A 95,282-nucleotide genomic window follows, 5' to 3' on the forward strand; every position below is an offset into this window, starting at 1 on the left:
CACCCCCCCCCCCCCTCCCCCCCGCGTCTTCTCCGGCCGCGCGCGGGGGGGGGCCCCCCCCCCGGGGCGGGGGGGGGGGGGGGCGGCGGGGCCCCCCCCCCCCCCCCCCCCCCCCCCCCCCAGGGCCCCGCAGTCGTCGCCGGTCAGAGCTGCTGGAGCCGGGCGACCGCCTCGGCCAGCACCTCGTCCTTCTTGCAGAAGGTGAAGCGGACGAGGCTCTGACCGGCATCGGTGTTGTCGTAGAAGACGACGTTCGGGATGGCGACCACGCCGCAGCGCTCGGGCAGGGAACGGCAGAACTCCAGGCCGTCCTTTTCCCCGAGCGGGGTGATGTCGGTGGTGATGAAGTACGTGCCCTCGGGGTTGAACACGCGGAAGCCGGCCGCCGAGAGACCGTCAACCAGCAGGTCCCGCTTGCGGAGCAGGTCGGCCCGGAAAGTGTCGAAGTAGCTGTCGGGGAGACGGAGCGCCTCGGCGACCGCGTACTGGAAGGGGCCCGCGCTGACGTAGGTGAGGTACTGCTTTGCGGTCCGGACTGCCGAGACGAGGGCCGGACTCGCGGTTACCCAACCAACCTTCCATCCCGTGAAGGAGAAGGTCTTGCCGGCCGAGGAGATGGTGACGGTGCGCTCGCGCATGCCGGGGAGGGCGGCGAGCGGGTGGTGGGTGACGCCGAAGACCAGGTGTTCGTAGACCTCGTCGGTGATCACCAGCAGGTCGTGTTCGAGGGCGAGGGCGGCGATGCCGGCCAGTTCGTCGGCGGTGAGGACGGTGCCGGTGGGGTTGTGCGGGGTGTTGATCAGCAGCAGCCGGGTGCGCGGGGTGATCAGGGCGCGCAGCTCGTCGAGGTCGGGGCGGAAGTGCGGGGCCCGGAGGGTGAGCGGGCGGCGGGTGGCGCCGGCCATGGCGATGCAGGCGGCGTAGGAGTCGTAGAAGGGTTCGAGGGCGATGACCTCGTCGCCGGGCTCCAGCAGGGCGAGCAGGGCGGCGGCGATGGCCTCGGTGGCGCCGGCGGTGACCAGGACCTCGGTGTCGGGATCGTAGGCGAGGCCGTGGAAGCGCTGCTGGTGCTCGGCGATGGCGGTGCGCAGCTCGGGGATGCCGGGGCCGGGCGGGTACTGGTTGCCGCGGCCCTCCCGCAGGGCCCGTACGGCGGCCTCGCGGACCTCCTCGGGTCCGTCGGTGTCCGGGAATCCCTGGCCGAGGTTGATCGAGCCGGTGGCGGTGGCCAGGGCGGACATCTCGGCGAAGATCGTCGTGCCCATCCCGGCCAGTCGGCCGTTCAGCAGCGGCCTGGTACCCATCGGTGGCTCCTCACGGCTCGTCGTCAGGGCCATCCTGGGGCAGCCGGGGGCCGGGGACAAGGACGGCCCGGCCGCCCGGACGTACCGGGGGCCGGGCCGCGGGGTGCGTGCCGGGGCCGGGATCAGGCCTCCTCGCCGTCCTCGCCCTCGCCGTCCTCGCCCTCGATCTCGTTCTGCAGGCCCAGGCGCTCGACGATCCACTGCTCGAAGCCGACCGCGGCCTGGGTCCAGTTCGCGGTGGTGGTGACGAAGTAGTCCAGGTTGACGCCGGTGCCGACGATCATCTGGGCCTCGCCGATCAGGCGGACCACGCCGTCCTCGTGGGTGTGGGTGTAGACCTTGGGCCAGAGGGTCTCGCGGTTCCACTCGTCGATCAGGTCGAGGATCTCGCCCTTCTTCTCCAGCGGGTAAGCGCGGTCGTAGAAGGCGCGCACCGCGAAGAGCTCCTTCTGCTCGCCGCGGAACATGTAGTAGACGCGGAAGCCCTCCCAGGGGGCGGTGAGGTCGCCCTCCTCGTCCACGACGTGCTTGAGCTGCATCTGGTCGAGCAACTGGGTGACCAGGGCCTGGTCCGGGACGATGATCGGCGGAGGGCCGGCCGGCCGACCGCCCTGGCCACCGGGCTGGCCGCCCTGGGGCGCGCCGAACGACGGGATGGACGACGGGTCGATGCTCATGGGGGGTCCTCTTCCTCAGTGCACGTGGTGGCCGGCAATGAGAGGCCGCCCTTTCCACCTCCCATCCTGCCTCATTCGGGGCTTCGCTCACAGGGGCGCCGAGGGGCGCGTCGATCTTCGTTCCGGGGGCGCGCGGAGGCCGTCGTCACGCACGGTGCCCGGGGTGCTGGCGCCCTGCCGTCGCCCTGCCGTCGCCTTGCCGACTCGTGCCGAGCGCCCGGCGCGCGCGTGAGCCAAGTCACGCGCCCGGCGCGCGGGTTCGCCTGCCGTACGGGCCGGATGCGGTTAGCGTGCGACGGAACTCGCCGGGGGCAAAGCCCTTTTCCCCTGGGCGAGTTGAGGTGGTTTGAGCCGAAGGGGGGAGCGGTGATGGAGCGTACGGTGACCAGGGAGGGCGCCTCGCTCGGGACGCTGCTGCGGAACATCCGACTGGACCGGGGGATGACGCAGGAGCAGCTGGGAGATGCATCGGGGCTGAGTGTCCGGTCGATCCGCGACCTGGAACGCGGGGTGTCCTGCCCGCGGGTGTCCACGCTGCGGCTGCTCACCCAGACCTGGAACCTGCCGGAGTCCCAGGGGGCCGAGCTGCACCGGCTGGCGCGCGCGTGGCGGGACTGCTCGCGGCGGCAGCAGCGGGTGGCGGCGGACTAGGACACGCCCACGGAAGCGGCGTCCGACGGAAGCGGCCCGTCCCACGAAAGTGGTACGGGCCGTTCCCCTCGCACAGGCGAGGAGAACGGCCCGTACCCGGCGCGGCTGCTATTTCTCCAACAGGCCCCGACCGCGGACGGTGAGGTGGTCGCCCTCCTCGTCCCGCTCGACCAGGACGGTGTCCCCGTCGTGGACCTGGCCGGACAGGATCGCCCGGGCCAGCTGGTCGCCGATCGCGGACTGCACCAGCCGGCGCAGCGGGCGGGCGCCGTACGCCGGGTCGTACCCGGTGAGCGCCAGCCAGTCGCGGGCGGCCGCGGAGACGTCCAGGGTGAGCCGCCGCTCGCGCAGCCGCTCGCCGAGGCGGGCCACCTGCAGGTCGACGATCCGGCTGAGCTCGTCGGTGCCCAGCGGGTCGAAGACCACGATGTCGTCCAGCCGGTTGAGGAACTCCGGCTTGAACGTGGCCCGGACGGAGTCCAGCACCAGGGCCTTCTTCCGGTCCTCCGGGGTGGCCGGGTCCACCAGGTACTGACTGCCGAGGTTGGAGGTGAGGATCAGGATCGCGTTGCGGAAGTCCACGGTGCGGCCCTGGCCGTCGGTGAGCCGGCCGTCGTCGAGGACCTGGAGCAGTACGTCGAAGACCTCGGGGTGGGCCTTCTCGACCTCGTCCAGCAGCACCACGCTGTACGGGCGGCGGCGGACCGCCTCGGTGAGCTGGCCGCCCTCCTCGTAGCCGACGTACCCGGGCGGGGCGCCGACCAGGCGGGAGACCGAGTGCTTCTCGCCGTACTCGCTCATGTCGATCCGGACCATCGCACGCTCGTCGTCGAACAGGAAGTCGGCCAGTGCTTTGGCGAGTTCGGTCTTGCCGACGCCGGTCGGGCCGAGGAACAGGAAGGAGCCGGTCGGCCGGTCCGGGTCGGCGATGCCCGAGCGGGTGCGGCGCACCGCGTCCGAGACGGCCTCCACGGCCTCCGCCTGGCCGATCAGGCGCTTGCCCAACTCCTCCTCCATGCGCAGGAGTTTGGCGCTCTCGCCCTCCAGCAGCCGGCCGGCCGGGATGCCCGTCCAGGAGGCGACCACGTCGGCGACGTCGTCCGGGCCGACCTCCTCCTTGACCATCGAGGCGGAGGCGTCCTCGTCCGCGGCGCGCTCCTGGGCGTCGCCGAGCTCCTTCTCGGCGGCCGGGATCTCGGCGTACATCAGCTTGGACGCCCGCTCGAAGTCACCGTCGCGCTGGGCCCGTTCGAGCGCGCCGTGCAGGTCGTCCAGCCGCTCCTTGAGCTCGCCGACCCGGTTGAGGCTCTTCTTCTCCTGCTCCCAGCGCGCCGTCAGCACGCTCAACTGCTCGTTCTTGTCCGCGAGATCGCGCCGCAGCCGGGCCAGCCGGTCGACCGAGGCCGGGTCCGACTCCTTCTCCAGGGCCAGCTCCTCCATCCGCAACCGGTCGACGGCACGCTGGAGTTCGTCGATCTCGACCGGGGAGGAGTCGATCTCCATCCGCAGCCGGGAGGCCGCCTCGTCGACCAGGTCGATCGCCTTGTCAGGCAGGAAGCGGGAGGTGATGTAGCGGTCGGAGAGGGTGGCCGCGGCGACCAGGGCGGCGTCCGAGATCTGCACCTTGTGGTGCGCCTCGTACCGGCCCTTGAGGCCGCGCAGGATGGCGATCGAGTCCTCCACGCTGGGCTCGCCGACCAGCACCTGCTGGAAGCGGCGCTCCAGGGCGGGGTCCTTCTCGATCCGCTCGCGGTACTCGTCCAGCGTGGTGGCGCCGACCATCCGCAGCTCGCCACGGGCCAGCATCGGCTTGAGCATGTTGCCGGCGTCCATCGCAGAGTCGCCGCCGGCGCCCGCGCCGACCATGGTGTGCAGCTCGTCGATGAAGGTGACCACCTGGCCGTCGGAGGCCTTGATGTCGTTCAGGACGGCCTTCAGCCGCTCCTCGAACTCGCCGCGGAACTTGGCGCCCGCGACCATCGCGCTGAGGTCCAGCGCGACCAGCCGCTTGCCGCGCAGCGACTCCGGCACGTCACCGGCCACGATGCGCTGGGCCAGGCCCTCGACCACGGCCGTCTTGCCGACGCCGGGCTCGCCGATCAGCACCGGGTTGTTCTTCGTCCGGCGCGAGAGCACCTGGACCACCCGGCGGATCTCGTGGTCACGGCCGATCACCGGGTCGAGCTTGCCGTCCCGGGCGGCCTGGGTGAGGTCGGTGCCGAACTTCTCCAGGGCCTTGTAGGTGCCCTCCGGATCCGGCGAGGTGACCCGGGCGCTGCCCCGGACGTCCTTGAAGGCGGCCAGCAGCGCCTTGGGCGTCGCGTCCTGCTGCGCCAGCAGCTCGGCGACCGGCCCGCCCTCGGCGGCCAGGCCGACCATCAGGTGCTCGGTGGAGACGTACTGGTCGTCCAAGTCGTCGGCGCGCTTGCCGGCCTCGGTGAGCACGGCGATGGTGTCCCGGGCCAGCTGCGGGGCGGCGACCGTCGAGCCCATCGCGCTGGGCAGCGCCGCCAGCTGGCGGCGCGCCTCGGCGTCGATCCGGGGGACGTTCGCCCCGACCGCCTCCAGCAGGGGCCGGGCGATGCCCTCGGGCTGCTCCAGCAGGGCGATCAGGATGTGCACCGGCTTGACGTCCGGGTTGCCGGCCGCGCCCGCCTGCCGGATCGCGGCGGACAGGGCGTCCTGCGTCTTGGTGGTGAACTTGCTCGCGTCCACTGCTGGGGGATCCTCCCTCGTCGTCCTTCACTACTGCTACGTACAGCATGCACTAAGTTGAGTGTATTCCGCTCAACTTTTTTCGTGACCCGGGTCCTGTCGGGCGAGTCCTCCTGCCGGCCGGGTCCTCCTGCCGGCCGGGTCCTCCTCCCGGCCGGGGCCTCCCGGGCATCAGCCCTTCCGCCTCGGCGGCTGGACCGAGCCACTGCGGGTCAGCCCCAGCAGCTCCCGGGCCGGCCCGCCCGGCCGTTGCCCGGCCGGCCACACCGCGCGCAGCGGCCGCCGCAGGTCCAGCTCCTCCGCCAGCGGCACCTCGACCAGCCGCCGGGTGGCCAGTTCCTCCACCACCGCCAGCTCACTCAGGCAGACCGGCCCCGCCCCGGTCATCGCCGCCGCCTTCAGCGCGGTGGACGAGGCCAGCTCCAGCCGGGGCGGCACCGCGCCCCCGTACGGCGTCAGCGCCATCTCCAGCACCTCCCGGGTGCCCGAGCCGGGCTCGCGCAGCACCAGCGGGGTGGCCGCCAGTTCCGTCCCGGTCAGCGGGGTGCGGCGACGCGCCCACCGGTGGCCGGGCGCCACCACGACCACCAGCCGGTCCGCGGCCACCACCGCACCGGCCAGCCCGGGTGGGGTGGACGGGCCCTCGACGAAGCCGAGGTCGGCGTCCCCGGCCAGCACGTGCCCGGCGACCTCGGCCGAGTTCGCCGTCCGCAGCGTCACCGCCGTCCCCGGACTGGCCTCGGAGAGCGCCAGCAGCCAGCCCGGCATCAGGTACTCGGCGACCGTCAGACTGGCCACCACTCGCAGCTTGGCGTCCCGCCGCTCGCGCAGCGCGTCGATCCCGGCGTCCAGGGCCTGTGCCGCCTCGACCACCTGCCGGGCCCACTCGACCACCAGCCGGCCCGCCTCGGTCGGCCGGCTGCCCCGGGGCGAGCGCTCCAGCAACGGAACGCCGATCTGCCGCTCCATGCCCTTGATCCGGGCGCTCGCGGTCGGCTGGCTGACGCCCAGTTCGGCCGCCGCCCGGCCGACGCTGCCCAGCCGGGCCACCGCGAGCAGCAGTTCCAGGGCGCCCAGTTCGGGGACGTGCGGGGAGAGAGCCATAGGTTCAGGCTATGTCCTCATAGAACCCGAGGCGCTACCGGCCGCCGGGCTGCTCGGCGACGGTGGAACCATGTCCACCCTGGCCGATGTCCGCCCCCGCCCCGCCGACCGCTCCCGGCTCTCCCGCCTCTCCCGGCGCACCAGCGTCTCCCCGCTCTCCCGCCTCGACCTCGCCCAGCTGGGCCCCAACTGGTACGCCGCCGTGATGGGCACCGCGATCGTGGCCAACGGCGCCGCCGCCCTGCCGGTCCGGCTGCCCGGGCTGATCGGCTTCGGCGAGGTGATGTGGGCGCTCGGCGCGGCCGCCCTGCTGGTGCTGGCCGGCGCCCGGCTGGTGCACCTCACCCGGCACCGCGAGGCGGCCCGCGCCCAGCTGCTGGACAACCCGGCCACCGCCGTCTTCTACGGCTGCCCGCCGATGGCGCTGCTGGCGGTCGGGCTCGGCACCCTGCTGCTCGGCTCGCGGGTCATCGGCATCGGTCCGGCCGTCGCCCTGGACGCCGTGCTGTGGGGCGTCGGCACCCTGTACGCGCTGACCGTCGCGGCCGGCATCCCGTACCTGATGATCACCCGGCACACGGTGTCCGCCCTGGAGGCCAACCCGACCTGGCTGCTGCCCGTGGTCGCCCCGCTGGTCGCCTCCGCCTGTGGCCCGGCACTCGTTCCGCACCTGCCCGCCGGCCCGCCGCAGCAGGCCCTGCTGTACGCCTGCTGGGCGCTGTTCGGGGTCGGCCTGCTGGCCACCCTGGTGCTGCTGCCGGTGGTGTTCACCGGGCTGTTCCACAGCAAGGTGCCCGCCCTGGCGCTCACCCCCGCGCTGTTCCTGGTGCTCGGCCCGCTCGGCCAGTCCGTCACCGCGATCCACCAGCTCGCCGACGCGGCCCGCCCGGTGCTGCCCGCGCTGGCGCCCGTCATGCGGCCGCTGGCCGAGCTGTACGGCATCGCGGTGATCGGCGTCGCGATGCTCTGGCTGTCCGTCGCGCTCACCGCCAACCTGCGCGCCCGGCGGGCCGGGATGCCGTTCGCGATGACCTGGTGGGCGTACACCTTCCCGGTCGGCACCTGCGTCACCGGCGCCTCCGCGCTCGCCGGGCACACCGGCTTCGGCGGCTTCACCGGGCTGGCCGTCGGCCTCTACCTGCTGCTGGGCGCCGCCTGGCTGCTGGCGGCGGGCGGCACGGCCGCCGGGCTGCTGCGCGGCCGGCTGCTGGCGCGCTGAGCTGCGGCGACCCGACGCCCGGCGGACACCTGTCGTCAGGAGCACGCCGCCGTTGCAGGATCGCGCAGCTGCAGGGTGACGGTGCACAGCAAATCGGCACCCGCCGCTTCCACCCCCCGCTGGCCTCGGCCTTTACCGGAATCCGATCCGCCGCCCGCGGCCCCGCACCCCCGCCGGGATGCAGATAACTGCAATTGCGCGAACCTGCACTCGGGCGGCACTTGTCCACCGGCCGTCACGCTGTGAGGGTGGAGGCACGCCAGGTCGTCCGGGAACCGCAGCCCGATGGTGGCGACTTGCTCTTCAGACTGACCACGGGTGCAAGGTCCCGCACCCGTGGAACGGGGGGGAAGAGCCCCGGCCGGGGTCCACGTGTGGTGATGGAGCCCGGAACCGGAGCCGGCGAGGCGTTGCTGCTCCGCCTCGACGGAAGCGCCTAGGCATTGGCGTGCTGATGGGGACCCCCGGGATCCCGGTGTGCGACGGCACCCGGCCCCGGGGGTTCACCGTCCGACCGGTACCGTGAAACGCCCCCGGCCACCGGTACCCGCGGACCGCACGTACGGGTGGGGGGAACAGGGGAGAGGCGTCCGGCAGGGAGAGTGCGACGTGACGGCGGAACCGGCGGTCACGCCGCACCAGATGCCCGAGGGCGGGGAACCCGACGAGGCCGCCCGGCAGTTGTACCTGGCGATCATCGCCGAAGGCGGGCGCATCCCGTTCGCCGACATCACCGACGACGAACGCACCGCACTGCGGCAGCTCCTCGACATCGGCCTGGTCATGGTCAACCGGATGGACCGCTGCTACACCGCCGTCAGCCCACGCTCCGTCAGCGACCGCCTCGGCGCCGAACTCCGCAGCGAGGCCACCCGGTTGCTGGTCCGCGCCGAGAACCTCCCCTGCGCCCTGGACGGCCTCACCCGCGCCTACGACGCGATGCCCCGCCCGTCCGGCCGCTCCGGCGGCGCCGTCTACGTCGAGGGCCACGTCCACATCCGCCAGCGGATCTCCCAGCTGGTCTCCGACTGCCGCTCCGAGGTCCTCACCGCCCAACCCGGCCAACGCCCCGCCGACGCCCTGCAGGTCGCCCTCGCCCAGGACGTCCAACTCCTCCAGCGCGGCTGCTCGCTGCGCACCATCTACCAACCCGTCGCGCTGGCCGAGCCGCCCGCGATCGCCTACGCCGAGGAAGTCACCCGGTACGGCTCGCAGATCCGGATCCTCGACGAGCCCTTCCAGCGGCTGATCGTCTTCGACCGCAGCGTCGCCGTCATCTCCGCCAACGACGACAACAGCGCCGCCGCGTTCATCAGCGACCCGGCCGCCCTCACCTTCCTGATCGGCGGCTTCGAACGCGACTGGACCCGCGCCGACACCACCGAAGCCGCCACCGCCCTCGGCCAGGGCCCCACCCGCACCACCCCCGACCGGGTCGGCCGCCTGCTCGCGCGCGGCCTCACCCAACGAGCCGTCGCCACCCGCCTCGGCCTCAGCGAACGCACCGTCGCAGGCCACATCGCCCGCCTCCGCGACCGCTACGGCGCCCAGACCCTCTTCCAGCTCGGCTGGCTGATGAGAGGCGCCCGTGATGACCGATGAGCCCGGCCCCGCCGAACGCGCCCTCTACCTCGCAGCCGTCCGCGGCGGCGGACGACTGCGCCCCGAGGACCTCGCTCACCATCTACGAGTCGGCCGCCCGACTGAATGGACCGACCGCCCGGCTGGCCGCCCGGCTGACCGACATCGGCTGCCACATCCGGGTCGCGTCGTTCGCGCTCACCAAGATGATGATCTTCGACCGTACCGTCGCCATCGTCCCCGCATCGGCCGACCTCAACGCCGCCGTGTTCCTGGAGGACCCGGCCACGATCACCTTCATGGTCGAGGTCTTCGAGCGCTTCTGGCAGCTCTCCGAGGGCGTCAACTGGTCTGCACTCGCCGCTGGTTCCTCAGGCTCGCCGGTCCACGAGCAGGTCGGTCGGCTGCTCGCCCAGGGCCTCACCCAGCGGTCCACCGCGGGCCGCCTGGCCTCAGCGAGCGCACGGTGGCCGGCCACATCGCCCGGCTGCGCGAACTGCACGACGCCGAGACCCTGTTCCAGCTCGGCCGGCAGATGAGGGGAGCCCGCGATGCCTGACCCCGGGCTGGTCGATGCCGTCGGCCGCGAGCAGGTGGGTCGCCTGCTCGCCCGGGGTCTCACGCAGCGGGCGATCGCCGGCCGGATGGGGCTGAGCGAACGGACCGTGGCCGGTCACATCGCCCGCCTGCGTGAGGTGTACGACGCCGAGACGCTGTGCCGACTCGGCCGGCAGATGCGGGGAGCCCGGACGGGGGAGTCCGGTGGGTGAGCTCTGCTCAGCCGGTGGCGGCGCCGGTCGGCCAGTAGCCGGGGACGGCGGTCTGCTGCCGGGGGACGTTGAAGCGGTCACCGGGGGCGGTCCAGAAGCCCTCGCGGAGGGAGAGCGCCATGCCGGCCCAGTCCAGGGCGGTCTCCACGGTGTGGTGGAGGGCTTCCTGTGACCAGGTGTCGTCGAAGACCAGCGGCAGGACGGGGGCGACCTGCTCGATGGTGGCGATCAGCGGGTTGTGGGTGATGGCCTCGTCGACGAGCAGGACGATCGGCTTCCGCAGGGCCGACGCCCAACCGAGTTCGAGGCTCACCCCGGCCGAGAGCGGGGCTCCGACGTAGGCGAACACCAGGTCCGCGGACTGCAGCGCCCGGAAGTCGGACGGCACCCGGGGCTCGGGGGCCCGGCCGGCGACGGTCCAGGCGTCGCTGTGGTGCGCGCTGTACACGGCGGCACCGCTGCGGAGGAGAGTGGTGCGGAGCGTCGTCAGCCGCGTCCGGCTGGCGAGCGTCACCACACTGTCTGCGGGGCCGGTCAGTCGCATCAGCGGCGCGGCCAGGAACACACGTGCACGCCGACCCTCAGGGGCCTGGCTGTCGTGGTGACGCAGGTAGGGCTCGGTCATGTCGACTCCGGGGGAAGGCCGACCGGGGGGAGGAGGCGGTGCCGGTAGGCGTGTTTGGTTGCTGCTTCAAGGAATCTGATGGTTAAGCGGAACGGAAATTTGACGGTACAGCGGCAAGTCTTCCGGCTGCTTGGGACCATCGGGAGCGAACTGATCGTCTATCAGTGGCGATGGCTGCGTCCAGCGCTGCGCCCTGGCATCTGGATGCCTGGCAGAGAGATGACGCCCGCTCTGTTGGTTGGTGGGTGACAATGAAGCGGGGCATGCGGCATCATGTGGACGCTAGTGCTATTAGTCCAACTTGCGGACTCGAGAGGAAGAGGGTGGGTCCATGTCCCCTATGCGTCGACTTGTCCGTAAGGTCGTGCTGTCCACGGTAGCGGGCGTTTCCCTTTTGGCCGCTTGCGTCTCTATCGCGGGTTATGGGGCTTCGGTGACGGCACATGACCGTGCGACCGTGGCTGTTGTCGGGGCTGAGACGGTGGCTGACGACTTTCACTGGTAGGGCCCACCCATAGCCGGATTGCCCTGCCGGCGTCCGGGGTGCGCGTCTGCGTCACCGACGGTTACCAGCTGCCCGCATTCGGCTACAGCAACCCGTCGGTCACCGAGGGGTCCAACGCTGCTGTGACCGTGGTCCCGCGGTCCGCCCTCGACGCGTGCCCCAGGACGTAGCCGAGCTGGAAGAGCGAGTCGACGTTGTACTCCTCGCGCATTTCCGCGATATGCCTGGCCAGGGTTCGCTCGCTGATGCCGAGTCTCCGTGCGATGACCCGGTGATTCGTTCCGGACAGCAGCAGGTCGATGATGGTGTGCCGGAGCTGTGACACGACCTGCTGGGGCACGGTGCGGTCGCCCTCGAAATCCAGGGCTCTGCTCCAGTTCCGTTCGAAAACCTCTTGGGCGAGATAGTTGACCACCGCCGCATCGTGGATGAAAGCGGCCAGGTTGTCTTCGGCGACCGGAATTACGGCGAGTCGTCGATCGAAGATCAACAGCCGTGCGTACGGCTCGTCCAGGGTCCGGAACTGCCACCCCTCTTTGGCGAGTGTGGCCACGTAGTCCCTGGTGGGCTGGTGGTAGCGAGTGCTCGCGTTGTAGATCGACCGCATCGATGCGCCGGTGCGAATGATGTCGAGATCCCGCTTCAGGAATGAAGTCAGCATTTCGGAGGGCCGTGGCCCCCCCGGCTGCATGGCGAGACCCTCGGTCATGCCGCTGGCCATGGCCTGTTGCAACCGCTGATTAATCAGTGCCCGGCCCTGGACGTACTCGATGGGGCCGCCGCTCTGATCCGGCGTGTGAAATGCTTCCGCCAGATCGGTCAATTCGCCTGGAATCGAAACCGCGCGGGCCAGGAGGTCTAGGGCCTGACGTTGCCAGGTCGAGCTCAGACTGGCGGCGAGTTTCTCAGGGTCGACGGCGAACAATGAGCCGGGCTCGTCGTTGTCCGATATCAGAAGCCCGATTGCGAGCAGCTCCTGGAGCGCCTCGTTCTCGTCCTGAGTGCAGGAGGCCCTGACGAGCCGACCGTCCCCCGCCAGCGCTTTGAGGTACAGCGTCCGCGCACCGGGAGACAGGATTGGCGATCGACCATGGTGGTTCACCAGGTGTTCTCGATCACTCACTTTCGGCTCCTTGTCGTCGACCGGACAAAGTAGTCAACGCGACTGAAGTCCGCGGCCTCAGGGATCTTAATCGGAGACCGCGATCCGACGCCTAGCTCGAATGAAGGAGGTCACGACGCCCGGTAGCCGATCCGAAGCCGCCACTCTCTCACCACACGCCAACCGCCGGCACCCCCCGAACAGGAGGGAGCCGGCGGCTGGCGAGGTGAGCGGTGCCTCGGGTCAGCGCTTGGGGCGCCAGACGACGAGGGCGCTGGACTGCGGGGTGGGGGGCTGGTACGGGACGAGGTCGCGGCGGTAGGAGGCGTGGACGGCGGCCTCGCGCTGCTGGAGGGCGGTGGCGGCGCCCTCCAGGGAGTCGACCAGTTCGGTGATGCGGGCCTGGAGGGCGGTGACCTGGTTCTCCAGCTCGATGATCCGCTTGATGCCGGCCAGGTTGATGCCCTCGTCCTGGGAGAGCCGCTGGACCTCGCGCAGCTGCTGGATGTCGCGGGCCGAGTAGCGGCGGCCGCGGCCGGCGGTGCGGTCGGGGCTGACCAGGCCGAGGCGGTCGTACTGGCGCAGCGTCTGCGGGTGGAGGCCGGAGAGTTCGGCGGCGACCGAGATGACGTACACCGGGGTTTCCTCGGTGAGTACGTACTGCGGCGGGGCCGCGGCGCGCCGGGTGCGGCGGGGGCCGCTGCCGGGCAGGCCCTCGCCGAGGCCGGGGCCGATCGGGCCGTCGGCGTCCATCGGGTTCATCGGATTCGGGGACATCTGGTCGTCACGCTCCCTTCGCCGCCCGGAACAGGGCAGCTCGCGGGTCGTCGGAGGCGGTGGCCTCGCGGTACTGCTCCAGAGCGTTCAGCGCGTCGCCGGTGACGTGCTGGGGCACCACGACCTCGACGGTGACGAGGAGGTCGCCGCGGGTGCCGTCCTTGCGGGTGGCGCCCTTGCCGCGGGCGCGCATGGTGAGGCCGTTGGCGCTGCCCGGGGGCAGCTTGAGCTTGACGGCGGGACCGTTGAGCGTGGGCACCTCGATGGTGGCGCCGAGGGTCGCCTCGGGGAAGGTGACCGGGACGGTGACGGTGAGGTTGTCGCCCTTGCGCCCGAAGACCGGGTGCGGGTCGACGTGCACGGTGACGTAGAGGTCGCCGGGCTGGCCGCCGCGTTCGCCCTGGGCACCCTTGCCCTTGAGCCGGATCCGCTGGTCGGCCTGGACTCCGGCCGGGATGCGGACCTGCATGGTGCGGGCGGAGCTGGCCCGGCCGCTGCCGTGGCAGTCGGGGCACGGGTCGTCGACGATCATGCCCCGGCCGCGGCAGTCCTTGCAGGGCTCGGAGAGCGCGAAGGCGCCCTGGCCGCGGCTGACGGTGCCGGCGCCGACGCAGGTGGGGCAGACCCGCGGGGTGGTGCCGGCCTTGGCGCCGGTGCCGTTGCAGAGCCGGCAGGGGGCCTGGCTGGTCATCCGCAGGGGGACGGTGGCGCCGTCCACCGCCTCCTCGAAGGAGAGCGTCACCTCGGTCTCGACGTCGGCGCCGCGCCGGGGCTGGGCCTGCCGGGTGCTGCCGCGGTTGAAGAGGCCGCCGAAGACGTCGCCGAGTCCGCCACCGCTGCCGCTGCTGCCGCCCTGGCTGCCGCTGAAGAGGTCGCCGAAGTCGAAGCTGTAGCTGCCGGTGCTGGGGCCGCCGGTGCGGAAGCCGCCGTTGGCGAAGAGGCTGCGGGCCTCGTCGTACTCCTTGCGGCGCTTCTCGTCGGAGAGGACGTCGTACGCCTCGGAGATGTCCTTGAAGCGCTCCTCGGCCTTGGCGTCGCCCTTGTTCGCGTCGGGGTGGAACTCGCGCGCCAGTTTCCGGTAGGTCTTCTTGATCTCGGTGGCGGTGGCGTCCTTGGGCACGCCGAGGACCTTGTAGTAGTCCTTCTCCACGTAGTCCTTGCCACTCATGCGCCCACCTCGCTGCGCTCGGCAGCCGCTGAGCGGGACACGCACCTCTTCATGGTTCGCTCGCTGCGCTCGCTCACGGCTTCCGCCACCTCCCGATGTCCATCGTCACTGCGCTGTCAACAGTCGCCGAAAGAGGAGCTGTTGACAGCGCGCTGCGGAGTCGGCCGCCGTACTGGCAGGCACGCGACTCCGCAGCGCACTGGTTGTCAGCTGTCACAGGTTGTCAGCTGTCCGAGCCACCGTCGGACTTGTCCGCGTCGGCGGACTCGGCCTCGGCGTCCGGGCCGGGCGTCGTCTGGGTGCCCGGCTGGGGCTCGGCCACGGCGACCATCGCCGGGCGGATGATCCGCTCGCCGATGCGGTAGCCGGGCTGGAGGATCTGCACGCAGGTGTCCTCGGTGACGTCCGAGGAGTAGCTGTGCATCAGCGCCTCGTGCTGCGTCGGGTCGAAGGGCTCGCCCTCCTTGCCGAACTGCTGCAGGCCCAGCTTGGCGACGACCGTCTCCAGGGACTCGGCGACGGACTTGAAGCCGCCCGTCACCTCGCCGTGCTCGCGGGCGCGGCCGATGTCGTCCAGGACGGGGATCAGGGACTCCAGGATGTTGGAGACCGCGATCTCGCGGACGGTCAGCCGGTCGCGCTCGACCCGCTTGCGGTAGTTCTGGTACTCGGCCTGCAGGCGCTGCAGGTCCGCAGTGCGCTCGGCCAGCTCACGCTTGGCCGTGGCGAGGTCCTCGGAGCCCTCGCCGGCACCGCCGGCGGCGGCCTCCTCGGCAGCCTTGATCACGGCCTCCTCGGCGGCGGAGTCGTCGCCGGGCTTGCCGCCCTGCGGCTTGTCCGTCATGCCGACGCACCGCCCTTGGGCTTCTCGTCGTCCACGATCTCGGCGTCGACGACGTCGTCTTCCTTGGCCTGGGTGGACTCGCCGGCCGCGGCGGCACCGGCACCGGCGGCGTCGGCGTTGGCGTAGAGCGCCTGGCCGAGCTTCTGGGCGGTGGTGGAGACCTTCTCCGAGGCCTCGCGGATCTTCGCGACGTCCTCGCCCTTCAGGGCCTCCTTGAGCTCGCCGATGGCGGTCTCGACCTCGGTCTTGACGTCGGCCGGGAGCTTGTCGGCGTTGTCGGCGATGAACTTCTCGGTCGAGTAGACGAGCTGCTCGGCGGAGTTGCGGGTCTCCACGGCCTCGCGGCGGTTGTGGTCGTCCTCGGCGTACTGCTCGGCCTCGCGGCGCATGCGGTCGACCTCGTCCTTCGGCAGCGAGGAGCCGCCGGTGACGGTCATCTTCTGCTCCTTGCCGGTGCCGAGGTCCTTGGCGGCGACGTGCATGATGCCGTTGGCGTCGATGTCGAAGGTGACCTCGATCTGCGGCAGGCCGCGCGGCGCCGGCGGGAGGCCGGTGAGCTCGAACATCCCGAGCTTCTTGTTGTACGCGGCGATCTCGCGCTCGCCCTGGTAGACCTGGATCTGTACGGACGGCTGGTTGTCCTCGGCCGTCGTGAAGATCTCGGAGCGCTTGGTCGGGATCGTGGTGTTGCGCTCGATGAGCTTGGTCATGATGCCGCCCTTGGTCTCGATGCCGAGGGACAGCGGGGTGACGTCGAGCAGCAGGACGTCCTTGACCTCGCCCTTGAGGACACCGGCCTGGAGCGAGGCGCCGATGGCGACGACCTCGTCCGGGTTGACGCCCTTGTTGGCGTCCTTGCCACCGGTGAGCTCGCGGACCAGCTCGGCGACGGCCGGCATGCGGGTCGAGCCGCCGACCAGGACGACGTGGTCGATCTCGGCGAGCGAGATGCCGGCGTCCTTGATGACGTTGTTGAACGGGACCTTGCAGCGCTCGAGCAGGTCCGCGGTCAGCTGCTGGAACTGGGCGCGGGTGAGCTTCTCGTCCAGGTGCAGCGGGCCCTCGGCGGAGGCCGTGATGTACGGCAGGTTGATCGAGGTCTCGGAGGACGAGGACAGCTCGATCTTGGCCTTCTCGGCGGCCTCGCGCAGACGCTGCAGGGCCATCTTGTCCTTGGACAGGTCGACGCCGTGGCCGGACTGGAAGACCTTGACCAGGTGGTCGACGACGCGCTGGTCCCAGTCGTCACCACCGAGGTGGTTGTCACCGTTGGTGGCCTTCACCTCGACGACCCCGTCGCCGATCTCCAGCAGGGAGACGTCGAAGGTGCCGCCGCCGAGGTCGAAGACCAGGATGGTCTGGTCGTCCTTGTCCAGGCCGTACGCGAGGGCGGCCGCGGTCGGCTCGTTGACGATGCGCAGGACGTTCAGGCCCGCGATCTCGCCGGCCTCCTTGGTGGCCTGGCGCTCCGAGTCGTTGAAGTACGCCGGGACGGTGATGACGGCGTCGGTGACGGTCTCGCCCAGGTACGCCTCGGCGTCGCGCTTCAGCTTCTGCAGCACGAAGGCCGAGATCTGCTGTGGCGTGAAGTCCTTGCCGTCGATGTTGATCTTCCACCCGGTGCCCATGTGGCGCTTGACCGAGCGGATGGTGCGGTCGACGTTGGTGACCGCCTGGCGCTTGGCCACCTCGCCGACGAGGACCTCGCCGTTCTTGGCGAAGGCGACGACGGACGGCGTGGTCCGCGCGCCCTCGGCGTTCGTGATGACGGTGGGCTCGCCACCCTCCAGAACGCTGACGACCGAGTTCGTCGTACCGAGGTCGATGCCGACCGCGCGTGCCATCGTAGATACCTCCACGGAAGAGTTGAGCTTTACGGGCTCAAGGATGCACGACTCGACCGGGAGCGTCAACAGGTATGAGTGCGAGCCGCTCAACTTTTCTGAGGCCTGCCCCGGCGGCGGCCCGTGCGAGCTAGGCGCCTGCGGGCCGGGGCGGCGCGCGTGCGGTCACGTGACTGCCGCCATAGCTTGGGAACCTTCTGGAGAACTGTTGCCCACCGGTAATGTCCGGGCCGTCGGCTCGGCAAGTTACCGACCAGTACAATCACTTCGGAAAACCGCAGGACCGCGAAACCGCAGGACAAACCGCAGCCCCGCGAAACCGCGGGACCCGCAGAGACTGCTCAACCGCAAGCCGCAGGAGACGGAGAGCGATGCAACTAGCAGCGATCGTCATCTCGCTGGTCACCTTCGTGATCGGCACCGCGCTCGCCCTCCGTGCGGCGTGGCACATCTTCAGGGTGGTGTTGACCGGCGCGCCGGACTCCACCCGCTTCGGGAAGCCCGCCCAGCGCGTGGGGACCGTCGCGACCGAGTTCTTCGGGCACACCCGGATGAACCGCTGGGGGATCGTGGGCATCGCCCACTGGTTCGTCGCGGTCGGCTTCTTCAGCCTGGTGCTGACCATCGTCAACGCGATGGGCCAGCTCTTCGACCCCGAGTGGGAACTGCCGATCATCGGCAACTGGATGATCTGGCAGCTCTTCGTCGAGCTGGTCGGCACCCTGACCACCCTGGGCATCGCCACCCTGATGGTGATCCGGCTGATGAGCCTGCCGTCCAGGTCGGGCCGCAAGTCCCGGTTCGCCGGCTCGATCGCCTGGCAGGCCTTCTACGTCGAGTACACGATCCTCGGCATCGGCATCTGCATCCTGATGCTGCGCGCCCTGGAGGGCGCCCTGGCCGGCGTCGACTCGTACGGTGCGGAGCACCTGGTCTCGTACCCGATCACCTCCGCGCTGAGCGGCCTGTCGCACGGCACGCTGGAGAACCTGGTCTACCTGTTCGCGATGCTGAAGATCTGCATCTCGTTCGCGTGGGCGGCCACCATCGGCCTCAACCCCTCGATGGGCGTGGCCTGGCACCGCTTCCTCGGCTTCTTCAACATCTACTTCAAGCGCGAGGAGGACGGCGGCACCGCGCTCGGCGCGCTCCGTCCGATGACCAGCAACGGTCAGCCGATCGACTTCGAGGACCCGGCCGACGACGCCGTCTTCGGCGTCTCCCAGGTCGAGCACTTCTCCTGGAAGGGCATCCTCGACTTCTCCACCTGCACCGAGTGCGGCCGCTGCCAGTCGCAGTGCCCCGCCTGGAACACCGGCAAGCCGCTGTCGCCCAAGCTGCTGATCATGAGCCTGCGCGAGCACGCCTACGGCAAGGCGCCGTACCTGCTGGCCGGCGGCGGCAAGGACATGGAGGGCACCGAGAAGGCCACCGCCGAGCAGCTCAAGGACGTCCCGGCGGCCGCGCTGGCCGAGGCCGAGCGCCCGCTGATCGGCACCGCCGAGGAGAACGGGGTCATCGACCCCGACGTGCTGTGGTCCTGCACCACCTGCGGCGCCTGCGTCGAGCAGTGCCCGGTGGACATCGAGCACGTCGACCACATCGTCGACATGCGCCGCTACCAGGTGATGATCGAGAGCAACTTCCCGACCGAGGCCGGGACGATGCTCAAGAACCTGGAGAACAAGGGCAACCCGTGGGGCATGGCCACCAAGGCCCGCCTGGACTGGGTCAAGGAGCTCAAGAAGGAGACCGGCATCGAGGTGCCGGTGATCGGCGAGGACATCGACCCCGCCGAGGTCGAGTACCTCTACTGGGTCGGCTGCGCCGGCGCCCTGGAGGACCGCGCCAAGAAGACCACCAAGGCCTTCGCCGAGCTGCTGCACACCGCGGGCGTGAAGTTCGCCATCCTCGGCAAGGAGGAGACCTGCACCGGTGACTCCCCGCGCCGCCTGGGCAACGAGTTCCTCTTCCAGATGCTCGGCGCGCAGAACGTCGAGACGCTGAACGCCGCGCTGGAGGACGCCCCGACCAAGCGGATCGTGGCCACCTGCCCGCACTGCTTCAACACCATCGCCAACGAGTACCCGCAGCTCGGCGGGCACTTCGAGGTGATCCACCACACCCAGCTGCTGCAGCACCTGATCGACGAGGGCAAGCTCGTCCCGGTCAACCCGGTCGAGGGCCTGATCACCTACCACGACCCCTGCTACCTGGGCCGCCACAACAAGGTCTACAGCCCGCCGCGCGAGATCATGGACAAGGTCCCCGGTCTGCGCCAGCAGGAGATGCACCGCCACAAGGAGCGCGGCTTCTGCTGCGGCGCCGGCGGAGCCCGGATGTGGATGGAGGAGCGCATCGGCAAGCGGATCAACACCGAGCGCGTGGACGAGGCGCTGTCGCTCAATCCGGACATCGTCTCCACCGCCTGCCCGTTCTGCCTGGTGATGCTCTCCGACTCGGTCAACGGCAAGAAGAACGAGGGCGCGGCCAAGGAGCACCTGAAGGTGGTCGACGTGGCCCAGCTGCTGCTCGACTCGGTGAAGGCGACCCCGCCGGCCGAGGCCGAGGAGCCGGCGACGGTGGACGCGTAACGGCGACCGCTGTTCGACAGTTCTGCTACAACCGCCCGGCCCGGTGGACGCCGCCAACGCGCCCGCCGGGCCGGGCTTTTCGGTGCCCCGGGCGACCGTCGGCGGTACGGCGGGCGGACGGCGAGTGACGTCAATCGCACGGCCGCCGGACGGGCATTCGGTCGGAAGGAAATACAGTAGGCGCCGGACCGGCGACGAGCCGGTCTACCCGTCCCCGACGGGAACAGACCACCGACGGAGGCACGGCCCGCCGGGCCGGGCCGCAGAGACCACAAGGGGAACAGCGCAGACCATGACCGAGGCGATCATGCTCGTCGGTGGTAAGGGCACGCGACTGCGTCCGCTGACCACCCACACCCCCAAGCCGATGCTGCCGGTGGCAGGCGTTCCGTTCATCGCGCACCAGCTGGCCCGCGCCGCCGCCGCCGGGGTCACCCGGGTGGTGCTGGCCACGTCCTACCTGGCCGAGGTGTTCGAGGACCACTTCCAGGACGGCACCCCGTACGGCATCGAGCTGGTGTACCTGACCGAGCGCGAGCCGCTGGGCACCGGCGGGGCCATCCGCAACGCCGCCTCCGGGCTCACCTGCGGCCCGGACGAGCCGGTCCTGGTCTTCAACGGGGACATCCTCTCCGGCCTCGACATCGCCGCCCTGCGCGACGGCCACGTGGCCGCCGGGGCCGACGTCACCCTGCACCTCACCCGGGTCGAGGACCCGCGGGCCTTCGGCCTCGTCCCGACCGACGAGGACGGGCGGGTGCTGGAGTTCCTGGAGAAGCCGGAGACGCCGGAGCAGATCGTCACCGACCAGATCAACGCCGGCTGCTACGTCTTCACCCGGTCCGTCATCGACCGCATCCCGGCCGGCCGGGAGGTGTCCGTCGAGCGCGAGACCTTCCCCGAGCTGCTCGCCACCGGCGCCCTGCTGCGCGGCGTCGTCGACACCTCGTACTGGCTGGACCTCGGCACCCCGGCCGCGTTCGTCCGCGGCTCGGCCGACCTGGTGCTCGGCAAGGTCGACTCCCCGGCCGTCCCCGGCCCGACCGGCGACGCCCTGCTGCTGCCCGGCGCCACCGTCCACCCGGGCGCGGTGCTCAGCGGCGGCACCGTGGTCTCCGCGGACGCGGTGATCGAGGCCGGCGCGATCGTCGAGGGCAGCGTGATCCTGCCCGGCGCAGTGATCGGCCCGGACACCCTGGTCAAGGACTCGATCGTGGGCGCCTTCGCCACCGTCGGCGACCGCTCGGCGCTGGACGGCGCGGTGATCGGCGACGGCGCGATCGTGGAGTCCGACAACGAGCTGCCGAACGGCATCCGGATCGCCTGCGGCACCCTGCTGCCGGTCGGCGCCGTGCGCACCACGGCCGGCCCGGGCGGCTGCCCGGCCGGCACCACGGCGGCCGCGGCGGTGCACGGGCCGTCGGTCACCGCCCAGCGCTAGCGGCCCTCCGGGCGGCCGCTCCGCGGGGCTCCTCCGCGGGGCTGCGGGGGCGGCTTTCGGACCCGTTCGTCTCAGGCTCGCTGCAAACCGGCCCCGGCTCCGTCCGGGGCCGACGCGCATTGGGCCGGACGGGTACCTTCGGAGCGTGGCTGGTAATCGATACGACAGCGGTCAGGGCGCCGACCGTCCGCACGGCGGATGGCCGGCTCCTCCGCCGCCGCCGGCGGGGGCGCCCGGGGGGTACGGGCGGACGGACGGGCCCGTGGACGGGCCGGAGTACTTCACGGCCGCGCACCCGACGGCGGCCGGCGGCCCGGGCGGGCCCGGCGGTAACGGCGGCGGCCCGGGGGGCACGGTCGGCGACGGGTACGACCCGTACGGGGCCGACCGGCCCGGCAACACCCGGGCCTTCCCGCTCGGTGACCCGTACCAGCAGCAGCCGTACTACGGCCAGCCGCCCGGGCCGGGCCACTACGACGACGGCGGCTACGGGCAGCAGCCGCCGTACGGTCAGCAGCCCCCGCCGCCGTACGGCGGCCAGGAGCAGCAGCCCCCATACGGCCAGGACAACGTCACCGTCTACCGCGCCGGCGGCCAGTCCGCCCCGCACGTGAGCGGGCCCCGGCCGCAGTGGCGCGAACTCTTCGTCGGCATCTTCCGCACCCCGACCGCGATCTTCGACCGCACCCGCGACCACCAGGTCTGGCTGCCCGCCCTCACCGTCTCGCTGCTGTACGGCGTGCTCGCGGTGCTCGGCATCGGGCTGACCCACGACGACATCGTCAACTCGACCTTCTCGGTCGCGCTGACCGGCCTGTTCGCCGCCGCCGTCGGCTTCACCGTGGCCGGGGCGGTCTTCGGCGCGGTCACCTACGCGCTGGCCCGCCAGCTCGGCGGCGACGGCCCGTGGAAGTCGACGATCGGGCTGGCCGCGCTGATCGGCTGGCTGACCGACGCCCCGCGGCTGCTGCTCGACCTGGTGCTGCCCTCCGGCAGCGCGGTGGTCCAGGCCGTCGGCTGGGCCACCTGGATGCTCTGCGCGTACCTGCTGACCAGCATGGTCCGCCGGGTGCACGACCTGCCCTGGGGCAAGGCGGCGGGCGCCGCGGCGGTGCAGCTGGTCGCGCTGCTGGTGCTGATCAAGCTGCCGACACTGGGCTGAGGGGCGAAGGGCACAATGGTGGGCGGGTCCGGCGGGTAGGCGCGGGGCCCGCCCACCCCCGTCCAGCCCCAGCCACGGAGTGCGTCATGACCCTCCCCACCACCCACGTCAGCTTCCCGGCCGGGGCGGTGACCGGTGAGTCCCCGGTGCTGGCGGTGCACCCGCTGGCGGACGGCCGGTACGCGGTGGTGACCGAGGCCACCCCGTTCCACCCGCTCGACCACACCTGGCCCGACCAGCCGGCCGACCACGGCACCCTCACCGTCGACGGCACCGAGCTGGCCGTGGTGGACTGCCTCACCGGCGCGGTCGGCCCGGACGGCGGCGCCCCGCTGGTCGGCGCCGAGATCCCGGTCAAGCGCGGCGACGAGGAGTGGTCCTGGCTGGTGCTGCACGTCCTGGACGCCGACCCCGGCGACCTCACCGGCCGCACCGCCGTCCTCGCCGTCGACGCCGGGCGCCGGGCCGCCCTGAGCGCCTCGCACAGCGGCTGCCACCTGCTCGCCCTCGCCCTCAACGCCGCGCTCGCCCCGCGCTGGCGCAAGGACCCGGGCCGCTCGGACGCCTTCGGCAACCCCGACTTCGACAGCCTCGCCATGGCCGGTTCGGTGATGGACACCCAGGCCAGCACGGACACCTACCGGCTCGGCAAGTCGCTGAAGAAGAAGGGCTTCACCGTCGACGCCACCGAGGAGTTCCCCGCCCTCGCCGACGCCCTGCCCGCCCTCACCGAGGCCGTCAACGCGCAGCTCGCCGCCTGGGTCGCGGCCGACGCCCCGGTCCGGATCGACGTCCCCGGCCCCGAGCTGACCGCCCGCCGCCAATGGCACTGCGAGCTGCCCGAGGGCGGCGCCCGGATCTTCTGCGGCGGCACCCACCTGCACCACCTCGGCGAGCTCGCCGAGCTGCGCACCGAGCTGCGGCTGTCCGAGGACGGCGCCGAGCTGGTCGCGGTCACCAGCCCGAAGCGGGCCTGAGGAACGCCGCGGGCGGCCACCCCTCGCTGAGGGGATGGCCGCCCGCCGTGCGTGCACTCCGTCGTGGTGCGGTCAGAGTCGTGGTGCGGTCAGACCTTGCTGCGGTGGAAGTTCAGGTACGAGCGGGACGGCGTCGGGCCGCGCTGGCCCTGGTAGCGCGAGCCGTAGCGCTCGGAGCCGTACGGGTGCTCCGACGGCGAGGAGAGCCGGAACAGGCACAGCTGTCCGATCTTCATCCCCGGGTAGAGCTTGATCGGCAGGGTCGCGACGTTCGACAGCTCCAGCGTCACGTGGCCGCTGAAGCCGGGGTCGATGAAGCCCGCCGTGGAGTGGGTGAGCAGGCCCAGCCGGCCCAGGCTCGACTTGCCCTCCAGTCGGGAGGCCACGTCCTCGGGCAGCGTGATGACCTCGTACGTCGAGGCCAGCACGAACTCGCCGGGGTGCAGGATGAACGCCTCGTCGCCGTCCGGCTCGACCAGCCGGGTCAGGTCCGGCTGCTCCTCGGAGGGGTCGATGTGCGGGTACTTGTGGTTCTCGAACACGCGGAAGAAGCGGTCGAGGCGCACGTCGATGCTCGACGGCTGGATCATCGCCGGGTCGAACGGGTCGACGACGACCCGGCCCAGGTCGATTTCGGTCCGGATGTCCTTGTCAGAGAGCAGCACGCTTCGAGGTTACGTGCACGACGGGGCCCCGGACGAATCCGTCCGGGGCCCCGGGTGTCCTCCCGCCGGCCGTCAGGCCAGGAACTCAGCGGCCTCCAACCGCATCGCCTGCGCCAGTTGGGCCGTGGACAGCTCCCGCACGTCGGCCAGCACCGAGCTCCGGAGCCGTCCGCACTGCGGACAGCGGATCAACCGTCCGGGCCCGAGCCGGCCCGGACCGAGGTTCTGCATCGGGAACGTGGTGGTGCTGAACAGGTGCCCCTCGGCACAACGAACGACGGCGCGCTGCTCCATCGATCCCCTTCCCATCCCTAACCCAGTACTCACCCGTACTCATCGCGCCCCGGCGGCCGGGCCCCAGGACAGCGTCACATTAGGGGATGTTCCGGACATTCCACATCGTGGCTCGCCGCCCCGACCCCACACCACCGGAGCACTCGCACGCGGCCCAAACAGTACGCCCCCCGGCTTCCCCCATCCGGCTCCGCCACGGCCCCGGACCAGCCGTGCAACCACAGCGGCGGATGGGGTACAGTGACACTGGATCGAGCGGTCTCTGACGGCTCATCAGGCGGGCGTAGTTTAATGGTAGAACATGAGCTTCCCAAGCTTAGAGCGCGAGTTCGATTCTCGTCGCCCGCTCCACTACCGAAAGCCGCAGGTCATATGACCTGCGGCTTTCTTGTTTGTGTGCCGTCGGTTCCGAGCGCCGCCGGGGACGGCGGCAGGGGCGGTTCAGGCGGTGGCGAAGAAGTCGCGGACGGTCTTGAGGAAGGCGGCGGGCTCTTCGGCGGGGGCGATGTGGCCGGTGTCGAACTCGGTGTAGGTGCTGGTGGGGAGCGCGGCGTGGAGGCGGCGGGTGTTCTCGACCGGGACGGTGGCGTCCTGGGTGCAGCCGATCACCAGGGTGGGGGCCTGGACGCGGGGGAGGAGCGGGGTGAGGTCCAGGGTGAGGTCGAGGGCGATGTGGCGCAGGGTGCCGGGGGTGGGCTGCATGTAGGAGGTGTTGGCCTCGACGGCTTCGCGGCCGATGCGGTTGAGGAAGCCGCGGCTGAAGGCGGTGAGGGTGGCGTAGCGGCCGAAGGCGACGGGGTCGTCGGCGAGGGTGTCGGGGCCGTCGCCGACGATGCGGTAGGGGATGCGGGCGGTGCCGACGGTGATGGTGGGCATGGCGGGGCTCCTTCTGGTCGGTTCTGGGTCCGGGCCTTGGTGGTCCTCGGCGGCCTTGGCAACGAGATAAGTAAACTACACGGTGCAGATCAATGATTCAACTGCACCGTGCAGTGCAATTCAAGGAAGGCGAAAGGCGGAACTGTCCGTGCTCGGCCACCGTCCAAGCAGTGACGGAATGCCTGCCCGGGTTGAACGCCGGGAGGAGTACGGAGGGCCCTGTGCAGTCAGGTGGTGCCGAACTGAACCTCGGATGCCCGGACGGTTTCCGCAGCGGCGCATCGGCCGCGCCGGACTGGTGGCCGGTGCTGGCTCCGGACGTGACGATCGATCAACTCGACGCCGCAGAGCACTGCGAGACGCTGCTCCAGGACACGATGGACGCCGTCAGGCCGGCGCCGGCGTGGCGGGAGGCGGTGCCGCGGGCCGGGGTGCGGTTGTCCGCGCCGGGTCGGTGGGGGCCCGAGGTGCTCTGGTACGTCACCCGGGGGCGGGACCTGCTCACCGTCGTATCGCCGGGCCGGCGGCCGGAGTTGGCGGCGATGGTGGAGCGGCAGTGGCGGCGGCGCGGGTGGACGATCACCTCACTGAACGCCGGGCGGGACCGGCCCGGGGTTGCGGCCACCACTCGGAGCGGGTCCCAACTGGTCCTGTGCTTCGGCGAGTTCGGCGAGATCCGGCTGACCGCGAGCCTGCTCGGGGCGGCCTGCTCGGAGCGGGTGCCCGCACTGCCGGGGGCCGGTGAGCCCGACCCGGCGCCGCTGCCCCATGTGCACTGCCCGTACTGGAGCGCGCTGGTGTGACCGGGCGGGCGGGGGCTGTGCGGGGGAGGTGACGACCGGGGGAGGCGTGGAGCGAGTCCCCCCGGACCCGCTCCACGCCGCCTCGTCGCGCGGCTTCGGCGCTGCCGCTCCCCCCGACACCCCGGCAGCCCCGCCGTCCCCCCTGGCAACACCCTCCGGCGAGAGCGTCCACACAGACCCCGGCGAGCCCCCACCTCCGGGGACGTCGTTGATCTCACGCTAACAAACCGCGTGGTTGGTTTGTCAATAGCGAGATCCACGAAAAATCCACAATCGTGGCGGTCTGGTCGGATCGGTGTGATGGGCGTCCCACCAGCCAGTTGTGGGTTCATCAGGGTCGTGCGCGGCTGTGCCGCACGCCGGGACGCGGGAACCGCGCAACCTGGAATCCGACATTCCGAGCATCATGTCAGCACGGAGTGACACTGCGCGAGTGCCCAGCGCAGTGATGCGCCCCGGACGACGAGTCGAGCGGGGCCCTCGACGACGCCCGATCAGCCCGACGGCGCCCGCTCAGCGCAGCAGTCGGCGCTCCTTGGCCACCGCGACCGCCCCCGCCCGGGTGTCCACGCCCAACTTGTCGTAGATCCGCCCCAGATGGGTCTTCACCGTCGCCTCGCTGATGAACAGTGCCCGGGCGATCTCCCGGTTGCCCAGCCCCTGCGCCAACTGTTCGAGGATGTCCTGCTCGCGCTCGGTGAGCTGCGGCGCGGGCGCCCGCATCTGCGCCATCACCCGGGAGGCGACCGGCGGCGAGAGCACCGTCCGGCCCTGCGCGGCGGCGTGGACGGCGGCGAACAGCTCCTCCGGCCGCTCGGCCTTCAGCAGGTATCCGGTGGCGCCCGCGGCGATGGCCCGGGTGATGTCGGCGTCGGTGTCGTACGTGGTGAGCACCAGGACGTGCGGCCCGCCGGGGGCGGCGGTGATCCGCCGGGTGGCCTCCACGCCGTCGATGCCGTCCCCGAGTTGGAGGTCCATCAGCACGACCTGCGGCGCCAGCTTGGCGGCCAGCGCGACGGCCTCCTCGCCGGTGCTCGCCTCGCCGACCACCTCGATGTCGCCCGCACTGGCGAGCAGCGCCAGCAGGCCGGCCCGTACCACCGCGTGGTCGTCACAGACCAGCAGCCGGACAGCGGACGGGCCGGACGCTCCGCCGGGCGCCGTACCGGACGCACCGCCCGGGGCGCCGTCCGAGGTGTTACGCGCTGCGTTCATCGCTGCTCCAGGGGGATCGCGGCGGACACGACGGTGCCCTCGCCGGGGGTGCTCTCCACCGTCAGCGTGCCACCCAGCTGCCGCAGCCGGGCACGCATGGCCGGCAGCCCGTACCCACGGGCGCTGCCGGAGCTGCGCCGCTCCCCGGCCGAGGGGTCGAAGCCCTGCCCGTCGTCGGCGATGTCCAGCACGGCCTGGTCGCCCAGGAAGGACAGCGTGATCGCGGCCGCCGAGGCCCCGGCGTGCTCCCGGACGTTGGCCAGCGCGCCCTGGGCGATCCGCAGCAGCGCGGACTGGACGGCCGTCGGCAGCGGGACGGGCGTGCCGTCCAGGTGGAACCGGACCGGCAGCCCGCTCTCGGCGGACTCCCGCTCGGCCAGCGCCCGCAGCGCCCGGTCGAGGGTGCCGCCGTCGGCGAGTTCGGCCGGAGCGAGGTCGTGGACGAAGCGGCGGGCCTCGGCCAGGTTGCGGGCGGCCACCTCGGCGGCGGTGCGCACGTGGGTACGGGCGGTCGCCGGGTCGGCGTCCCAGGTGCGGTCGGCGGCCTGCAGCAGCATCCGCTGGCTGGACAGGCCCTGCGCCAGGGTGTCGTGGATCTCCATCGCCAGCCGCTCGCGCTCGGCGAGGGTGCCCTCCCGCCGTTCGGTGGCGGCGAGTTCGCGCCGGGTGCGGACCAGGTCGGCGATCAGCGCGCGCTGCCGGGCGGCCTGCCGGGCCATGAACAGGAACACCCCGGTGGCCAGCGCGGCCACCGCGGGCGGCAGCAGCACGAGCGTGGCGTCCGCGGTGCCGGGCAGCCGGATCTCGGCGATCACCACCAGCAGCGTCAGAGCCGCCACCAGCGGGATCGCCGCCTTCGCGGGCAGCGCCCGGAGCCCGGTGTAGATCAGCGGGACGGCGCACCAGGCGAAGCTCGGCGCGAGCAGCACCAGCACCACCCAGAGCGCGACCACCAGCGCCACCGGCCACCGGCGTGGTCGGCCCGGCGCGGCCGGGCGGCGGTGTTCGAGCCAGGAGGCGGCCGGCTGGGCGACGGCCAGGGCGGTGCTCAGCCCGATCACCCAGGGGATCCAGGGGCTGTCGGCGTGGTGGGTGAGGTAGCGGCTGAGCGCGGCGGCGAGCAGCAGCAGGAAGGCGGAGTCCAGCAGCAGCGCCAGCCGGCCGGCGTCCGGGTCCCCGGCGTCGCGACCGCCCGAGGACGGGCCGGCGGACGGGCGGGTCTGCTGCACGGGGGCTCCTGGCGCTACGGGCTCTGGACCGCGCTCGGTCGATCGCGGCGGCGGATCGGTGCTCGCCGTACGGACCCGTGCTCGGCGGCACTGACCTGCACCGATCCCTCGATGGTGACCCGTCCGGCCCGGTCCCGCATCAGCCGATCGGTTGACGGTGCCGTCCCCCATCATGCCCGGGCGGTCGCGCCGGACCGCCGATGCCGCGCGCCCGTATCCGGCCGGAGGATCGAAGCGGAGCCGGGCGGTCCCCCCTCTCGCCGCCCGGCCCCGAACCCCCTGCGGCCCCCGCAGATCCCGCAGACCCGCAGACCCCGTGATCCCGTTGAGGAGCTGGACCATGAAGAAGACCTCCGTGCGCACCCGGGTGCTGACCGGCACCGCCGCCGTCGCCGCGCTCGCCGCCGCCGGCGTGGGCGCCGTCTCGGCCAGCGCCGAGACCACCGACACCCCGGCCTCGCCGGCCGCCGTCAAGGTCGACACCCAGAACAGGAACCTCGCCCAGAGCGCCGGCCTGAACATCGACGCCGCCACCCGCGCCGCCCAGGCCGCCTTGGACGCCGCGAACAAGGCCGGCCAGCACGTCTCGGTCGCCGTGGTCGACCGGGACGGCGTCACCCGGGTCCTGCTCAAGGGTGACGGCGCCGGCCCGCAGGCCCCGGAGTCGGCCGAGCGCAAGGCCTTCACCGCGGTCTCCTGGAACGCCCCGACCTCGGAGCTGGCCAGGCGACTGGCCCAGGCCCCGAACCTGAAGGACATCCCGGGCACGCTGTTCCTGGCCGGCGGCGCCCCGGTGCAGTCCAAGGGCGCTCCGATCGCGGGCATCGGTGTCGCGGGCGCGCCCAGCGGCGACCTGGACGAGCAGTTCGCACAGGCCGGGGTCGCCGCGCTGGGGAAGTGATCCTGGCGCGGTGATTCCGGCGCGGTGATTCCGGCGCGGTGATCCCGGCGAGTCCCGGCGCAGTGACCGTGGCGCAGTGACCCACCCCGGCCGGTCGGCCCGCCTCCAGGGCGCCGACCGGCCGGACGTGTTCCGACCCGGGCCACTCCCCCCACCGTGTCCTCGTTCGGGTGAACAAGGGAGGGGTCGCCGCAGAACAGGCGGTGACCCTTTGAAAAGCCGGTGTCGTTGTCAGTGCCGCGTGGCAGGCTTCCCGGTATGACGGCGTGGACCCTCAACGACATCGAACGTGCGATCCGCTCATCCTGGGGTGTCGACACCTGTGCGCCCGAGGACCTGGCCCACTGGCGTCCCGACAATCCCGCCCGCGGCCAGTGCGGGGTGACGGCCATGGTGGTGCACGACCTGCTCGGCGGCGAGCTGATGATGGGCGAGGTGCACGTCGACGGGGTCCGGACGGACCTCCACTGGTGGAACCGCTTCGCCACCGGCTTCGAGATCGACCTCACCCGCGAGCAGTTCGGCCCGGAGGAGCTGGTCGGCCCCGGCCGTCCGGTCGCCCGCCCGGCCCGCCCCGGTCGGCTCCAGGCCCAGTACGAGCTACTGCGCCACCGCGTGGTCACCGAGCTGGAGCGCGGGGCGGCCGCGAGCCGGATCCGCCGCCCGGTCCGGGTCGCCTAGCGCGTGGCCCAGGACCGGTGCTGACCACCCCGGCCCCGAGCCTCCCCTGACGTACAGTCGGCCCCGGACGGACCACCGTACGGGTGGCGGCGACGACGGGAGTGCGCGGATGAGCGGGGCGACGGTCGGTTTCGTGGGGCTGGGCGCGATGGGGCGGGGCATGGCCGGCAGCCTGCTGCGGGCCGGTCACGCCGTACGGGTCTGGAACCGCTCGCCCGAGCCGGTGGCCGCCCTGGTGGCCGAGGGGGCGGAGGCGGCCGGTTCGCTCGCCGAGGTGTTCGCCGCCGACACGGTGGTCTCCATGCTGGCCAACGACCAGGCGGTCGAAGGGCTGCTGCTCGACCCCGAGCTGCTGGCGGGCGCGAAGGCGACCCTGCACGTCAACATGGCCACCGTCTCGCTGGCGTTGGCCGAACGCGCCGAGGAGCTGCACGCCGAGCACGGCATCGGCTACGTCGCCGCGCCCGTCCTCGGCCGGCCCCCGGTCGCGGCGGCGGGGAAGCTCAACATCCTGGCCGCGGGCGCGCCCGAGCTGCTGGACCGGGCCGAGCCGCTGTTCGCCGCGATGGGCGAGCGCACCTGGCACTTCGGCGACGGCCCCCGGCAGGCCAACACCGCCAAGATCAGCACCAACTTCCTGCTGGCCTGCGCGATCGAGTCGATGGCCGAGGCGTGCAGCCTGGCCGAGGCCCACGGCGTGCGGCCCACCGACCTGGTGGAGATGCTCACCGGCACGCTCTTCCCCGGGCCGGTCTACTCCGGCTACGGCTCGATGGTGGCCGAACGCCGGTACGAGCCGGCCGGTTTCCGGCTCCCGCTCGGCCTCAAGGACGTCGGCCTGGCGCTGGAGGCCGGGGCCGCGCGCCACGTCCCGCTGCCGTTCGGCGGCATCCTGCGGGACGCCTTCCTGGACGCGCTGGCGCACGGCGACGGGGAGAAGGACTGGGCCGCCGTCGCCGAGGTCGCCCGCCGCCGGGCCGGCCTGCCGGACTGAGCACCCGCCCTGCAAGACCCGGCCCGCCCTGCAAGACCCGGCCCGCCCGGCAAGCCCGGCCGGCCCTGACTGCTCTGCCTGCCCTGCGTACTCGAAGCGCCGGGCAGGCACCGGGCAGGCACCGGACAAGCGGCGCGCAGGCAGCTCGCAGGCAGCGCGCAGGCTCCCGGTCAGGGCGCGGGCGCGGAATACCCGGCGCGCGGCGGGTGCTTGCACCTCTGTCCGCAACACCCGCCCGGGGGAGTACTGATGACCGTCCAGCCGTCCGGCGCCGAGGCGCCGCGCCGTTTCCTGTTCCTCGACGCCAGCTCGCGCGCCGGCGGCAACAGCGAACAACTCGCCCGACTGGCCGCCGAGTCGAGCCTGCCCGAGGGTGCGGAGCAGCGCTGGCTGCGGCTCGCCGACCACCCGCTGCCGCCCTTCCAGGACCTGCGGCACACCGGTGACGGCAGCTACCCGGAGCCGGTCGGCCACGAGCGGACTCTGCTGGAGGCCACCCTGGAGGCCACCGACCTGGTCTTCGTCGCGCCGGTGTACTGGTACGCCCTGCCGACCACCGCCAAGCTCTACCTCGACTACTGGTCGGCCTGGTTCCGGGTGCCCGGGGTGGACTTCCGCGCCGGGATGAGCGGCGGCACGCTGTGGGACGTCACCGTCCTGGCCGGCACGGAGGACCATGCCGAGCCGATGATCGGCACGCTCAAGCTGACCGCCGAGTACATGGGGATGCGCTGGGGCGGTGCGCTGATCGGCAACGGCACCCGCCCGGGAGACGTCCTGCGCGACGAGCGGGCGCTGATCGCGGCCAAGTCCTTCTTCTCCGGCTGAGCCGGCGCTGCGGCCCCGGGTCGGCGTCACGCCGGCCCGGGGCCGACCGACGTATTCACGCAGTCGAGGACCGTGCGCTACCGCCCTTTCGGGCGTGTACCCGTCACTCTGCGGTCATCTTTTGGCAAAGCGCAAAAGCCTTATCGGAGGACGGAGTTGGGCGATTCGGGCGCCCCGGGCCTGGAAGTTGGTCACAGCGGGGCACCTGCCTTCCGGAGTGGCTGGATCGTTCGGTACTCTCCGTCGGACTTTCAGCTTCGCGGGGGGTTCGTGGCGTCTGCGGCCGCCCCCTCGCGCCCGGGCCTCGCCCGGACACTTCCGTGAGGTCTCCTTGTCCATACGTCGCAGTCTTGCCCTGGCCGGCGTCGCCGCGCTCGCGTCCTCGCTGGTGCTGGCCGGCGCCCAGGGCGCCATGGCCGTCGGTTCCACCGGCACCCCGTCCGCCGCCGCCACGCAGGCGGACCAGAAGTCGAAGTCCGCCCTCGACCTCTCGGTGCACGGCGTTCCCGGCACCTTCATCGCCGGCGGTGCTCCCCGTGAGTTCACCTACCGGATCGACAACTCCTCCAAGCACGACGACGTCTTCTACCCGTTCGTGAAGCTCAAGAACAAGCAGGGCTCGCTGGAGGCCAAGCACCTCAAGGTCGAGTACCAGCTGCCCGGCGAGGGATGGCAGACCGGTGTCGCCGCCCCGGGCGGCGGGGAGCACGACGACGACTCCGTCCTGATGCTGCTCGGCGGCGTCGGGTCGGACGGCGACGTCACCGACGACTCCCTGCTGGTCCTGAACCGCGGCGAGAGCCTGACCATCAAGGTGCGGCTGTCCTTCACCGACAACGCCCCGCTCGGCCGGGCCGGTCTGGTCCCGGTGGTGTTCGCCGGCACGCTCGACGACGACAGCCACCTGCCGGTCGACAACGGCGCCTTCAGCTGCGACGGCATCCGCGGCGCGGGCTTCACCATCAGGAAGGCGACCCCGACCCCCACCGGCAAGCCCACCCCGACCCACACCGGCAAGCCGACCCCGACCGGGACCGGCACCCCCTCGGCGAGCCACACCCCGAGCTCCAGCGCCTCGCCGACCACCACCCCCACCACCGAGCCGACCACCCCGGCGCCGACCACCCCGGTGCCGACCACCCCGGCCCCGGGCACCGCCTCGCCGTCCGCCTCCGCCTCGCCGTCCGCCTCGACCGGCGCCCCGGCCCCGTCCGGCGGTGCCACCGACGGCGGCAGCGACGCCCAGCAGCCGATCGACATCCCGGTGTCCGTCCCCAACGTGACCCCGCCGAAGATCACCCAGGCCGGCGTCACCAAGGCCAAGGCGGCCGCCGACAAGGCGAGCAAGAGCCTCGCCACCACCGGTGGCGGCGATGACACCACCGCGATCGCGGCCGCCGGCGGCGCCGTGCTGGTGGCCGGTGTCGGCACCCTCGTGGTGCTGCGTCGCCGCAAGGCGGGTCAGCAGAGCTGACCCGGGACTGACCAGCGGGGGGCTTTTCCCGAGCACCCCCGTGAGCACCCCGTGCCGCCCGGCCGTCCTCGCGGACGGACCTCCGGGCGGCACGGGCCGTACTCCTCCGTCACATAGGATGTCCGGCCGGAGGGGGGCGGAACGGCGGGGAGAGGGACAGGTGCGGGGAGAACGCACGGCACGGGCCACCACCGACTACGAGTCCGCGACCGGTCGGATCGCGGGCCTGCCACTCCGCAGGCACCACGTGCTGCTGACGGCGTGGACGGTGCTCTGGTTCTTCCTGGTCGAGCCCAGTGGCGGGTTCTCCTGGCACTACCTGCGCCAGGGTGAGCAGCTGCTCTTCAGCAAACAGCCCGACGGCGGGCTCTCGCTCTACGCCCACCACCCCGAGCTGCAGATCGGCCCGGTCAGCCTGGCCGCCGCCCGGCTCACCGCCCCCTTCTCCCCGCACGTCGGCCAGCTGGTCGCCGAGGCGGTGAGCGCCGGGCTCGGCCTGGTGATGCTGGTCCTGGTCGGCCGTACCGCCGCCCTGTACTACCTCGGCACCGGCATCAACCACCGCCGGCTCCAGCAGCGCCTGCTGATCGCCGGGCTGGCGTTCATCCCGATGTGGGTCGAGGTCTCGGTCCGCTTCGCGCACCTGGACGACGTCCTCGCGCTGTTCTTCACCACCCTCGCCGCGCACGCCCTGGCCCGCGGCAAGCCCGTCCACGTCGCGGTCTTCCTGGCCCTCGCGGTCGACTCCAAGCCCTGGGCGATCGCCTTCGCCCCGCTGGTCCTGGCCCTGCCCCGGCCCGCCTGGCTGCGCACCGCGCTCTGGTTCTGCCTCCTGGTCGCGATCGCCTGGCTGCCGTTCTACCTGGGCAACCTGGACACCATGGCGGCCGCCAAGTTCACCATCCCCAACCAGCCGGCCTCCGCGCTGCGCTGGTTCGGGGTCACCGACCCGGCCACGCCCTGGTGGGACCGCCCGACCCAGTTCGCGCTCGGCATCGGCCTCGGCTGCGTCGCCGTCTGGCGCGGCCGCTGGCCGGCCGTGGTGCTGCTCGGCGCGGACGCCCGGATCCTGCTCGACCCGAGCGTCTACACGTACTACACGGCGTCGATCCTGCTCGGCACCCTACTCTGGGACGCGGTCGGGCAGAAGCGGCTGGTCCCGTGGTGGAGCTGGATCGCGCTGGCCGCGCTGTACGGCGGCACGCTGTACCTCCCCTCCGACTCGGCCCGCGGCTTCGTCCGGCTCGCCTTCGTGGTGGTCTCCGCCGCGTACGTGCTGCTCTGGCCCACCCAGCAGACCCGCCGGCCGCGGCCATCGGTCCGGGGCGGCGGGGACGGGCGCCGTCGGGCGGCCCGGAGGCGCGAGCGGGAGCTGGTCGACGCCTGAGCCCGCCCGGAGGCGCGGCTTGACCCTCACGCGACGTGAGAGCGCAGGGTGGTGGTCAGCACCAGGGAGGAGTTTCCGGATGAGCGAGGACGAGGGCCACTCGGTCGGCGCCGTGGCGAAGATCGCCAAGGTGACCGTCCGCACCCTGCACCACTACGACGAGATCGGCCTGCTGTCCCCCGCGGGCCGCACCCGGGCCGGCTACCGCCGCTACGTGGACGCCGACCTCGACCGGCTGCAGCAGATCCTGTTCTACCGCGAGCTCGGATTCTCCCTGGAGGAGATCGCGGCGATCCTGGACGACGACTCGGTCAGCCCGAGCGAGCACCTCCGGCGGCAGCACCGGTTGCTGACCGACCGGATCCGGCACCTCCAGGACCTCGCCACAGCCGTCGAACACGCCATGGAGGCACGCAGGATGGGCATTCAGCTGACCCCGGAGGAGAAGTTCGAGATCTTCGGCGAGGGCTACCAGGAGGAATGGGAGCAGGAGGCCGAACAGCGCTGGGGCAACACCGAGGCCTGGGCCGAGTCCCAGCGCCGCACCGGCGGCTACACCAAGGCCGACTGGCAGCGCATCCAGACCGAGATGACCGAGCTCAACACCCGCCTGGCCGAGGCGGTCACGGCCGGCGAGCCCGCCGAGGGCACCGCGGCCATGGACCTCGCGGAGGCGCACCGGCAGCACATCTGCCGGAACTTCTACGACTGCACCTTCACCATCCACCGAGGCCTGGCCTGCCTGTACGTCTCGGACCCGCGCTGGACCACCACCTACGAGGAGCTCGCCCCCGGTCTGGCGCAGTGGCTGCACGACGCGATCGTCGCCAACGCCGACCGGCACGAGAAGGCGTAGCGGGGGCGTGGCGGGAGGCGTGGCTGGTCACGCCGCCCCGCGCCCGAAGGAGCGCCGGTAGGCGGTCGGCGAGGTGCGCATCACCCGGCCGAAGTGGTGGCGGAAGGTCGCCGCGCTCTCGAAGCCGACGGCCGCGGCGATCTCCTCCACCGACCCCTCCGGCGACTCCAGCAGCGCCAGGCTGGCCGCGATGCGCTGGGTGACCACCCAGCGCATCGGGCTGGTGCCGTTGCGGGCGGTGAAGTGCCGCAGGTACGAGCGGTCCGACATCCGGGCGGCCCGGGCCAGCACCGAGACGGTCAGCGGGTCGGACAGGTGGTCCAGCGCCCACTGCATGCTGCGGGCGACCCCGTCCTCGTCCTCCTCGACCGGGCGGACCGCCGCCTCGATGAACTGGGCCTGCCCGCCGTCCCGGTGCGGCGCCACCACGAAGCGGCGGGCCACGCTGTTGGCCACCTTGGCGCCGTGGTCCCGCCGGACCAGGTGCAGGCACAGGTCGATGCCGGCCGCGCTGCCCGCGCTGGTCAGCACGTCGCCGTTGTCCACGTACAGCACGTCCGGGTTGACCCGCACCCGCGGGTACCGCTGCTGCAGCAGTTCGGCGTACCGCCAGTGGGTGGTCGCCTCCTTGTCGTCCAGCAGCCCGGCGGCAGCCAGTGCGAAGGCGCCCGAGCAGATCGACACGATCCGGGCGCCGCGCTCGTGCGCCGTCCGCAGCGCCTCGACCAGACCGGGGGAGACCTCGCCGCTGAAGGCGTTGCGCACGCCGGGGATGACGACGGTGTCGGCCGCCGCGAGGTCGTCCAGGCCGTGCCGGGCGGTCAGCGCGAAGCCGCCCACCGTGTCCAGTGCCGCCCCCGGCTGGTCGGCGCACACCTTCAGCCCGTACCAGGGCGCCGCCAGCAGCCCGCCCAGCTCGGGCCGTGCCAGCCCGAACACCTCGACCACCACGCCGAGTTCGAACGGCGCCATGCCCTCGAAGGCGTACACCGCGATGTCGTGCACCGGCTCCGGGCGCCGGCCGATGGTGACGGCCACCGGACGCGACCGGGCGGCCCGGTCCCCGGCGGTCGACTCGGCGATCCGCCCTGCGATCCGCCCTGTGATCTGCTCGGCGGCCTGCCCTGTGATCTGCTCGGCACCCTGCTCGGTCATGCGGAACCCCCTGCTCACGGGTGGCGGAATCCTGGGGAGTGTAGCCGTTGCCGCCACCCCGGATCTTTCCTCGAATCTCCCTGCAACCTCCGCCCGTCTCACACGTCCATTGGTACGGGGGCGGAGAGAGCCGGGCCGGAAGTGGCTGCGAGGATCTCCCCGATCAGGATCTTGGTCAGTGCCTGACGGTCCGGCGAGGGCGCCGTCACCGTCCCGGGGGAAAGCAGAACCGTACATGTCCATGGCCATCGGGCCGTTCGCCGCGCCACGGCGGGGGCGCGGCTTCTCCGTCCGCGGAGTCCGCGGAGTGGTCGTCGCGCTGTTCGGCGCGCAGGAGGCCGGCGAGCCGGACTACGCGCTCACCAGCGACCAGCAGGCGGCCCGGCGCCGCTCCGGCTTCCGCCTGCTGCGCGGCGGCCGCATGCCCGCGGAGGACCGGCCCACCCTGACCGACCTGTACCACGCCCACCGGCTGGGCCTGGTCCGGATGGCCGTCCTGCTGGTCGACCACCAGGACCTGGCCGAGGACGTCGTGCAGGAGGCCTTCACCCAGCTCTACCAGCGCCACGGCGAGCACCTGGACGACCTCGACAACGCGCTCGGATACCTCCGGACCTCGGTGGTCAACGGGGCCCGCTCGATGCTGCGCCGCCGCAGGACCGCCCGGGAGTACGTGCCCCCGCACGAGGCCGACGCCCCCTCCGCCGAGGACCACGCGGTGCTCAACGACGAGCACCGCCGGGTGCTCGTCGCCCTGCAGGAGTTGACCCCCCGCCAGCGCGAGGTGCTGGTGCTGCGCTACTGGTCCGACATGTCGGAGGCGCAGATAGCCGAGACCCTGGGGCTCTCCCGGGGCGCCGTGAAGTCCACCGCCAGTCGCGCCCTGGACGCCTTGGAAAAGCATCTGGAGAAGGTTCGATGACCGACAAGATCCCCCGCCCGCGGGGCGGAGACGACGACGGATCGGCCGGGACCCCGACGGAACGGCTGCTCCGCGAGGCGATGAACGCCCGGACGTCCCTGATCACCGCCCACGACCTGCGCCCGGCCGCGCCCCCGAGGAGCCGGGTGCGCCGACTGCGCCCGATGTACGCGGTCAGTGTGCCGGTGCTCGGCCTCGCCGCCGCCGCGGCGATCGGCGTGGTCACCCTGCACAGCACCCCGGTCGCCAAGCAGGACGTCCCCCCGCCCCCGGCCGCCGGCCTCTCGGCCTCGCCCGGTCCGACGCCCACCCCGACCCCGAGCGCCACCGCGAGTGCCACCCCGACCGATGACGCGCGGACGCAGCAGCCGCTGGCCGACAGCACCCCGACGTCGACCCAGTCGGCCACCGGTGCCCCGACCGGGCCGGCCACGCCGTACACCTTCCGCGGCGTCAAGTTCAAGCTGCCGGCCGGCTGGCGGGTCGCGCCCGCCGACCCGGCGGACTACCACCTGTGCGCCCTGAGCCCGGGAGCTCCGCAGGGCGCCTCCGCGCAGAACTGCCAGCCGTACGGGGTGGACCTGGCGGTCTTCGACACGGAGTCGTCGGGCTGGCCGTCGACCGCCGATCTCGATGCGCAGAGCGGTTGGGGCCACCAGCCCAACTGCCCGATCTGGGGCGATCCGCATCCGCCCGCCGCGGGGGAGTCCGTCAGCAGCGCGGGCCCGACGAAGAGCACGCCCACCGTTTCCGGCCGTCCCGCGCTCAAGTCGCAGTGGCAGGTGACCTGTGGCCAGACGCCCTTCACCGCGCAGGTCTGGGCCCTGCCCAAGGACCAGGTGTTCGTCTCGGCGGTCGGGCTCAAGGACGACTACCAGGCCGGGCTGCAGTCGATCGTCAACAGCCTCGACGTGAGCGGTCATCAGGCGGCCCCGTCGACGGCGCCCGGCCAGAGCGACATCACGGTCAGCGTCGACGGCCTCGCGGCCGGGCAGCAGCTGAGGGTGGGAAGCGCGGTCGTCACCTTCTCGGTGACGTTCCGGAACACCGGCCAGAGCACCTCCGGCCAGCTGGAGCCCCTGGTCTTCACGGACCGCTACGCGGGCACGCCGACCGCGCCCGGCCAGCAGCTGCCCAACGACGGCAGGCTGGAGCTGCAGACCGACAGCGGCTGGATCCCGAAGCCGATGTCCCCGGGCGCCGACACGTCCTACGCGACGGCGCGGGACGAGGAGCTGTTCTCGCTGGCCCCGGGGCAGAGCAGGAAGCTGACCTACCGGCTGACGATGGGGCCCAAGAGCGGTCCCGGGGACATGCCGTTGCGGGCGCAGGCCGTGCTCCCGTACCGCGGCGGCGACCTGACCGTGCTCGGTCGCCAGGACGTCACGGTCAAGCTCGTCTGGTAGTGCGGAAGGGCCCGGCCCACGGGGGCCGGGCCCTTCAGTGCTCGGTTCAGGCGAGCGAGGCCATCCACGCCTCGACGTCCTCGGAGCGGCGCGGCAGCCCCGCCGAGAGGTTCTCGTTGCCGTCCGCCGTGACCAGGATGTCGTCCTCGATCCGGACACCGATGCCGCGGTACTCCTCCGGCACGGTCAGGTCGTCCTGCTGGAAGTACAGGCCGGGCTCGACGGTGAGCACCATGCCGGGCACCAGCAGCGCGTCGACGTGCTCCTCGCGGCGGGAGTGGGCGCAGTCGTGGACGTCCAGGCCGAGCATGTGGCCGGTGCCGTGCAGGGTCCAGCGGCGCTGCAGGCCGAGCTCCAGGACCTTCTCGACGTCGTAGACCGAGGCGTCCAGCAGGCCCCAGGCGAGCAGCCGCTCGGCGAGGACGCGCTGCGAGGCCTCGTGGAAGTCGCGGAAGCGGGCGCCCGGCCTGACCGCGGCGATCCCGGCCTCCTGGGCGTCGTACACCGCGTCGTAGATCTTCCGCTGCAGCTCGGTGAAGGAGCCGTTGATCGGCAGGGTGCGGGTGACGTCGGCGGTGTAGAGGGTATGGGTCTCCACGCCGGCGTCCAGCAGCAGCAGCTCGCCGGGGCGCACGTCGCCGTCGTTGCGGACCCAGTGCAGGGTGGTGGCGTGCGGGCCGGCCGCGGCGATGGTGCCGTAGCCGACGTCGTTGCCCTCGACCCGGGCGCGGCGCCAGAAGGTGCCCTCGATCCAGCGCTCCGAGGTGGCGACGGCCTGGCCGAGCTCGCGGACCACGTCGGTGAAGCCGTTGACGGTGGCGTCGCAGGCGGCGCGCAGCTCGCCGATCTCCCACTCGTCCTTGACCAGCCGCAGGCCGCTCAGGAACTCCTTGAACTCGGCGTCCTTGTCGGCGTCCAGCACGTCGGCGAGCGCGGCCTCCAGGCCGGCGTCGTAGCCGCGGACGATCCGGGTCGGCGCGGCGGAGCCCTTGGCGCGCTCGGCCAGCTCCTCGGCGGCCTTGCGGACGTCGCGGGCCGGCAGGCCGAGCAGCTGCTCCTGCTCGCTCAGGCTGTGCCGGCGGCCGACCCACAGCTCGCCGTGGCCGTCGAGCCAGAACTCGCCGTTCTCGCGGTCGGAGCGGGGCAGCAGGTAGAGCGTGAACTCGTGGCCGGCGTCGCCGCTCGGCTCGCCGACCAGCACCGCGTCCTCGGTCTGGTCACCGGTGAGGTGCACGTACTCGCTGGAAGCGCGGAAGTTGTAGTCGGTGTCGTTGGAGCGCACCCGCAGGTTGCCGGCGGGGACGACCAGGCGCACGCCGGGGTGGGCGGCGGACAGCGCGGCGCGGCGCTCGGCGGCGTAGCCGGCCTGGGCGATCGGGGCGAGGCCGTGCAGCTCGGTGTCGGCCCAGCCGGACTTCATCGAGGCGGACAGCTCGTCCGAGATCTCGCCGTAGAGGCCGTTCTTGCGGCCCTTGAACTGCGGCGGCTCCTCGCCGCCCTCGGCCTCGGGATTCTCGGCCACCGCGGGGGTCCGGTCCTCGGTCACGTGCAACGCCTCCTTGGGGGTGGTACCGCCGCCCTCGGGGGAGGTGTCGGGTCGCGACACGCGCGGGCGGCCGTGCGTCCATGGTACGGACGCCCGGCCGATCGTCGGTTCGGGGCTCGGACGGCTACTCGAACCGCGCGGCCAGCAGCATCAGGTCGTCGGTGGCGGGGGCGGCGTCCGGGTCGGGGCAGACGGCGAGCAGGTGGGCGCAGAGCCGGTCCGGGTCGATCCGCACGTCGCGCGGGGCGTCGGCGGCGGCCCGGCGCAGGTTGGCCTGTCCGGCGTGCAGGGTCGGGCCGCAGCGGCGGGCCAGGCCCTCGGTGTAGAGCAGCAGGGTGTCGCCGCGCTCGGCGGTGAACTCGACCCCGGGGGCCTCCCAGCAGGCCAGCATGCCGAGCGGCGCGGAGAGCGAGGTCTCCACGAACTCGGCGCCGTACCGGCCGACCAGCACCGGCGGGCAGTGCCCGGCCCCGGCCAGGGTGATCCGGCGCTCCTCGGGTTCGACCCAGGCGTAGACGGCGGTGGCGGTGCGGGTCGGCTCGGTGGTCTTGAGCAGCAGTTCCAGGTCGCCGAGGACGGAGACCGGGTCCTCGCCCTCCAGCACCGCGTACGCCCGCAGCGCGGCCCGGATCCGGCCCATCGCGGCGGCCGCGCAGGGGGCGGAGCCGGGGCCCGCGCCGGGGCCGTCGCCGGAGACCGAGCCGACGGTGAGGCCGACGGTGCCGTCCGGCAGCGGGATGGCGTCGTACCAGTCGCTGCCGCTGGAGCGGTCCAGGCCGGCCGGGACGATCCGGGCGGCCAGCCGGAGTCCGGCGGTCCGCGGGAGGTGGTCCGGCAGCAGGCCGCGGCGCAGCGCCTCGGTGGTGCGCTGGACGCGCTCGGCCTCCAGCTGCTTGGCGAGCAGCAGCGCGGCGATCTCGCAGTAGCGGCGGACCAGTTCGCGCTGGCACCGGGTGGGTTCGGCGGGCCGGTCGTAGAACCAGACGGCGGCGGCGAGCGGGCCGTCCTCGACGGTGGCGAGCGGCAGGCCGACGGCTCCGCCGAGGCCGAGGTGGACAGCGAGTTCGCGCAGTCGGCCGCCGATGGCCGGGTCCTCGGCGAGGTCGGGGGAGTGCAGCTGTTCGGGCCGGTCGTGTTCGCGCAGCAGCCGGGTGAGCAGGCTCTGCTCGGTCGGGACGGTCTCCAGGGCGCCGAGGCTGGCCCGGTCGAGGCCGAGGCCGACGGGCTGGCCGTGGCCGCCGCCCGGCATCAGGGTGACCAGGACGCCGCGGCTGGCGCCGAGCAGGGCGGCGCCGGAGGCGAGGACGGCGTCCAGGGTGGCGGCGAGGCCGCGGGCGCGGGCGAGGCGCTCGGTGTGCTCGTGCAGGCTGGTGATATCGGACAGACGTCCGGCCAAACGGTCCTGCACTGAGGCGGACGGCGCCGTGGGGCCGTCCTCGGCGCCGTCGGTGCCGCCCTCCGGTGCGTCGGCGGTGCCGGGCAGGTCGGGCGGGTCGAGGACGGTGAGCCCGCCTGCGCAGCCGGGTTCGCCCGGTTCGGCGGTCGTCGGCGACGGGTGGGAGGCCGACGGGTGGGAGTTGGTCATGCCGCCACTCCTGACGCGGTGCTACGTGCCATGCGGAACCCCCAGGTACGGCCGATGTGGAGCGAGCACGGCCAAAGGGCGTGTTTCGCCTCGATTCGCTACTACTCGTCATTGATCGACAGCAATGCCACCACTTCTACACAGGCCATTCGGGGCATGTCCAGATCCGGGACGACGCGGTGGCCGGTTCCCCATCCGCTCGACCCGGTCGGAGGGCGTGCACGGTTCGTGCGCGCGCCGGTCGTGGCCGCAGGCATGGAGCGAGCCGGGAACGGGCAGAACCGAGGGGACGGACCGGGCGGCCGTCCGGATCGTATGTCCGTGCCGCCCGCGTTCCCGGCTGGCCGGAAGTCTCTCACTCGTACGGTGGAACCAAGCGCGCCCGGGCGGCGTCCATCCGGTCGCGTACGGGATTCTCGTTCCAAGGGCTGTTCCAGTGCGCGGCCCTTCTCATGTCGTGCTCCACACCGTGCTCCACGTCGTAGCCGCGCCGTCCGCCATGCCGTCCGCCCCGCTTCGCGTCTCCCCGGGGCCGTGCCGCCGCGGGTCCGCGCGGCGAGTCCCGACGGACGTCGGTGGGGCGGAGCGAACCGAGCGGTCAGGGAAAGGAACGAGCGCCATGCGTGAGAACCCGAAGAGCCCGAAGAGCCGGTCGCAGGAGTCGTCCGCCCGGCTGGCCGCGGCCCTGACGGCCGCCGTCGAACACCGCTGGCCCGTGGTGCCGGGCACCGTGCTGTGCGGCGGCCGCTGCTCCTGCGGCGACCCGGACTGTCCGGCGCCCGGAGCCCACCCGCACGACCCCTCGCTGCTGGCCGCCACCACGGACGCCCGGATGGTGCGCTGGTGGTGGGAGCGGCAGAGCCCGGACGCGCCGGTGCTGGCCGCGACCGGCTCCGCGGTGTCGGCGGTCAGCCTGCCCGCGGCGGCCGGCGCCCGGGCGCTGGTCTACCTGGGGGCGCTGCGGCTGCCGCTCGGGCCGGTGCTCGCGATGCCGGGCCGCTACGCGCTGTTGGTGGCCCCGTACTCGCTCGACGCGTTGGGCGAGATGCTCGCCCAACTCCCTTGGGTCCCGGGCTCGTTGCGCTACCACGGGCCGGGCGGCTTCCTGCCGCTGCCGCCCGGCGGCGGGGCCGTGGGGGTCCCCCCGGCCGGAGGCTGGGGGAGGGTGCGCTGGGTGCTGGCGCCGCGACGGGCCGTGGGCGGCGGGGTCTGGTTGCCGCAGGTCGGGCCGCTGCTGGGCGAGTTGGTGGAGGCGACGGTCCGACTGGACAGCGGCCGCTCGGCGTACTGACGGACCGCCGGGCCGTACCGGGCTCCGGGCCCGGTGGTGCGGGGCGTTCCGGAAAAACAAAAGATCCGGCCGCTGGCGACGGGGGATGCACCAGCGGCCGGACTCTTTAGACAGTAACAAGGATCCGCGCCCGCGCCAATTTCCAAGACGCCCTCCAGGCCCGGAAATTGCGGCTTCACGGTGACAATGTGACGCGTATCACCCGGATCCTGCGCGCTTTAGTTCAGGGTGACCTGACGGTTCACCAGGTTCGCGCGGGCACGCCGCTCCTCGGCGGTCAGCGGGGTGGCGTCGGCGAGGACGGCGGCGAGCCGCTCGCCGAACTCGGCGGCTGGCTTCTCGCAGTCGGCGGCGGTCATGGCGAGCGGGAGGTCCCACACCGGGACGGTCAGGCCGTGCGCGCGGAAGGAGCCGACCAGCCGGGTGTCCGGGCCGAGCGAGGCCTCGCCGGCGGCGTTCAGCCGGGCCAGCGCGTCCAGCAGCTGCTCCTCGGGCACGGTCATCACCCAGCGCAGGTGGTTCTTGTCCGGGGTGCCGCACCAGTAGGCGGCGTCGACGCTGTCGAGCTTCTCGGTCGGGATGGCCGAGGCGTTGGCGCGCTCCAGCGAGGCGGCGACCTCGCCGGTGGCGGTCTCGGCGTCCTCCAGCCAGAACTCGAAGCCGGTGTGCACGGTGGGCGTGAAGGCGGCGGTGGTGTCCAGCAGGTCCTGCAGGCGGCGGCCGCCGGGGACGGTCCGGCGGGCCGGGACCGGGCTGCCGGGCTCGGTGGCCAGGGCCAGCTCCAGGGCGTCCGCGAGGTCGCGGCTGAGGTCGCCGGAGGAGGACTGGGTCTGCAGGCCCAGCAGGATCGAGCCGTCCGGGCGGCGCAGGGCCGGCCAGGCCAGCGGCAGCACCGTCGCCAGGGTCACCGACGGGACGTCACCCTCGGCGGTCCCGGCCACCCCGGCGGCCAGCGTCAGCGGCACCGTGGCGGCGGGCACCAGCTCGCGCAGCGCCACCCAGTCGGCCTCGCCCTGCAGGCCCTCGAACGGGCGGTGCACCAGCTCCTGCACCGCGTGCGAGGCCTCCCGGCCGTGGCAGGCCTTGTAGCGGCGGCCCGAGCCGCAGGGGCAGTCCTCGCGGGCCCCGACCACGGGGATCTCGCCCGTGACGGCGGTGGTGGACTGGCGCTGCGGCGCCTTCTTGGCGGCCTTCTTGCCCATGCTGCGGCTCTCCCGGGGACGGTGGTCCTTTTCACCGGGAAGCCTACTGAGATTCCCCCGGCGCGCGGGAACGCGCCGGGGCCGGCGTCGTGCGCGGCCGGTGGCTACGCGCTGCGTGCGTCGCCCCCGGTGCGCCGGGCGTGCCGGGCGCGCGCGGGCAGTGCCGCCCAGACCGTCACCTCGCCGGGCGCGTCGCGGACGCCCCAGTCGCTGGCCAGCTGGTCGACGATGCCCAGGCCGCGGCCGCCGCGCGAGTTCAGCGAGGGGCTGGCGGGCACCGGCCGGGTGCCCGCGCCGCCGTCGGTGACCTCCAGGGTGAGCATGCCGTCGGCGTGCATCTGCCAGCGGACCAGCACTCCGCCGTCCGGCTCGGCCGGGCCGTCCTCGCGCTCCCGGCCGCCCGGCGCCGGGTGCGTCCCGGAGGGGACGCCGACCAGCACCTGGTCCACCACCTCGGCCCGGGCCCCGCGGCCCAGGGCCCGCAGCGGGCCGAGCGGACGGGCGTACCGACAGGCGTTGCTCAACAGTTCGGAAAGGATCAATACAGCATCATCAATGACCGGTTCCGGTATCTGCCGGTCACCCAGATCTCGACGCAGTCGGCGCCGTGCGACCCCGACACTCGCTGGGCCGTGCGGCACTGCCATGGTCGATGAAGTAGGCACTTCGCGCGCCACCATCAACGCCACCCCCGGACCTCCTTCAGCGTATGCCGAGGGATGGATGCCCCTTGGTAATGCGTCGGAAACGACCATCGGGGGGATCCCGCGAGTCCATTTCGAGCCGCGCGACGCAGGGTCGACAAGAGGTCATTCCGCGCTCACCCTCCGTCGCCCGCACGCAAGAATTCCGGCAATACCGTGCGCGGAAGGTTTGACTGCCGACCAGAGTGATCGGGTTCCACCGGTACGGCGGCGGTTCCCGCCCCGGATCACCGCCCGAGCTGCGCCAGCACCTCGGCGGGCCGGTTGGTGATGATCGCGGACACCCCGAGCTCCAGGCAGAGCTCGACGTCGGCCGGTTCGTCCACCGTCCACACGTGCACCTCGTGGCCCAGCTCGCGCAGCCGGGGCACCAGCTGCGGCTTGGCCTTGATCAGCTCGATGCCCGGACCGGCGATCCGCGCCCCGCCCGGCAGCGGGCGGCCCGGGCGCAGCTGGCCGAGCAGCGGCAGCATCCGTTCGATCAGGAACACCCGCTGGTACTGGGGCGCGGTGGCGGCCACCCGGTCCAGCGCGATCGAGGAGAAGCTCATGATCCGGGCGGACGGGCGGTCGCCCTCCCGGGTCGCACCGATCTTGAACCGCTCCAGCATCCGCAGCAGTTCGGCCTCGACCCGGCCGCGGAACCGCACCGGGTGCTTGGTCTCGATGGCCAGGTCCACCGGGCGGCCGCAGTCCACCACCAGCTCCAGCAGCCGCTCCAGCCGCAGTACGCCGCGCAGTTCGGGGTCGGTGCTGGGCCTGCCGGTCTTCCAGGCGCCAAAGTCGTACGCCTCCAGCTCGGCGAGGGTCATCGCGGAGACGGTGCCCCGGCCGTTGGAGACCCGGCGGATCCGGCGGTCGTGGACGCAGACCAGGTGACCGTCGGCCGTCACTCGGACGTCGCACTCGACGGCGTCCGCGCCCTCGTCGAGCGCGCGCCGGTAGGCCGCGAGGGTGTGCTCGGGCAGCGCGTGGGAGGAACCGCGGTGGGCGATCACCTGGACGGAGGGCGCGGTGCGCGCCGCCGCCGGGGGCAGGTCTGGGCTGGTCACGGGCCCAACGATAGGGGGCACAGGTGTCGCGGAGGCGAAGACGGTCCCAACCTGTGGGGCCGGCCCCGCCTCCGCGGCCCGCTGCGGTCCGGCGCGGCCTCAGACCCGCGCGGTGCGGCGGGTCAGCGGGGTGAGCGCCCAGGTGGCCAGCGCCGGCACCAGGAAGGCGAACAGCGAGGCGGAGGTCCACTCCTGCGGGGTGAAGTGCAGCGCCCCCTGGGCGGAGGTCCAGAAGTCCACCCACCAGCCGGCCACCGCGGTCGGCGCGATGAACTGGTAGACGACGAAGCCCAGCACCCACGGCAGCAGCATCAGCCAGCGGGACGGCGCCCGCTCCGAGAGGTCCCAGCCGTGCCGGCCTGCGCCGAAGAAGTAGTCCACCGCCAGCACCGCCAGCAGCGGCACGAACACCGAGCCGATCAGGCCGAGGAAGTTGCTGTAGGTGTCGGTGAACCGGTCGATCCGCAGCGCCAGCACGGTGGTCAGCACGCCGATCCCGCCGCTCAGCACCCGGCGGTCCACCCGCGGCAGCAGGTTCTGCAGCGACATCGCGGTCGAGTACACGTTGGCGAAGGACTGGTCGGTCTCGCGCAGCACCAGCACCAGCAGGAACAGCCAGCCGGCCCAGACGCCGAGGAAGGAGTCGAAGATCCGGCTCGGGTCGCCGTCGGACTGCAGCAGCGCCATCAGGCCGAGCACGTAGCACCAGACCTGGGCGACGGTGTAGCCCGAGAAGCTGCCCCAGAAGGACGAGCGCGGGGTGCGCGAGTGCCGGGTGTAGTCGGCGGCCATCGGGACGAAGGAGATCGACACCGCGATCATCGCGTCGGTGGCGCCCAGGAAGCCGTGCCAGTTGCCCGCACCCGGGTCGGGCACGCCCTGCCGGCCCAGCTGGACGGTGAAGTACACCATCGCGACCGCGACCGCCCCGGCCACGAAGCGGCGCAGCACCGCGATCGAGCCCAGCGGCCAGATCGTCAGGGCGGTGGTCAGCGCGCCCGCGAGCAGCACGAACAGCCAGCGGTAGCCGGTGGTGTGGGCGACGGTCTGCGCGCCCGCCGCGATGGTCAGCAGCTCGAACACACCCCAGCCGATGCACTGGACGATGTTCAGCACGGTCGGCAGGTAGGACAGCCGGGTGCCGAACAGCCCGCGCAGGTTGGCCATCGCCGGGGCGCCGGTCCGGGCACCGATCAGCGCGGCCACGCCGAGCATCGCGGTGCCGACCGCCGTACCGGTCACGATCGCGGTCACCGCGGCGGCCAGCGACAGTTCGCTGCCCTTCTCGCCGAGCACCGTGGCCGCGGTCGAGAAGCCGATCAGGCTGACGCCGAGGTTCATCCAGAGCGCGAAGTGGTCCCGGAAGCGCAGGGTGCGCGGCGGCTCGGTGTCCAGCACCAGCGGTGCCTCGACCCGGTGGTCGAGCAGCGCGGTGGCCGCGTCCGAGACGGTCGGAAGACCGGAGAAATCCTTGGACGCGGGCGCGCCCGAAGAAGAGGATGGCGAAGCAGGCGGCATGGCCGATACTCCCTACGCCGGCATTACCCGGACAGGTTCCGGCGGTCAGCGCCCCCTCGACGGTCGGCCTGTCGCTTGCCTGGCGTACCGTCGACATGCGCACTCTCAGCCTGGTGGGTCCAAGCTCCCGCGTGTCAGTTTGGAGCGACAGGCTAACCGGCACGGGTACGAACGCCAAAGGCCACGGGGTGCGCGGTCCGCATCGCGGGATGCCGGACGGGGGTGGGGAGCCCCGGTCGTCGGTGGCGGCTAAGGATTCTTATGAGTTCTTCAGAGGGGTCCTTACGGCAATCGAATCGACAGTGCGAAAAACTATGGTCCTTGGTTCTGTCAGCTATGGAGGTCGTCCGTGAGCACCGAGCGCGAGGTTGGGCCCGCCGGGCCGCAGGGGGAGCAGCCCGCCGGGGCCCAGGAGGCGGCAGGCGCCGCTTCCGACGGCACCGCTCAGGGCGGCCACAAGCCGACCATGGCGTTCAGCCGGGTCCCGGAGCCAGCGGCCGAGCCGGTTGTCGAGTCGGTTGTCGAGCCGTCGGCGGCGGACGCGGCTCCGGCCGACGGTGCTCCGGCGGCCGACAGCGGGCACAAGCCGACCATGGCGTTCAGCCGGGTCCCGGAGCCGGCAGCCGAGCCGGTTGTCGAGTCGGTTGTCGAGCCGTCGGTGGCGGACGCGGCCGAGACCGCTCCGGCCGAGGGCGTTCCGGCCGAGGGCGTTCCGGCCGAGGGCGGGTACAAGCCCACCGTCGCCTTCACCAAGGTCCCCGCGCCGGAGGCCCCGGCCGCGCCCGCCGTCGAGGAGCCGGCCGTCGACCCGGTCACCGGCTACATCGACGCCCCGCCGCCGGTCCTGCCGCCCGCGCCGCCCGTCGTACCCGCCCCGGCTGCGGCCGTGGCCCCGGCCGCGCAGGCCGTTGTTCCGGCCGCGCCCGCCGTGCCGCCCGGCACCAACCCGTACGCGACCCCGACCCACGGCGTGCCCGCCGCCGGTGCCCAGGAGCCCTACGGCGCTCCGGCCGCCAACGCGCAGGAGCCGTACGGCGCTCCGGACGCCAGCGGGCCCGCCGCGCCCGGCCACCACCCCTTCGGCGCCGGCCAGCCGCTCGGCGGCTGGGGCGGCCACGACGCCACCTCCGGCGGCCCGGGCCACCCCGGCGGCCCGAACGGTCCGCTCGGCTACCCGGCCGACTACCCCGGCAGCCCGGCCGGCCCCGGCGGTCCACGCAAGAAGCGTGGCGGCCTGGTGGCCCTGCTCGCGGCCGTCGCGCTGGTCGCCGGTGTCGCGGGCGGCGCGATCGGTGTGGTCGCCACCGACCACAACAACAGCAGCAGCTCCGTGGACGACCACCGCAGCACCACCGTCCAGGCCAGCAACACCCAGAAGAACGAGCCCGCCCCCGGCTCGATCGCGAGCATCGCGCAGAAGGCGCTGCCCAGCGTCGTCACCATCAAGGCGCAGGGCTCCCAGGAGTCGGGCACCGGCACCGGCTTCGTCTTCGACACCGAGGGCCACATCCTCACCAACAACCACGTGGTCGCGCCGACCCTCAACGGCGGCAAACTGACCGTCAAGTTCGCCGACGGCACGTCCTACAGCGCCTCGGTGCTGGGCCACGCCGAGGGCTACGACGTCGCCGTGGTCAAGATCGACAACCCGCCGAAGGCCAAGCTGGCGCCGCTGGCCCTGGCCGACTCCGACAAGGTCAACGTCGGCGACGCCACGATCGCGATCGGCGCGCCGTACGGCCTGGAGTCCACCGTCACCAGCGGCATCGTCAGCGCCAAGGACCGCCCGGTCGCCTCCGGCGACGAGACCGGCTCGCAGGCCTCGTACATGAACGCCCTGCAGACCGACGCCTCGATCAACCCCGGCAACTCCGGCGGCCCGCTGCTCGACTCCAGCGGCGCGGTGATCGGCATCAACTCGGCGATCCAGTCCAACGCCTCCGCCAACGGCCGGGCCGGCAGCATCGGCCTGGGCTTCGCCATCCCGATCAACCAGGCCAAGTGGGTCGCGGACACCCTGATCAAGACCGGCAAGCCGGTCTACGCCAAGCTCGACGTGCTGCGCAACGACGACTACAAGGGCGACGGCGCGCAGATCCAGACCCGCGACATCCAGGGTCAGCCGGCCGTCACCCCCGGCGGCGCGGCCGACAAGGCCGGCCTCAAGCCGGGCGACGTCATCACCAAGCTCGGCGGTGCACCGATCGAGAACGGCCCCGCCCTGGTCAGCCGGATCTGGACGCACAAGCCCGGCGAGACCGTGGACGTCGAGTACACCCGCAACGGCCAGACCATGACCACCAAGGTCACGCTCGGCCAGCGGGACGGTGACCAGTAGCCCTCGGGCGCGCGGAATCGTGTGCGCCGAAACCCGCCGGACCCGTTAGGCTGACCTCCGCCTGGAGAGCTGCCCGAGCGGCCTAAGGGAACAGTCTTGAAAACTGTCGTGGCGTGACCCGTCACCGTGGGTTCGAATCCCACGCTCTCCGCTGGTAGGAGAACCACCTGCTCAGGGCGGGTGCCGACATCGAGTCGGCACCCGCCCTCGGTGTTTTCCGGGGGATTCCGGCGGCCGGGGTTGACCCTGACACCGTGGGAGGCCGTGGAGTGGAAGCACCATGTTGAACATCGGAGACTTCGCCAGCCACGGCCGGGTGTCGGTGCGGATGCTGCGCCACTACGACGCGATCGGACTGCTCAGGCCCGCCCGGGTCGATCCGGTCACCGGGTACCGCTCCTACGAGGCGGGCCAACTCGCCCGGCTGAACCGGGTGATCGCGCTCAAGGAGCTCGGCTTCACGCTGCAGCAGGTGCGGGCCGTCCTGGACGAACAGCCGGACGCCGCCGAACTGCGCGGGATGCTGCGGCTGCGGCGGGCCCAACTCGCCGCGGCGATCGCCGCGGACGAGCAGCGGCTGGCCCGGGTGGAGGCGAGGCTCCGGACGATCGAGAGTGAGGGGAACATGTCCGAGCACGATGTCGTGATGAAGCCCGTGCCGTCCGTCCGGGTGGCCCAACTGACCGGTGTGGCGGCGAGTTACCAGCCCGAGGACATCACGCCGGTGATCGTCCCGCTGTTCGCGGAGCTGTGCCGCCGGGTCGCCGAGGCCGGGATCGAGGAGGTCGGCCCGTCCGTCGCCCGCTACGAGGACGCGCCGGAGGGCGACGGCTCGGTGCTCATCCGGGCCGCCGTCCAGGTCGCGCACTCGGTGCCGGGTGGCCGGGACGACTTCGAGGTGGTCGACCTGCCGCCGATCGAGGAGGCGGCGACCATCGTCCACCGCGGCTCGATGGACGCGGCGATGGGCAGCCTCCAGGCGCTCGCCCGCTTCATCGACGAGAACGGCTACCGCTCGGCCGGCTACGCCCGCGAGCGCTACCTGGAGACCCCGGACGACGTGTCCGGCTGGGTCGTCGAGCTCCAGGAGCCGGTGGTCCGCCGGTAGTCGGCGCCTTGCCCTCGACCTGGTCGAGGGCCCTAGCGTCGCCCGCCATGACCACCACCGCGCTGCCCCGCCCGTACCTGCCCCGGCCGTACCTGCTCTGGCTGACCGGAGCCCAGGCCGGGCTGCTGGGTGACGCCGCGTTGGGCTTCGCCCTCGGCTGGGCCGCCTCCGGGTACGGGGGCGGCGCGGCCGGGCTGGTGCTCACGGCGATCACCGTTCCGCGCACCGCGCTCGTCCTGCTGGGCGGCGCGGTCGCGGACCGGTTCGGCGCCCGCCGGGTGATGCTCGCCGGGGACGCGGTGATGTTGGCCGCGACCGTCGCCCTGGCGCTCGCGGTGGCCGGGGGCCGGGGCGCGCCGCTGTGGCTGCTGGTCGCGGCGGCGGCCGTGATCGGGACGGTCGACGCGTTCTACCTGCCGGCGAGCGGCTCGATGCCGCGCCGGCTGGTGCCCGCCGACCGGCTGCCCCGGGCGCTCGCGCTGCGGCAGGCCGGCGGGCAGAGCGCGGTGCTGCTCGGGGCGCCGCTGGGCGGCCTGCTGGTCGCCGCGGGCGGGCTCGCGGGCGCGGCGGCGGCGGACGCGCTGAGCTTCGGGGTCGTCCTGCTGGTGCTGCTGCGGGTCCGGCCGGAGGGGGAGCGGACCGGTCCGGTCGGGCCCGCTTCCGCTGCCCGGGCCGGGCTGCTGGGGGAGGCGGCGGCCGGTGTCAGGCTCGCCCTGGGCGACCCGCTGCTGCGGGCCGCGCTGCTGCTCACCGGCGCCGCCGCCGGGGCGCTGCTGCCCGTGGTGTCGCTGCTCGGGCCGCTGCTGGCCCGGGCACACGGCTGGGCGGCGGGGACGGCCGGGCTGGTGACCGGCGGCCAGGCGGCCGGGGTGCTCGCGGTGGCGGCGCTGGTCGCCTGGCGCGGCGGGCTGCCCCGGGCGGGTGTCGGGGCGGCGGCGGGGCTGTGCACGGCCTCGGTGGGCATCGTGCTGCTGGCCCTGTCCGCGGGCCCGGTGGGGGCGGTGACCGGCAGCACGGTGACGGGGGTCGGCTCCGGGCTGTTCGCCTGCCACCTCGGCCCGCTGGTGCTCGGCGGTGCTCCGGCGTCCCATCTGTCGCGGGTCCAGGCGATGCTGACGCTGGTGCAGAGCCTCGCGTTGGTGCTGTCCATCGGCCTGCTCGGCCTGCTGGCGGACGCGACGGGCGCCACCCTGCCCACCCTCCTCTGCGCCCTCGTCACCGCCGCCGCCGGCCTCGCGGCCCTCGCCACCCCGGCCCTCCGGCGCGCCTGACCGTGTCGTGCCCACCCTGCGGCGCTCGCCCGGCCCGGCCCGTTCGTCTGCTGCCCACCTCCTCCCCGCCTCGCCCGCCGGGCGCCCACCCGGCCCCGAGGCCCACTTGCCCACCCCCAGCCCTCCGGGCAGAGTGCGGAGGTGGAGGCGGCGCGGCGGCGAGCGGAGGCGGCGATGAGTGATCTGACGGACCGACTGGCGCGGGGCCTCCCGGCGGGGGCGGTGGTGGTGGATCCGGACGTGACCGCCGCCTACAGCCATGACATGGCGGGCTTCTGCGCCGCCGGTGCGCCCGCCGTGGTGGTGTTCCCGGAGACGGTCGAGCAGGTGCAGCACGTGCTGCGCACCGCCACCGAGCTGAGGGTGCCGGTGGTGCCGCAGGGGGCCCGGACGGGGCTGTCGGGGGCGGCGAACGCCGTCGACGGGTGCATCGTGCTGTCGCTGGTGAAGCTGAACCGGATCCTGGAGATCGACCCGGTGAACCGGGTCGCGGTCGTCGAGCCGGGCGTGGTGAATGCCGAACTGTCGCGTGCGGTCGAGGAGTTGGGTCTTTGCTACCCGCCGGACCCGTCCAGCTGGGAGTCCTGCACGATCGGCGGCAACATCGGCACCGGCGCGGGTGGCCTGTGCTGCGTGAAGTACGGCGTCACCAGCGAGTACGTGCTCGGGCTGGACGTGGTGCTGGCGGACGGGCGGCTGCTCTCCACCGGCCGCCGGACGGCCAAGGGGGTGGCCGGGTACGACCTGACCCGGCTGCTGGTCGGCTCGGAGGGGACGCTCGGGGTGGTGGTGCGGGCGGTGCTGTCGCTGCGGCCCCTGCCGGCTCCGCAGCTGGCGCTGGCGGCGGAGTTCCCGAGCGCGGACACGGCCGGCGCGGCGGTCTGCGCGGTGATGGCGGCCGGGCTGACCCCGTCGCTGATGGAGCTGATGGACGCGGTTTCCGTCCGGGCGGTCAATGAGCTGGCGCAGATGGGGCTGCCCGAGTCGACCCAGGCGCTGCTGCTGGTGGCCTTCGACGGGCCGGACCGGGAGGCCGGGTTGGCGCGGGTCGCGGAGCTGTGCCGGGAGGCGGGGGCGACCGAGGTGGTGCCGGCCGAAGATCAGGCGGAGTCGGACCTGCTGCTGGCGGCCCGGCGGCTGGCGCTGCCCGCGCTGGACCGGCTGGGGACGACGATGATCGACGACGTGGCGGTGCCGCGTTCCCGGCTGGCCGAGATGCTCAACGGCGTCGCGGGGATCGCGGAGCGGCACGCGCTGACCATCGGGGTGGTCAGCCACGCCGGGGACGGCAACACCCACCCGATCGTGATCTTCGACGCCTCGGACCGGGAGCAGACGGCCCGCGCCCAGCGCTCCTTCGACGAGATCATGGCGCTCGGGCTGGAGTTGGGCGGCACGATCACCGGGGAGCACGGGGTGGGGCTGCTCAAGCGGGACTGGCTGGCCCGCGAGCTGGGGCCGGTCGCGCTGGACCTGCAGCGGCAGCTGAAGGCGGTCTTCGACCCGCTGGGAATCCTCAACCCGGGCAAGATGGTCTGATTTTCGGAACGGGCGGACTCCCCCTGCCCGGGCCCTGCGCCGGCCGCAGTTTCGGTACGACTTTCCGACGGTCTGCGAATGGCTGAAAAGTCGATATGGAAGGGTGGCCGAACCTTTCGGGGGCGTGCTCCATAGCGGCCTGCGCCGGGGTGGTGCGCCCGGTGGTTCGCGTGACGTCGAAGCGCCGTTTCCCGGCGACCGCCGAACGGCCGTCATTCGGGCGAACTCCCAGGTCAGTGGCGGTGTGTCGGCGCGCTGTCCGGTTCGGTGCCCGTTATGCGCGACCTCGGTGGATATCACGCTAACGGGCGAAAACTGACCCGTCAGCTAGTGCTTTGTCGATTTGTTGCGTAAGTCTGTCTCCCGGCGTCGCAGCCCGCAGGTGTTCGTCTGGCCGGCGAACCCCCGCACTCCATGCATGACCAATGCACGACCAATGCACGATTAACAGCTTCTTGGAGGCTCATATGGCTCGCATCAACACCCGCCGGGTGCCAGGGTTCCTGCTCGCCGCCCCGCTGGCGGCGGGTCTGCTGCTGGCGGGTGCCGGGGCCGCTGCCGCCGACAACGGCGCGGGTGCCGCGGGCGGTTCCAACGCCGGCGTGGTGTCCAACACCGGGACCGGCAACGTGTTCGGCGGGGTCGACGGCAACTACGTCTCCAACCAGCAGACGGCCACCGGTTCCGGTGCCTCGAACCAGAACAACACCCTCGCGGCGAAGGACAACGCGGGCAACATCCTGGCCGGCCAGGGCAACAAGAACGTCAACGTCATCTTCTCCCCGGTCTTCGGCTGACCCCTCGGGCACCACCGCCGGCGGGGGCGCCGGAGGTGGACGGCCGCGGGTGAGCTGAGCACCCGTGGAGGGGTTGGAACCGGTCTCCGGACGGGACTCCCGTCCGGGTGCGGACCGGAGAGATCGGACGAGAGCTTTGACCGGCCAGCGGAAAGGGTCGCCGCGAAACCGGCCTCGTGGGCGGTGCCGCCATCGGCACCGCCCACGAGTGTGTCCGGCGCCGGTCCGTACGAGCTTGGTCCGTACGAGCCCGGTCCGTACGAGCCCGGTCCCAACGCGAGCCCGCGCGAGCGGCCCGGATCCGCCCACCGAGGGCCCGCGCCCGGAGCCGTCGGTCCACGGCGGTACGGTTGCGCTCCGACAGCGCCTTACGCGCCCGGGCCCGGAACGGACGGCCCGGCCGGGGCGGCGACCGCGGCAACCGGAAGGAAGGTGCGCGATGGCGGCGGAGGACGAGGGCCTGACCGGTCCGGACGGGGCCAGGCCCGCACCGGAGCCGCAGGCGGACGCGTGCCCGGCACCGCTGGACGAGCGCCGGCCCGAGCCCAGGTCGGTCCCCGAACTGCTGCTCGGCCGCCCGCCGATGGCCCGCCCGCTGCCCTCCTTCGATCCCGCGGCCGCCCCCGTCGAGCCCGGCCCGCTGTTCGTGGACTGGCTCGCCACCGCGCTGGACGCCGGTGTGCTGGACCCGCAGGCCTTCACCCTCTCCACGGTCGACGCCGACGGCATGCCGGACGCCCGGGTGCTGGTGCTGCGCGACGTGGACGCGGCCGGCACCGGCTGGAACTTCTCCGCCGCCGCCGACAGCCCCAAGGGTCGCCAGCTCGCCCACCACCCGGCCGCCGCGCTGACCGTCTACTGGCCGCAGCTGGGCCGCCAGGTGCGGGTCCGCGGCAGTGTCGAGCGGGCCGCGGACCTGGTCGCCGCCGCCGAGTTCGCCACTCGCTCGCCCGCCGCCCGGATCGGCGCGCTGGTCGGCCGGCAGAGCGAGCCGCTGGGCGCGCTGGAGGAGTACGACGAGGCGGTGGCGGTCGCCCGCCGCCGGCTGGAGGCCACCCCGGACGCCGTCGCGCCCGGCCATGCGGTCTACACCCTGTGGGCGCACGAGGTGGAGTTCTGGCAGGGCGACGCCCAGCGCCGGCACGTCCGGCTGCGCTACACCCGCACCGGCCCGGTCCGCACCCCGGAGTGGTCCCGCACCCTGCTCTGGCCGTAACGCCGTAACGCCGTACGCCGTCAGCGCCGCCCGGCCAGCGTGGCCCCCACGCTGGCCGCGACCACGCAGCCGATCCCGGCCAGCTGAGCCGCGCCCAGCAGCTGGCCGAGCACCACCAGCCCGACCAGTGCGCTGACCGCCGGTTCCAGGCTGACCAGCACGCTGAACACCCGCTGCGGCATCCGGCGCAGCGCCGTCATCTCCAGCGCGTACGGGAGCACCGGCAGCAGCACCGCCACCCCGGCCACCGAGGCGAGCAGCACCAGCGGTGAGGCGCCGGGGGCGGTCAGCCCGTCCCAGGCCTCGCCGAACCCGAACGGCGCGAGGACCAGCGCGCCGACCGTCATCGACACGGCCAGGCCCTGGAAGCCGTGGAAGGTGGCGCCGACCTTGTCGGTGAACAGGATGTACACCGAGTAGCAGGCGGCCGCGCCGAAGGCGTAGAGCAGGCCGACCGGGTCGAGCGAGCCGCCGCCGTCCCCTTCACCGAGGAGGGTCAGCAGGACGACGCCGGCCGCGGCGAGCAGCGCCCAGAGCAGGTGGCTGGCGCGCCGGGCGAAGACCAGGGCGACCGCGAGCGGGCCGAGGAACTCGATGGTGGCGGCGGTGCCCATCGGCAGCCGGTCGACCGCCCCGGCGAACAGGTAGGTCATTCCGGCGGAGGCGACGCCCAGCAGGGCGGCCGCGGCGAGGTCGCGCGGGCGCTTGTCGCGCAGCCTGGGCCGGGTGACGGCGAGCAGGATGGCCGCGGCGAAGCCCAGCCGCAGGAAGGTGGTGCCGCTGACCCCGAGCGGGCCGAACAGCGGCTTGGACAGGGCGATGCCGGTCTGCACCAGGAACATCGCGACCAGACACAGAAGCGGCGCCGGGATCCTCCCCCAGCCTTCGGCCGGGGGGACCCCCATCGGACGCCGCTTGACCTTGCCGAACCGGCCGGTGGACCGGCCGGGGTGGACCCCGGGGGGCGCCGCGGAGCCGGGCTCCCCACCTCGTCGCCAGCTGCCCCGCTCGCCGGCAGGCTCGCCCTTGGGGGCGGGCGGCATGGCAAGGGCCTCGGCGACGGCGGCAGCCGAGGTGGGGGCAGCGGTTTCGCTGGTACGGGAGGTGGGCATGCTAGTGAGTTTGCCGTAAGGAGTGATGAGCGGGCAAGCTCGTTACAAATATCAGGACGGATACGGACGGGTGCGCCCGAAAGGGTGGACTCGCGCGGGGCCTGCGGCGTGGTTGACCTGTTCGTCCGATGGTCCGTCAGTATCAAGGCCGGGTGCGCTATCTCCGCCCGGCGGCCCTCCTCGCCGCCTCCCTCGTGCTCCTGTTGGCCATCGACGGGACGGGCGTGAGCGCCGAAGCCTCCGCCCCGGCCGCCGTCGCCGTCCCACGCATCCGCGCCCTCACCCTCCCCGACCGGATCGGCCCGCCCCGGATCCGCGACGACTGGAGCGGTCCCGCCTTCGACTCCTGCTCCGCGCCCGCGCCCGAGACCCTGCGGGCCTGGCGCGCCGCCTCCCCGTACGGGGCGGTCGGCATCTACGTCAGCGGCTCCCAGCGCGGCTGCACCCAGCCCCGGCTGAGCGCGGACTGGGTCCGCCAGGCGCGGGCGATGGGCTGGCGCTTCCTGCCGGTGCACGTCGGCCTGCAGGCGCCGTGCGCCGACCCCAGCCGCAAGCCCAAGCGGATCGACCCGGCCAGGGCCGCCGAGCAGGGCCGGGACGAGGCCGACGAGGCCGTGCACGCGATGCGCTCGCTCGGCCTCGGCAAGGGCAGCCCGGTCTACCTGGACATCGAGGCCTATCCGATGCGCGAGGCCGCCTGCGGCCAGGCCGTGGTCGACTTCACCCTCGGCTGGACCCAGGCCCTGCACTCGGCGGGCTACCGCTCCGGCTTCTACTCCAGCCTCGAATCCGGCGTCTCCGACCTGGCCGCCGCCGCCCGGGCCGGCAGCTCCCCGCTGCCCGACGCCCTCTGGTACGCCCGCTGGGACGACCAGGCCGACACCGCCGGCTCCGGCCCGCTCACCCCCGACCTCTGGCCCTTCCACCAGCGCGTCCACCAGTACCGCGGCAACGCTCAGGAGACCTACGCCGGCGAGACTCTGGCGATCGACCGGAATCACGTCGACGGACCGACCGCAGGCTGACCGTCCGTCGATAGGGTGGCCGCTCACCGGGCACGAGGGGGCGGCATGACGAACGGCCAGGAACACCGGGGTGCGGCCGGGTACGGTGGCGGCACCCCGCAGCCGAACCCGTACGCCCAGCCGAACCCGTACGACCGGCCGAACCCCTACGCCCAGCCGGTCCCGCCACAGCAGCAACGGCAGTCGCAGTCGCAGCCGCCCCCGTACGCCGCCCCGCCGCAGCCCGTCGGCGGCCTCCCCGGCCCGCTGCCGCGCCGCAACCGCCTGGTCGTGCTGCTCCAGTTCCTCCTGCAGTGGATCTACGCCCCGCTCTGGATCCTCGGTCTGGTGGTCGTCTTCGCGGCCATCATCGCGGCCGCGATCTTCTCCAACTACGGCGGTGACGGCCCCAGTTCCGACGGCTGGCTGAGGGTCAACCGCAGCTTCATCCCGCCGCGCCGCCTGCGGGCCGAACTCACCGGCCGCCCCGAGGACTGGGAGCGCTACGTCACCCCGGTGCTCAGGCGCCGCATCGCCGCCGCCGAGGCGAGCCACGCGGCCGGCGGCGGTCAGGTGCAGGTCGACCTCGGCCGCGAGGTGTCGGCCGAACTCGCCGTGCGCCTCTACCGGGGCCTCGGTGCGGAGGGCGTGGTGCGGGTCGCCGAGCGGTTCGGCTGGCAGGGGGCGCCGTCCGGCACCGACGCCGGGCGGGTCCGGCTGGTCCGCCGCTTCCCCGCCCCGGCCACCTTGAGCGCCCCCTCCCCGCAGGATCCGCCGGCCGCCCCCGGCACCCCGTGGGGCCCGCAGCCGGGCCGCTTCGCGCCGCTGCTGCCCGTGATCTTCCTGCTCCAGATCGTCTACGTCCCGGTGTACGGCCTGCTCACCTTCTGGGTGGACCGCCCCGAGCCCGACTACTGGGAGCGCTGGGGCGCCCGCTGGACGGTCGGCCCGCGCGCCTTCCGCGCCGAGTTCACCGGCAGCCCGGCCGCCTGGGAGCGCCACGTCCGCCGCATCCTCAAGCGCGAGTCCACCCGCGAACTCGGCCGCAGCGCGGACAGTTACGGCCGGCTGATCGCCCCGGACGGCACCTTCCTGCGCCGCATCCAGCTCCACCGTGCCACCTACCGCGGCGCCGGCGCCCACCAGGCCCTGCGCATCGCCGCGGAACAGGGCTGGATGCTCGACCCGGCCTTCGCCCCGGATCCGGCCAACTCGCTGCGCCTCTGCCGTCCCGACCACCGCTGAGCCACGCCGCGTCGGCACCGGGGAGGAAACGGGGCGGATCCGTGATCCGTGCAACGGTGCGGGGATGCTGACAGCGGGTGGACGGAAACGGCACAATCGGGCACGTCCGCGCGTATTACCGCCCGGTAGGTGTGCCGCAGGAGCGCCACCAGTGCCGCCAGGTCGAGGAGGACCCGTGTTCAGCACGATGCAGGACGTACCGCTCACCGTCGCCCGGATCCTCGAGCACGGGTCCACGGTCCACGCTCGGTCGACCGTCACCACCTGGGACGTCACCGGGCCGGTCGTGCGGACCTACGCCGAGGTGGGCGCCCGCGCCGCGCAGCTGGCGCACGCGCTGCGCGACGAGCTCGGGGTGACGGGGGACGACCGCGTCGCGACCCTGATGTGGAACAACGACTTCCACCTGGAGGCGTACCTCGCCGTCCCCTCGATGGGGGCCGTGCTGCACACCCTGAACCTGCGGCTGCCCGCCCAGCAGCTGTCCTTCATCGTCAACCACGCCGCCGACCGCGTGGTCATCGTCAACGGCAGCGTCCTGCCGCTGCTCGCCGCCGTGCTGCCGGACCTCGCTCCCACGCTGAAGCACATCGTGGTGGCCGGCCCCGGCGACCGCTCGCTGCTGGCCGGCTTCGCGGGCGGCGTGCACGACTACGACGAGCTGATCGCCGACCGGCCCACCGACTACCCCTGGCAGCGCGACATAGACGAGCGCCAGGCCGCCGTGCTCTGCTACACCTCGGGCACCACCGGCGACCCGAAGGGCGTGCTCTACAGCCACCGTTCGATCTACCTGCACTGCATGCAGGTCAACACCGGTGACAACTTCGCCTTCACCCCGCGCGACACCGCCCTGCCGGTGGTCCCGATGTTCCACGTGAACGCCTGGGGCATCCCGCACGCCGCCTTCATGTCCGGCGCCAACCTGCTCATGCCGGATCGTTTCCTCCAGCCCAAGCCGATGGCCGAGATGATCGCCGCCGTCCGCCCCACCGTCAGCGCCGCCGTCCCGACCATCTGGAGCGGCCTGCTGGACGAGCTGGACGCCGGCGACTACGACACCTCCAGCCTGCGCATGGTGGTCATCGGCGGCAGTGCCTGCCCGCCCTCGCTGATGAAGGCCTACGACGAGCGCCACGGCATCCGGGTGCTGCACGCCTGGGGCATGACCGAGACCTCCCCGCTCGGCTCCTTCGCCCAGCCGCCGGGCGGCCTCACCACCGAGGAGGAGTGGCCGTACCGGATCACCCAGGGCCTCTTCCCGGCCTCGGTCGAGGCCCGGCTGATCGGCCCGGGCGGCGAGCGGATGCCGCACGACGGCGTCGCGGCCGGCGAGCTGGAGGTGCGCGGCCCGTGGATCGCCGCGGCCTACTACGGCGGCGCCGGACAGGACCCGGTCCGCCCGGACGACAAGTTCTCCGAGGACGGCTGGCTGCGCACCGGCGACGTGGGCACCATCACCGCCGACGGCTACCTGACCCTCACCGACCGGGCCAAGGACGTCATCAAGTCGGGCGGCGAGTGGATCTCCTCCGTCGAGCTGGAGAACGCCCTGATGGGCCACCCCGAGGTGGCCGAGGCCGCCGTCGTCGCGGTGCCGGACGAGAAGTGGGGCGAGCGCCCGCTGGCCACCGTCGTGCTGCGCCCGGGCGCGATCGCCGGGCTGCGCGAGCTGCGGTCGTTCCTGGCCGAGCGGATCGCCTCCTGGCAGCTGCCGGAGCGCTGGGCGATCGTCGAGTCGGTCCCGAAGACCTCGGTCGGCAAGTTCGACAAGAAGGTGATCCGGGCCAGCTACGCGGCCGACGAGCTGGACGTCACCACGCTCGGCAAGGAGTAGGACGGCAGGAGGGCCGGCCCCCGCGTGGAACGGGGGCCGGCCCTCCGCCGTGTCCGGGCTCAGCCCGCGGCGGCGACGCCCGCCTCGCCCATCGCGCCGATCCGTCCGAGCAGGTCGACGATCCGGGACTGGACGTCCTCGCTGGTCGAGCGCTCGGCGAGGAAGAGCACCGTCTCGCCGGTGCGCAGCCGGGGCAGCTCGCGCGGGTCGAGGTCCACCGAGGTGTAGACCACGAGCGGGGTGCGGTGCAGCCGGTCGTTGGCGCGCAGCCAGTCCAGCAGGCCGACCCGGCGGCGGCGGATCTGGAACAGGTCCATCACCACCAGGTTGGGCTGGACGCTGCTGGCCCGGGCGACCGCGTCGTTCTCGTCCACCGCGTGCTCGACGTGCATGCCGCGCCGCTCCAGGCTGCTGATCATCGCGGCGGCGATGTCCGGGTCGCCCTCGACCAGCAGCACCCGCGGGGCGTGGTGCTCGCCGTCGCGCGGTGCGAGGGCGCGCAGCAGCACGGCCGGGTCGGCGCCGTACGCGGCGTCCCGGGTGGCCTGGCCGAGACCGGCGGTGACCAGCACCGGGATCCGGCTGTTGAGTGCCGCGGTGCGCAGCGACTGCAGCGCGGTGCGGGTGATCGGGCTGGTCAGCGGGTCGACGAAGAGCGCCGCCGGGAAGCCGGCCACCTGGGCGTCCACCTCCTCGCGGGAGCGGACGATCACCGGGAGGTAGCCGCGCGACTGGAGGGCCTGGCCGGTGGCCGGGTCGGGCTCGGGCCAGACCAGCAGCCGGCGGGTGTTGGCCAGCTCGCCGGACGCGGGCTGCGGCCGCTCGGGGTCGGGGCGGTCGCCCCCGGCGGCCGGCAGTTCGGCCATCGGGCGCGGTGCGACCGGTGCCGGCGGCTGCGCCGGGAGGGCGGGCACCGGCGGGGTGCCGACCGGCGCGACGACCGGGCGCGGCGGGGCGAGCTCGGCCAGGCCGCTGCCGACCGGTCGCGGGCCGCTCTGCTCCTCGGCGGCGGGCAGCGCGGGCCGGGCGGGCTCCAGCGCGCCGCCGGGCTGCGGGGCGGGGGCTCCGGCCGGGGCGTCCGCGGCGGGCCCGGGCGGTACGGAGAGCCGGCGGCGGCGGCCGGTCGGTGCGGCGGCGGGCTCGGCCGGGGCGGGCGCCGGACCGGCGGGCAGGGCGTGTTCCAGGCCGGGGTACACCGGGGCGTCCCCCATGCCGGGCAGCGCGAAGCCGCCCGAGGAGTCCTCGGCGGAGGGCAGGGCGCGGCGTCGGCGCGGCTTGGCCTCGGCGCCGTCCTCGGCGGGGGCGCCGCCGGGCTGCGCTGCGGCGTCGGCCGGCGCGGGGCCGAGCGCGAGCGGCTCACGACCGGCGGGCCGGACCTGCTGCGGGCGCCCGCCCTCGACGGGCACGGCGTAGGCGGGGCCGGAGCGGCCGTCGTCCTTGCCCCACGGATCGCTCTGCGCCGCCTCCGCGGCGGCCTGGCCGCCGCGGCCGTACGCGGGGTCGTTCCCGGTGCCGTTCCACTGCTCGGGGACGGCCCGCTCCACCCGGGCGGGGGCGTTCGGCCACTGGTCGGCGGGGTCGGCCGGGGAGGTGGCGGCCTCGGGGGCCGGGGTCTCGGCAGCGGGCCGGCCGCGGCGCCCGCGACGCTCGGCCGGGGGCTCCTCGGCGGGTGCCTGCTCGGCTCCGGGGGCCGGACGGCCGGACTGCTCGTCGCCCGGGCCGTCGGGTCCGCTCGATCCGGCCGGGGTGCCGGGGGCGGCCGGGATGCTCCCGGTGTCCTCGGCGGCGCCGGCGCTGCTGGGCAGCTGCGGGATGCCCGGCAGCTCGGGCAGGACGGCGCTGTCGCTCTCCTTGGGCCGGTCCGAGCGGCCCTCGGCGGACGCGCGTTCGGCGGCGGCCTTCGCGGCGACCGGGTCCAGCGGCAGCTCGACCACGTACGTGGTCCCGGCCTTGCCGGGCAGCTCGTGCGGCTGGAGCACGCCGCCGTGGCGCTCGACCACCGCGCGGGCTATCGGCAGGTGGACGGGGCTGCCGCCGACGCCGGGGCCGCGGATCTCGACCCGGGCGACCTCGCCGCGCTGGGCGGCGGCCAGGACGACGGTCGGCGGTTCGGCGGGCGTGGCCGGGGCGGGCGAATTGCCGAGCCCGGGCGCGGCCAGTCCGGGGACGGCCAGGCCGGGGGAGGCGGCGGCGGGGGCGTCCAGCGAGAGGCCGGTGCCGCTGACGTCGGCGACCAGGTGGGCCAGCGCCTGGGCGAGCCGCCGCTCGTCGGCGATCACCTCGACCGCGGCGGCGTGCACCGAGAAGCGCACCCGGCCCGGGCCGACCAGCTCGCCGGCCTCCTCGACGGCCCGGCGGACCACCTTGTCCAGGCCGACCGGCACCTGCTGTGCGGCCTTGCGCCCGGTCTTGCCCTCCTTGCCGTCCTTCGCGTCCTTGCCCTCGGCCGGTCCGTTCTCGCCGGCCTCGCAGCGCTGGTGTTCGAGCACCCCGTCGATCAGCTTCCCGAACCGGCGGCACTCGTCGGCGAGCCGGCGCAGGGTCCAGTTGGCCTCGGGCCAGAGCTGCCCGGCCGGGTCGGCGGCGAGCCGGTCCAGCCGCTGGTTCAGCGCGCTCAGCGCGCCGCCGAGCTCGCTCTCCAGGACGGCGGTGAGGTGCTCGTTGCGGGCGACCAGGGCGAGTTCGCGGCTGCGGTCGGTGAAGGTCATCACCGCGCCGACCAGCTGGTCGCCGTCCCGGACCGGGGCGGTGGTGAGGTCGACGGTGACCGGGCGGCCGTCCTTGCGCCACAGCACGGTGCCGCGCACCCGGTGCTTGCGCCCGGAGGTCAGGGTGTCCAGCAGAGCGGACTCCTCCAGCGCCAGCGGGGTGCCGTCGGCCCGGGAGTGCTGGATCAGCGGGTGCAGCTCGCGCCCGCCCAGCTCGCTCGCCCGGTACTCCAGGATGTGCGCGGCGGCCGGGTTGACCAGGACACAGCGTCCTTCGAGGTCCACGCCGAGCACGCCCTCGGCGGCGGCCCGCAGGATCATCTCGGTCTGCTTGTGCTGGCGGCGCAGCTCGGCCTCGACGCCCAGGCGCCCGGAGAGGTCGCGGACCAGCAGCAGGAGCAGGTCGGAGGACGAGGAGGCGCGGGGGCCGTCGCGGTAGGGGTCGTACGGGGAGCGCCCGTAGCCGTCGCCGCCGTCGGTGGCGAAGTCGTTGCCGGAGACCTCGACCGGGAAGGTCGTGCCGTCGGTGCGGTGGGCGGTCATCCGGACCGGGCGGTCGAGGGCGTCGCCGTCACGGGTGGCCGGGCGCATCGAGCCGGGGATGCGGCTGGGGTCGAACTCGGGCAGCAGGCCGAGCACGCCCATGCCGACCAGCGAGGTGCCCGGCGCCTGCAGCGCCTGGACCGCCGCGCTGTTGGCGTCCACGACGGTGCCGTTGCTGTTCACCAGCAACAACGCGTCGGGCAGGGCGTCGAGTATGGCGTCGAGGCGAGCAGCGCCTCGGATCGGCCTGCTGCTCACGTCGACAGGTCTCCTCGGCTCAGGGCAGCTCCTCCGGAGTCGGCAGTATCTCATTCTTCTTTGCGGCGGGGACGACCCGCCTAGTAACGTTGGCGGTGGTTGGTGCCGAGCCCCACGGTTGTGGCATCATCACTGACACACGGAACGGGTCCGCTTCGCGCGGATGCGGTCCATGTGGGGAGGCTTCGCCTAGTCCGGTCTATGGCGCCGCACTGCTAATGCGGTTTCGGGGTTATTCCTGATCGAGGGTTCAAATCCCTCAGCCTCCGCAGCCGGGAGCCCCGTCGACGATCTTGTCGGCGGGGCTCTTCCGCATGTCCGGGGCGTGATCATCGGCCAGCCCGGAGGGGTCGGATCAATCGATTTCGTCCTACGTCGCAGGTCATGTAATGTTGTCCACGCAACGCCCCGAGGACAACGTTCCCCAGGGCGAGCGCTCATAGCTCAACGGATAGAGCACTTGACTACGGATCAAGAGGTTGCAGGTTCGAATCCTGCTGAGCGCACCAAACTCCGCAAGATCGGGTTCGCCCGTTCCTTGCGCTCATAGCTCAACGGATAGAGCACTTGACTACGGATCAAGAGGTTGCAGGTTCGAATCCTGCTGAGCGCACCAGCGAGAAGCCCCCGGCCACCGGCCGGGGGCTTCTCCGTTTTCCCCGTACCGACCCGTCCGTGACGCAGGTCACCCAAGGTCGGTCCGGTTGATCCACGGCACGTCCCGGTGGTCCAGGAACCAGTCCGAGCTGGTCAACGGCCGGGCCCGGTTGAAGGTCACCGGCGCCGGGTCGTGACGGACCAGCCCGGGGGCGGCGCCCAGGGCGTGGAGCAGTCCGGCGAGTTCGGCGACCAGCTCCGGCGGGCCGGAGAGGTGGACCTCCCAGCCGGTGAAGTCGCCGTGCCCGAGCAGCGTCTCCCGCAGCAGCGCGGTGGTCCCGCCCGGCCCCGCGGGGTGGCCGGGGGTGGCCGTCAGCACCCGCAGCCGGGGATTGCGGGCCAGCAGCCGCCGCACGGTGTCCAGGTCGTACTGCCCGGCCGCCGAGCGGGCCGCCAGCAGCACGGTGGCCTCCCGCCCAGGCTGCTCGGCGGTGAGCTGCTCCAGCAGCGCCTTGGTCTGCCCCCAGCCGCTGCCCGCGGCGACCAGCAGCAGCGGCCGGTCCGATGCGGGGGCGAGCACGGCCTCGCCGAGCGGCGGCCCGAGCCGCAGCAGCTCGCCGGGCATCACGTCCTCCACCAGGACGGGGCTCAACAGCCCGCCGGGTACCCGCCGTACGTGCAGCTCCAGGCTGCCGTCCGGGCGCGGCGCGTTGGCGAGTGAGTACGGCCGCCAGACCCGGGGCGTCCGAGGGCTGCTGAGGGTGACGTACTGGCCGGCCGCGAAGGGGTACGGGCGCATCGGGGCGAGGGTGAGCACGACCAGGTCGGACGCGGCTCGGCGGCGGGCGGCGACCTCGGCCTCCCACCAGGCCGGGTGGTGCTCCGGGAGGTCGTCGGCGGCCTCGGTCATGATCCGGGCGATCACGGTGTAGGCCTCGGTCCAGGCCTTCTCGGTCTCCGGCGTCCAGGAGTGGCCGGAGCACTGCCGCAGCGCGGCGATCAGGCTGGCCCCGACGGCCGGATAGTGCTCGGGCGCGGCCTGGAACTTGCGGTGGTCGCGCCCGAGCGCCCGCAGGTACTCGGTGAGCCGGCCGGGCTCGTCCAGCCGCAGCACGATCCGGGTGAGCGCGGCGAACAGCCGGTCGCGCTGCTCGTGCAGCTGGGCGGGGAAGAGCGACCGCAGCCCGGGATTGTGGCTGAACAGGTGGGCGTAGAAGAAGGTGGTCAGGTGGTCGGCCCGGCGTTCGACGACGGCGAAGCTGGCGCGGATGACCGCGGGGTCGAAGGCCACCGGACCACTCCCGGCTAGGCCGACCGGGCTTCGGTGAGCGCCGCGCCCATGGTGTCGCTGACCACCGTGTAGACGGCGGTCCAGGCGGCCTCGGCCTCCGGGGTCCACTCGTCGCCGGCGTAGTGGGCCAGGGTGGCGAGCAGGCTCGCGCCGACGGCCGGGAAGTGCTCCACCAGCGCGCCGTACCGGGCGTGCCGCGCGCCGAGGTCGCGGAGCAGGCCGAGCACGGTGTCGGCGTCCTCCAGGTGGATGACGAGTGCGCCGAGGGCGGCGAACAGCCGGTCCTGCTGCTCGTCCAGGTGTTCGGCGAAGAGGCCGCGGACACCGGGAGCGTGCTCGAACAGGTGCCGGTAGAAGTATCCGGCGACGGCGGGGCCGTGGGGCTCTACGGCCGCGAAACTGCGCTTGACGAGCACGGGGTCCATAGTCACGGTGCCCGACTCTACTGAGCCGGCGGGTAATTCGAACAGAGCCAGTCGACGAATGGTCAGATGCCGGACGCCGGCGCCTGCCGATCCGGCCGGAATTCCCGCTTCTCGGCCATTCGGGTGGTCCGGCTGTTCGGGTGGGATCCATTGCCTCCTCATGGCTGAAATGCAGTCGTTTCGGGTGTCTCCCGTCCTGCTGTCCGGATGACTGCCGAACGGGTGGGACGCGGCCAAGGGCACAGGTGTCGCGGTATGACCGGCCCGGGATCGTGATTCCGTTTTGTCCGATCTTGTGCCCAGACTGCCCGCCACCCCGGCAGTCGACCGTGAAGGAGAGCCGGATGAGCCGACGGTTTCCCCGCACAACCGCCGCCCTGGCCGTCCTCACGGTCGGGGCGCTGACCGGTTGGAACGCCCCGTTCTCGGTCGCACAGCAGTCCCCTGACGCCTGGTCGGCGCAGCGCCGGGCGGTGCTGCCGTCCGGGCTCGCCGTGCAGTTCGACTTCACCGCCGCGCCGGACACGGGTGTCAGCGCCGAGTCGGGCCGACTGGCCGGTCGTTCCGGAGGGGGGCATTCCGCAGTGGTGTACGCGGACGGAATGCGCCCCGGCGACGCTGCCCAGTCCTTCGGCATCGCCCCCGACCATCCGCAGACGGACGGTTCCTGGCGCGCCGTCGGAACCCTCCGGCTGAGTTTCTCCCGGCCGGTCCGCAATCCCCGGCTGCACCTCAGCGGGCTGGCCGCGGTGGCCACCGGTGAATCCGGCACCACCAGCACCGCGGCCCGGCTGACCCTCACCGGCGGCTCGCCCGCCGCCCCCGCCCTGGTCGCCCGCACCGACTGGCCCGGCTGGAAGGTCGACGGCAACTCCCTCGCCCCCAGCGGAAGTGACGGCTCCTCCGACGGCGCGGCCGGCTCAGCCGCCGAGGGCACCCTGGAACTCGCCGGGACGGTCCGCACCGCGGAGTTCCGGGTCGAGCAGCGCTCCACCGCCCGCGACGGGAGCAGCGCCGCCCCGCCCGCGCTGCGCCAGGCCTTCACCGTCACCGTGGACGAGGACCTCGGCACCGCGCCGCAGGCGTACGGCAACGCCTCGCACGTGGTCTCCGACCTCTTCCTGGGCACCGACGCCGCCACCCCGTCCCGCCGGGCCCGGCCCCGGCCCGGCGGCTCCGCGGGCGCCGGGCCGATGGTCGAGCTCGACCACGGCGCCGTGTGGCGCGGCAACCCCTTCGCGAGCCCCGCCACCAGCCCGCCGCCGCCCGGACTCCAGCCCGGCCGCGGCGAGTACCAGGGTGCCGACCCGGCGATCGGCTTCCCTGGCGAGGCAGCGATCGGCCACTACTACCGGCTCACCGTCCCGGTCGCGGTCGGCGACCAGCCCGCGACCCTGGCCGGCTGGATCGACTTCGACCACAGCGGCCGGTTCGACCCCGCCGACCGGGTCCAGACCGAGATCCCGGCCGGTGCCGACTCCGCGACCCTGGAGTGGACCGTGCCGTCCGGCGCAGCCTCCGGCGAGACCTGGGCCCGGCTGCGGATCGGCCGCGACACCGGCCAGCTCGTCCCCTCCGGCGGTTTCGCAGACTCGGGGCAGGTCTCCGACCAGCGGATCAAGCTGACCGTCGGCGCCGCGCGGCCCGAGATCGCCGAGCCGGTCGACGGCACCGTACTGGCCGACGCCCGCCCGAAGATCCGCGGCGAGGGCGCGGTCCCGGGCGCCTCGGTGGAGGTCCGGGACGGCGACAGCACGCTCTGCAAGACCAAGGTCGGGCGCGGCGGCGACTGGTCCTGCCGCCCCGGCAGCGCGCTCGCGGCCGGGGCGCACGGCTTCACCCCGGTGGAGACCACCAGCGGGGGCGTGGTGCTGCGCGGCGAGGCCGTCAGGGTCACCGTGAAGACCAGCCCGCCGGCCGCGCCCGTGCTCAGCCTCCCCGCCTACACCAACGACCCGGGGCTGCAGCTCGCCGGCACCGGCGAGGTGGGCAGCACCGTCTCGGTGGCCGACCAGTCCACCTCCTCCGACCTGTGCAGCAGTTCCGTCCGGCCGGACGGCGCGTGGTCCTGCCTGCCGGTCGAGAACCTGGCGGACGGCAGCCACCGGCTCACCCCGGTCGCGGTCGACGCGGCGGGGAACCGTACGGCGGGGCAGCCGGTCGCGCTGGTGGTGGACACCGTGCCGCCGGACAAGCCGGTGCTCGGCTCGCCGGCCCCGGGGGAGGTGCTGCGGGTCAGTCGGCCGAAGCTCGCCGGGCGGGCCGAACCGGGGTCGAACGTGCTGGTCACGGCCGGTGCGGGGGCGGGCGCCCGTACGGTGCTGTGCGGGGCGACGGCGGCGCTGAACGGGAGTTGGAGCTGCACCGCCAACCGGGACCTGGCGGACGGGGAGCAGTGGCTGACCGTCACGGCGACCGACCGGGCGGGGAACGGGACTTCGGCGGACCCGGTGCGGGTGCGGGTGGCGGCGGCGCCGACTCCGACGGCGCCCGGTCCGAGTGCCGCGGGCTCCCCGAGCGCTTCGGTTTCACCGGCGGCCGGTCCGGCCGTACCGGCCCCTTCAACGCCCGCTTCCACGCAGTCGGTTGGGCCTGGCGCGAGTGCGACTTCGAGTGCGACTCCGAGTGCGAGTCCGACTGCGAGTCCGACTGCGGGTGAGACGGCGTCGGTGGCGTCCTCGCCGAGACCCTCCGGCTCGACCGAGGCCCCGGAGTTCCGGCCCGTCCCGCCGGGGCTGCTGCCGATCACCGTCCCGCCGGTGGTTCCGGTGGTGCCGTTCGTACCCGCGACCCCAGCCGTTTCGACCTCCCCTGCCGCCCCGACGGCCTCGGCCCGTCCGACGGTCCCGTCCGTGTCCGCCGTCTCCGCCCCGTGGCCGCGTAGCGCCGTTCCGCCCCCGGGCGCCGCCTCTGCCACCGGTTCCACCGCGGCTCCCGCCCCGCAGGGCGGCCGCCCCGGCTGGTCGGCCGAGCCCCTGTCGGCCGCCGACCAGGGCCGACGCGGGGCGAGCGGTGCCAGTGGCCGGCCGCTGCCCGCGCCGCCGGTCGAGGGGGCGGCGGCCGGGCGGCCCCGGGAGGCTCGGCACGGCCTGCTCGCCGGGGTGTTGCTGGTGCTCGCCGGAATCGGGCTGATCACCCGCCGGGTGTTCGCCCGTGGATCCGGTGCCCGACGGCGCTGACCTGCGCCGAACCGTCCCAACCGTCCGTTCATGTGTCTGCGCGTCAGGTCGGCTTTGGACGATTCGTCAGGAAATGTCGACACACCTCTGCTCAAATGTCGCATTTGATGACGTATGAACTTAGCCTGACCCTGGCACTGCCCGTCAGATCCGGGCCGCCCGTTGCGCGACACACCAGACCCAGAGGATCCGTGCATGGACGTCACCCGCGATTCTTCGCAGCGACTCGAGAACCTGCCCGAGTCGTTCCCCCCGGCCTTGCCGGAACGTTCCGCCTCCGGCGCCAGCCCGCTCGCCGAGGTCTCGACCGTCAAGGCCGGCAAGCCGGCCGGCCCGGCCGGCGGCGGCCCGGCGACCGCTCCGCTGGCCGTCGTCCCCAGCCCGTCCTCCGCCCGCCCCGCCGACCTGCGGGACCCGCTGGAGACGGCCGCCCCGGAGACCGTCGAACTCCCCGAGGTCGGCCGGGCCGGTGCCCCCGCCGCCGCCACCTCGCGTCGCCCCCCGCGGGCGGACCAGGCGGTGCGTGAGCACACCGCCACCGCCGTGCCCGGCTGGGTCGCCCTGCTGGTGGTGCTGCTCGGCCTGGCCGGGGTGGGGTACGTGCTGCTGCGCACCGGCGTCATCCCGCACTGGGACGCGCTGCCGGACCTGAGCAACTCCGCCGTGCGGGACGGCGGCCGGGCCGAGGTGGACGCCCAGGCGATCGCCGCGGTCGGCGTGGCCGGTCTGCTGGTGGTGTTCGCGCTGGCCGGTCTGCTGGCCAACGCGGGCGGCGAGACCCGGGTGCTGACCCGCTGGGGCCGCTACCGGGGCACGGTGCGCAAGTCCGGGCTGGTCTGGGTCAACCCGCTGCTGCGCCGCCGCCGGGTCGACGTGCGGCTGCGGCACTGGCGCAGCGAGCCGGTCAAGGTGGTCGACCGCACCGGCACCCCGATCGTCGTCCGGCTGCTGATCGTCTGGCGGGTCAAGGACACCGCGCGGGCGCTGCTGGCGATCGAGGACCACGAGAGCTACCTGCGCGAGCAGGTCCAGGCGGTGCTCACCCGTACCGCCTCCACCCTGCCGTGCGACAGCAACGCGGCGCCCGGCCCCGCGCTGCGCGACGGCCAGTGGTTCGCCGACGAGATGACCCGGGCGCTGGCCGCCGAAGCCGCCCCGGCGGGCCTGGAGGTCTACTCGGTGCAGCCGCTGGCGCTGGACTACGCGCCCGAGGTGGCCGAGTCGATGCGCCGCCGCCGGCTGGCCGACCTGGACGCGGGCCTGCGGACCGTGCTGGTCGACGACGCGGTGGAGGCGGCGGCGCTGGCCGTCCACCGGCTGGAGCGCGCGACCGCGCACGAACTGGACGAGGCCGCCCGCAGCGCGCTGATGGAGCAGCTGCTGGTCGCCTTCGTCGCCCCGGCCGGAGTGGCCGCCTCGGTACCGCCCCCGGCCGCCCGTGCCGGGCGGAAGGAAGGACGACCCGCATGAGGATAGCCACCGGCGCGTACGCCGAACCCGACACCGGTCTCGACGCCGACTCCGGCCTGATCGGCTTCGAGGAGCGCCTCGGCAGCATCCCCGCGATCACAGGCTGCGGCTGCCCGAACTGCGCCGCCCGGCCGCGCACCGCCCGCGCCGCCGCGGCGGTCGGGGGCAGCCGAATACACCGGGCCGTGCGAAGTACCTGCCTGGCCACCACCGTGCTGGCGGGCGCCGGCGTGGTCGGCCTGACGGCCGGGGCCGGCTCCGCGCACGCCGCGGCCGGCAAGCAGGGCTGGGACGGGTCGAGGTACTGGTTCAAGAACGGCGCCGGTGAGTGGCGCTGGACCAGCCACTACGACGTCTACGCCAGCCGCATCGGCCAGTCCGGCGGCTCCGGCGGCAAGGCCGTCTCGAACGGCTCGGCCTCCTCCTGGGGCCTGCGCCAGGGCTGGGACGGGTCGAGGTACTGGTTCAAGAACGGCAGCGGCGAGTGGCGCTGGACCAGCCACTACGACGTCTACGTCGGCCGCACCGGCCAGCCCGGCGGGGCCTCGGACCAGGCCGTCGAGCGGCCGGGCACCGGTTCCTCCCCGGGCGGCACGGCGTCCTCCGGGAGCACCGAGGCGGCCGTCGACTACGCGCTCGCCCAGCTGGGCAAGCCGTACGGCTGGGGCGGCGACGGCCCGTCCGGCTACGACTGCTCCGGGCTGGTCCAGCAGGCCTACCGGCGCAGCGGGATCAGCCTGCCGCGGGTGGCCGACGACCAGTACGCGGCGACCACGCCGATCAGCGCGAGGCAGCTGCGCCGCGGTGACCTGGTGTTCTGGTCGGACAGCGGCCGGGCCTCGGGAATCCACCACGTGGGGATGTACCTGGGCGGCGGCAAGTTCGTGGAGGCGCCGCGGCCGGGCAAGACCGTCCGGATATCGACGCTCGACTCGGGCTACTACCCGACCCACTTCGGGCGGCCGTAGCCGGAGAACGCCGGGCCCCCAACGGCACGCCGCTGTCGGGGGCCCGGTCGTGTGCTCAGGCCGAGGCCTCGTCCAGCAGCGCGGTCTGCGCCGGGGTGAGCTCCAGGGTGACGCCGGCCAGCAGCGGGGGCAGCTGGTCGACGGTGCGGGCGCTGGCGATCGGGGCGGCGACCGTCGGGCGGGCGGCGAGCCAGGCCAGGGCGACGCTCGCTGGCTCGACGCCGTGGGCGGCCGCGACCGAGTCCAGCGCCTCCAGGACCTTGGGGCCGCGCGGCTCCGCCAGGTAGCGGGCGGCGCCCTCGGCGCGGGCGCTGTCGACGCCCGCGCCGCCCGGGCGGTACTTGCCGGTCAGGAAGCCGGAGGCGAGCGCGTAGTACGGCACGGTGGCGAGGCCGTGCTCGGCGACCACCTCGGCCAGCGGGCCCTCGAAGGTGTCGCGGGACACCAGGTTGTAGTGCGGCTGGACCGCGACGTACTTGGCCAGGCCCTCGCGCTCGGCGAAGGCCAGCGCCTCGGCGAGCCGCTCGGCGGAGATGTTCGAGGCGGCGACCGCCCGGACCTTGCCCGCGCGGACCAGCTCGTCCAGTGCGGTGACGAACTCCTCGACCGGGGTGTCGTCGTCCCGGTGGGTGTAGTACAGGTCGATGTGGTCCACGCCCAGGCGGCGCAGCGAGGCCTCGGCGGCGGCCCTGATGTTGGCCGCGCCCAGACCCTTCGCCTCGGGGTGCATGCCGACCTTGGTGGCGATCACGATGTCGTCGCGGTTGCCCCGGCTGCGCAGCCAGTTGCCGATGACCGTCTCGGACTCGCCGCCGGTGTTGCCGGGGGCCCAGGCGGAGTAGACGTCGGCGGTGTCGACGAAGTTGCCGCCGGCGGCCGCGTAGGCGTCCAGCACGGCGAAGGACTGCTGTTCGTCGGCCGTCCAGCCGAAGACGTTGCCGCCGAGGGAGAGCGGGTGGACGGACAGGTCGGAGGTGCCGAGGCGGACCCGGCTGTGGTTTCCGGTGGTCATGCTCGCAGTCAACCCTCTTGCGCGGCAGAGCATTCCATTGGTCACACGGATTTCACGATCCCGTCGTATCGTCGTCGCACGCCCGGGTGGTCCGTCGGCCGGAGGAGGGGTCCGGGGTGTGCCTGAGGTGGGCGGATTCGTTAGAGTCCGTGCCATGGCTGACAACGACTACGACCCCGCCGGTAGCACCCAGATGTTCCGGGCGTTCGTCGACGAGAGCCCGGCGCGTCAGGCACCGGGTTCCGTCTCCACCTACGGAAGCAGCAGCAAGAACGGCAGTCGCACCGGCGTGATCGCGCTGATCGCCGTCATCGCCCTGGTCGTCCTGGGCGCCGTCGTCTGGCTGGCGGTCAAGTGACCCTCGCGCGGGTGTAGGGCCCGGCTCTTGGATCCTTGCCGGGCCCGCCGCGGCCTGATCCGACAAAACCCAAGAGCCGGGGCCTTGGCCCGGGTCACCCGCGCGACGGGGGAGGACGTCCTCAGCAGGGCTTGCGCCAGGCGTTGAGGTCGAGCTTCTTCTGCATCGAACTGAAGCCCAGCGCCTTGGTCTTGGCGCAGAACTGGTCCGTGTCGAGCTTGTACTCGACGTGGAAGACCGCCTTGCCCGCCTTGATGAAGGGCGAGACCCGGTCGCACTCGTCGAACTGCGAGCACTCCTCGTTGACCGCGAAGTCGAAGTCCGGCAGCAGCGCGGGGATCTGGTCCAGGTCGTTCTTCAGGCCGATCGCCAGACCGCGGTCGTGCGCGAGCTTCGCCAGCATGCGGTTGTACGCGAGCTGGTCGTCAGGGGTCAGCGGGAAGCCGCTGTTCTGGTTGTAGGCCTCGATGGTGTCCGGCTCGATGGCGTCGAAGCCCTTGCTCCTGCACATGTCGAAGCGGGTGGCCATCAGCGGCTTCAGCTGGTCGAGCTTGCGGATGTCGAACCACTTCTCGCCCTTCCAGCCGGTGTCCGAGCCCTGCAGGGCCTTGGCGAAGGCGGCGGAGTCGGGGCGGAAGTCCTCCCAGGAGCCGGCGTTGATGTAGCAGATCACCTTGCGGCCCTTGGCGTGCAGCGCGGCGACCACCGAGGCGTCGTTCTCGAAGCCGTCGATGTCGTAGACGGGTACGTCCACCGACTGGTCGACGGTGCCGCCGAGCTGCCACTGCCAGGCCAGGCCCGGGGTGGGCTGCCAGCGGGCGCCGGCCGGCGGCTGGGTGGTGGCCCCGGGCGGGGTGGTGGTGCCCGGGGTGCCGGGGGCGGTGGTGGTGCCCGGGGCCGAGGTGGTGCCGGGGGCGCTGGGCGTGCCGGGGGTGGCGGAGCCGTCGCCGGGGGTGCTCGGCGCGGTGGCCGCGGGGGAGTTGCTCGGGGTGCCGTCGGACGAGTCCTGGTCGTCCTCCGAGCCCGAGCTGCTGCACGAGCTGACCAGCAGGGCGGTGACGGTGGCGAAGGCTATGGCGGCCGGCAGCAGCCGGGTGCGGCGGTTCACGGTAGTCGAACTCCGGATCGGGTCAGGTCAGTTCAGCGGCGGTCAGGCCGTAGGGCAGGGTGCGCCAGGGGTTCTCCCCGGCGCCCGGTACGGCACAGCCGACGCCGGCTCGCCGGGCGGCGATCAGTGCGGAGGCATCCTGGGCGGACTCGGCCGGGACGTCGTAGACCAGGTGGCAGAAGCGGGAGGCCGCGTGGCGGCCGGTCCACAGCGGCAGGGTCATGGCGCGGTACGCGTCCCAGTCGCCCTCGAAGGTGACCAGCAGGTCGGCGAGGCCGACCTCGGCGTAGCCGGGGTCCGGGTGCTCGCCGTGGCCGAACACCACGGTGCCGCAGCCGGCCGCCCGAGCGGCCGTCGCGAGCCGCCGGTAGTGCGCCAACGCGCCCGGGTGGGTGGCGACTTGGTCGAGGTACACGCCGGTGATGCCATGCCGTTGACGGTACGTCAGGATGTCGGCGACCACGGCCGCGTGCGGCCTGCGGCCGTAGTCGGTGTCGGCGTATCCGACCAACGGCAGGCCGGCCGCCCGGAGTTCTTCGGCGGCCTCGGCGAAGACGTGGTCCGGCACCTCGCCCGGACCGTCCGCGAGGTTGAGCACCACGGCGGCGATCCGGGCGGGGTCGGCGGCGGCGACCGCCCGCCAGGCCGCCGGGTCCACCGCGGGGTGGACGTACAGCGGCACCAGCAGGCGGCCGTCGGGGATGGTCCCGGAGGTCATGCGACCACCGGGATCGGCGCGGGTTCGGCGGTGTCGAGCCACAGGTCGCGCAGGGTGTCGGCGAGGACCGTCTCCGGGTGCCAGCCGAGTTCCCGGGCGGCGGCCGACACGTCGGCCTGCTGCCAGGAGACCCCGGCCGAGCGCTCGGAGCCCGCCCCGCTCTCGTCGATCCGGCCGGTGAAGCCGGACGCCGCGACCAGGCCGTCGGCGATCGCCCGGACCGGCTGGGCCCGCCCCGAGGCGAGGTTGAGCACCCGGGGGAGCGGACCGTCGGCGGCGACGGCCAGGCCGACCGCCTTGGCGATGTCCCGGGCGTCCACGAAGTCCCGGTAGGCGGAGAGGTCCCCGACCGTGACCACGCCGTCGGCGCCCTCGGGCGCCACCCGGCGCAGCTCGGCCGCCAGTCGGCCGGGCAGCGAGCCCGCCGGGGCGCCCGGGCCGACCGGGTTGAACACCCGCAGCACCACCGCGTCCAGCGGGGAGCCCGCCACCGCGAGGGAGCCGGCCAGCTTGGTCGCGCCGTACACGCCGACCGGGCGGGCGTCGGCCTGCTCGGTCAGGGACTCGCCCTCCGCGCAGACGCCGTACTCACCGGCCGAACCGATGTGCACCAGGCGGGCCTTCGGGGCGCCCAGGGAGAGCGCCTCGCAGAGCACCGCCGGACCGCGGGCGTTCACCTCGGCGAGCTTGACCGCGCTGCCGGCCACCGCGCCGGCGAAGTTGACCACCACGTCGGGGGCCAGCGCGGCCAGTTCCTCGCCGAGCGGGCCGGCCTGGGCGGTGCCCAGGTCCAGCCGGAGGTCGTGAGCGGGCCGCCGGCCCGCGGTCAGCACGGTGGCCCCGGGCAGTGACCGCAGGACGGCGGAGGCGTGACGGCCCAGGAAGCCGTCGCCGCCGAGCAGCAGGATTCTCACGCGGCCCGTCCGTCGCTCTCGACGCCCGCGGCGGCGGGCTCCTCGACCTCGTCGTCCGGGGCGGTGCGGGTGGCCGGGATCGGCAGCTCCGCGACGCCCGGCACGGTGACGGTCGACTCGAAGGGCATCAGGACCGGGCGGATCGTCGAGAACTCGGTGTTCGCCCGGTCGTAGTCGTCCGGGCGGCCGATGTCCAGCCAGTAGCCGCCGAAGTCGTACGCGGCCGGCGGGGTGTCGGCCGCCAGCAGGTCGAGCACCAGCTCGTCGAAGCCCAGCGGCAGGCCCGGGGTGTACTTGGCGAGTGCCGCGCGGGAGACGCCGTACACGCCCATCGAGACCCGGTAGTCGATGCTGGGCTTCTCCTGGAAGCCGGTGATCGTGCCGGAGTCGGTGGTCAGCACGCCGAAGTCGATCTTCACCTGGCGGGCGTAGGTGGCGATGGTCAGCGGGGCGCCGGACGTCTCGTGGTGCCGGAGCACCCCGGCGAAGTCCAGGTCGGTGAGGATGTCGCCGTTCATCACCAGGAAGTGCTCCGGCAGGCGGTCCTGCATGGTGAGCAGCGGGCCCATGGTGCCGAGCGGGCTGTCCTCGACGGCGTAGCCGACTCGCAGGCCCCACTGCGAGCCGTTGCCGACGTAGGCGCGGATGATGTGGCCGAGGTGGCCGATGGCCAGGGTGACGGTCTTGAAGCCCGCGGCGGCGAGCTGGCGCATCACGATCTCCAGGATCGCGTGCTGGTCGCCGATCGGGACGAGCGGCTTGGGAAGCGCGGTGGTGTACGGGCGGAGACGGACGCCCTTACCGCCGGCCAGGATCACTGCGTGCATGGTGTTTCCCCCACGGAAAGGATGTGTAGGACACGAACCTCGGATACCAGGACGAGCATGATCGTTACGGCGGTCAGACGTTGTAGATGTCGGTCTTGTAGCGCGCCAGGTTGGCCGGGTCGCGGAAGAACTCGATGGTCTGCTCCAGGCCCTGCTCCAGGCTGAACAGCGGGGCCCAACCGGTGGCCTCGCGCAGCCGGGTGGCGTCCGCGACCAGGCGCATGACCTCGGAGTTGGTCGGACGGATGCGCTGCTCGTCCTCCTGCACCAGCAGGTCGACGCCCATCAGCTTGCCGACCAGGGTGACCAGGTCGCCGACCGAGATCTCGCCGCCGGTGCCGGCGTTGAAGGTCCGGCCGACCACCGTCTCGGCGGGCGCGGTGCCCACCGTGCGGAAGGCGTTGGCGGTGTCCTTGACGAACATGAAGTCGCGGGTCGGGCGCAGGTCGCCGAGGGTGATCTCGGTCTGGCCGGCCGCCACCTGGGCGATCACGGTCGGGATGACGGCGCGCATCGACTGGCGCGGGCCGAAGGTGTTGAACGGGCGCAGGGTGACGACCGGGGTCTCGAAGCTGGCGTGGTAGCTGTCGGCCAGCCGGTCCCCGCCGGCCTTGGAGGCGGCGTACGGGGACTGGGTGTTGATCGGGTGGTCCTCGGTGATCGGCACGGTCTGCGCGGTGCCGTAGGTCTCGCTCGTGGAGGTGTGCACCAGGCGCGGGATCTCCAGGTGGCGCACCGCCTCCAGCACGTTCAGGGTGCCGGTGACGTTGGTGTCCACGTACGAGTGGGGAGCGCGGTAGGAGTACGGGATCGCGATCAGGGCGGCCAGGTGGTAGACCGCCTCGGTGCCCTTGACCAGGCCGTTGACCGAGCCCGGGTCCCGGACGTCGCCCAGGACGATCTCGATCGAGTCCAGCACCTCCTCGGGCAGGGTCTCCAGCCAGCCGAAGGAGGAGAAGGAGTTGTACTGGACCATCGCGCGGACGTGGTGCCCGTCGGCGACCAGGGTCTCGACGAGGTGGGAGCCGATGAAGCCCTCGGCTCCGGTAACCGCGACGCTGCTCATGCGGATTCGCTTTCTCGATTTCGGGAGCGGCCGGACGTCCCGTGACAGCCGGCCGGTGGTGTTCTCGGTGGAGGCTGGCCCTTCAGCGGAGCTGAGGTGTCAGCGGTGTTGGGTGGTGCGGCCGAGCGCGGGCCCGGCGGTGGCGGTGAGGACGAGTGCGGCCGCCCCGCAGCCGATCAGCTGCAGGACGATCGGGTCCGCACCGGTCAGCAGCCCGACGCTCTCGGCGACCGCGGCGGCCAGACAGATGAGGGCGGTGCTCCAGCTGAACCCGAAGGCGTTCAGCAGCAGCGCCAGCCAGAGCGAGCCGCCCAGGAGCAGCATCGCGCCGAGCTGCGGCACGCCGAGCGACGGGGCGCCCGGCCACAGCACGGTCGCGGCGGCGTCCAGCGCGGCCACGGTGGTGAGGTAGATGAACAGGCAGCCGAGCAGGATCCCGCCGGTGCGGCGGGTGAACTGCCCGGTGGTGTGGCTGGTGCGCAGCGCGGCCACGGCCATCGCCCGGTAGCGGAACAGCAGCCACTCGGCGAGGCCGAGACTGAGCGTCAGCGCGATCATGGCCGGGCCGGTGGGGGTGGTCTTCACCTCGCCCACGGGGTGGGCGTGCCCGGGGTGGGCGTGCACGACGTGGGAGGCGGCGTGCACGGCCTGGTGGATGGTCTCGCCGAGGCCGGCGATCAGCGTGAGCGCGCCGCAGGCCAGCCCGAACAGCAGGTGCGGGACCTCCTGGCGGATCGGCAGCTTTACCTCCACGCCGTCCCGTTCGCCGTCGCGGGCCGCGACCATCAGCTCCCGGACGGCCAGGCCGACCGCCAGCGCCACCGAGGCGAGCAGCACCACCGTACGGACCAGCTCCGGGACGTCGACCGCCAGCACCACGCCCGCGCCGACCGAGGCCGGGGCCAGCGCCAGCAGCAGGAACTTCTCCCGCCCGAGCACCAGCAGCGCGGTGGCCGCGCCCAGGTAGCAGGACTGCCCCGCGGCGAACCACAGGGCGCCGAGCGGCCCGCCGATCACGTACGCGGCGGCGGAGGCCAGCAGCGCGCCGATCGGCGCGCCGACCGCCAGGCAGACCGCGGCCTCCCGGCGGCGCAGCCGGCCCAGCCAGCGGTACGCGCGGTGCGCCAGCGCCTGGTTGAAGCCCCAGCTGACCAGCGTGGCGATGGACAGCGCGAGCATGCCCGAGGGCAGGCCGAAGCGCATCCGGGTGGTCGCGAACAGGTTGGCGCCGAGCAGGTAGCCGAGCCCGGGCAGGGCGAACACCAGGCCGCGCACCACGCAGCGCCAGGGGTCGGCCCGCCAGGGGTTGGCGAACTCCGAACTCGGGCCGGGGTAGCGGCGCTCGACCTTCTCGAACAGCTCCTCGGCCACGGTGAAGGCGTCGGGGCGGCCGTACAGCAGGGCGGCCTGCTCGTCGGAGAGGCCGTCGGACTCCAGGAAGGCCGCGATCTCGTAGGGGTGGACGGCGTCGGCGCAGATGTCGTGCAGGCGCTCGGCGAGCTCGTCCAGCGGGTCGTCGGAGAGGCCGAGCTGCTCCGCGGGGTCGGGCTCGGCGGGCGGGGCCGGCCGGCGGCGCTTCAGCGGCAGGGTGCGCAGCTGCATCGTCCGCTCGGAGCCGCCCTCGTCCGGAACGAGGCGGATCGGACCACTCATGCGCCCACCTCGCTGCGCTCGGCGGCCTCTTCGCGGGACACGCACCTGTCGATGGCTCGCTCGCTTCGCTCGCTCATGCGCCCACCTCGCTGCGCTCGGCGGCCTCTTCGCGGGACGCGCACCTGTCGATGGCTCGCTCGCTTCGCTCGCTCACGCGCCCACCTCGCTGCGCTCGGGCCGCGCGGCGGTCAGCTGCGGTTCCCAGTCCGGGCGGGGGACCTCGTCGGTGATGGCGACCATTCCGCCGGGCATCCAGCGGGAGGTGCCCAGGAGCTCGGTGTAGATGCCCCGGAAGCCGTCGATGTTCTGGCGGAGCGTGAACTGCTCGATGACCCGCAGCCGGGCCCCCTCGCCCAGCCGGGCGCGCCGCGCGGGGTCGCGCAGCAGCTCGATCGCGGCGGCCGCCATCGGCTCGGGCTCGCGCGGCGGGACGACCAGCCCGGTGTCGCCGACGGCCTCGCGCACGCCGCCGACGTCGGTCGAGACGGTCGCACGGCCGCAGGACATGGCCTCGATCAGGGTGAACGGGAAGCCCTCGCTGATGCTGGAGAGCATCACCACGTTGCCCGCCGCGTACGCGTCGGTGATGTCGGCGACGCGGCCCTCGAAGGCCACCGAGTCGGCTACGCCGAGCTCGGCGGCCAGGGCTATGCAGCCGTCCCGGTACGCCTCGCCGCCCTTGGGGGTGCCCCCGAAGAGCCGCAGCCGCGCCTCGGGGATCTCACGGTGGACGATGGCGAAGGCCCGGATCAGCGTCTCCAGGTCCTTGATCGGGTCGACCCGGCCGGCCCAGCTGAGGGTCGGGGTCTCGGGCTCCGGTCCGGCGGGCGGGAAGGCGGCCGGGTCCACGCCGTTGTAGACGGTGCGGATGTGGGTGGAGGGGGTGCCGCCGCGCTCCTCCCAGCGCCGGTTGTACCGGTTGCCGGGGGTGACCAGCGCGGCCTGCCGGTAGCTCTCCTCGGCGAGCATCCGGTAGAAGCCGAGCAGCAGCGCCTTGACCGGCCAGCGGTACGGGCCGGTGCGGTAGCCGAGGTAGCGCTCACGCAGGTAGATGCCGTGCTCGGTGAGCAGAAAGGGTACGCCGTACTGCTGGGCGGCGATCAGCCCGGGCAGGGTGGCGAGGCCGCCGCTGGCCGCGTGGGCGACGCCGTCGGTGGGCGGGTTGACCGAGAGCGGCCGCAGTGCGTGCTCCAGCAGGTCGGTGGCGTTCAGCGCGTCGTGCAGGGTGGGCCGGGACACCGCGGTGGGCAGGTAGTCGCGGGTCCACACGTGCTGGAGGGTGCGCAGGGCGCGCTCGCTGCGCAGCGCCGGGCTGAGCAGCCCGCGCCGGGCGAGGTCGGCGAAGCCGTACAGCTCGGTGCCGAAGTGGGTGGTGTAGACCGGATCGAGGATGGAGTGCAGGAAGCGCTCGTACGCGTTGAGGAAGCGCCGCATCTCCTTGCCGCGCGGCGGTCGGGCCTCCGAGGCGGGGCCCCACAGCGGTGCGGTGGTGACCGACCGTACGTTGGCGGGCAGCTCCCAGGCCAGTGGTTCCTGGCCGGTTCCGGTGACGGCGACGATGTCGAAGTCGACGTCCGGCATGCCCTGAACGAGCTGGTCGCACCAGACGCTCACACCGCCGTGCTGGTGCGGGTACGTCCCCTCGGTGAGCAGGGTGACGCGCATCTCCTGTCCCCCCTCCTGTTCTTGCGTCGTCTGTCCGGCCTGGGTGGCCGGAGCGGGAGCCGTGGGGGGGGGGGGGGGGGGGGGGGGGGCCCCCCCCCCCCCCCCCCCCCGCCAAGGGGTGTTACGGGTTACCGGTTGCCGGAGTGCTGGGCGCCTTTGCCCTGGGCGGCGTCCTTGCCGGGCACCGGGGTTCCGCTGCCGGGCACGAGGGACTTGGCGGCCGGCTTGCGGGTGGTGTCGCCCGGACCCGCCGGGACGGGGGTGGCGACGCCCTGCGGCACGACCTTCTTGTCCGCCGGCGCCGGTGCCGGGACGGACTTGGCCGCGACGCTCGGCGCGACGGCGGCCGGGGCGGCCGGCGCACTGGCGGACGGGAGCTGCAGGGTGACGCTGCTCTGCAGGGCGCCCGGGGACACCCAGCCCGAGAGCGTACCGGCGTAGGCCGAACCGAAGGCGGCCGTACCGATGGCCATCTTCTGAGCAGTTCCGGTCGGCATGGTGGCCTGGATCTGAACACCGGCCGGTGCGCTGACGGTGACGGTGTTGCCGATCTTGTACGCGGTGACCTGGCCGGAGGCGAGGGCGCTGTTCCACGCCGCGCGCTTCTGGAACTCCTGGCCGATCTCGCGCTCGCCGAGGTTCACGATCGGGGTGCTGTCGGCGTACAGCGAGCGGTAGCTGCCGAGGATCTTCTCCAGCACCGGGTAGAGGATGCGGCCCTCGGAGAGGTTCGACTGGTGCACGAAGTGCGGGCGCGGGTCGTTGTTCAGCACGTGGCCGAGGTCGATCCGGGCCTCCAGCGGCACGATGTACGACTGGTAGCCGGTGGTGGTGTCCAGCGGCTTGGGCAGGCAGGTGGAGTTGGCGTTGTTCTCGCAGACGCCGCTGCCGCCGTTGGCCTTGCTGGTGTAGATCCAGTTGTACTCGTCCGCCTCCTCCTGCGCCGAACCGGCGTTGTAGAAGACGTTCATCGGGTACCGCGGCACGGTCAGCGTGGACGAGCCGACGGCCCGCTGGGCCGGCTCGCGGGAGGCGTCGCTGCCGGTGAACCTGATGCCGTTGGCGGCCAGCGCCGGCGCCAGGTTCGGGTTGTCGCTGGTCTCCTGCGGGGCGGTGAGCAGACCGGAGTGCTCGCCGGTGACGAGCACCTGCGGGTCGACCTTGAGGCCGTTGGTGGCGGCCCAGTCGAAGTTCTGCTTGATCTGGGTGGAGATGGTGTTCTGGTCGACCCAGACGGTGTTGCCCGAGGCGTCCTTGGTGCACTTCCACGGCACCACGCTGACGTCCTGCACGCAGCCCAGGTACGGGTGGCTGAAGGTGTGGTTGACCCAGCGGTAGCTGTTCTGGTCGGCGATCAGCTGGCTGGCCGTCGGGTCCACCGTGGTCTGGTGGTCGGCCTTCCAGTCCTCGCTGCCGTTTCCGTTGAACAGCATGTCGAGGGTGAAGTTGTTGGCGGCTTCCCACTGCTTGGCGTACTGCGCGTCGGCCTGGGTCATCCGGATCGGGTTGCCCGTGTCCGGGGTGCCGGGCGGGCAGGTGACGTCGCCGGGGGTGCACTTGAGCGTGGTGGACCAGCGGTCGTCGGCCAGGAACACGTCGTCCACGTGGGTGGCGAAGTAGTTCCGGTCGTAGCCGAGGTGGACGCCCTGGGTGATCCAGTCGACCATGCCGCGGGCCAGCAGCCGGTACTGCTGCTGGTACTGGTTGTAGACGAAGGTGACGACCAGTTCCTTGCGGCCGTCGTGGGTGTACTCACCGACCAGCGAACCGCGGCTGGTCGTGTTCGGTATCGCCGCGTCGACCAGCGGGACGAATGAGGCGCCGGACGGCAGGTTGGCGAGCGGGGTCGCCAGGTAGCCGTAGCTCTCACTGACGTTGGGGTCGTTGTCCTCGAACGGGACGCTGCCCTTGAGGTACCCGAACGGACCGGAAGTCCCGGCCGTGGTGGTGGCTGCCTGGAATCCGTCGAGGGTGCCGACGAATCCCGGATTCTGAGCGTAGTTCAGACCGACCGCCGGGCTGGCCCACGTGTAGGCGTCGATCTGCCGGACGTTGAAAGCGGCTTCGTACGTGGCGATCGCCGTCATCTCGGCGGCGCTGTTGGGGAAGGGGTTTTCGTTGGGCAGCACGATGCCCTGGTACTTGCCCCGGGGGAGCCCGTTCACCGTGTCACTCAGGAAAGCGGAGTTGATGACGGGACGGTTGGGGTCATTGAGGCTGACGACCTTGTACGGCGTGCCCTGGCTCTTCAGCTCGGCGGTGATCGCCGCGACGGACGGGCCCCCGTCGTCGATGACCAGGACGGTGAGGTCGATCCTGGGCGGCGTGGTGTCGCCGTGGGCCAGGGTGGTCTGCAGGCCGCTGGCCAGCAGAACTGCCGCTGCGCAAGCGGCAACTCTTCGGGTCGCTCGACCCATGTCTGATCCTCCCCTTGGGACAGGCCCCGCGCTGCTCGGCGCTCGCCTGCCCGTGTAGCTGTTCGCGGGCAGCAGGCTGCCCGGCGCCCATCCTGGTCGAGGGTCGGCGGTGCGAGGGACCAATTGGGCGAGAGTGCAGCGAACCTGTTACCAACGTTCATGGCGAAGCCATGGAGGCGCTGATTGTGACCGTAACCGGACCGCCCGCGCAAATAATGAATTGAAAATGAAAAAGCGGAAGCCGACTGCTACAGCTGGTTACCGACTGTGCGGCTCACAGGGATCCGTGGGGCACCTACACTGTCGTCGTTGCGCCTGACACTCTTGCACATCGACCCGCTCCAATGGGCAGGTTCATGCAATATCGGGCACCGCTGTGCCATGTGACAGTCCGAATATGCAATGGAGGCTCACGGGTGATCGATGGGCGGATCGCATCCGAGCGAATCGGGGATGTACGGAATGTGCTCCCGGAGCCGGCCCGGGCCATCCTGGTCGGGCGCAGTCTCGGCCTGCGCGGTGCGGTCAACGCCCGGGATCTGGGCGGCTACCGGACGGCCGGAGGCCGCTCGGTGCGCGGTGGGGTGGCCCTGCGCAGTGACGGCCTGAACCACGTCACTGCCGAGGACCTCGACCCGCTGGGCGCGCTCGGCCTGCGCGCGGTGGTCGACCTGCGCAGCTCCGAGGAGATCCGCGAGGCCGGTCCCGACCGGCTGCCGGACGGCGTGGCGACGCATCATCTCCCGTTGCTGGCAATGGACTTCGACATCCACCTGATGCTGCGCAGCGCGCTCTCCGACCGCAGCCCGCGCAAGCAGCGCAGCCTGCTCGGCAACGGCCGGGCGGCCGCCATGATGACCGGCCTCTACCGCTGGTTCGTCACCGACCCGGTGGCCCGCGAGCGCTTCGCCGCCCTGCTGCGGCTGCTGGCCGACCCGGACGGCGTGCCGCTGCTGTTCCACTGCTCGGCGGGCAAGGACCGCACCGGCTGGGCCGCGGCGCTGGTGCTGACCGCCCTGGGCGTGGAGCGCGAGACGGTGCTCGCCGACTACCTGCTCACCAACGAGCGCTCCGCCCCGGTGGTCGACCGGGTGCTGGAGGACTTCGGCAGCCGCGGCCTGATGCGTGAGCCCGAGCTCCTCCTGCCGGTGTTCCGGGCCGACCGCGACTACCTGGACGCGGCCTTCGCGGAGGTCGAGGCCGGCTGGAGCGGCTTCGACGCCTTCTGGCGGGAGGGGCTCGGGCTGGACGAGGACGTGCTGACCGGGCTGCGCACCAACCTCCTGGTCGGCGAGGCGGGTTGAGCCGGGCGGCGGTCAGCCCTCGCTGATCAGCCCCTCGCGGAGCTGGGTGAGCGTGCGGGTGAGCAGCCGGGAGACGTGCATCTGGGAGATCCCGATCTCCTCGCCGATCTGCGACTGGGTGAGGTTGCCGAAGAACCGCAGCATGATGATCCGGCGCTCGCGCGGCGGCAGCTTGGCCAGCAGTGGCTTGAGCGACTCCCGGTACTCCACGCCCTCCAGCGCGAGGTCCTCGTAGCCGAGCCGGTCGGCCAGCGGCCCCTCGCTGTCCTCCTCGCCGGGGCTGGAGTCGAGCGAGCTGGCGGTGTACGCGTTGCCCACCGCGAGGCCCTCGACCACGTCCTCCTCGCTGACCCCGAGGCAGGCGGCCAGCTCGGCGACGGTGGGGGAGCGGTCCAGCCGCTGGGACAGCTCGTCCCCGGCCTTGGTGAGCGCCAGCCGCAGCTCCTGGAGCCGGCGCGGCACCCGGACCGACCAACTGGTGTCCCGGAAGAAGCGCTTGATCTCGCCCACCACGGTCGGCATCGCGAAGGTGGGGAACTCCACCCCGCGCTCCGGGTCGAAGCGGTCGATCGCCTTGATCAGGCCGATGGTGCCGACCTGGACGATGTCCTCCATCGGCTCGTTGCGGCTGCGGAAGCGCGCCGAGGCGTACCGGACCAGCGGCAGGTTGAGCTCGATCAGGGTGTCGCGGACGTAGGTGTGCTCCTCGCTGCCGGGCTCCAGTGCGGCCAGCCGCAGGAACAGCGAGCGGGAGAGCGTCCGGGTGTCCAGCCCGGAGCCGGGCGGTGTCTCGGTGGGTGTCCCGGAGCCGACCCGTTGGAGCGGGATCCGGTCCCCGGCGACCGCCGTACCCTTGGCCTGGCCAGCGTGGATCTCCGCAGTGCCCAGCTCTCCGGACATGCACCCACCCCCTTGTGACTGACAGTTGAACGGGGGCCGTCGCACGGAGGTTCCCGGCAGGGGCCCAACCCCCTCCATACCGGAACACGGTCCCCGGCAAACCCGAACGTCGCAAGATGTCACGCGGGGGTAACGCGCTGCAATCTCACTCTTCCCAGGAGTTGCCGGTCCGAAGCCTCGTCAGGATCCGCGAGAGCAGGCGGGAGACGTGCATCTGGGACATCCCCAGCTCGGTGCTGATCTGCGACTGGGTGAGGTTGGCGAAGAACCGCAGCATCACGATCCGCCGCTCCCGCTCGGGGAGCTGGACCAGCAGGTGGCGGACCATGTCGCGGTGCTCGACCTCGGCCAGTGCGGCGTCCTCGTAGCCGAGCCGGTCGAGCAGGGCGAGCCCGCCCTCGTGCTCCTGGGCGGCCTCCAGGGAGGCCGCGTTGTAGGCGCGCCCGGCGTCCAGGCAGGCCCGGACGTCCTCCTCGGGGATCCGCAGGCTGGCGGCGATCTCGGGCACCTTGGGGGCCCGCCCGTGCAGCACCGTCAGCTCCTCCATGGCGCCGCTGACCTGCACCCACAGCTCCTGGAGCCGGCGCGGGACGTGCATGGTGCGCACGTTGTCCCGGAAGTAGCGCTTGATCTCGCCCATGATGGTCGGCAGCGCGTAGGTGGGGAACTGGACGCCCCGGGTCGGGTCGAAGCGGTCGATCGCGTTGATCAGGCCGATGGTGCCGACCTGGACGACGTCCTCCATCGGCTCGCTGCGGCTGCGGAAGCGGGTGGCCGCGTAGCGGACCAGCGGGATGTTCACCTCGATCAGCGCGGCCCGGACCCGCTCCCGCTCGGGGGCGTCCGGGGGCAGCTCGGAGAGCCGCTCGAACAGCACCCGGGTGAGCGTCCGGACATCCACGGCGGGCCGGCCGCCGGGGCCGCGCAGCCCGTCCGGGCGGAGCTCGCCCGCCGGGCTGATGATCGAAGCCAGAACCTCGTCCACGGACACGTCACCCCTCCCAAAGTCGACAACGACGGGCCCTGCGGATCGGGTGTCGGGGCTGGTTCACACCTCGCCATGTCCGGCAAAACCGGTCATAGCATCACAAGGTGGGCGCAGGTCGGGCAAGCACCCGGTGGAGGTGTGTTGGTGGGGTGCCCGACCTCCACGGCGCCCGTCGGCGAGGCGCCGCAAGGGTTGTTCCCGGACGGAGCAAGACGCCCCGCCCGGGAGCCGGACGGGGCGGGCGCGGTCCGTCCGGGGGACGGGCGCGAGGGCGAGTCCGTCGGACACGCCCCGGAGGTCAGACCTCGATGTCGGCGATCACCCAGGTCGCGAACTCGCGCCACTGGCCGGCCGCGGCCTGGTGCGCGGGGTGGGTCAGGTACGCCTGGAGGGACTCCCGGTCCTCGACCAGGCTGTTGATCGCGTAGTCGTACGCGATGTCGCGCTCGGTGGTGTTCCAGCCGAACTCCCACTCGCGCAGCTCGGGGATCAACGAGCCGAGTTCGGCGAAGGCCTTGGCGCCGGCGAGCACGCGCTGGTCGTCCTTGGCGACGCCTTCGTTGAGCTTGAACAGGACCAGGTGGCGGATCACGGTGGCCGCTCCTTACTTGATCAGACCGGTCATGAAGGTGCCGACCGCCTTGGCCGCGTTCGAGATGCCCTCGAAGCCCAGCTGGACGAGTTCGGCGGACCGGGCCGGTGAGGTGATGATCGAGTAGAGCACGAAGATGAGCAGGAGGGCCATGCCGATCTTCTTCGCCTGCGCCATCGTGACCTTCCTCCCTGCGGTGGGCCGCCGTCATCCGGGTCCCCGAGCGGCCCTGCAGGGCAGCTTATCCACCGGACGGGCTATCAAGTGTGCGGCGCGTTCGCCCGGCGGGACGAAGGTCCCCGCGAGTGGGGCCTTTCTCCGGGTGCCCCGCGGCCGACGGGGCGGCAGGATGGGTGGCGTGCCGGGGATCTGGCAGGAATCCCCCGGCATGTGGATCCGGAGATCCCCGCTGTGGGACCGGTCGTCGCGGCTCCCCCCGGACGCGGCGCCGGTTGTGGGACTCCGCCGGGGGAGCGGTCAGTCCCCCCGAGCCGCTCCCCCTCCAGGCTCCGTACGAGCCGGGCCATGGTGGTCATGGCCCGGAGTACGGAGCCCTTTCCGCGTCCGAGGGTGCGCGAAAACGCCGAGGGCCCGTCCGGATCGGACGGGCCCTCGGGCTTTCGAGCGGTAGCGGTGGGATTCGAACCCACGGTGGAGTTGCCCCCACACACGCTTTCGAGGCGTGCTCCTTTGGCCGCTCGGACACGCTACCGAGGGGAACTCTACCGGACGGGTGGCGCGGTCACGAAATCCGTATCCGCGGGTGGCTGCCGGGCGGGGTCAGCGATGGGTGTCGAAGAAGGCGCGCAGCTGCTCGCCGCACTCCTCGGCGAGGACGCCCCAGACCACCTCGGGCCGGTGGTTGAGCCGGCGGTCGCGCATCACGTCGAAGAGCGAGCCGGCCGCGCCGGCCTTCTCGTCGAGGGCGCCGTAGACCACCCGGTCGATCCGGGACAGCACGATGGCGCCGGCGCACATCGTGCAGGGCTCCAGGGTGACCACCAGGGTGCAGCCGCTGAGCCGCCACTCCCCGATCTTCTCGGCGGCCTGCCGGATCGCGACCACCTCGGCGTGCGCGGTCGGGTCGCCGACCGCCTCGCGCTCGTTGTGGCCGCGCCCGAGCACCTCGCCGTCGGGGCCCAGGACGAGCGCCCCGACCGGGACGTCCCCGGTGGCCGGCGCCAGGGCGGCCTCGGCGATGGCGAGGCGCATCGGCGCCGCCCAGCGGTCGCGGACCGGGTCGGGGCGGACGGGGGCGGGCAGCGGGGGGACGTGCGGGACGATCAGCGGGGTGGATGCGGGCTGCATGGCATCCAGTGTCGGGCATCCGGTGATGGACACCGGCCTGACCGGTGCCGCTACCGGACCGCCTCCAGGACCTCGCCGCAGCCCAGGGCCTCGGCGATCTCCTCCAGGGCGTCGCCCGGCACCGCGCCCTCGCCGCTGAGGGCGAGCAGCTCGTCGGCGGCCAGGCCGAACTCGGTGAGCAGGTGGGCGTCGCCGAGCGGGCCGACCGGGACGCCGCCGCGGCCGTCCGCGTCCTCGTCGTCCTGCTCCTCGGCCTCGGCCTCCTCGTCCAGCAGGTGGTCCAGGTCGCCGAACTCGCTCTCGCCGGCCTGGTCGACCAGCTCGTCGGTGAGGACGGAGCCGTAGGAGCTGCGGGCGGCGGCGGCGCCGTCCGACACGAAGATCCGCGGGTCGTCCTCACCGTCCACCCGGACGATGGCGAACCAGGCGTCCTCCTGTTCGATGAAGATCAGGACGCTGTCGTCGTCCTGCGTGGATTCGCGGGCCAGGTCGGCCAGATCGGCCAGGGTTTCGACGTCGTCGAGCTCCGTCTCGCTCACATCCCACCCGTCCTCGGTGCGAGCAAGCACTGCAGCGAAGTACGCCACCAGGGACACTCCCAAGATCATCGGTCTCGGCTGTCGGCGCGCTCGGGCAACGCGAAAATCTGGCCGCCCCCGCGCCAGAGGCGGTCCGCTTGTTCGGACCGTCCCATCGGAATCGTGACAGAAAGCCCGCCCTTGCGGGGGGTGTTCGGCAGCGCGTCTTTGCAGGTCGTGTCGGAAGGGCCGGGTGGTGGACGGCGGATCCGGGCCGGGACGCGCCGGGGCCGGTCGAATTTTGGCCCGAACGCCCGTTGGAGTGATGACGGGCCGGGCCGGGGTCGGGTCGGGGGCTGGGGGAAGCGGGTCGGACCCGGGTCGGATCCCGGTCAGATGCGGAAGGTTCGCATCCGCATCGCTTCGCGCATCCGGCGTTCCTTGGTCCGCCGGGGCTGGACCCGCTCCCTCAGCTCGCGGGCCTCGGCGAGTTCGCGCAGGAAGACGGCCCGCCGCCTGCGGCGCTCCGACTCGGTCTCCGGGGGGTCCTGCGGCGGGCCGGCGCGAAGGGCCGCCCCGCCGACGGGCTCGTCCGCCGAGCCGTCCCCGGCCTTCGGGTTGCTCGTCATAAGACGTGACATTCCCAGAACGGCCGGGTTGATACCACAGGGACCGGTTCCGTCCGGACATTCGCCGTGCGTCACGGCGTGTCACGGGACGGTGACCGCGGCCGGTGGGTGGGCCTGGCACGGCGTGTCGTACAGGCGTCCAGGACCGGGCTAACCTCGGTACATGCGTCTCCACGTCGTCGACCACCCCCTGGTCGCCCACAAGCTCTCCACCCTGCGCGACGAGCGCACCGACTCGCCGACCTTCCGTCGCCTGACCGACGAGCTGGTGACCCTCCTCGCCTACGAGGCCACCCGGGACGTCCGCACCGACGAGGTGGAGATCACCACCCCCGTGGCGGTCACGCTCGGCACCCGGCTCAGCTACCCGCGACCGCTGGTGGTGCCGATCCTGCGGGCCGGCCTCGGCATGCTGGACGGGATGACCCGCCTGCTGCCGACCGCCGAGGTCGGCTTCCTCGGCATGGTGCGCAACGAGGAGACCCTGGAGGCCTCCACGTACGCCACCCGGATGCCCGACGACCTCTCCGGCCGCCAGGTCTACGTGCTCGACCCGATGCTCGCCACCGGCGGCACCCTGGTCGCCGCGATCAAGATGCTGATCGAGCGCGGTGCCACCGACGTCACCGCCGTGGTGCTGCTGGCCGCGCCCGAGGGCGTCGAGGTGATGAAGCGCGAGCTGGCCGACCTGCCGGTCACCGTGGTCACCGCCGCGCTGGACGAGCGGCTGAACGAGAACGGCTACATCGTCCCCGGCCTGGGCGACGCGGGCGACCGGCTGTACGGCACGGCCGGCTGACCCCTTCCCGAACGTCCGAGAGCCCCCCGGCACTGCGTCTGCCGGGGGGCTCTCCTGCTGTCGCTGTCGTGCGGTCAGCAGCTGCCGGTGGCGCTCGGGGCGGGGGAGGGCTTGGTGGCCAGGGCGAGGGCGGCGGCCGCCTGGGTCTCGTCCAGCAGGGCGTTGTAGCTGTCGCCGATCACGAAGTCCACGCTGGCGTCGGTGCGGGCGTCGGCGGTGACGGCGGCCCCGGCGATCTGGGAGCTGACCAGGGTGCCGGCGGCGGCGCCGGTCGGGCCGGCGATCACCTGGGCGGTGCCGGGCACCTTCTTGTCCAGCTCGGCGGGCGCGTTGCCGACCTTGCCGATGACGAAGCCGCGCTTCTTGAGCTCGTCGGCGGTCCGCCCGGCCAGACCGGCCTTGGTGGTGGCGTTGTAGACGTTCACCGTGACGGCGGTGGGCGCGGGGACGGCGTGCGGGTCCACCGCGGCGGCGGGGGCGCCGGAGGTGCCGGGGGTGGCGCCCGGGGTCGGGGCGGCCAGCGGCTTGCCGGACGGGTCGGCGCAGGCCTGCGCGGAGGCGTTCCCGTTCCTGCCGCGGAAGATGTCGTACAGCTGCACGCCGCCGAGACCGATCAGGGCCAGGGCGAGCAGGGCCGCGAGTGCGGCGATCACCTTGCGACTCTTCTTCGGGGGGCGGCCCAGCCGCGGGTAGGCGTTGCCGGTGACGCGGTACTGCTTCCCCTTGAGGCCTTGGGGAGTCAACATGCTCACGGTTTGTCTCCCCCTCGTGCCAGGGCGGGGTCGGGATGACGGGTGGGCCGGGCAGAGGCGTCCTCCCTGGTGCGGGCGGAACCCCTGGTCGAAGCCGTAGTCAGCAGCGTAGTGCCGGACAGCTGTGAAGGTACTAAACGATCATCATCTGGAGTACCCCGGTACCCGAAAGGAGGTACCCGGGTACGCGCGGACCGCCCTCCGCCGGGAGGCGAGGGGGCGGTCCGGGAGATGGCCGTGTGGCCGTCAGTCCATTTCGAGGACACGGGCGTGCAGCACCTGGCGCTGCTGCAGCGCGGCCCGTACGGCCCGGTGCAGCCCGTCCTCCAGGTAGAGGTCGCCGTGCCACTTCACCACGTGGGCGAAGAGGTCCCCGTAGAAGGTCGAGTCCTCGGCCAGCAGGGTTTCCAGGTCGAGTTGGCCCTTGGTGGTCACCAGCTGGTCGAGCCGCACCGGACGCGGGGCGACGTCAGCCCACTGGCGGGTGCTCGTCCGGCCGTGATCCGGGTACGGCCGCCCATTGCCGATGCGCTTGAAGATCACACGGAAAGCCTACCGTTCGGACGGCGGATGGCGCAGCAGCCGCGGGGGCGCCACGCGCACGGTTGTGAGCCGCGGGTGGGCGATTGCGGCTGTTTGGTGGGAAATGTCGTGAACATCGCCCGGTCTCGGCCGGGTTCAGGACCCGCTTCCGGCCTCCGATCCCGTCCAGGAGCGTGCCTGATGCGCCCGGTCGGCTGCATGCCGGTCGCCTGCACACCCGGTCGGTCTACAGGCCGAGGTCGTCCAGCTCCTTGAGCAGGGCGGTGTTGGGGCTGTCCGGGGCGGGAGCCGCGGGGACGGGCTTCGGCTGCGCCTGGTTGCGGAGCAGGACGGCGGCGGCCAGCCCGCCGATCAGCCCGCCGAGGTGGCCCAGCCAGCTGACGCCGTGGACGACCGGCAGCACGCCGATCAGGATCGTCCAGTAGACCGCGGCGACGCCGAGGCCGACGACCGCGTCCAGCACGTTGCGGTCGAGGACGCCGCGCAGCACCACGTAGCCGAGGTAGCCGTAGACCATGCCGCTCGCTCCGGCCGTCACGGTGTTCGGGCTCTCCAGCAGCCAGACCGTGAGCCCGCCGGACACCGTGATCACCAGGCTGGCCAGCAGGAACTTCCGCATGCCGCGGTAGGCGGCCAGGAAGCCGAGCACGAACAGCGGCCAGGAGTTGGACAGGATGTGGTCCCAACTGAAGTGCAGGAACGGCATGGTGAACATCTCGGGCAGGTCGTCCACCCGCTCCGAGCGCAGGCCGTACTCCTTGGACAGGTCGTAGTCGTCCAGCCAGTTGACCACCTGCACGGACCAGATGACGGCCTGGAACCCGAGCATGGTGAACAGCGCGCGGCGGGAATCCGAGAGCAACTGGGCGAGTTTCGAAGCCATGGCGTCGACTGTAGGGGCGGCCGGATCGGTCGTGCACCCCATTACAGTGATCAGTGTCATCCCGACCGTGAGAGGTGCACCCCATGAGTGTTCGTCCGCCGTTGCCGTACGAGTTCCTGCCGCAGGTGCCGTCCTTCCAGCTGAGCAGCCGGGACATCACCGAAGGCGGCACGCTGGGCCGGGAGTTCATCCACGGCGGCGGCAACCTCTCGCCGCAGCTGGCCTGGTCGGGCCTGCCGGAGGGCACCCGGAGCATCGCCGTCACCTGCTACGACCCGGACGCGCCGACCGGCTCCGGCTGGTGGCACTGGCTGGCCCTCAACCTGCCCGCCGACACCGCCGAACTGCCGCGCGGCGCCGGCGCCTCGGACGACGGCCTGCCGGGCGCGGCCTCCTTCCACGGGCGCAACGACTTCCCGAGCAACAAGTACGACGGCGCCGCCCCGCCGCCCGGCGCCCCGCACCGCTACGTGTTCGCGGTGCACGCGCTGGACGTGGAGAAGCTGGACGTCACCGCCGACACCCCGGCGGCCCAGATCGGCTTCAACATCACCTTCCACACCCTCGGGCGGGCGCTGCTGACGGCCGAGTACGGGGTCTGAGCACCCGCTGCCGGGGCCCGCTGTCCGGGCCGGGCCCCGGCTCAGCTCCCCCGGTTCGCCGCGTGGTCGGCCCTGGTCGCGATCGTGCGCAGGTGCTCGCGCAGCTCCGGGGGCTCATGCACCTCGAAGTCGCAGTCCAGCATCAGCAGTCCGGCCGCCAGCCACTTCAGGGAGTCCGCCCGGGAGCGCAGGCGGCAGCTGTGGTCGTCGATCGGTTCGAGCTCGTAGTCGCCGGTCCAGGGCATCCAGCCGTCGACCTCGGCGGCCGGGCGGTGGACGGTGGCCACCATGGTGTGCGTCGGTGACTGGCGGCGCAGCCGGCTCGCCACGAACACGGCGGCGTCCTCGGCCGGGAGCGGGCGCGGGGTGAAGCGGGCGCCGGTGGCGAACGGCTCGGTGATCCGGTCGACCCGGAAGAGCCGCCAGTCGTCCCGGTCCAGGTCGTAGCCGATCAGGTACCAGCGGCGGCCGGTCGAGACGAGCCGCTCGGGCTCGACGTTGCGCCGGGTCTCGGCGCCGTCGCGGGCCCGGTAGTCGAAGCGCAGCCGCTCGTGCTTGGTGACGGCGCCGGCGAGCATGGTCAGGGCCTCCGGGTCGACGGTCGGGCCGTCCCCGGTGAGCAGCGGTACGGTCGCCGTGTTCAGGGTCCCCACCCGGTGCCGCAGCCGGCTCGGCAGCACCTGGAGCAGCTTGCCAAGTGCCCGGACCGAGGCCTCCTCGATGCCGACCACGGCGTGCCCGGCGGCCGCCCGCAGGCCGACCGCGATGGCCACCGCCTCCTCGTCGTCCAGCAGCAGCGGCGGCATCGCGGTGCCCGCGACCAGCCGGTAGCCGCCGACCGCGCCCATGGTGGCCTGCACCGGGTAGCCGAGGTCCCGCAGCCGGTCGATGTCCCGGCGGATGGTGCGGGGGCTGACGCCGAGCCGCTCGGCGAGTTCGCTGCCGGGCCACTCGCGCGGGGTCTGCAGCAGGGACAGCAGGTTCAGCAGCCGGGCCGGGGTGTCGCTCATGCGCCCGCCTCGCTCCGCTCGGCAGGGGCATTCGCCCACGCGCACCTTTCGATGATTCGCTCGCTGCGCTCGCTCATGCGCCCGCCTCGCTCCGCTCGGCAGGGGCATTCGCCCACGCGCACCTTTCGATGATTCGCTCGCTGCGCTCGCTCATGCGCCCGCCTCG

80 protein-coding genes, 6 tRNA genes, 2 pseudogenes and 1 riboswitch are annotated in these 95,282 nt (G+C 73.0%); of the genes and pseudogenes, 41 read left to right on the forward strand and 47 right to left on the reverse strand.

Annotated elements, in window-relative coordinates; all coding sequences use genetic code 11:
• Positions 1–143: 143 nt before the first annotated feature.
• Positions 144–1,304 carry a pyridoxal phosphate-dependent aminotransferase gene (locus ACIG5E_RS04045; RefSeq protein WP_396531313.1) on the reverse strand — a complete coding sequence of 387 codons (1,161 nt, stop codon included), beginning with the start codon at positions 1,302–1,304 and terminating at the stop codon, positions 144–146.
• Positions 1,305–1,426: 122 nt separating this feature from the next.
• Positions 1,427–1,981: a YbjN domain-containing protein gene (locus ACIG5E_RS04050; protein WP_396531314.1), complete on the reverse strand. Its 555-nt coding sequence runs from the start codon at positions 1,979–1,981 to the stop codon at positions 1,427–1,429.
• Between the two features lie 369 nt (positions 1,982–2,350).
• Here ACIG5E_RS04050 and ACIG5E_RS04055 point away from each other — a divergent pair, with 369 nt between their 5' ends.
• Positions 2,351–2,632, forward strand: a complete 282-nt coding sequence (locus ACIG5E_RS04055) for a helix-turn-helix domain-containing protein (RefSeq protein WP_396531315.1) — start codon at positions 2,351–2,353, stop codon at positions 2,630–2,632.
• Between the two features lie 108 nt (positions 2,633–2,740).
• Here the strand turns inward: ACIG5E_RS04055 and clpB are convergent, their stop codons facing one another.
• Positions 2,741–5,347: an ATP-dependent chaperone ClpB gene (gene clpB, locus ACIG5E_RS04060; RefSeq protein ID WP_396531316.1), complete on the reverse strand. Its 2,607-nt coding sequence runs from the start codon at positions 5,345–5,347 to the stop codon at positions 2,741–2,743.
• A 171-nt stretch (positions 5,348–5,518) separates the two neighbouring features.
• Complete coding sequence (locus tag ACIG5E_RS04065) at positions 5,519–6,451, reverse strand: LysR family transcriptional regulator (protein WP_396531317.1); 933 nt, start codon at positions 6,449–6,451, stop codon at positions 5,519–5,521.
• Positions 6,452–6,521: 70 nt separating this feature from the next.
• On the opposite strand from ACIG5E_RS04065, the gene ACIG5E_RS04070 reads away from it, so the two are divergent.
• From ACIG5E_RS04070 to ACIG5E_RS04085, 4 genes are all read left to right on the forward strand, one after another.
• Positions 6,522–7,670: a TDT family transporter gene (locus tag ACIG5E_RS04070; protein WP_396531318.1), complete on the forward strand. Its 1,149-nt coding sequence runs from the start codon at positions 6,522–6,524 to the stop codon at positions 7,668–7,670.
• A 609-nt stretch (positions 7,671–8,279) separates the two neighbouring features.
• Entirely contained in the window at positions 8,280–9,272 is a 993-nt protein-coding gene (locus ACIG5E_RS04075) for a LuxR family transcriptional regulator (RefSeq protein WP_396531319.1), read from the forward strand.
• Entirely contained in the window at positions 9,269–9,790 is a 522-nt protein-coding gene (locus ACIG5E_RS04080) for a hypothetical protein (RefSeq protein WP_396531320.1), read from the forward strand. Before ACIG5E_RS04075 ends, ACIG5E_RS04080 begins: the two co-directional genes overlap by 4 nt.
• 12 nt (positions 9,791–9,802) lie before the next feature.
• Positions 9,803–10,021, forward strand: a complete 219-nt coding sequence (locus ACIG5E_RS04085; RefSeq protein ID WP_396531321.1) for a LuxR C-terminal-related transcriptional regulator — start codon at positions 9,803–9,805, stop codon at positions 10,019–10,021.
• 7 nt (positions 10,022–10,028) lie between these two features.
• Here the strand turns inward: ACIG5E_RS04085 and ACIG5E_RS04090 are convergent, their stop codons facing one another.
• From ACIG5E_RS04090 to dnaK, 6 genes are all read right to left on the reverse strand, one after another.
• On the reverse strand, positions 10,029–10,646 hold the full coding sequence (locus ACIG5E_RS04090) for a hypothetical protein (protein WP_396531322.1): 618 nt from the start codon (positions 10,644–10,646) through the stop codon (positions 10,029–10,031).
• A gap of 587 nt (positions 10,647–11,233) precedes the next feature.
• Positions 11,234–12,274, reverse strand: coding sequence for a hypothetical protein (locus ACIG5E_RS04095; RefSeq protein WP_396531323.1), 1,041 nt, complete (start codon positions 12,272–12,274; stop codon positions 11,234–11,236).
• A 222-nt stretch (positions 12,275–12,496) separates the two neighbouring features.
• Positions 12,497–13,030, reverse strand: a complete 534-nt coding sequence (locus tag ACIG5E_RS04100) for a heat shock protein transcriptional repressor HspR (protein WP_396531324.1) — start codon at positions 13,028–13,030, stop codon at positions 12,497–12,499.
• 7 nt (positions 13,031–13,037) lie between these two features.
• Positions 13,038–14,198 (reverse strand): molecular chaperone DnaJ, encoded by a 1,161-nt coding sequence (gene dnaJ / locus ACIG5E_RS04105; protein ID WP_396531325.1) that lies wholly within the window; start codon positions 14,196–14,198, stop codon positions 13,038–13,040.
• A gap of 223 nt (positions 14,199–14,421) precedes the next feature.
• Positions 14,422–15,042 (reverse strand): nucleotide exchange factor GrpE, encoded by a 621-nt coding sequence (gene grpE, locus ACIG5E_RS04110; RefSeq protein ID WP_396531326.1) that lies wholly within the window; start codon positions 15,040–15,042, stop codon positions 14,422–14,424.
• On the reverse strand, positions 15,039–16,886 hold the full coding sequence (dnaK, locus tag ACIG5E_RS04115; protein WP_396531327.1) for a molecular chaperone DnaK: 1,848 nt from the start codon (positions 16,884–16,886) through the stop codon (positions 15,039–15,041). The genes grpE and dnaK overlap by 4 nt, the downstream gene beginning before the upstream one ends.
• A gap of 371 nt (positions 16,887–17,257) precedes the next feature.
• Here dnaK and ACIG5E_RS04120 point away from each other — a divergent pair, with 371 nt between their 5' ends.
• The 4 genes and pseudogenes from ACIG5E_RS04120 to ACIG5E_RS04135 all read left to right on the forward strand — a co-directional run bounded on the left by ACIG5E_RS04120 (position 17,258) and on the right by ACIG5E_RS04135 (position 23,060).
• Complete coding sequence (locus tag ACIG5E_RS04120) at positions 17,258–19,480, forward strand: 4Fe-4S dicluster domain-containing protein (RefSeq protein ID WP_396531328.1); 2,223 nt, start codon at positions 17,258–17,260, stop codon at positions 19,478–19,480.
• Positions 19,481–19,772: 292 nt separating this feature from the next.
• A pseudogene (locus tag ACIG5E_RS04125) lies at positions 19,773–20,837 on the forward strand (sugar phosphate nucleotidyltransferase); the annotation flags it as partial.
• Between the two features lie 346 nt (positions 20,838–21,183).
• The gene (locus tag ACIG5E_RS04130; protein ID WP_396531329.1) at positions 21,184–22,083 is read left to right on the forward strand and encodes a Yip1 family protein; all 900 of its coding nucleotides are present in this window, start codon (positions 21,184–21,186) and stop codon (positions 22,081–22,083) included.
• Positions 22,084–22,169: 86 nt separating this feature from the next.
• The gene (locus tag ACIG5E_RS04135) at positions 22,170–23,060 is read left to right on the forward strand and encodes a metal-dependent hydrolase (RefSeq protein ID WP_396531330.1); all 891 of its coding nucleotides are present in this window, start codon (positions 22,170–22,172) and stop codon (positions 23,058–23,060) included.
• A gap of 89 nt (positions 23,061–23,149) precedes the next feature.
• Here ACIG5E_RS04135 and dcd read toward each other — a convergent pair whose 3' ends face one another.
• Both dcd and ACIG5E_RS04145 read right to left on the reverse strand, forming a co-directional pair.
• Positions 23,150–23,725, reverse strand: a complete 576-nt coding sequence (gene dcd, locus ACIG5E_RS04140) for a dCTP deaminase (RefSeq protein ID WP_396531331.1) — start codon at positions 23,723–23,725, stop codon at positions 23,150–23,152.
• A 72-nt stretch (positions 23,726–23,797) separates the two neighbouring features.
• Positions 23,798–24,019, reverse strand: coding sequence for a hypothetical protein (locus tag ACIG5E_RS04145; RefSeq protein WP_188304334.1), 222 nt, complete (start codon positions 24,017–24,019; stop codon positions 23,798–23,800).
• A gap of 277 nt (positions 24,020–24,296) precedes the next feature.
• On the opposite strand from ACIG5E_RS04145, the gene ACIG5E_RS04150 reads away from it, so the two are divergent.
• Positions 24,297–24,370 (forward strand) — tRNA-Gly (locus ACIG5E_RS04150).
• A gap of 90 nt (positions 24,371–24,460) precedes the next feature.
• Here ACIG5E_RS04150 and ACIG5E_RS04155 read toward each other — a convergent pair.
• A complete protein-coding gene (locus tag ACIG5E_RS04155; RefSeq protein ID WP_396531332.1) occupies positions 24,461–24,895 on the reverse strand; it encodes an alpha/beta fold hydrolase in 435 nt (144 codons plus the stop codon).
• Between the two features lie 320 nt (positions 24,896–25,215).
• Between ACIG5E_RS04155 and ACIG5E_RS04160 the strand changes: the two genes are divergently transcribed.
• The gene (locus tag ACIG5E_RS04160; RefSeq protein WP_396531333.1) at positions 25,216–25,698 is read left to right on the forward strand and encodes a hypothetical protein; all 483 of its coding nucleotides are present in this window, start codon (positions 25,216–25,218) and stop codon (positions 25,696–25,698) included.
• A 513-nt stretch (positions 25,699–26,211) separates the two neighbouring features.
• Here the strand turns inward: ACIG5E_RS04160 and ACIG5E_RS04165 are convergent.
• Both ACIG5E_RS04165 and ACIG5E_RS04170 read right to left on the reverse strand, forming a co-directional pair.
• Positions 26,212–26,913: a response regulator gene (locus ACIG5E_RS04165; RefSeq protein ID WP_396531334.1), complete on the reverse strand. Its 702-nt coding sequence runs from the start codon at positions 26,911–26,913 to the stop codon at positions 26,212–26,214.
• Positions 26,910–28,142, reverse strand: a complete 1,233-nt coding sequence (locus tag ACIG5E_RS04170) for a sensor histidine kinase (RefSeq protein WP_396531336.1) — start codon at positions 28,140–28,142, stop codon at positions 26,910–26,912. Before ACIG5E_RS04170 ends, ACIG5E_RS04165 begins: the two co-directional genes overlap by 4 nt.
• A gap of 340 nt (positions 28,143–28,482) precedes the next feature.
• On the opposite strand from ACIG5E_RS04170, the gene ACIG5E_RS04175 reads away from it, so the two are divergent.
• The 7 genes from ACIG5E_RS04175 to ACIG5E_RS04205 all read left to right on the forward strand — a co-directional run bounded on the left by ACIG5E_RS04175 (position 28,483) and on the right by ACIG5E_RS04205 (position 35,263).
• Positions 28,483–29,043 (forward strand): heme-binding protein, encoded by a 561-nt coding sequence (locus ACIG5E_RS04175; RefSeq protein ID WP_396531337.1) that lies wholly within the window; start codon positions 28,483–28,485, stop codon positions 29,041–29,043.
• A gap of 258 nt (positions 29,044–29,301) precedes the next feature.
• Entirely contained in the window at positions 29,302–29,724 is a 423-nt protein-coding gene (locus ACIG5E_RS04180) for a hypothetical protein (protein WP_270145841.1), read from the forward strand.
• 109 nt (positions 29,725–29,833) lie between these two features.
• Positions 29,834–30,718, forward strand: a complete 885-nt coding sequence (locus tag ACIG5E_RS04185; protein ID WP_396531339.1) for an NAD(P)-dependent oxidoreductase — start codon at positions 29,834–29,836, stop codon at positions 30,716–30,718.
• 249 nt (positions 30,719–30,967) lie between these two features.
• Entirely contained in the window at positions 30,968–31,546 is a 579-nt protein-coding gene (locus ACIG5E_RS04190) for a flavodoxin family protein (RefSeq protein WP_396531340.1), read from the forward strand.
• 331 nt (positions 31,547–31,877) lie between these two features.
• Positions 31,878–33,020 (forward strand): LPXTG cell wall anchor domain-containing protein, encoded by a 1,143-nt coding sequence (locus tag ACIG5E_RS04195; protein ID WP_396531341.1) that lies wholly within the window; start codon positions 31,878–31,880, stop codon positions 33,018–33,020.
• A 160-nt stretch (positions 33,021–33,180) separates the two neighbouring features.
• The gene (locus ACIG5E_RS04200) at positions 33,181–34,407 is read left to right on the forward strand and encodes a hypothetical protein (protein ID WP_396531343.1); all 1,227 of its coding nucleotides are present in this window, start codon (positions 33,181–33,183) and stop codon (positions 34,405–34,407) included.
• A gap of 79 nt (positions 34,408–34,486) precedes the next feature.
• Positions 34,487–35,263 carry a MerR family transcriptional regulator gene (locus ACIG5E_RS04205; protein ID WP_396531344.1) on the forward strand — a complete coding sequence of 259 codons (777 nt, stop codon included), beginning with the start codon at positions 34,487–34,489 and terminating at the stop codon, positions 35,261–35,263.
• 27 nt (positions 35,264–35,290) lie between these two features.
• On the opposite strand, the gene ACIG5E_RS04210 is transcribed toward ACIG5E_RS04205, so the two are convergent.
• Positions 35,291–36,418, reverse strand: coding sequence for a helix-turn-helix domain-containing protein (locus ACIG5E_RS04210; RefSeq protein WP_396531346.1), 1,128 nt, complete (start codon positions 36,416–36,418; stop codon positions 35,291–35,293).
• Between the two features lie 235 nt (positions 36,419–36,653).
• Here ACIG5E_RS04210 and ACIG5E_RS04215 point away from each other — a divergent pair, with 235 nt between their 5' ends.
• On the forward strand, positions 36,654–37,340 hold the full coding sequence (locus tag ACIG5E_RS04215; protein WP_396531347.1) for an RNA polymerase sigma factor: 687 nt from the start codon (positions 36,654–36,656) through the stop codon (positions 37,338–37,340).
• Positions 37,337–38,746: a hypothetical protein gene (locus ACIG5E_RS04220; protein WP_396531348.1), complete on the forward strand. Its 1,410-nt coding sequence runs from the start codon at positions 37,337–37,339 to the stop codon at positions 38,744–38,746. Before ACIG5E_RS04215 ends, ACIG5E_RS04220 begins: the two co-directional genes overlap by 4 nt.
• Before the next feature lie 46 nt (positions 38,747–38,792).
• Here the strand turns inward: ACIG5E_RS04220 and ACIG5E_RS04225 are convergent, their stop codons facing one another.
• Together ACIG5E_RS04225 and ACIG5E_RS04230 are read right to left on the reverse strand one after the other, a co-directional pair.
• Positions 38,793–40,292, reverse strand: a complete 1,500-nt coding sequence (locus ACIG5E_RS04225; RefSeq protein WP_396531350.1) for an aminopeptidase P family protein — start codon at positions 40,290–40,292, stop codon at positions 38,793–38,795.
• Between the two features lie 124 nt (positions 40,293–40,416).
• Entirely contained in the window at positions 40,417–41,877 is a 1,461-nt protein-coding gene (locus ACIG5E_RS04230; protein ID WP_396531351.1) for a PP2C family protein-serine/threonine phosphatase, read from the reverse strand.
• A 619-nt stretch (positions 41,878–42,496) separates the two neighbouring features.
• Here ACIG5E_RS04230 and ACIG5E_RS04235 point away from each other — a divergent pair.
• Positions 42,497–43,168: a bifunctional DNA primase/polymerase gene (locus ACIG5E_RS04235; RefSeq protein WP_396531352.1), complete on the forward strand. Its 672-nt coding sequence runs from the start codon at positions 42,497–42,499 to the stop codon at positions 43,166–43,168.
• 218 nt (positions 43,169–43,386) lie between these two features.
• Here ACIG5E_RS04235 and ACIG5E_RS04240 read toward each other — a convergent pair whose 3' ends face one another.
• From ACIG5E_RS04240 to ACIG5E_RS04255, 4 genes are all read right to left on the reverse strand, one after another.
• Positions 43,387–44,370, reverse strand: a complete 984-nt coding sequence (locus ACIG5E_RS04240) for a DUF5926 family protein (RefSeq protein WP_396531353.1) — start codon at positions 44,368–44,370, stop codon at positions 43,387–43,389.
• A gap of 104 nt (positions 44,371–44,474) precedes the next feature.
• A complete protein-coding gene (locus ACIG5E_RS04245; protein WP_396531354.1) occupies positions 44,475–45,125 on the reverse strand; it encodes an ATP-binding protein in 651 nt (216 codons plus the stop codon).
• 176 nt (positions 45,126–45,301) lie between these two features.
• On the reverse strand, positions 45,302–46,126 hold the full coding sequence (locus tag ACIG5E_RS04250) for a glycerophosphodiester phosphodiesterase (RefSeq protein ID WP_396531355.1): 825 nt from the start codon (positions 46,124–46,126) through the stop codon (positions 45,302–45,304).
• Positions 46,127–46,225: 99 nt separating this feature from the next.
• The gene (locus tag ACIG5E_RS04255) at positions 46,226–47,644 is read right to left on the reverse strand and encodes a purine-cytosine permease family protein (protein WP_396531356.1); all 1,419 of its coding nucleotides are present in this window, start codon (positions 47,642–47,644) and stop codon (positions 46,226–46,228) included.
• A riboswitch (TPP riboswitch) is annotated at positions 47,637–47,785 on the reverse strand. Its footprint overlaps the gene before it by 8 nt.
• Before the next feature lie 208 nt (positions 47,786–47,993).
• Here ACIG5E_RS04255 and ACIG5E_RS04260 point away from each other — a divergent pair.
• The 7 genes from ACIG5E_RS04260 to ACIG5E_RS04290 all read left to right on the forward strand — a co-directional run bounded on the left by ACIG5E_RS04260 (position 47,994) and on the right by ACIG5E_RS04290 (position 55,913).
• Complete coding sequence (locus tag ACIG5E_RS04260; RefSeq protein ID WP_396531357.1) at positions 47,994–49,982, forward strand: S1C family serine protease; 1,989 nt, start codon at positions 47,994–47,996, stop codon at positions 49,980–49,982.
• A 63-nt stretch (positions 49,983–50,045) separates the two neighbouring features.
• Positions 50,046–50,133: transfer RNA gene (locus ACIG5E_RS04265), tRNA-Ser, on the forward strand.
• A 129-nt stretch (positions 50,134–50,262) separates the two neighbouring features.
• The gene (locus tag ACIG5E_RS04270) at positions 50,263–51,090 is read left to right on the forward strand and encodes a MerR family transcriptional regulator (protein WP_396531359.1); all 828 of its coding nucleotides are present in this window, start codon (positions 50,263–50,265) and stop codon (positions 51,088–51,090) included.
• Positions 51,091–51,137: 47 nt separating this feature from the next.
• Positions 51,138–52,361, forward strand: coding sequence for an MFS transporter (locus tag ACIG5E_RS04275; RefSeq protein ID WP_396531360.1), 1,224 nt, complete (start codon positions 51,138–51,140; stop codon positions 52,359–52,361).
• Positions 52,362–52,535: 174 nt separating this feature from the next.
• Positions 52,536–53,900 carry an FAD-binding oxidoreductase gene (locus tag ACIG5E_RS04280; RefSeq protein WP_396531361.1) on the forward strand — a complete coding sequence of 455 codons (1,365 nt, stop codon included), beginning with the start codon at positions 52,536–52,538 and terminating at the stop codon, positions 53,898–53,900.
• A gap of 467 nt (positions 53,901–54,367) precedes the next feature.
• A complete protein-coding gene (locus ACIG5E_RS04285; protein ID WP_396531362.1) occupies positions 54,368–54,697 on the forward strand; it encodes a hypothetical protein in 330 nt (109 codons plus the stop codon).
• Positions 54,698–55,136: 439 nt separating this feature from the next.
• Complete coding sequence (locus tag ACIG5E_RS04290) at positions 55,137–55,913, forward strand: pyridoxal 5'-phosphate synthase (protein WP_396531364.1); 777 nt, start codon at positions 55,137–55,139, stop codon at positions 55,911–55,913.
• Between the two features lie 20 nt (positions 55,914–55,933).
• Here the strand turns inward: ACIG5E_RS04290 and ACIG5E_RS04295 are convergent, their stop codons facing one another.
• Positions 55,934–57,025 (reverse strand): EamA family transporter, encoded by a 1,092-nt coding sequence (locus ACIG5E_RS04295; RefSeq protein ID WP_396531365.1) that lies wholly within the window; start codon positions 57,023–57,025, stop codon positions 55,934–55,936.
• Positions 57,026–57,177: 152 nt separating this feature from the next.
• Here ACIG5E_RS04295 and ACIG5E_RS04300 point away from each other — a divergent pair, with 152 nt between their 5' ends.
• From ACIG5E_RS04300 to ACIG5E_RS04310, 3 genes are all read left to right on the forward strand, one after another.
• Positions 57,178–58,050 carry a DUF1906 domain-containing protein gene (locus ACIG5E_RS04300; protein WP_396531366.1) on the forward strand — a complete coding sequence of 291 codons (873 nt, stop codon included), beginning with the start codon at positions 57,178–57,180 and terminating at the stop codon, positions 58,048–58,050.
• A 45-nt stretch (positions 58,051–58,095) separates the two neighbouring features.
• The gene (locus ACIG5E_RS04305; protein ID WP_396531367.1) at positions 58,096–59,274 is read left to right on the forward strand and encodes a hypothetical protein; all 1,179 of its coding nucleotides are present in this window, start codon (positions 58,096–58,098) and stop codon (positions 59,272–59,274) included.
• Between the two features lie 175 nt (positions 59,275–59,449).
• The gene (locus tag ACIG5E_RS04310; RefSeq protein WP_396531368.1) at positions 59,450–61,111 is read left to right on the forward strand and encodes a long-chain fatty acid--CoA ligase; all 1,662 of its coding nucleotides are present in this window, start codon (positions 59,450–59,452) and stop codon (positions 61,109–61,111) included.
• Positions 61,112–61,170: 59 nt separating this feature from the next.
• Here ACIG5E_RS04310 and ACIG5E_RS04315 read toward each other — a convergent pair whose 3' ends face one another.
• On the reverse strand, positions 61,171–64,620 hold the full coding sequence (locus ACIG5E_RS04315; protein WP_396531369.1) for a PAS domain-containing protein: 3,450 nt from the start codon (positions 64,618–64,620) through the stop codon (positions 61,171–61,173).
• Between the two features lie 178 nt (positions 64,621–64,798).
• Here ACIG5E_RS04315 and ACIG5E_RS04320 point away from each other — a divergent pair.
• The 3 genes from ACIG5E_RS04320 (at position 64,799) to ACIG5E_RS04330 (ending at position 65,236) form a co-directional block, all read left to right on the forward strand.
• Positions 64,799–64,889, forward strand: a tRNA-Ser gene (locus ACIG5E_RS04320).
• 164 nt (positions 64,890–65,053) lie between these two features.
• Positions 65,054–65,129: transfer RNA gene (locus ACIG5E_RS04325), tRNA-Arg, on the forward strand.
• 31 nt (positions 65,130–65,160) lie between these two features.
• Positions 65,161–65,236, forward strand: a tRNA-Arg gene (locus tag ACIG5E_RS04330).
• Positions 65,237–65,305: 69 nt separating this feature from the next.
• Here ACIG5E_RS04330 and ACIG5E_RS04335 read toward each other — a convergent pair.
• Together ACIG5E_RS04335 and ACIG5E_RS04340 are read right to left on the reverse strand one after the other, a co-directional pair.
• A complete protein-coding gene (locus ACIG5E_RS04335; protein WP_396531370.1) occupies positions 65,306–66,508 on the reverse strand; it encodes a globin domain-containing protein in 1,203 nt (400 codons plus the stop codon).
• A 14-nt stretch (positions 66,509–66,522) separates the two neighbouring features.
• Positions 66,523–66,933: a globin domain-containing protein gene (locus ACIG5E_RS04340; protein WP_396531455.1), complete on the reverse strand. Its 411-nt coding sequence runs from the start codon at positions 66,931–66,933 to the stop codon at positions 66,523–66,525.
• A gap of 344 nt (positions 66,934–67,277) precedes the next feature.
• On the opposite strand from ACIG5E_RS04340, the gene ACIG5E_RS04345 reads away from it, so the two are divergent.
• From ACIG5E_RS04345 to ACIG5E_RS04355, 3 genes are all read left to right on the forward strand, one after another.
• Positions 67,278–70,112 (forward strand): Ig-like domain-containing protein, encoded by a 2,835-nt coding sequence (locus ACIG5E_RS04345; RefSeq protein ID WP_396531371.1) that lies wholly within the window; start codon positions 67,278–67,280, stop codon positions 70,110–70,112.
• Between the two features lie 258 nt (positions 70,113–70,370).
• Positions 70,371–71,582: an SPFH domain-containing protein gene (locus ACIG5E_RS04350; protein WP_396531372.1), complete on the forward strand. Its 1,212-nt coding sequence runs from the start codon at positions 70,371–70,373 to the stop codon at positions 71,580–71,582.
• Positions 71,579–72,550, forward strand: a complete 972-nt coding sequence (locus tag ACIG5E_RS04355) for a C40 family peptidase (protein WP_396531373.1) — start codon at positions 71,579–71,581, stop codon at positions 72,548–72,550. Before ACIG5E_RS04350 ends, ACIG5E_RS04355 begins: the two co-directional genes overlap by 4 nt.
• A gap of 55 nt (positions 72,551–72,605) precedes the next feature.
• Here the strand turns inward: ACIG5E_RS04355 and ACIG5E_RS04360 are convergent, their stop codons facing one another.
• A complete protein-coding gene (locus tag ACIG5E_RS04360) occupies positions 72,606–73,562 on the reverse strand; it encodes an aldo/keto reductase (RefSeq protein ID WP_396531374.1) in 957 nt (318 codons plus the stop codon).
• A 154-nt stretch (positions 73,563–73,716) separates the two neighbouring features.
• Here ACIG5E_RS04360 and ACIG5E_RS04365 point away from each other — a divergent pair, with 154 nt between their 5' ends.
• Entirely contained in the window at positions 73,717–73,920 is a 204-nt protein-coding gene (locus ACIG5E_RS04365) for a hypothetical protein (protein ID WP_396531376.1), read from the forward strand.
• Between the two features lie 121 nt (positions 73,921–74,041).
• Here ACIG5E_RS04365 and ACIG5E_RS04370 read toward each other — a convergent pair whose 3' ends face one another.
• The 8 genes and pseudogenes from ACIG5E_RS04370 to ACIG5E_RS04405 all read right to left on the reverse strand — a co-directional run bounded on the left by ACIG5E_RS04370 (position 74,042) and on the right by ACIG5E_RS04405 (position 84,288).
• Positions 74,042–75,028, reverse strand: coding sequence for an endo alpha-1,4 polygalactosaminidase (locus ACIG5E_RS04370; protein ID WP_396531377.1), 987 nt, complete (start codon positions 75,026–75,028; stop codon positions 74,042–74,044).
• Between the two features lie 22 nt (positions 75,029–75,050).
• Positions 75,051–75,746 (reverse strand): spherulation-specific family 4 protein, encoded by a 696-nt coding sequence (locus tag ACIG5E_RS04375; RefSeq protein WP_396531379.1) that lies wholly within the window; start codon positions 75,744–75,746, stop codon positions 75,051–75,053.
• Positions 75,743–76,660, reverse strand: a complete 918-nt coding sequence (locus ACIG5E_RS04380; RefSeq protein WP_396531380.1) for an NAD-dependent epimerase/dehydratase family protein — start codon at positions 76,658–76,660, stop codon at positions 75,743–75,745. The genes ACIG5E_RS04375 and ACIG5E_RS04380 overlap by 4 nt, the downstream gene beginning before the upstream one ends.
• Positions 76,661–76,785: 125 nt before the next feature.
• Positions 76,786–77,487: pseudogene (locus ACIG5E_RS04385) on the reverse strand (NDP-sugar synthase); the annotation flags it as partial.
• Between the two features lie 73 nt (positions 77,488–77,560).
• Positions 77,561–78,553: an SDR family NAD(P)-dependent oxidoreductase gene (locus ACIG5E_RS04390; RefSeq protein ID WP_396531381.1), complete on the reverse strand. Its 993-nt coding sequence runs from the start codon at positions 78,551–78,553 to the stop codon at positions 77,561–77,563.
• Between the two features lie 99 nt (positions 78,554–78,652).
• Positions 78,653–80,206: a hypothetical protein gene (locus ACIG5E_RS04395; protein WP_396531382.1), complete on the reverse strand. Its 1,554-nt coding sequence runs from the start codon at positions 80,204–80,206 to the stop codon at positions 78,653–78,655.
• 150 nt (positions 80,207–80,356) lie between these two features.
• Positions 80,357–81,871 (reverse strand): GT4 family glycosyltransferase PelF, encoded by a 1,515-nt coding sequence (gene pelF / locus ACIG5E_RS04400; RefSeq protein ID WP_396531383.1) that lies wholly within the window; start codon positions 81,869–81,871, stop codon positions 80,357–80,359.
• Between the two features lie 128 nt (positions 81,872–81,999).
• Positions 82,000–84,288 (reverse strand): hypothetical protein, encoded by a 2,289-nt coding sequence (locus ACIG5E_RS04405; protein ID WP_396531384.1) that lies wholly within the window; start codon positions 84,286–84,288, stop codon positions 82,000–82,002.
• Between the two features lie 464 nt (positions 84,289–84,752).
• Between ACIG5E_RS04405 and ACIG5E_RS04410 the strand changes: the two genes are divergently transcribed.
• Complete coding sequence (locus ACIG5E_RS04410; protein ID WP_396531385.1) at positions 84,753–85,592, forward strand: tyrosine-protein phosphatase; 840 nt, start codon at positions 84,753–84,755, stop codon at positions 85,590–85,592.
• Positions 85,593–85,604: 12 nt separating this feature from the next.
• On the opposite strand, the gene ACIG5E_RS04415 is transcribed toward ACIG5E_RS04410, so the two are convergent.
• The 8 genes from ACIG5E_RS04415 to ACIG5E_RS04450 form a co-directional block, all read right to left on the reverse strand.
• Entirely contained in the window at positions 85,605–86,492 is an 888-nt protein-coding gene (locus ACIG5E_RS04415) for an RNA polymerase sigma factor SigF (RefSeq protein WP_396531386.1), read from the reverse strand.
• A gap of 145 nt (positions 86,493–86,637) precedes the next feature.
• Positions 86,638–87,420: an RNA polymerase sigma factor SigF gene (locus tag ACIG5E_RS04420; RefSeq protein WP_396531456.1), complete on the reverse strand. Its 783-nt coding sequence runs from the start codon at positions 87,418–87,420 to the stop codon at positions 86,638–86,640.
• Positions 87,421–87,778: 358 nt separating this feature from the next.
• Positions 87,779–88,072: a Dabb family protein gene (locus tag ACIG5E_RS04425; RefSeq protein WP_396531387.1), complete on the reverse strand. Its 294-nt coding sequence runs from the start codon at positions 88,070–88,072 to the stop codon at positions 87,779–87,781.
• Positions 88,073–88,084: 12 nt separating this feature from the next.
• The gene (locus ACIG5E_RS04430; RefSeq protein ID WP_188304848.1) at positions 88,085–88,249 is read right to left on the reverse strand and encodes a hypothetical protein; all 165 of its coding nucleotides are present in this window, start codon (positions 88,247–88,249) and stop codon (positions 88,085–88,087) included.
• A gap of 448 nt (positions 88,250–88,697) precedes the next feature.
• A tRNA-Ser gene (locus ACIG5E_RS04435) sits at positions 88,698–88,784 on the reverse strand.
• Positions 88,785–88,852: 68 nt separating this feature from the next.
• Entirely contained in the window at positions 88,853–89,380 is a 528-nt protein-coding gene (tadA, locus tag ACIG5E_RS04440) for a tRNA adenosine(34) deaminase TadA (protein ID WP_396531389.1), read from the reverse strand.
• A 50-nt stretch (positions 89,381–89,430) separates the two neighbouring features.
• Positions 89,431–89,988, reverse strand: coding sequence for a tRNA adenosine deaminase-associated protein (locus ACIG5E_RS04445; protein WP_396531390.1), 558 nt, complete (start codon positions 89,986–89,988; stop codon positions 89,431–89,433).
• 302 nt (positions 89,989–90,290) lie between these two features.
• Positions 90,291–90,527, reverse strand: a complete 237-nt coding sequence (locus ACIG5E_RS04450) for a hypothetical protein (protein WP_396531391.1) — start codon at positions 90,525–90,527, stop codon at positions 90,291–90,293.
• A gap of 163 nt (positions 90,528–90,690) precedes the next feature.
• Here ACIG5E_RS04450 and upp point away from each other — a divergent pair, with 163 nt between their 5' ends.
• Positions 90,691–91,326, forward strand: a complete 636-nt coding sequence (gene upp / locus ACIG5E_RS04455) for a uracil phosphoribosyltransferase (RefSeq protein WP_189913140.1) — start codon at positions 90,691–90,693, stop codon at positions 91,324–91,326.
• A 74-nt stretch (positions 91,327–91,400) separates the two neighbouring features.
• On the opposite strand, the gene ACIG5E_RS04460 is transcribed toward upp, so the two are convergent.
• The 3 genes from ACIG5E_RS04460 to ACIG5E_RS04470 form a co-directional block, all read right to left on the reverse strand.
• The gene (locus ACIG5E_RS04460) at positions 91,401–92,072 is read right to left on the reverse strand and encodes a LytR C-terminal domain-containing protein (RefSeq protein WP_396531457.1); all 672 of its coding nucleotides are present in this window, start codon (positions 92,070–92,072) and stop codon (positions 91,401–91,403) included.
• Positions 92,073–92,324: 252 nt separating this feature from the next.
• Positions 92,325–92,621: a type II toxin-antitoxin system VapB family antitoxin gene (locus ACIG5E_RS04465; protein WP_030273186.1), complete on the reverse strand. Its 297-nt coding sequence runs from the start codon at positions 92,619–92,621 to the stop codon at positions 92,325–92,327.
• Positions 92,622–92,847: 226 nt separating this feature from the next.
• Positions 92,848–93,504: a rhomboid family intramembrane serine protease gene (locus tag ACIG5E_RS04470; protein WP_396531392.1), complete on the reverse strand. Its 657-nt coding sequence runs from the start codon at positions 93,502–93,504 to the stop codon at positions 92,848–92,850.
• Positions 93,505–93,587: 83 nt separating this feature from the next.
• On the opposite strand from ACIG5E_RS04470, the gene ACIG5E_RS04475 reads away from it, so the two are divergent.
• A complete protein-coding gene (locus ACIG5E_RS04475) occupies positions 93,588–94,106 on the forward strand; it encodes a YbhB/YbcL family Raf kinase inhibitor-like protein (RefSeq protein WP_396531393.1) in 519 nt (172 codons plus the stop codon).
• Between the two features lie 41 nt (positions 94,107–94,147).
• On the opposite strand, the gene ACIG5E_RS04480 is transcribed toward ACIG5E_RS04475, so the two are convergent.
• A complete protein-coding gene (locus ACIG5E_RS04480; RefSeq protein ID WP_396531394.1) occupies positions 94,148–95,116 on the reverse strand; it encodes a helix-turn-helix transcriptional regulator in 969 nt (322 codons plus the stop codon).
• Positions 95,117–95,282 lie beyond the last annotated feature (166 nt).

Source organism: Kitasatospora sp. NPDC053057 (assembly GCF_044546945.1).
Taxonomy (GTDB): Bacteria; Actinomycetota; Actinomycetes; order Streptomycetales; family Streptomycetaceae; genus Kitasatospora.

Bases quoted from the DNA above. Each gene is read 5' to 3' on its own strand.
- ACIG5E_RS04205 (WP_396531344.1), top strand. From the start codon at position 34,487: ATGAGCGAGGACGAGGGCCACTCGGTCGGCGCCGTGGCGAAGATCGCC.
- grpE (WP_396531326.1), bottom strand. From the start codon at position 15,042: ATGACGGACAAGCCGCAGGGCGGCAAGCCCGGCGACGACTCCGCCGCC.
- ACIG5E_RS04305 (WP_396531367.1), top strand. From the start codon at position 58,096: ATGACGAACGGCCAGGAACACCGGGGTGCGGCCGGGTACGGTGGCGGC.
- ACIG5E_RS04215 (WP_396531347.1), top strand. From the start codon at position 36,654: ATGTCCATGGCCATCGGGCCGTTCGCCGCGCCACGGCGGGGGCGCGGC.
- ACIG5E_RS04120 (WP_396531328.1), top strand. From the start codon at position 17,258: ATGCAACTAGCAGCGATCGTCATCTCGCTGGTCACCTTCGTGATCGGC.
- ACIG5E_RS04055 (WP_396531315.1), top strand. From the start codon at position 2,351: ATGGAGCGTACGGTGACCAGGGAGGGCGCCTCGCTCGGGACGCTGCTG.
- ACIG5E_RS04185 (WP_396531339.1), top strand. From the start codon at position 29,834: ATGAGCGGGGCGACGGTCGGTTTCGTGGGGCTGGGCGCGATGGGGCGG.
- ACIG5E_RS04390 (WP_396531381.1), bottom strand. From the start codon at position 78,553: ATGAGCAGCGTCGCGGTTACCGGAGCCGAGGGCTTCATCGGCTCCCAC.
- ACIG5E_RS04100 (WP_396531324.1), bottom strand. From the start codon at position 13,030: ATGTCCCCGAATCCGATGAACCCGATGGACGCCGACGGCCCGATCGGC.
- ACIG5E_RS04470 (WP_396531392.1), bottom strand. From the start codon at position 93,504: ATGGCTTCGAAACTCGCCCAGTTGCTCTCGGATTCCCGCCGCGCGCTG.
- ACIG5E_RS04135 (WP_396531330.1), top strand. From the start codon at position 22,170: ATGACCCTCCCCACCACCCACGTCAGCTTCCCGGCCGGGGCGGTGACC.
- ACIG5E_RS04445 (WP_396531390.1), bottom strand. From the start codon at position 89,988: ATGATCTTGGGAGTGTCCCTGGTGGCGTACTTCGCTGCAGTGCTTGCT.
- ACIG5E_RS04085 (WP_396531321.1), top strand. From the start codon at position 9,803: ATGCCTGACCCCGGGCTGGTCGATGCCGTCGGCCGCGAGCAGGTGGGT.
- ACIG5E_RS04340 (WP_396531455.1), bottom strand. From the start codon at position 66,933: ATGGACCCCGTGCTCGTCAAGCGCAGTTTCGCGGCCGTAGAGCCCCAC.
- ACIG5E_RS04070 (WP_396531318.1), top strand. From the start codon at position 6,522: ATGTCCACCCTGGCCGATGTCCGCCCCCGCCCCGCCGACCGCTCCCGG.
- ACIG5E_RS04175 (WP_396531337.1), top strand. From the start codon at position 28,483: ATGAAGAAGACCTCCGTGCGCACCCGGGTGCTGACCGGCACCGCCGCC.
- ACIG5E_RS04355 (WP_396531373.1), top strand. From the start codon at position 71,579: ATGAGGATAGCCACCGGCGCGTACGCCGAACCCGACACCGGTCTCGAC.
- pelF (WP_396531383.1), bottom strand. From the start codon at position 81,871: ATGCGCGTCACCCTGCTCACCGAGGGGACGTACCCGCACCAGCACGGC.
- ACIG5E_RS04220 (WP_396531348.1), top strand. From the start codon at position 37,337: ATGACCGACAAGATCCCCCGCCCGCGGGGCGGAGACGACGACGGATCG.
- ACIG5E_RS04405 (WP_396531384.1), bottom strand. From the start codon at position 84,288: ATGGGTCGAGCGACCCGAAGAGTTGCCGCTTGCGCAGCGGCAGTTCTG.
- ACIG5E_RS04475 (WP_396531393.1), top strand. From the start codon at position 93,588: ATGAGTGTTCGTCCGCCGTTGCCGTACGAGTTCCTGCCGCAGGTGCCG.
- ACIG5E_RS04375 (WP_396531379.1), bottom strand. From the start codon at position 75,746: ATGACCTCCGGGACCATCCCCGACGGCCGCCTGCTGGTGCCGCTGTAC.
- ACIG5E_RS04050 (WP_396531314.1), bottom strand. From the start codon at position 1,981: ATGAGCATCGACCCGTCGTCCATCCCGTCGTTCGGCGCGCCCCAGGGC.
- ACIG5E_RS04295 (WP_396531365.1), bottom strand. From the start codon at position 57,025: ATGCCCACCTCCCGTACCAGCGAAACCGCTGCCCCCACCTCGGCTGCC.
- ACIG5E_RS04255 (WP_396531356.1), bottom strand. From the start codon at position 47,644: ATGCCGCCTGCTTCGCCATCCTCTTCTTCGGGCGCGCCCGCGTCCAAG.
- ACIG5E_RS04235 (WP_396531352.1), top strand. From the start codon at position 42,497: ATGCGTGAGAACCCGAAGAGCCCGAAGAGCCGGTCGCAGGAGTCGTCC.
- ACIG5E_RS04230 (WP_396531351.1), bottom strand. From the start codon at position 41,877: ATGACCAACTCCCACCCGTCGGCCTCCCACCCGTCGCCGACGACCGCC.
- ACIG5E_RS04245 (WP_396531354.1), bottom strand. From the start codon at position 45,125: ATGGTCGTTTCCGACGCATTACCAAGGGGCATCCATCCCTCGGCATAC.
- ACIG5E_RS04145 (WP_188304334.1), bottom strand. From the start codon at position 24,019: ATGGAGCAGCGCGCCGTCGTTCGTTGTGCCGAGGGGCACCTGTTCAGC.
- ACIG5E_RS04285 (WP_396531362.1), top strand. From the start codon at position 54,368: ATGGCTCGCATCAACACCCGCCGGGTGCCAGGGTTCCTGCTCGCCGCC.
- ACIG5E_RS04365 (WP_396531376.1), top strand. From the start codon at position 73,717: ATGGCTGACAACGACTACGACCCCGCCGGTAGCACCCAGATGTTCCGG.
- ACIG5E_RS04270 (WP_396531359.1), top strand. From the start codon at position 50,263: ATGTTGAACATCGGAGACTTCGCCAGCCACGGCCGGGTGTCGGTGCGG.
- ACIG5E_RS04180 (WP_270145841.1), top strand. From the start codon at position 29,302: ATGACGGCGTGGACCCTCAACGACATCGAACGTGCGATCCGCTCATCC.
- ACIG5E_RS04345 (WP_396531371.1), top strand. From the start codon at position 67,278: ATGAGCCGACGGTTTCCCCGCACAACCGCCGCCCTGGCCGTCCTCACG.
- ACIG5E_RS04065 (WP_396531317.1), bottom strand. From the start codon at position 6,451: ATGGCTCTCTCCCCGCACGTCCCCGAACTGGGCGCCCTGGAACTGCTG.
- tadA (WP_396531389.1), bottom strand. From the start codon at position 89,380: ATGCAGCCCGCATCCACCCCGCTGATCGTCCCGCACGTCCCCCCGCTG.
- dnaJ (WP_396531325.1), bottom strand. From the start codon at position 14,198: ATGAGTGGCAAGGACTACGTGGAGAAGGACTACTACAAGGTCCTCGGC.
- ACIG5E_RS04165 (WP_396531334.1), bottom strand. From the start codon at position 26,913: ATGAACGCAGCGCGTAACACCTCGGACGGCGCCCCGGGCGGTGCGTCC.
- upp (WP_189913140.1), top strand. From the start codon at position 90,691: ATGCGTCTCCACGTCGTCGACCACCCCCTGGTCGCCCACAAGCTCTCC.
- ACIG5E_RS04045 (WP_396531313.1), bottom strand. From the start codon at position 1,304: ATGGGTACCAGGCCGCTGCTGAACGGCCGACTGGCCGGGATGGGCACG.
- ACIG5E_RS04210 (WP_396531346.1), bottom strand. From the start codon at position 36,418: ATGACCGAGCAGGGTGCCGAGCAGATCACAGGGCAGGCCGCCGAGCAG.
- ACIG5E_RS04190 (WP_396531340.1), top strand. From the start codon at position 30,968: ATGACCGTCCAGCCGTCCGGCGCCGAGGCGCCGCGCCGTTTCCTGTTC.
- ACIG5E_RS04460 (WP_396531457.1), bottom strand. From the start codon at position 92,072: ATGTTGACTCCCCAAGGCCTCAAGGGGAAGCAGTACCGCGTCACCGGC.
- ACIG5E_RS04395 (WP_396531382.1), bottom strand. From the start codon at position 80,206: ATGAGTGGTCCGATCCGCCTCGTTCCGGACGAGGGCGGCTCCGAGCGG.
- ACIG5E_RS04240 (WP_396531353.1), bottom strand. From the start codon at position 44,370: ATGGGCAAGAAGGCCGCCAAGAAGGCGCCGCAGCGCCAGTCCACCACC.
- ACIG5E_RS04080 (WP_396531320.1), top strand. From the start codon at position 9,269: ATGAGCCCGGCCCCGCCGAACGCGCCCTCTACCTCGCAGCCGTCCGCG.
- ACIG5E_RS04415 (WP_396531386.1), bottom strand. From the start codon at position 86,492: ATGTCCGGAGAGCTGGGCACTGCGGAGATCCACGCTGGCCAGGCCAAG.
- ACIG5E_RS04090 (WP_396531322.1), bottom strand. From the start codon at position 10,646: ATGACCGAGCCCTACCTGCGTCACCACGACAGCCAGGCCCCTGAGGGT.
- ACIG5E_RS04450 (WP_396531391.1), bottom strand. From the start codon at position 90,527: ATGACGAGCAACCCGAAGGCCGGGGACGGCTCGGCGGACGAGCCCGTC.
- ACIG5E_RS04430 (WP_188304848.1), bottom strand. From the start codon at position 88,249: ATGGCGCAGGCGAAGAAGATCGGCATGGCCCTCCTGCTCATCTTCGTG.
- ACIG5E_RS04275 (WP_396531360.1), top strand. From the start codon at position 51,138: ATGACCACCACCGCGCTGCCCCGCCCGTACCTGCCCCGGCCGTACCTG.
- ACIG5E_RS04290 (WP_396531364.1), top strand. From the start codon at position 55,137: ATGGCGGCGGAGGACGAGGGCCTGACCGGTCCGGACGGGGCCAGGCCC.
- ACIG5E_RS04480 (WP_396531394.1), bottom strand. From the start codon at position 95,116: ATGAGCGACACCCCGGCCCGGCTGCTGAACCTGCTGTCCCTGCTGCAG.
- ACIG5E_RS04360 (WP_396531374.1), bottom strand. From the start codon at position 73,562: ATGACCACCGGAAACCACAGCCGGGTCCGCCTCGGCACCTCCGACCTG.
- dnaK (WP_396531327.1), bottom strand. From the start codon at position 16,886: ATGGCACGCGCGGTCGGCATCGACCTCGGTACGACGAACTCGGTCGTC.
- ACIG5E_RS04155 (WP_396531332.1), bottom strand. From the start codon at position 24,895: ATGCCCACCATCACCGTCGGCACCGCCCGCATCCCCTACCGCATCGTC.
- ACIG5E_RS04280 (WP_396531361.1), top strand. From the start codon at position 52,536: ATGAGTGATCTGACGGACCGACTGGCGCGGGGCCTCCCGGCGGGGGCG.